Source organism: Magnetococcales bacterium (assembly GCA_015228815.1).
Lineage (GTDB): Bacteria > Pseudomonadota > Magnetococcia > Magnetococcales > UBA8363 > UBA8363.
Genome location: JADGCV010000012.1, coordinates 1 through 96859, shown reverse-complemented (window position 1 = coordinate 96859; position 96859 = coordinate 1). Strand labels below are relative to the sequence as shown.

Annotated in this window: 75 protein-coding genes, 1 tRNA gene and 1 CRISPR repeat array; of the genes, 23 read left to right on the top strand and 53 right to left on the bottom strand. The window is 57.0% G+C overall.

The genetic code is table 11. The features are described from left to right. Positions 1-133: 133 nt before the first annotated feature. The 19 genes from HQL76_07220 to HQL76_07130 all read right to left on the bottom strand — a co-directional run bounded on the left by HQL76_07220 (position 134) and on the right by HQL76_07130 (position 26212). Complete coding sequence (locus HQL76_07220) at positions 134-1957, bottom strand: hypothetical protein (GenBank protein ID MBF0108947.1); 1824 nt, start codon at positions 1955-1957, stop codon at positions 134-136. Beyond that, positions 1954-4575 (bottom strand): tetratricopeptide repeat protein, encoded by a 2622-nt coding sequence (locus HQL76_07215; protein MBF0108946.1) that lies wholly within the window; start codon positions 4573-4575, stop codon positions 1954-1956. The genes HQL76_07220 and HQL76_07215 overlap by 4 nt, the downstream gene beginning before the upstream one ends. A gap of 453 nt (positions 4576-5028) precedes the next feature. Beyond that, positions 5029-6987 (bottom strand): tetratricopeptide repeat protein, encoded by a 1959-nt coding sequence (locus tag HQL76_07210; protein MBF0108945.1) that lies wholly within the window; start codon positions 6985-6987, stop codon positions 5029-5031. A gap of 161 nt (positions 6988-7148) precedes the next feature. Further along, positions 7149-8081 (bottom strand): Rpn family recombination-promoting nuclease/putative transposase, encoded by a 933-nt coding sequence (locus tag HQL76_07205; GenBank protein ID MBF0108944.1) that lies wholly within the window; start codon positions 8079-8081, stop codon positions 7149-7151. Continuing rightward, the gene (locus HQL76_07200; protein MBF0108943.1) at positions 8078-10192 is read right to left on the bottom strand and encodes a tetratricopeptide repeat protein; all 2115 of its coding nucleotides are present in this window, start codon (positions 10190-10192) and stop codon (positions 8078-8080) included. Before HQL76_07200 ends, HQL76_07205 begins: the two co-directional genes overlap by 4 nt. Positions 10193-10244: 52 nt before the next feature. Continuing rightward, positions 10245-13001: a glycosyltransferase family 39 protein gene (locus tag HQL76_07195; GenBank protein ID MBF0108942.1), complete on the bottom strand. Its 2757-nt coding sequence runs from the start codon at positions 12999-13001 to the stop codon at positions 10245-10247. A 314-nt stretch (positions 13002-13315) separates the two neighbouring features. Further along, positions 13316-14788, bottom strand: a complete 1473-nt coding sequence (locus HQL76_07190; protein MBF0108941.1) for a kinase — start codon at positions 14786-14788, stop codon at positions 13316-13318. 32 nt (positions 14789-14820) lie between these two features. After that, positions 14821-16275, bottom strand: a complete 1455-nt coding sequence (locus HQL76_07185; GenBank protein MBF0108940.1) for a protein phosphatase 2C domain-containing protein — start codon at positions 16273-16275, stop codon at positions 14821-14823. Beyond that, positions 16272-17342, bottom strand: a complete 1071-nt coding sequence (locus HQL76_07180; GenBank protein ID MBF0108939.1) for a VWA domain-containing protein — start codon at positions 17340-17342, stop codon at positions 16272-16274. The genes HQL76_07185 and HQL76_07180 overlap by 4 nt, the downstream gene beginning before the upstream one ends. Positions 17343-17355: 13 nt before the next feature. Continuing rightward, entirely contained in the window at positions 17356-17991 is a 636-nt protein-coding gene (locus tag HQL76_07175) for a VWA domain-containing protein (protein ID MBF0108938.1), read from the bottom strand. 31 nt (positions 17992-18022) lie between these two features. Further along, the gene (locus HQL76_07170; protein ID MBF0108937.1) at positions 18023-18658 is read right to left on the bottom strand and encodes a VWA domain-containing protein; all 636 of its coding nucleotides are present in this window, start codon (positions 18656-18658) and stop codon (positions 18023-18025) included. Positions 18659-18706: 48 nt separating this feature from the next. Then, entirely contained in the window at positions 18707-19282 is a 576-nt protein-coding gene (locus HQL76_07165) for a TerD family protein (protein MBF0108936.1), read from the bottom strand. Between the two features lie 15 nt (positions 19283-19297). Next, a complete protein-coding gene (locus HQL76_07160; GenBank protein MBF0108935.1) occupies positions 19298-19879 on the bottom strand; it encodes an HAD-IB family phosphatase in 582 nt (193 codons plus the stop codon). Then, entirely contained in the window at positions 19879-20979 is a 1101-nt protein-coding gene (locus HQL76_07155; GenBank protein ID MBF0108934.1) for a TerC/Alx family metal homeostasis membrane protein, read from the bottom strand. Before HQL76_07155 ends, HQL76_07160 begins: the two co-directional genes overlap by 1 nt. Positions 20980-20998: 19 nt before the next feature. After that, positions 20999-21451: a tellurite resistance TerB family protein gene (locus tag HQL76_07150; protein MBF0108933.1), complete on the bottom strand. Its 453-nt coding sequence runs from the start codon at positions 21449-21451 to the stop codon at positions 20999-21001. 495 nt (positions 21452-21946) lie between these two features. Then, on the bottom strand, positions 21947-23272 hold the full coding sequence (locus HQL76_07145) for a VWA domain-containing protein (GenBank protein MBF0108932.1): 1326 nt from the start codon (positions 23270-23272) through the stop codon (positions 21947-21949). Positions 23273-23466: 194 nt separating this feature from the next. Further along, positions 23467-24042 (bottom strand): TerD family protein, encoded by a 576-nt coding sequence (locus HQL76_07140; GenBank protein MBF0108931.1) that lies wholly within the window; start codon positions 24040-24042, stop codon positions 23467-23469. Between the two features lie 231 nt (positions 24043-24273). Beyond that, positions 24274-24882: a TerD family protein gene (locus tag HQL76_07135; GenBank protein MBF0108930.1), complete on the bottom strand. Its 609-nt coding sequence runs from the start codon at positions 24880-24882 to the stop codon at positions 24274-24276. A gap of 676 nt (positions 24883-25558) precedes the next feature. Then, positions 25559-26212 (bottom strand): transposase, encoded by a 654-nt coding sequence (locus tag HQL76_07130; protein ID MBF0108929.1) that lies wholly within the window; start codon positions 26210-26212, stop codon positions 25559-25561. 189 nt (positions 26213-26401) lie between these two features. On the opposite strand from HQL76_07130, the gene fliB reads away from it, so the two are divergent. From fliB to HQL76_07110, 4 genes are all read left to right on the top strand, one after another. After that, positions 26402-27679, top strand: coding sequence for a flagellin lysine-N-methylase (gene fliB / locus HQL76_07125; protein ID MBF0108928.1), 1278 nt, complete (start codon positions 26402-26404; stop codon positions 27677-27679). 15 nt (positions 27680-27694) lie between these two features. After that, entirely contained in the window at positions 27695-29566 is a 1872-nt protein-coding gene (locus HQL76_07120) for a hypothetical protein (GenBank protein MBF0108927.1), read from the top strand. A gap of 14 nt (positions 29567-29580) precedes the next feature. Beyond that, the gene (locus tag HQL76_07115; GenBank protein ID MBF0108926.1) at positions 29581-30813 is read left to right on the top strand and encodes a glycosyltransferase family 9 protein; all 1233 of its coding nucleotides are present in this window, start codon (positions 29581-29583) and stop codon (positions 30811-30813) included. A gap of 434 nt (positions 30814-31247) precedes the next feature. After that, positions 31248-34334, top strand: coding sequence for a nitrate- and nitrite sensing domain-containing protein (locus HQL76_07110; GenBank protein MBF0108925.1), 3087 nt, complete (start codon positions 31248-31250; stop codon positions 34332-34334). 341 nt (positions 34335-34675) lie between these two features. Here HQL76_07110 and HQL76_07105 read toward each other — a convergent pair whose 3' ends face one another. The 13 genes from HQL76_07105 to HQL76_07045 all read right to left on the bottom strand — a co-directional run bounded on the left by HQL76_07105 (position 34676) and on the right by HQL76_07045 (position 47522). Next, the gene (locus HQL76_07105) at positions 34676-35203 is read right to left on the bottom strand and encodes a hypothetical protein (protein MBF0108924.1); all 528 of its coding nucleotides are present in this window, start codon (positions 35201-35203) and stop codon (positions 34676-34678) included. 58 nt (positions 35204-35261) lie between these two features. Next, positions 35262-35846 (bottom strand): TetR/AcrR family transcriptional regulator, encoded by a 585-nt coding sequence (locus HQL76_07100; protein MBF0108923.1) that lies wholly within the window; start codon positions 35844-35846, stop codon positions 35262-35264. Positions 35847-35879: 33 nt separating this feature from the next. Beyond that, positions 35880-36221 carry a hypothetical protein gene (locus HQL76_07095; GenBank protein MBF0108922.1) on the bottom strand — a complete coding sequence of 114 codons (342 nt, stop codon included), beginning with the start codon at positions 36219-36221 and terminating at the stop codon, positions 35880-35882. A 96-nt stretch (positions 36222-36317) separates the two neighbouring features. After that, a complete protein-coding gene (locus tag HQL76_07090) occupies positions 36318-36845 on the bottom strand; it encodes a hypothetical protein (GenBank protein ID MBF0108921.1) in 528 nt (175 codons plus the stop codon). A gap of 451 nt (positions 36846-37296) precedes the next feature. After that, positions 37297-37719 carry a VOC family protein gene (locus HQL76_07085; GenBank protein MBF0108920.1) on the bottom strand — a complete coding sequence of 141 codons (423 nt, stop codon included), beginning with the start codon at positions 37717-37719 and terminating at the stop codon, positions 37297-37299. A gap of 248 nt (positions 37720-37967) precedes the next feature. Next, positions 37968-39530: a B12-binding domain-containing radical SAM protein gene (locus HQL76_07080; protein ID MBF0108919.1), complete on the bottom strand. Its 1563-nt coding sequence runs from the start codon at positions 39528-39530 to the stop codon at positions 37968-37970. A 20-nt stretch (positions 39531-39550) separates the two neighbouring features. Beyond that, entirely contained in the window at positions 39551-40849 is a 1299-nt protein-coding gene (locus HQL76_07075; protein MBF0108918.1) for an Hsp70 family protein, read from the bottom strand. Continuing rightward, on the bottom strand, positions 40849-42123 hold the full coding sequence (locus HQL76_07070) for an HAD hydrolase-like protein (protein ID MBF0108917.1): 1275 nt from the start codon (positions 42121-42123) through the stop codon (positions 40849-40851). The genes HQL76_07075 and HQL76_07070 overlap by 1 nt, the downstream gene beginning before the upstream one ends. Further along, positions 42120-43109, bottom strand: coding sequence for a hypothetical protein (locus HQL76_07065; GenBank protein ID MBF0108916.1), 990 nt, complete (start codon positions 43107-43109; stop codon positions 42120-42122). The genes HQL76_07070 and HQL76_07065 overlap by 4 nt, the downstream gene beginning before the upstream one ends. A 21-nt stretch (positions 43110-43130) precedes the next feature. Beyond that, complete coding sequence (locus tag HQL76_07060) at positions 43131-44021, bottom strand: aminoglycoside phosphotransferase family protein (protein ID MBF0108915.1); 891 nt, start codon at positions 44019-44021, stop codon at positions 43131-43133. Continuing rightward, the gene (locus HQL76_07055; protein ID MBF0108914.1) at positions 43972-45156 is read right to left on the bottom strand and encodes a hypothetical protein; all 1185 of its coding nucleotides are present in this window, start codon (positions 45154-45156) and stop codon (positions 43972-43974) included. Before HQL76_07055 ends, HQL76_07060 begins: the two co-directional genes overlap by 50 nt. Further along, on the bottom strand, positions 45153-46217 hold the full coding sequence (selD, locus tag HQL76_07050) for a selenide, water dikinase SelD (protein ID MBF0108913.1): 1065 nt from the start codon (positions 46215-46217) through the stop codon (positions 45153-45155). The genes HQL76_07055 and selD overlap by 4 nt, the downstream gene beginning before the upstream one ends. Then, a complete protein-coding gene (locus HQL76_07045; GenBank protein ID MBF0108912.1) occupies positions 46218-47522 on the bottom strand; it encodes a hypothetical protein in 1305 nt (434 codons plus the stop codon). It abuts the gene before it with no gap. Between the two features lie 607 nt (positions 47523-48129). Between HQL76_07045 and HQL76_07040 the strand changes: the two genes are divergently transcribed. The 3 genes from HQL76_07040 to HQL76_07030 all read left to right on the top strand — a co-directional run bounded on the left by HQL76_07040 (position 48130) and on the right by HQL76_07030 (position 49989). Then, complete coding sequence (locus HQL76_07040) at positions 48130-48342, top strand: hypothetical protein (GenBank protein ID MBF0108911.1); 213 nt, start codon at positions 48130-48132, stop codon at positions 48340-48342. Between the two features lie 129 nt (positions 48343-48471). Continuing rightward, positions 48472-48858 (top strand): inorganic diphosphatase, encoded by a 387-nt coding sequence (locus HQL76_07035; GenBank protein MBF0108910.1) that lies wholly within the window; start codon positions 48472-48474, stop codon positions 48856-48858. Positions 48859-48912: 54 nt separating this feature from the next. Then, complete coding sequence (locus HQL76_07030; GenBank protein MBF0108909.1) at positions 48913-49989, top strand: radical SAM protein; 1077 nt, start codon at positions 48913-48915, stop codon at positions 49987-49989. A 275-nt stretch (positions 49990-50264) separates the two neighbouring features. On the opposite strand, the gene HQL76_07025 is transcribed toward HQL76_07030, so the two are convergent. The 7 genes from HQL76_07025 to HQL76_06995 form a co-directional block, all read right to left on the bottom strand. After that, positions 50265-53924, bottom strand: a complete 3660-nt coding sequence (locus HQL76_07025; GenBank protein MBF0108908.1) for a phage resistance protein — start codon at positions 53922-53924, stop codon at positions 50265-50267. 16 nt (positions 53925-53940) lie between these two features. Then, entirely contained in the window at positions 53941-54267 is a 327-nt protein-coding gene (locus HQL76_07020) for a nucleotidyltransferase domain-containing protein (protein ID MBF0108907.1), read from the bottom strand. Further along, on the bottom strand, positions 54246-54623 hold the full coding sequence (locus HQL76_07015) for a HEPN domain-containing protein (GenBank protein MBF0108906.1): 378 nt from the start codon (positions 54621-54623) through the stop codon (positions 54246-54248). The genes HQL76_07020 and HQL76_07015 overlap by 22 nt, the downstream gene beginning before the upstream one ends. Next, positions 54620-54868: a hypothetical protein gene (locus HQL76_07010; protein ID MBF0108905.1), complete on the bottom strand. Its 249-nt coding sequence runs from the start codon at positions 54866-54868 to the stop codon at positions 54620-54622. The genes HQL76_07015 and HQL76_07010 overlap by 4 nt, the downstream gene beginning before the upstream one ends. Then, complete coding sequence (locus HQL76_07005) at positions 54865-55017, bottom strand: hypothetical protein (protein ID MBF0108904.1); 153 nt, start codon at positions 55015-55017, stop codon at positions 54865-54867. The genes HQL76_07010 and HQL76_07005 overlap by 4 nt, the downstream gene beginning before the upstream one ends. A 31-nt stretch (positions 55018-55048) precedes the next feature. Continuing rightward, positions 55049-55867 (bottom strand): hypothetical protein, encoded by an 819-nt coding sequence (locus HQL76_07000; GenBank protein MBF0108903.1) that lies wholly within the window; start codon positions 55865-55867, stop codon positions 55049-55051. A gap of 627 nt (positions 55868-56494) precedes the next feature. Continuing rightward, positions 56495-57409, bottom strand: coding sequence for an NERD domain-containing protein (locus HQL76_06995; GenBank protein ID MBF0108902.1), 915 nt, complete (start codon positions 57407-57409; stop codon positions 56495-56497). Between the two features lie 80 nt (positions 57410-57489). Between HQL76_06995 and HQL76_06990 the strand changes: the two genes are divergently transcribed. From HQL76_06990 to cmr6, 12 genes are all read left to right on the top strand, one after another. Next, complete coding sequence (locus tag HQL76_06990) at positions 57490-58179, top strand: apolipoprotein A1/A4/E family protein (protein MBF0108901.1); 690 nt, start codon at positions 57490-57492, stop codon at positions 58177-58179. Positions 58180-58286: 107 nt separating this feature from the next. Beyond that, positions 58287-59621 carry a permease gene (locus HQL76_06985; protein ID MBF0108900.1) on the top strand — a complete coding sequence of 445 codons (1335 nt, stop codon included), beginning with the start codon at positions 58287-58289 and terminating at the stop codon, positions 59619-59621. Then, the gene (locus tag HQL76_06980; protein MBF0108899.1) at positions 59618-60385 is read left to right on the top strand and encodes a hypothetical protein; all 768 of its coding nucleotides are present in this window, start codon (positions 59618-59620) and stop codon (positions 60383-60385) included. The genes HQL76_06985 and HQL76_06980 overlap by 4 nt, the downstream gene beginning before the upstream one ends. 299 nt (positions 60386-60684) lie before the next feature. Next, a CRISPR array of direct repeats spans positions 60685-61495; the repeat unit is 37 nt; unit sequence CTTGCAGTCATCGCCCCGCATGAAAGGGGATTGAGAC. A gap of 844 nt (positions 61496-62339) precedes the next feature. After that, entirely contained in the window at positions 62340-64181 is a 1842-nt protein-coding gene (locus HQL76_06975) for an SIR2 family protein (GenBank protein MBF0108898.1), read from the top strand. Then, entirely contained in the window at positions 64178-64924 is a 747-nt protein-coding gene (locus HQL76_06970; GenBank protein ID MBF0108897.1) for a hypothetical protein, read from the top strand. Before HQL76_06975 ends, HQL76_06970 begins: the two co-directional genes overlap by 4 nt. Next, positions 64921-66969 (top strand): hypothetical protein, encoded by a 2049-nt coding sequence (locus HQL76_06965; protein ID MBF0108896.1) that lies wholly within the window; start codon positions 64921-64923, stop codon positions 66967-66969. Before HQL76_06970 ends, HQL76_06965 begins: the two co-directional genes overlap by 4 nt. Further along, positions 66954-68174, top strand: coding sequence for a type III-B CRISPR module RAMP protein Cmr1 (gene cmr1 / locus HQL76_06960; protein MBF0108895.1), 1221 nt, complete (start codon positions 66954-66956; stop codon positions 68172-68174). Before HQL76_06965 ends, cmr1 begins: the two co-directional genes overlap by 16 nt. A gap of 6 nt (positions 68175-68180) precedes the next feature. Beyond that, on the top strand, positions 68181-71708 hold the full coding sequence (gene cas10, locus HQL76_06955) for a type III-B CRISPR-associated protein Cas10/Cmr2 (GenBank protein MBF0108894.1): 3528 nt from the start codon (positions 68181-68183) through the stop codon (positions 71706-71708). After that, entirely contained in the window at positions 71701-73014 is a 1314-nt protein-coding gene (locus HQL76_06950; protein ID MBF0108893.1) for a hypothetical protein, read from the top strand. Before cas10 ends, HQL76_06950 begins: the two co-directional genes overlap by 8 nt. Then, the gene (gene cmr4, locus HQL76_06945; protein MBF0108892.1) at positions 73011-74021 is read left to right on the top strand and encodes a type III-B CRISPR module RAMP protein Cmr4; all 1011 of its coding nucleotides are present in this window, start codon (positions 73011-73013) and stop codon (positions 74019-74021) included. The genes HQL76_06950 and cmr4 overlap by 4 nt, the downstream gene beginning before the upstream one ends. Beyond that, on the top strand, positions 74018-74392 hold the full coding sequence (locus tag HQL76_06940; protein MBF0108891.1) for a hypothetical protein: 375 nt from the start codon (positions 74018-74020) through the stop codon (positions 74390-74392). The genes cmr4 and HQL76_06940 overlap by 4 nt, the downstream gene beginning before the upstream one ends. After that, positions 74389-75252, top strand: coding sequence for a type III-B CRISPR module RAMP protein Cmr6 (cmr6, locus tag HQL76_06935; GenBank protein MBF0108890.1), 864 nt, complete (start codon positions 74389-74391; stop codon positions 75250-75252). The genes HQL76_06940 and cmr6 overlap by 4 nt, the downstream gene beginning before the upstream one ends. Positions 75253-75325: 73 nt before the next feature. Here the strand turns inward: cmr6 and HQL76_06930 are convergent, their stop codons facing one another. The 5 genes from HQL76_06930 to HQL76_06910 all read right to left on the bottom strand — a co-directional run bounded on the left by HQL76_06930 (position 75326) and on the right by HQL76_06910 (position 80804). After that, positions 75326-76201 carry an NAD(P)-dependent oxidoreductase gene (locus HQL76_06930; protein ID MBF0108889.1) on the bottom strand — a complete coding sequence of 292 codons (876 nt, stop codon included), beginning with the start codon at positions 76199-76201 and terminating at the stop codon, positions 75326-75328. Between the two features lie 251 nt (positions 76202-76452). After that, a complete protein-coding gene (locus HQL76_06925) occupies positions 76453-76728 on the bottom strand; it encodes a hypothetical protein (GenBank protein MBF0108888.1) in 276 nt (91 codons plus the stop codon). 62 nt (positions 76729-76790) lie between these two features. Then, positions 76791-76866: transfer RNA gene (locus HQL76_06920), tRNA-Thr, on the bottom strand. A gap of 141 nt (positions 76867-77007) precedes the next feature. Next, a complete protein-coding gene (locus tag HQL76_06915) occupies positions 77008-79152 on the bottom strand; it encodes a tetratricopeptide repeat protein (protein ID MBF0108887.1) in 2145 nt (714 codons plus the stop codon). Next, positions 79149-80804, bottom strand: coding sequence for an AIPR family protein (locus HQL76_06910; protein ID MBF0108886.1), 1656 nt, complete (start codon positions 80802-80804; stop codon positions 79149-79151). Before HQL76_06910 ends, HQL76_06915 begins: the two co-directional genes overlap by 4 nt. Before the next feature lie 164 nt (positions 80805-80968). Between HQL76_06910 and HQL76_06905 the strand changes: the two genes are divergently transcribed. Further along, positions 80969-82648: a glycosyltransferase family protein gene (locus HQL76_06905; protein MBF0108885.1), complete on the top strand. Its 1680-nt coding sequence runs from the start codon at positions 80969-80971 to the stop codon at positions 82646-82648. 248 nt (positions 82649-82896) lie between these two features. Here HQL76_06905 and HQL76_06900 read toward each other — a convergent pair whose 3' ends face one another. From HQL76_06900 to HQL76_06875, 6 genes are all read right to left on the bottom strand, one after another. Further along, positions 82897-84510 (bottom strand): glycosyltransferase family 39 protein, encoded by a 1614-nt coding sequence (locus tag HQL76_06900; protein ID MBF0108884.1) that lies wholly within the window; start codon positions 84508-84510, stop codon positions 82897-82899. A gap of 29 nt (positions 84511-84539) precedes the next feature. Beyond that, positions 84540-85643: a glycosyltransferase family 2 protein gene (locus HQL76_06895; GenBank protein MBF0108883.1), complete on the bottom strand. Its 1104-nt coding sequence runs from the start codon at positions 85641-85643 to the stop codon at positions 84540-84542. Beyond that, positions 85627-86403, bottom strand: a complete 777-nt coding sequence (locus HQL76_06890; protein ID MBF0108882.1) for a class I SAM-dependent methyltransferase — start codon at positions 86401-86403, stop codon at positions 85627-85629. The genes HQL76_06895 and HQL76_06890 overlap by 17 nt, the downstream gene beginning before the upstream one ends. A gap of 3 nt (positions 86404-86406) precedes the next feature. After that, positions 86407-87513 (bottom strand): radical SAM protein, encoded by a 1107-nt coding sequence (locus tag HQL76_06885; GenBank protein MBF0108881.1) that lies wholly within the window; start codon positions 87511-87513, stop codon positions 86407-86409. A gap of 3 nt (positions 87514-87516) precedes the next feature. Then, on the bottom strand, positions 87517-88785 hold the full coding sequence (locus tag HQL76_06880) for a DegT/DnrJ/EryC1/StrS family aminotransferase (GenBank protein MBF0108880.1): 1269 nt from the start codon (positions 88783-88785) through the stop codon (positions 87517-87519). A gap of 81 nt (positions 88786-88866) precedes the next feature. After that, positions 88867-90936: a CHASE2 domain-containing protein gene (locus HQL76_06875; GenBank protein ID MBF0108879.1), complete on the bottom strand. Its 2070-nt coding sequence runs from the start codon at positions 90934-90936 to the stop codon at positions 88867-88869. A gap of 391 nt (positions 90937-91327) precedes the next feature. On the opposite strand from HQL76_06875, the gene HQL76_06870 reads away from it, so the two are divergent. Continuing rightward, positions 91328-92359, top strand: a complete 1032-nt coding sequence (locus HQL76_06870) for a DUF262 domain-containing protein (GenBank protein MBF0108878.1) — start codon at positions 91328-91330, stop codon at positions 92357-92359. An 18-nt stretch (positions 92360-92377) separates the two neighbouring features. Then, a complete protein-coding gene (locus HQL76_06865; protein MBF0108877.1) occupies positions 92378-92833 on the top strand; it encodes a hypothetical protein in 456 nt (151 codons plus the stop codon). A gap of 76 nt (positions 92834-92909) precedes the next feature. Here HQL76_06865 and HQL76_06860 read toward each other — a convergent pair whose 3' ends face one another. Further along, a complete protein-coding gene (locus tag HQL76_06860; GenBank protein MBF0108876.1) occupies positions 92910-95252 on the bottom strand; it encodes an RNA-binding transcriptional accessory protein in 2343 nt (780 codons plus the stop codon). A gap of 274 nt (positions 95253-95526) precedes the next feature. Between HQL76_06860 and HQL76_06855 the strand changes: the two genes are divergently transcribed. Next, entirely contained in the window at positions 95527-95949 is a 423-nt protein-coding gene (locus tag HQL76_06855; protein ID MBF0108875.1) for a hypothetical protein, read from the top strand. 10 nt (positions 95950-95959) lie between these two features. Here the strand turns inward: HQL76_06855 and HQL76_06850 are convergent, their stop codons facing one another. Together HQL76_06850 and HQL76_06845 are read right to left on the bottom strand one after the other, a co-directional pair. Then, positions 95960-96487, bottom strand: coding sequence for a hypothetical protein (locus tag HQL76_06850; GenBank protein MBF0108874.1), 528 nt, complete (start codon positions 96485-96487; stop codon positions 95960-95962). After that, positions 96484-96843 carry a nucleotidyltransferase domain-containing protein gene (locus tag HQL76_06845; protein ID MBF0108873.1) on the bottom strand — a complete coding sequence of 120 codons (360 nt, stop codon included), beginning with the start codon at positions 96841-96843 and terminating at the stop codon, positions 96484-96486. The genes HQL76_06850 and HQL76_06845 overlap by 4 nt, the downstream gene beginning before the upstream one ends. Positions 96844-96859 lie beyond the last annotated feature (16 nt).

Sequence of the window (96859 nt, the reverse complement as noted above, 5' to 3'; positions counted from 1 at the left end):
AAACATTGGGGGCTTCGCCCCCAAACCCCCACTGGGAAGGGGAAACCCCTTCCCAGACCCATCCTGATGACTATAAAAACCACAAAAACCACGACCGAAACTTTGTTTTTTCGATACATGGACTTCAACCGCTTCAAACCTTCGCCGGTTCAGACCGACGGCGCACCCAAAGATAGATCAATGCCGCCACGGTCAGAAGGAGAGACACGACATTGACCACCGCGGCACCATCGTGAATCCTGGGTCGGCTGAATTCATAATCCTTGTAGAACAGGAAATTCCGGGCATTGCGTTCCTCATCGACCGAAAAATGATCCCCCGGCTTGCACCCGTTCTCCTCGGGATAGAGATAACATTCCGGTCTTTTGATGTTGAGGAACCGTTCCCCGACGACGCTCATGGCCGCCTTTGGACCCAGTGGGGCGATGGGAAACGATTCCAGGCCATACCCCATCATCGATTGGTAGCACATGATTTGGCTGGCGCTCCGGGTCATGGCATCGTTGCGATCGATGGTGGTGATCGGTTCCATGGTGCGTATGTCGAAGGAGAGGGACATGAAGTTGATGTTGGGAACTTCATCGCCGAAGCGGACCTTGCGCCAATAATCGACCTGTTGTCCCGGATGATAACGGGCCAGCACGGTGGACATGTAGTCAAGATTGCTGTTGATCGCCTGGACCCAGGTGATCATCATTCCCATGGCACACAGGAACAAAAACCGTTTTTTCGGCAGTTCCAGGTGGTCCATGATGATCGCCGCCAGGACGGGAAGGACGAAGACATACAGGGCGAACCATCGAACCAGGCTGGAGCTGTTCTTGAAGTAGGGAAGGCTTTTGATGACGCTGTTCCACCAGGGGGTGTAATAATTAAGCAGGACCGGCACGCTCAGCAACACCCCGATCCCCCAGATGGCCAGGACCGTGCGCATGGCCGTTTTTTCGTCGGGTTTCCAGGCCTGGCGGACGATGAAGACGAGCAGGAGCACTGCGGGAATGACGCCGATGCCGTATTGAAACTCATGGTGTTGCAGCAGAATCGAGCCATTGGTCAGATGGGCATGGATTTCGGCCATGGGGGGATGGAGAAACAAGGTCTGGGCGGTCAACCAGACGGCGTTGGGAATGCTGTCGAATCCGGGGAGGGCGTACTGATCGCGGGGAAACTGTTTGAGCAGGGCCATGAGGGGAACGAGTTTGATGGCGGAAAGGCCGATGCCCAGGAGTCCACCCGCCGCCAGGCGCGACCACGCAGACCACGACCAGTGGCCAAGGATCCCCTGGACCAGGAGCAGGATGACGATTCCCAGGATGATCGGCGGGATGCCATGGACCATCCCGGCGTGGAGCATGGCGGCGAACAGAATCCCCAGGCCGCAGACGGCCAGCAGATGGGTACGCCAGCCCCGTTCCAGGCCATGGATCACGCCCCACGCGGCCCAGGGGGCCAGGGCAAAGGCATGAAAAGCCAGATGACCGTTGACGAACCGGTGGGCATAGAATCCGTTGAGGGCGAAGATGAACGCTCCCAGCAGACTGGCCCCCTGGCTGCACCCGAAACCGTCGCGCAGCAGCAGATAGCCACCCATGAACCCCAGGGCGCCAAAGACGATGAAGGTGATCTGGATCGCGATCACCGGATCGAACACCAGCGTCAAAAGCTGCGGCAGGCTGAAATAGGGGGCGTTGGCATCGGGAAAGAAAGGAAAGCCGCCGCACTGGGCCGGCGAAAACCAGGGAAGGGACAACAAACCGTTGACCTTGAACTTGATCATGCCGACGACCAGATTGGGAATGAACAGGCTGTAGTCGTGGCCCAGGTCGCCGTTGGGAAACGGCAGGACCGCGCCATAGGTCCACCACAGCGAGGCGACCACCACCGCGCAGGTCAGCCAGACGATCCGGAAGCCCTGGGCATACCGAGGCAGGGCCTCATCGTAGTTTTCTTCCCTCATGCTCCACCCCGGTTTGTCATGGAAACAATCGATGTTCCAGTAAAAGTTTGCGCCGCGTGTTCCAATGCCCGAGCCACCAAAGCGACGCATTCCGCCCACCCCCCGGCGACCGTTTGCCGAAACAACCGGACGGTGGGATACCAGGGGGAATCGTCGCGCCCCAGAAGCCAGCGCCAGTCGGGAACGAAGGGAAGCAGGACCCATGCCGGACGTCCCATCGCCCCGGCCAGATGGACCACCGCCGTATCGACGGCAATCACCAGATCCAGGTTGGCGATGAGGGCGGCGGTGGCAGCAAAATCGTGCAACAGGGGACCGGGATCGATCCAGTCGCCACCGAACGCCGCCCGTTCCCGATCGGAGGCATCCGTTTGCAGACTGACGAAGCGGCATCCCGGCACCCGGGACAACACACGCAGCATCCCGCAATCCATCGACCGCTCCCGATCATTGCGATACCGCGGATTGCCGCGCCAGGCAATCCCCACCTTCAATCCCTTTCCCCCGGACAAAAACCCGTAAAATCCAGCGACATCCTCCCGATCGGGCCAAAGATAGGGAACAACCGCGGGAATCGTCGCCAGCCCGATCGCCAACAGATGGGGCAGGCTCATCAGGGGGGCCTGCCAGTCACAGGGCGGTTGTTCCTCCTTGCCGGTGAGGACCCGTTCGACCCCTTCCACGGAAGAAAAAAGGCGCCGCAACGGCTCGGGACACAGCAAAACCACCCGTCCCCCCCGCCGCACGACCTGGGCGACAAAACGGACACACTGGATGCTGTCGCCGAATCCCTGTTCACAGTGTAACAGGATCCGTTCTCCGGTCAATTCGCAACCGTTCCACAAAGGTTCCGGATGTCCATGAAAATGAAATCCTTCGCTCGCCCAACGCCATTCATAAAGGCGAAACCCTTCCTCAAGTTGCCCCAGAAGAAGACGGGTAATCGCCTCGTTGAACCAGGGGTCAGGCAGGTCACAATCGATGGCCCGGGCCCTGGCGAAACATTGCAAAGCGGCGGCAAAGTCTCCCTTGAAGTGGAGGGCGTGTCCATGATTGGACAAGGCCAGGGAATGGTTCGGATCAAGGTCGAGAACCTTGAGATAACAGGCGATCCCGCCATCGACATCGCCCTGTTTCTGGAGGGCAACCCCCAGGTTGCACAGGGAATCGGGATCATCGGGCCTTGCGGTTTGGGCCGCGCGATAACAGGAGATGGCCTCGTCGAGGCATCCCTGTTCCAGCCACAGATTGCCCAGATTGGAAAGTGCTTCGACCGATCGGGGATTGCGCGACAAGACGTGACGCAGAACGGCCATGGCCTGCTCCCGATCACCCATGGCATGAAGGGTGTTGGCCAGATTGATGACCAGTTTTTCCGCTGAAGGATCCAGTGCGACGGCCTGGCGGTGATGGTGGAGGGCCTCGGTGTATCGTTTTCTTTTTTGCAGGACGATGCCCAGGTTCGACCAGGCCTCGGCGTAGGCGGGCCGAAGGCGGATCGCCTCCTGGAAGGCGTGGATCGCCCCCTCGTGGTCCTTGAGTTCATGGAGGGTGTTTCCCAGGTTGACCAGTGCCTCGGGAAATTCGCGACGCACGGCCAGCGCCTGGAGATACCGTTGCCGGGCCTCTTCCCGCCGCCCCAGGGCCTGGAGCGTCACCCCAAGATTGGACAAGGCGTCCGGATTGTCGGGGTGGCATCGAAGCGCCTGAAGAAACAGCGCCTCCGACTCATCCCATCGTCCCTCGCCTTGTCGGATCAAGCCAAGATGGATCCAGGCCTTGGGATCTCCGGGAGACAGGACCAGGGTCCGACGATAACACTCAGCCGCCGCGGCCATCGCCCCCGAGGATTGATACGCGAACCCCAGATTGTAGTGCAACTGGGGTTCGTCGGGACGTACCCCGATCCCCCGACCGAACACCACCACGGCCTCTTCCGGAAATCCCGATTCCTGCAACGCAATGCCCAGATTGTTCAGTGCCTCGGGAAAATCAGGATCGATTTCGAGTGCGCGGCGATAGTGTTCCATCGCCGCCGCAAGGTTGCCACCGCGATGACAGGCCAATCCCAGGTGATAATGCCCCTGAAGGTGGTTTTGCTCCTTCCGAACCGCCATTTCGTAACAGGCCATGGCCTCCGGCACCCGTCCCGCCCCTTCCCAGGCCCGTCCCCGGCCTACCAGGAAATCGGGATCCTCCGGGCGTGCCGCCAGAAGCCCGGACCAGGTCTCGCCCGCCTTTTCCCAGAGTTCAAGATCGAGCAGCACCCGCCCCAGTCCGATCCGGGCTTCCATCAGTTCGGGTTTGAGACGCAACGCCTCGGCAAACACCCGACCGGCCTCTTCCCGTCGTCCCAGGGAATGCAGAAAGTGTCCCAGGTTCATCCAGGCTTCGGCAAACCCTGGTTGCAATCGCAACGCCGTCCGATAACATCCTTCCGCCCGTTCCCAATCGTGACATTGTGCCAGGACGTTGCCCAGATTCAGATGCAAGCCGGCCACGTCGGGCCTGAGCGCGAGGGCCTGTTCAAACTGCGCGATCGCTTCCGCGAAAAGGCCGGCATCCTTCAAGGCATGGCCTCGGGCATTGCAGTCCGCCGCCTCCTGATCGGGATTCATCGTTCGCGATCCATGTTCATGGAATCACCTGAGCGACCAGAAAATTATTAAAAGAAAAAAGGGGTCTGGGGGATTGCCCCCAGGGTTTTGATTCTTCTTTTGACTTTGCTTTTGACTTTGTTTTTCCACGCGCCCTTTCACCCGAAGCAAGATTCCCGCGTGGTTTTTGCGGGAATCTTGCGCAGGCGCGCGCCTTGGTTTGCCTTTCTTCGCGGTTTTTGCGAAGAAAGGCAAACGCATTGCAAGTTGTGTTGCCTGGAAACTTGCAATGTGTCCTGGTCTTTTCGCAAAAACCGCGAAAAGACCAGGACAAGGGCGCGCGCCTGCGCGAATTTCCGCAAAAACCGCGGAAATTCGCTTCGGGTGAAATGGCGCGTAAAAAACAAAATCAAAAACAAAATCAAAACCCTGGGGGCAATCCCCCAGACCCCTTTTTTCTTTTAATAGTTTTTCTTAAATAAATTGTTCTTTTGCCGCGTCCACCACCGCCGCCATCACCCCACCCCAGTCGCCACGTTCAGCCTGACGAAACAACCTCAGGTCAGGATACCATGGCGAATCGGACCGATCCAACATCCAGCGCCAATCGGGAACGTGGGGCAGAAGCAACCATGCACGACACCCCAGCGCCCCCGCCAGATGAATCACACTGGTATCGACAGCGATCACCAGGTCCAAATGGACCATCAGGCCAGCCGTGGCAGCCATGTCGGTCAGTCGCTCTTCGAACGCGAAAAAACCATCCCATCCCGCCAATACTTCCCGATCGCCCGGCGACACCTCCTTCTGCAAGGAAAACAACCGAACCCCATGGAGCTTATGCAAAGGAAGCAACCATTGTGGATCCATGGACCGGATCGAATCGTTCCCATGCGTCGCCGACCCGCGCCACGCAATCCCAATGCACGGACGGTCCACGGAAGAAATCTCCGCACGGAACCGTTCCACCTCGGCCACAGGAGCCACCAGATAGGGAATCCCTTCCGGAATGGGAATCCAATCCTTTCCCTGAAGATACGGCAGACTCATCAGGGGGACCTGGTACTGGCATGAAGGAACTTCTTCCGGCGCCGTCACCAGAAGATCGATCCCCCGCATGGAAACAAAAAGCCGCCGCAACGATTCCGGACACAAAAGGACCACCCGGGCCGCAGAAGAATCCTTGACCCAGGGAAGATGACGAATGAACTGGATGCCATCCCCCAATCCCTGCTCACAGTGAACCAGAAGGGTCATTCCCGGAATTCTCTGGCCATTCCACAAGGGTTGGTGGTGCTCATGCGGAGGAAAGTCCTGTTTTTTGAAGCGCCATTCGTAAAGGGGCCACCCTTGGATAAAGTTTCCCCGAAGCAGTTCGAGAACCGCGATGCCAAAATGGGCCTCGGCAAAATCAGGCCGGATTCGCAACGCCGCCCGATAGGATTCGAACGCCTCATCGAACCGGGAATCCTCCCGAAGAGTGTTGCCCAGATTGTACCACGCTTCGGCATAATCGGGCCGATGCCGGATGGCTTCGCGATAGGCCTCCTGCGCCTCTTTGAGGCGTCCCAGGCGCGACAATGTGTTGCCCATATTATAGAGCGCCGGAGCAAATCCAGGATCGAGCGCCAAAGCGGCACGATAACACGCCACGGCCTCATCCAACGCCTGCCTCAGGGCATGCACCCGTCCCAGATTGTAGACCGCATCGATCAGGGCCGGATCAAGGGCCATGGCCCGACGATAGGCAGCGACCGCTTCCTCAAGTCGCCCCAATTCCAGAAGAGTATTGCCCAAACCGTTATGGCCCCCCGCATTGTCGGGCTCAAGGGACAACCCGCGAAACAAGGAATGCAGCGCTTCTTCATGCCGGCCCAGGGTCCCAAGGGTCAACCCCCGATTGAACCATGCGGCGGCAAAATCGGGTTTCGCCACCACCGCCCGCAAATAACTGGCCTCGGCCTCGGGCCATCGTTGCAGAGTGACGAAGGTGTTGCCAAGATTGTAATGGGCCTCGGCCCATTGCGGCGCCAGGGAAACTGCATGAGAATACGCAGCCAGGGCCTCTTCGGAACGCCCCAGTTCGGCCAGAAGATTGCCCCGGTGAAACCAGGGATCGGGAAACCGCGCCTTGTGCCGGGTGGACTCATGGAAGTGGCGCAACGCTTCCTCGTTTTGCCCCACGGCCTGACACGCCAGCCCCAGATGGCAATGAGCCTCGGCAAATTCGGGCCGGATGGCAACGGCAGTCCCGATCAGATGAATCGCCGCGACCGGATCCCCCGTTTGCAGGGCCAGCACCCCCGACAAATGAAGGGCATCATGCTGTCGCGGATTTTTTCGCAGAACCCTGCGATACATCTCCCGGGCCTCGGATAACCGGCCATGGGTGTGATGATCGATCGCACGATCAAGTTCCGTCAACGTATCCAAGGTTCACCGGTCCAAAATTTGGCAGGGATCGACATTCGTCCGAAAAGCCAATCACCCCTGGAAGTACTCCCTTGAGCCTTTTTTATTCTTTTGATCATTCCTTCTTTCGATACATCCCGTCGATTCGCACCGATACGCAGGCGCCACGAAAACATGTCACCTCACGGATCGTCCGAAAACACCTCGGCCAATGTTCGGGCCTCGAGGAGACCCAAACTCCACCGTTCCAGGGCAGGCAGTTCGGCCTGGGCAATCTTTTCGTTGGCCCACTCGGGAATGACGCCAAAGCGACGGTGCAACAGGCGTAACAATAATTTGGCCTCGCCTTTTTTCTCCCCTTCCTGTATCCCCTCCCACTTGCCGACACCATAGGTCGAAAATACCATGCTGGCCTGATCGTGAAGGTCATCCTTGTAGCGTTCGTAGGACTCCCGTTCCGGACCGGTAAGGGTGAGAATGTCCAACTGCTTCTTGGCCTTGTCGAGGCCACGCGCAGTAAAGCCCTCGCGGATGTCCTCATTCTTCAGAAAATAAATCCACTCGTCCAGGGTATCCCGCGCCACATTGTCGAAACGATTGATCTTGATCAGATAATATTCCAGATAAAGTTCGGGAACGCTGCCACGGTGGAACAGCGACTTCTGCCCTTCGCTGAGACTCAATTCATCATGCGTATGCAATCCCTTGAAGGTGGTCGTCCCCTTGTAGACATAATCCGTCCCCTGCCCCAGGTCGAAATAGACGATACTCACCGAGATGACCTTGGGAATGCTCGTATAAGGTTCTCCCTCGTCAATGTGTTCCGTGACTGCCTTGGCAGTGCCATACAGCAGGCGTTGCAGATAATCCCACTGCCGTTGCGCCTGGATTTCGACCAGAATCAATTCACCGTTCTTGTTTCTTACCTTGATGTCAACCCTGTTGTATTTATCGAGCCGGTCATTTTTGTTGCTTTCGCTCTCCAGAATTTCCTGAATACGAATATCATCCTTGAGAAGTTCGCTCAGAAACCCCTCCAGGATTTCAAAATTGGCCTTGCTGCGCAAAAGACGTTTCAAGGCCCAATCGAAACTGATCAAGCGACGTTGTTTCACGAAGGCACTCCTTGATCGATTTTTTTCAAATCGTCGGCAACCCGATCGATGCACGCACGCCAATCCCCCATGGTCCCTTGCCGCAGCAACCGCAGGCCGGGATACCACGGACTGTCGCTCCGATCCCGAAGCCAGCGCCAGTCGGCGACGTGCGGCAACAATAACCAGGCCCGTCGTCCCATCGCCCCGGCCAGATGAATGACAGCGGTATCGACCGCGATCACCAGGTCAAGGTTGGCAAGGACCGCCGCAGTGTCGGCAAAATCGCGCACCATCCCCGAGACATCGACAAACGGGTGACACGGGGCGAACAGCGCGCGTTCGGTCGGGGTCACATCCATCTGCAAATTCACCAGGCAACACCCCGGCAGCGCCGCCAGTGGCAGAAACAACGCCGGATCCATCGAACGTTGCCGGTCATTTTTGTGCCGCGGATTTCCCCGCCAGGCGATGCCCACCTTGAATCCGGGATACAAAGCCAGCCGATCGCGAAACACCCGCACCAACGCCGGATCAGCCGCCAGATAGGGAATGGGGGCCGGAATCGTGGCCAGGGTCGTTTTCAAACGATGGGGCAGACTCAAAAGGGGAACCTGGACATCGCATTGAGGCAGATCCTCCCGTCGCGAGGTCCGAACATCGATGCCCGCCATGGTCGCAAACAACCGAGACAAAGGTTCGGGACAAAACAGCACCACCCCCTTGGCACCGCTGATTCTCCGCGCCTCCGGGACCAGACGGATGAACTGGATGCCATCGCCATACCCCTGCTCACAGTGGATCAACAAGGTTTTTCCCGGCAACGGTTCCCCCATCCACAAGGGCTGCGAATGGCCATGATGGATAAAATTTCGCGTCCGCCAGCGCCATTCGTAATCATTCCAACCCGACTCCAGATCCCCCATCGTCAAATGGTACAGACCCAGTCCCAAATGTCCCTCGGGATGGTCGGGTTTGATCTCCAGAACCCGTCCGAACCAATGAAGCGCCTCATCCCAACGCCCCAACTCCAAATGGAGCGCCCCGACGTTGGCATGGACCTCGGGATGATCGGGAGCGATGCGCAGTGCCCTTTGATAGGCGGCCAGGGCTTCGTCATGGCGTCCCAGTTGCTTGTAGACGTTGCCCAGGTTGTTCCATGCCGCCGGATCGTCGGGAGAAAGCGCCACGGCCCGCATGAGGGATGCGACCGCCTCGTCGAGCCGTCCCAGTTCCTGAAGGGCATATCCCATGTTGGAAAAGATTTCGGCAACGTCGGGCTTGAATGCCAGGGCCCGGGAATACAGATCGATGGCCTCCTCGTAGCGTCCCTGTTCCTGGCAGGCGGCGCCCAGGTTGGACAAGGCTGCGGAATCGTCAGGTTTCAGGGCGATGGCCTCCTGCAAAAAGCCGATCGCCTCGGAAACCCGGTTCGATTCGAGAAATACCAGCCCCAGATTGCACAACGCCTCGGGAAATTCAGGACGAAGCGATAAACATTTTTTCAGGTGTTCCTCGGCCTCGGGGAAAGATCGGGTTTGAATGTCGATCAGCCCCAGGGTAAACCAGACCTCGGGATCCTCCGGGGAAAGGGCCAGCGCATCGAGACACGCCTGTCGGGCTTCGACCCACGCCCCCTCCTCCTTCAAGGCGCGTCCCAGGGCGGCAAAGGCCGCGGCGAATCGAGGGTTGATCCCGACCGCCCTGCGGTAGCATGCCAGTGCTTCCGCACGGTGACCCAGTTCCCAGAAACCGTTGCCGACGAAAAACAAGGCTTCGGGAACGTCGCCACCCAGCCGGACCACCTGGCGATAACTCTTCGCGGCCTGTTCCTTTTGACCCAGGGATTTCAAGGCGTTGCCACGATTGTAGTGGGCTTCGACAAATCCGGGACGGAAGGCGATCACCCGGTCAAGGCATGCCACCGCGACTTCGTGATGCCCCAGTTGATGCGCCAGAACCCCGAACATGTGCAAGGCATCGGCGTGGTTGGGCTCGTCCTGGAGGATGCGACGATAGAGCGCCTCGGCCTCCTGAAGGCGGCCCGCCAGGTGATGGTCCATGGCATGAGCGAACACCGGTTGCACAGGAAATGGCGCCGCCCCTGGGGGCGAATGATCCGGTCCGGTCATGGTGGGCCGTCCTTCCTTGGCAGGATAATTTCGATCATCGAAACGTCCCGTATCACGGGCCGGGCAACAGGTGTTTCCACCGTTGCCGATCGACAAAGTAGGGAACGCCATAGTCCCCCGAAATACTTTGCGGATTATAAAGGACGAAGGAATGAAACGAAATGGTGTGATACAGATTGGCCACGACGATCGCGGTCACGAGGCCGACCACGACCCCACGACGTCTTCCCGGGGCCAGCCACTCATGGAACCGTCCCAGGAGCAATACCGCGAACAGAAACAGGGAAGGAAAGAAGATGATGGCATAGTGGGGAAAGGAGGGAATGGACAGGAGGACATACGCCCCCTGGATCGTCACCATGATCCAAAAGAGCAACGTCACCATCCGGGCGCCACGAGGCGTTTCCAGAACACGATTCCCGGTCCGAAAAGGCCAATGATGGCCCATCACCCACACCCATCCGAGGACGGTCAGCATGAAAAACAGGAAAAACATCCCGTAGGGAAGGGCGATCAGGTTGGCCTCCCAGAAGCGCGAAAAACCATCGTTGCCGAGAAGGTAGGAAAACCCCACGCCAGTGGCGATCAAAACCATCCAGAGAAGATTACCTGCCGGAAACGGATTGTCCTGGCCCCCCATGAGGTTTATCGCCTCGATCAGGTTCTGGAAGCCGGTTTGGACGTGAAACCGAAGGTATGGAACATAAAGGAGCGACAGCACCGCGAGGCCCACCCCCAGATCGCGCCAGCGGACGGCGACGCGGAAACGCACCATGAACAGGAGAATGGCGGGGGGGAGAAACCAGGCGCTCATGTGCAGTTGGGTCACCACCGCCAGAAGGAAAAACAAAAGCCAGGTTTTCCATGGACGCGACCGTTCGCTCATGGAAACCAGGAGCGCCACCAGCCCCATCATGAAGGGAAAAAGAAAATCCTGGGCCCATATTTTTCTGGAGTAGAGGACGACCCAGGGAGAAGAGGCGAACAGGAGTGTGGTCAGGGCGGCGACATTGGCGGAAAAGGCCCACCGCAGCACGTCATAAAGCAAAACCAGCCCAACCAGATTGAACATGATGACGAAGAGGGTCACCAGGATGGGATCGGTGGTGACGGCGACCGGCAGGGACATCAGATAGATGAAAAACGGCGGATTGAACAGTCCGGTGGAGGATTTCAGGCCGGTCTGGGCAAGAACGCCCTCCGAGAACTGTTTCCAGGCCAGGACGATGGCATTGAATTCGTCTTCCTTGAATTCGATCATGTCGAGGAAGGTCAGGCGGATGAGGACCGCCACGGTCATCAGGGTCCAGAAGAGGGGTTGCGGCAGGATCGGGGCGGAGCCGAACGTCGAAAACGCGGGAAAGGAAAAACCCATCGTCTCCGGTCCGAGGTGTCCGGGTTGTCCAGGAATACGGGTCGAATCAGGGAGGGATTCCGAGGTTCCGTGACGTTTTTCCTGGGCGAAGAGGAGGGCCAGAAGTATGAAAAAGGCCAGGAAATGGTAATAGTTGCAGAAGGCCTGCTTGCCGAAGAGGAACAATCCGCCAAAAATCAGGATCGCCGCCAATGCCCAGTGAAACAGGGTAAGGCGGTCGTGAACGATCAACCAGAGGGTGACGGCGCCCGCGATCAGGAAATAGATCGTGAGGATGATGCCGCCGCCGATTTCCATTCCGGAGAAGGAAAGCAAATAGGCGATCCAGGAGAGGGCATCGCCGCGAATGCGGTATCCCGCGACTTCGAGGATCGGATGGGCGATGAAGGAGGCGGGATCCCAGAGGAAAAAAGGGAGAACGGTGACGAGGAAGACGGACAAGGAGACCCCCGCCACGCGAAGGGCCAGGGACAAACCAAAGCGTCGCCAGAGAAACAGGAGGGTGATCCAGGCCAAGACCACGGCATACTGCTTGGTTGCGACCGCGAGTCCCAGGAAAATGGCGGTGGTCCACCAGGCCCGGGGGGCCTCTCCCCGGATCTGACGGTCGAGACTCCAGGCAAGGAGGGCCGAAAAGGCGATCAGCAGGGTATCGTTCCACGCCTGTTCGATGACGAACAGGGTTACCGGGAAGGAAATCCAGACCATGGCCAGAAGATGACAGGCAACCGGAGAGAAGCCGCGGTTGCGGCCCATGCGCCACAAGACCAGGAGGATCACAAGTTGGGCGATGGTATAGGTATGGCGGATATCGCCCAGGAAAGCGTGTGCCAGGGCATTGGCCACGAGGATGACCGGAAGATAGATGTACCCGGGGATATAGCCATAAGCCCCCTGATAAAGGTCGGAGAGTGGTTCGGCGTAGGGATTTTTTCCGGCGAAAAGATGTTCGACTGCCTCGATACCGTGATGAAACACGTCGATGTTGGGATTGGGCGAGGCTGAAAGTACCGCCACCAGGATCACGGGCCAGAGCAGCCATCCTCCCAGGAGGATACGACGCCAGTGGGGATCGTCGCGGTCGGCGAAGGTCATGCCGGCCCATAGATACAATGCGAGGGCCGCGTTGATCCATAATCCGATTTGGACCAGCCGATGAGCGGTATTGTCCAGGGAGTAAATGGTTTCGTCATCGAGCAGAAGAAAAAAGGCGAAGAGGAACCACACTCCCGAAAGCCACCGTTCGATCGAACGAAGGGGGGTGACCCGTTCGCCGAAAAGAACGAAAAAAGCGCCAATACCAAACAGGGCGAAGGTCAGAAGCGGCAGATGGATGGGATGAAGATGGCCGTGGGTCGCACGAAGGACCGTGCCGGTCAGGGCCAGGAGCAGCACCAGAAGGGCGTTGACGGGGATGGAGGCGATGGCGGCCATGGATCCGAGTATAGGAATGGGTTGTCGAAGAGGAAAAAGGATCCAAACATGATGCCCCATTGGGAGACAATTTTACTTTAATTGCAATAATTTTGGTGCAACCCCTTATCTCCAGGAAAACCATCACCCAAAGATACTTCACTCTCAAGAAGATTTCCCAGAAAACTGTAATCTTTTTCTACTCCCTGATCAATCGGCAAGTTCTATCACTGACATTTCACCGCTTCCATCGATCGCAGCCCCGCAACCGGCCAAGACAGCGAAACTTCAGTACGTTATCAGTACATCAAAGAAACTGGCGTATGAAGTTGACATCAACCGTTGACCAGTTGCACATGGACCAGCCGTCCACCGTCATCCCTCGACAAAAGGAACTGGCTACCCTCCGAGAGTCTGACATTACTGCCTATGGATATGCGCCGTCCACTTGCCATATCCAACATCTCATTCATCCGCTCGTTGACCAGATACCACTCCCCTCTGTGGTGTCGGAAATACCCCATTCGCAAACGCTGATCCGAGGCCAGATGCTCATTGGGAAACACCCTGCGCGTAACGTGCCACAAGAACAGCGACTGTCCGTCCCACACCATGAGCCGATGGTCATCCGGTAGGAACTCGCCTTGGTGGCGGCTGGAGTAGAAGTTCAGTACCGGAAGCGCACCGGTATATGCAGTACCGCAGAACGGACATTTAGGTCTGGTGCTGTTGTCAAACACGTACCAACCCATTTCGCACTGGTTGGGACAGGGTTGAATCATGTCGATGGTCCGCACCAGGGCGTTCTCCCACTCCGAGGCACTGGGCCGACGATCGGGATTATGAAGCCCATCGACAAACGCATTGAGGAACAGTTTTTTCAGCAGTGGACCTGCAATGGTGAAAGGAATCCGGGCCGGGTCACCCCAGGGAAGATGCGCTGTGGAAAGTTGGTTTGCTTTCACCAAGTTAGAACGGTCGTTTGGGTGCTCAATGAACAGTGCCCCGCTCCCCATGGTCAGTTCCTCATCCCGGGTGGCATCCATGTCATGCACCTTCCCACCTCGTAGGGGATGACGGTAGAACAGATACATGTAGATCAACACCGCCAAGGCGTGACGATCGGTGGCAATGGAGGGAAGCCTGCGGGCCGGATCACTCCTTTCCAGATGCTGGGTAGCAAGTACCTCCGGAGCAATGAAGTCCGGTGTGCCCACCACGTCGGGAAGAAATTTCTGCGGTACTACCAGTCCATCAATGTCGATGACACATGCCTTGCCGCTGGTAGGGTCCACCAACACGTTCTTGTAAGAAAGATCCGAATGGGCCAGCCCGGCCATATGCAAACGCCGCACAGCGCGGCTGATCATCAGACAGATCTGCAGATGGGTCAGCCAATTGCCCCGTTCCTCGGGGGCCAGGAACTTGTTACGGTTGGAGGCGCTGGCGAACCACTTTCCCTCCTTTTCCTTGCCCCTGATGCCCAGAAAATCATTGTTCACCGAGCCATACGTAAAAAAGAACTGCGACTGATACACCGGCACCACCACGCCATGTCGGCCATCCTTCTGTACCATCCCAGTAGGCCAGCAGAAAAGATCCTTCCAGTAATCTCCACCGTTGTTGTGGAAAATACCCTCCCGATAAGGACCGATGATGGCCTCAAGCCGTTCGATACCGGCTCTACTTAGAGGGTCGCGGAAGAACAGCACCACCTGAGATCGATCGCAACTAAAATAAGCGTCCTTCATTCCCCCCTGACGGACAATCTCATTCCGGTATTCTACCATTTGGCCACTGTTGGTCATGAGTCTGACGATTTCGGACACGCTTCTACCCCTCATGGCACCAGAACCGCCAGTGTTCGATCATCATGATTGCCAGAAGACCAAAAATCCAGCCAAGCGAGCAGTTGCTGCTCCAATCCGGCATTGTCGCGGGTCATCCCCACCGCCGGGGACAGGTCATCGTTCCAGAACGAAACCCACCGGGCCGGATCGGCGAACGCGCTTTCGGTAGGAAACTTGGGATCTGAAATGCCGTCTGTCATCAATACCATAGCCGTAAATGATTTCCGTATATCAAAAAATATCCGTTTCGCCACATCCTCGTAACTGGCGAATTCGGAACTCTGCAAAAAGCGAGTCTGGCCGGCGAATTCACCGCTGTCTGGCAAGGTCAGAGTGGTCAGAGAGGCATCGCCCACATCAAATACCGCCGCCCCACCGTCGCCGATGGAAAAACCGGCCAGAAACCAGCCATGGGTAATTTTTCGCGCCACCCCCAAGATCAGGGTGGTAGAAAAAGCCGAGTGATGCCCCCCCTTGCACTCTGCCTCCGCAACGATAGCCTTGGCAGCTTGAAACGCCGAAGTAGCCAGAGACTGATAGAGTTGCCTTATGATCTGGGCGGATGCATCGGAATTCCTCTGCAGGTGCAGACCCACCAAGCGTTCCAACTGGGGGGTCACGTGCTGGTCCAGCAAAACGGGTAGCCCCTGCAAAACACTGTCGCAGGCGACTTTGGAACCGCGGCGGGCAAATTTGGCGCTACCAGCACCGTCCGCCACCACCGCAATGTGCCAACCTCCAGGTCCGTCGGCCAGAAGACCGAAATCATCGTCGCGAATCCCCCCCTCACGGGCATGAGAACGTCCGCGCTTGCTGGCCGCCACACACAGAAGGTCCCCCTCCACCCGACTGGATGCCTCATCCGGTTTCCAGAATGGATCGCTGGAATCGCTGTCCTTTTTCACCCACAAGGATTTAGGATCGGGAATCACAGCCAAATTGGCCACAATCTCAGTCCGACTGCCGTGCAACAGCCCCTGGAACCGAAGCTGAAAATCCCCGATTCCGGTAGGCATTCCCCGCAGTTGCGCCGTTGTCTCCTCAAACTTCAGCCCGGAACCGCCCGCATCCTGAAGCTTCAGGCCCTTGAGCCCTTCCAGTTCCAGAGTTCCGACATAGACCTCCCCGGCACGGGCGTTCTTCAAATGCAGAGTCTTTGACATAAACTGGTTCAAGGGCGTAAACCCATCCGCCTGATTACGTGCATCCGTTTCGCTGGTAATGACTGGCTTATCGGTTCCATACTGGTCCTGTTGCATGTTCTGCTCGCTCTTTTTCTGATAATACGACTCAATACAATCCAGCAGTGAAAGGAGATAGCGCCATCGCTTCGCAAGATGTCGGTAACCGCGGTATCCGGGGCCAGGATCGGAAAACTGATATTTCTCGGCAAGGAAAGCGGCTCTATTAAGGGCAGTTAGGAGATCCTTGTTAATTCCACTCATCCCCTCTCCCGTCCAATGTCACAGCCGTCCGCACCAGGGGCTTGGTAGATTCCTCTACTGCCGCACCAGGGGCAGGTCTGTTCTCCGTCCCGCTCAACGCAGTGAATGCCACCGCAGGTGCATACCGCCATGCCGTAAGGGGAGATGCAATAGGGGCAGTAGGGCTGTCCAAGCAACTCCCCCGAGTTCACCGACCGACCGATTTTGGTGTCATCGGAAAGTTCAAAATAACTTTCTTCCACCTGCACGGCGGTTTCCAGGCGATAATACTGAAAGATCGGCGATTGGGCAATAGCGGAGTCCCGAGTAGACGGTGTCTGCAGACGTTTGAATTTCACCACATAGGGCTGACGGAGGAGGGCGCAACGGGCTACAAACACCGCATACTGCTCGTCCAAGTTCCCGGTCCGAAGCATGGGCGCGGCAAGATCCAGCGGCATGATAACTCCAGGATCGCCCTTTGCCAGACTTACGTCGCCCCTCCGGTCGCCACCCACGCGACGGCTCTGGTTCAGGATCGACAGGGAAATCCAATCCACAACCCGGGCAAAGGCATCCGGGGCAGTATCGTCGAACACGATCACCTTCTCGGTCAACTGCCGCAACGCGCTGTGGTCGGCACGACCTCCCACGGACACTGCCACCAGATTCACCCGCCGGCGATAGAAGCGGTTCCAACGATCCAACGCTGGACCAGGATCGTCGGTAGGGTAGCCGTCGGTGAGCAAAAACACAATGGGACGCCAGTCCCCTTTGGATTCCCGAGTGGAGGCAGTGATCACCTGGCGATCAATTTCGTCCATCAGGTAGAAGAGGGCGGAGCCCAGAGCAGTGCCTCCCCCCAGCGGCAGTGTTGGAGGATAAAACGCGGCCAACTCAGTAAGAGGCACCAAGGTTCGCGCCCGACCGGCGAACACGATCACCGACAGAAACACCGTTTCCAGAGCATGAGGATCCCGCCGCAGGGTGGCGACGATGTCGCTTACTCCCTTCTCTAGTTGATGCAATCCATCTCCCAGCATGGATTCGGAAACATCGAGTAACAGAAAGATCGGCAAACGGCGCATGTGAGGCTCCCGATCAGAACACTACCTGAATGACGGGCGGCGGCGGTGGTAGTTCCATCTTCGAAGTGGCCCCCAAGGATCGGTTACCGCTGGTAATGGTACATGTCACCCATTTAAAGAATCCGGTTAAGGAAGCACTGTCGAGAGTATCCATGGCGACCACGTGGTCGCACAGCGGCAACAGATCCTCCTTACGAGCTTTGGGACCAGCCACGCAGCCGATAATACTGGAGAAGCCAAGCGTGCGAACTTCCTGGCATTGCTGCCTGAACAGATCGATGTCCGAAGGCTTACCGTCGGTCATGATAAATAGTAGCGGCGCCCAGTCCCCCTTCCGATCAGAAGTGGATTTGATGATCTCTTGCCGCACCCTCTGCCCCAGTTCCTCCAAGGCCAGCCCCAGATGGGTAGGGGCGGAACGGGGTGCCATGATGTCCGGAGTCCGTAACACATCCAGCGCAGTAAGCTCCAGTAGCACCTTGGCTTTGACATCGAAGGTGAGAATGCTGATGTAAACCGTCTCCAAGGCGTAAGGATCCTGCCTCAATGTGTTAATCATGACCCCCAAACCGTTACGCACTGCCTCAATGGGCTCACCGTACATGGAGCCGGAAGTATCCAACAACAGGTAGACCGGTAGTCGTCTCATGCCTCACCCTCCCGTTCCGAATCCTTCGCGTTCAGACCAAGGTGATCTGCGGCGGTGGTGGCGGCAGATCGTTGACGTCCTTAGAGTCTTTCTTGTTCAGGTCAACCTTTTTTGACGATGTGGAAATAGAAGCCGACACCCACTTGAAGAAGGAGTTGATTGTGCTGGCATCGGCAGTATCCAAGGAAACCACGATCTCGGTGATCTGCCTCAGTACTGAGGTATCCGCCTGAGATCCGGCTGCGCACGCGATGACCATTCCGGTTTTTACTTTGCGAAAGGCATCAAGCCCGCGTCGCCAATCGTCGGTAGGCTGTCCATCAGTCATGATGAACACCAGTGGCTTCCAATCCCCTTTAACATCAGCCGTGGTCAGCTGCACCTCCCGCTTGATGCACTCCCCGGTTACCTTCAGCGCATCCCCCAGAGCAGTTGAGGAACCCGCGTTGATAGCGGGTGGCTGGAATACCGTCAACTCGGTCAGAGGCACAACTTGGCGAGCCTTGTCGTCAAACACGATCACCGACAGGTAGGCGGTCTCCAAGGCATAGGGGTCGGTGCGCAGCGTGCTCACCAGGGTTTGCAGACCACTGCGTACAGACTCAATGGGCTCTCCAAGCATGGAGCCGGAGACGTCGAGGACCAAATAGACGGGAAGGCGGCGCATACTGTAATCTCCTTGGGTTCATTAATGATGGATCAGCAATGTGCAGGGTCAAATGACATCAATGCCGTACTGGGTACACATTGCGCACAGTCCCCCGGAATAACCCTGGCCCACAGCTCGGAATTTCCACTCTGACCCATAGCGGTAGATCTCACCGAAGATCATGGCAGTTTCAACCGAGAAGTCCTCCGTCAGATCGTAGCGGGCGATTTCCCTGCCGTTTTCCTCGTTGACGATGCGGATGAAAGCGTTCCGCACTTGGCCGAAATTCTGTCGGCGCACCTCAGCATCGTGGATCGTGACAGTGATAACGACAACCTGAATGTTACTCGGTACTGACGCAAAGTTTACTCGGATCACTTCATTATCGCCGCTCCCTCCGGTCAGATTATCCCCTGTATGTTCCACAGAACCATCTCTAGATTTCAGATTGTTATAAAAGATAAAATCCCTCTCATTAGGAACTTTGTGGTTGGCACCAAGCATAAAGGCCGAGGCGTCCAGATCGAAGTCCGCACCTTCTGTGGCACGGGCATCCCACCCCAAGCCAATCAGGATTTGTTTCAATCCCGGATCAGTTTTGAAGAGAGAGAGATTGCCACCCTTTGTAAGAGAAATCGCCATGTCACATTCCCCTCGTCAGGTAGGAACCACCGTAGGGTGGTCCGTCAATGCAAGCATCGCCCCATCGTGGGGCAGGTTACCATAGCCCCAGACGGGACCATCTACATCAGTGAGCCACTGACGCACACGCCGCGCTTTTTCTTCCCAGGTACACGATGGAGTAGCTACCTCACCAGTGATGGTGTTACCCTCCAAACACATTTCGGTACTGAGCAATGCATCCACCGGCAAACCCTTCAAATTCAGAAGAATGGGCATGTAGATCGATAGACTTCCGGTGGCGACGAGAATCCGCCGTCCAGCCTGCCGATGACTGATCAGCGCCTCACAAGTTTGACTGATCCAGTCAAGCCTACAGAACAGAACTTCCGCCGCATCCTGGGCCTGCTCCAATGTTCGACCGGCGAGGACACATCGCAGCAACTGGGCACGGAACACCTCCATCCGACGCTGAGAGGGAACGAAGGCCGCATGAGCGGCAGCAGCGGCCACATCCATCCACATCCTGCGGCCCGCGATGGTCCGGAGAAACAATGCCAGGGTCTCCTGACGCACCAAGGTACGGTCGAAATCGAACACTGCCACGCCCCGTTTCATTAGAGGGTGTTTTCCACCATGGCAATCCCCCCTTCCTTGGAAGTGCCCGGAAAGGAATTGCCGTCCGCGTTATCACCCTTGTTGCCGTCCCCGTCGGCACTCTTTTCCGGCCAGATGACAGAGGCCACCACTCCAACCCCCAGGGTGCCCAGCACCACCATCAAACTCGCATTGGCGCTGATGTGCAAGAAGTCCCAACCGAACACATCCTCTCCAGACTGCACCGTCAACTTGAAGGCGATAAAGAACAGAAGAGCGATGACCGCCTTCTCCAGGTGGACGAGGTATTTGGTCATGGCCGCAAGCACAAAGTACAGCGAACGTAGGCCAAGGACAGCGAAAATCATTGCCGCGTAAACCAGCAGGGGCTCCTGGGTGACAGCGATCACCGCAGGCACCGAATCAAAGGCAAACATGATGTCCGAAGTCTCAATTGCCACCAAGCAGAGGAAGGCGGGAGTTACAAACACCGCCGCGTCCTTCGCGGTGCGGATGGTAGAGTCGGACTTGGCAAGGTCCCTGACGATCGCCCGGGTAACGATGAAGCATTCGGCGTGGAGTCGAGGAAAGATCGGCACGACCTTCTCGGTCATTTTCACCGACCAATGTTCGGAGTAGTCCGTGATTTCCTCGTCGTTGTCGCCCGATCGGAGCATCTTCCAGCCCGACCATGCGACGACCGCAGCAAAGCCGAAGCCGACCCATGGCGCGAGGTGGAACAGACCCGTTCCGACGGCAACGAAGGCCGCACGGAAAACCAGAGCGCCGATGATTCCCCAATACAAAATACGGTGCTGAAGGACACCCCTGATGCCGAAAGAAGCGAAAATAGCCATGAAGACCATCAGGTTATCAACGGAAAGAGACTTCTCCAACACGACTCCGGCAAGGTAGAGGTCGGCCCACTGCTTGTCGAAGCGGATCCACAGGTAGCCATAAAAGCCCACCGCAAGTCCGATCCAGAAGACAGACCACAGACTCGCGTCGAGGACCGATATTTCCTTGATCTTGCGATGCGCGAACAGGTCCATGAAGACTGAAAGACCGATCACTCCAAAGAAAATGGCGATCGTTTCGATGGGAAAACCAAAGTGGGCCATGGGAAAGTCCTTGGGAACATCAGAGGTTGAAGTCGGAGGGGTTCAAGCCAAGCTCGGAGGTCATGCGTCGAACGACCGCCCGTTCCATCCCGTCGAAGTCGCCGTCGGCGGCACCGATGGCGCAGCAGACACGGACCACAAGTTGGGCCTGAGGCTTGCCACGGAACTTACCGACCGCCTGCATGACCTCGCCAGTCCCAATGATCGGGTCAAACTCAAACTTTTCGACATACTTTTGGAAGATCTTGATAACGTCGCCGGAGTCAAAGACCTTGAGATGATCGGAGGTTTTCAGATAGCCCATCATCTTCTGCTTCTCCTCCGACGAAACGTTCCCGTCGGCGTAGGCGACCATGGCGCATCCCGCGACCACGGCATCAAGCAGGTCCTTCGACTTGAACTTGGTAATTTCGGTGTTGAGCGCGTCACGAGCTTCAACGACGTTTTTCTTCAGCCAGTCAGTGAAAGACATAGTTGTCCCCTTTCAGTCCTTGGATCCGGCCACCCAGCGGAGGCCCCATTGGTATGCTTTGCCCATTTCAAGGGACCTGCGGAAGTATCGCTACTCCTTGGTCATCTTCAGATCAACCTCTGCTGTTCTCGATCAAAACGATCGCACACAAGCCCGTCCCGGAAGTGGCGTGTCGCATCCAACTACGATGTCGCGCCGTCCGAAAACCTTCACCGTCGTGCGCCCATCAGCCGCCCGGTTGGAATTCGCTACCGGACACTTTTCAGGAAGATCGCCCGTTGCTCTTGTGATATCCACGCACGACTCCTCCTGACAGTTTGCTAAATGCATGATATGGAAAGATGGCACCATTCCAAACACCTAAGAGATAGATCGCCAAAAAAGTATCCGGTAGTGGAAGTTGGAAACGCCATCGTGGATGAAGGCAAACACGAGAACGCTTGCGCATCCAACCCCACATTCGCCCCAGTGGCAAGAAAATACCATCGTCCCCCTTCAACCCCTGATGATGCCCTTGGCCGCAGCCTCCTTCAACCACTCCGGATATTCAGCAAGCAACCGGTCATAGAGTTCCTGATCGGTCACGCTATGCAGGTCATCCAACGAGAAGAAATTACAGTTATCAAGGAATCGTCCCTGCATCGTGTCGAAACGCCTCAAGATTCCGTAGTTGCTGCCGCCGATGCCCACGAATTGCCAGAAAATCGGCAATTGTGATGCCTTGATGAGGAGCTTTTCTATTTCCTTATCGCTTCCAACCCCTCCGTCGCTGATAAAGACAACGTAAACCGGCTGAACTGCTTGGGTGGTAAAGGTGCCCCTGTATCTGTCAATGACGGCCCGAATGACAGCCGGCTCATAATTGATGTCGGAGTTCAATACCCTCATCCATTTTTGCCAACCACCCCATTCACGATCGACGTAAGACTTCACACTGTCCGACGTGAGCGGTGTTAACTCCCTGGATTTTTCGGCGAACGCCCAGACATCCAACGATCCGTCATCATCGAAATGTACCGCAAGCGGGAATATTCTATCGACGACCTCCTGTACCCGTCCCTGCTGGTACTGCCGCAACATCGAACCTGAGGCATCAAGCACCAGACCGACCCGGCAGACAGTGCCGGAAAGATGGAACTTATCCACAGAAGCGCTGGCCTTCTTGGCCAAAGAGACAAGATGAGGGGCCTTCTTCTCAAGATCGACAAGCCTTTTTTCAAGGCGTACCTTCGATTCCGAAACCGGCGGCGACGGAATCTCGTTGGCCACATCAACGCCGTATCGGCGAGCCAGAGGAGCAAGTCCACCCGCGAAACCTTGCCCGACAGCCCGGAATTTCCATTGGCCGCTCCGGCGATAGACCTTGGCCAGCGTAATTGCCGTCTCCTTCATGCCATCGACATGCAGATCGAATCGGGCAATTTCCCGGCCCGAGACAGAGTCCACGAGCCGGGCAAACACGCCCTTGAGGTTTGCAAAGCTCTGCCTGCGAACTTGCCCCTCATGAATGGTAACGCAGACGTCGATAGCTTCAACTTGGGCAGGCACCTTATCGAGATCCACGTCGAACGCCTGGACGTCAAAGTCGACTCCGGTCGAGGGGGAAGACAGGAATCGGACAGAACCATCAGGCGAGGACTGCTCACCGTAGAAGACGAAATACGCATCGCTTGGGACCTTCCCGTCTGCACCGACCAGGAAAGACGATGCATCAATTTCCATCCCGGGTGAAAACTTCGGGTCCCATCCAACGACAACGGCCACCTGGCGACATTTAGGTATGTCAGTGTTCGCGCCCGGCATCAGGACAACCGCACCCATTGTTACCTCTCTCTCCGGATCCTAAAGAGCCGTCTAAATTGCCGATACCAAGTCGTGAAAGATCCGAGTGTTCGTCTTCTCGCCGATGGTGTAAATTTTCCACCCGCCGGTGTACCGGTAAATTCTTGCCATCATCATATCGGTACGGATAAAGAAAAACCGATCTTAGAGGAAAACGCCCATTCCGGCCCCCTTTAGACATTCACGCCGTAGTTTTTGGCAAGCGGGCCAAGTCCGCCAGCAAATCCTTGGCCGATGGCCTTGAACTTCCACTCGCCGCCGTGGCGGTACAGTTCGCCGAAGATCATGGCCGTCTCGATCGAAAAGTCCTCGGACAAGTCGTAACGGGCGATTTCCTTGCCATCGGCATTGTTGACGACGCGAATGTAGGCATTGGCGACCTGACCGAAGTTCTGCTTGCGGACATCAGCATCGTGGATGGTGACCGAGAAAGCGACCTTCTGCACGCCAGCAGGGACCTTATCCAGGTTGACGGAGATGGCCTCGTCGTCACCGTCGCCAGAACCAGTCTGGTTATCGCCCTGGTGAACAACCGAGCCGTCGGAAGACTTTTTATTGTTATAGAAAATAAAGTCAGTGTCGCTGCGAACCTTGCCAACCTCGTTCAATAAAAACGCCGATGCGTCCAGGTCAAAAGCCGAACCGTCGGTAACGCGAGCATCCCAGCCCAGACCGACGTTAATGGTGGAAAGACCAGGAGCCTCTTTGCTCAACGAAACGTTGCCACCCTTCGATAAAGAAACAGCCATATTGAACCCTCCTATTGGCCATTGATCGCACAGATTGCGAAATAAAACACGAGACGAATCGATCATCTAGCAAGACAGCAACGAGACGATGCATGTCCCGCCATAGCGGAAAGAGTCGAGGCGCACGCCCCATCCGGAGTATGTCTAATCTGCGAAAAATTCACATCCATAACAAAGTCCACAGGCCGTATCACACCCTTGCCAAGAATACCATCCAAATCTGGCGTACCATCATAGGTAAAGACGTGCCACCGTCCGAATCGTATCTTCCAATTTTCTGTCCGTAGTCGAATCACCGATAGCCGCAAACTTCCAGGCTCCCTGGTGACGGTAAAACCTCCCCATCACCATGGAAACGTGGCCCGCATATTTTGGATCTGCAGCAATGTCAAAAGTGGCCAACACATTGTCCACCCGTTCCGGGCTGCCTTCATAAATACGGATCCTGGCAAAAGGGACTGTCGCGAAATCCTGCCCCTTGTAACTGTTCAAAACGAAAACAACCTTATCGATTCCGGCATCCACCCTGGAAAAGTCGACGGTAATGATCTCGTTATCAAGGCCATCGTCGCCACCGGCATCGCCGGTCCGATCATCTCCACTATGCCGAATGGCCCCATCCCTGCTGGTTAGGTTTCCGAAATAAACGATATCCTTCAATTCATTCTTTCCGGAGAAAACCGCGCAACTGGCGTCCAAGTCCACGGCAACAACTTTCCTACCACCAAAGAACTTCTTCGTTTCGATGGCTCCCCAGTTCAGGCCCACACACACTTGTTTCAGACTGGTACCGCTTTTTTCCAGACTAACTTTTTGCCCTTTAACAAGACTGATAGGCATCTTAATGTCTCCTTCGTGCCTTCCCAATGAGGTTGACGTATATGGACGCTACCGCATTTGTCCAGAACAGCGACTACTCCAGCAAGGCAAGGTTGAAACTTGCGCGATAGAATTCTAATCATACTCTTCTAAAATTAAACTTTACTGGAACGACACCCTACCCACTACAAGAGCAATATGAATCAATATGGCTCGGTCATAACAACTATTAGAATAAAACGGCAAACACCATCTCCATCTATGTTAGCAATGTATAAACCTTAATAATTAGATATATATATCAACCAATAATTCTCATTAAAAAAACTGAAAACTAAAAAATTAAGATCAACCAAGATCCTTTTGAACCTGCAGATCAACCGAAAACAAGAAACTCCTCGACTCTCGATGCGGGAAAATTATGAATAACATAAGAAATATAAACTTTTCACCACAATGAAACGCACATCTTTATGGGTGATAGTTGTACTACAACTTCTCCGGGTTGTCAACAAATCGCATCGGGAAAATCAGGACAATTGTAAGTTTCAGGAACAAGGATTCATCAAGCACGAGCCACGCTCATTCCCTGAATCAGCATCGTTCTACCTTTCATTATTGATACACGTTTAACATGTATAGCCAAGTTCAGCCGTAAGCGCCGAACGAACCCCATGGTTCCCATCATTTTTTCCGCTCATGTTGCAAATCGTGTGACGCCGCATAAAATTCTGAGGAATTCCAGCGTCACATTCTTGAGGTTATGCGCCCATTCGTGCATAGCCACATACTGCTGGAGGTAGACCTTGCTGACACCACGAAACAGGCGCAAAAAGTTCCGCAAGCCGACCCATGTGCCTTCCATGGTGTTGTTATGGACTTCGCGAACGCCGTCTCCATCCAGATCTCGCGCCCATACTGGGTTCTTGAGAGAGTGGCAAACAGTCACATGGACTCTCCCATTGTTTGACAGTGGAAGATATCCGGTCCAATCATCCGTGTTTACGGTTGTCCCTGGTTTGGTAGCCTTCAGCAAGAGCGGATTCAGATCCTGCCAAGCCGTGTCCAGATGGTTCGTCGGCACCCCCTGCGCGATTCCCTGCAGGATACGGATAACGGTCGAGCATGGATGGTGCGTTCCCTGCCAGATCGTTCCGGTCAATGCGTTGAAGACCCGACCACAAGAACACCGATAGTACAGAAGAGGCGCACGATCCTTCCGGTGAACCTTGGTTGCACTCAAAAATGCATGGCATTGTGGACACTTCAACCCTCCTGGATGCAAGATTTCTACAAGATGGTCGTAGCATTTTTGCTCATCCATCAACTGGGTAATCGGAAACAGCATCATGGGCATCTCCCTGCGTGTTCTGTGCGATCACATGAGAGTGCCTCTTCAAGATTCAATAATCAACCGATCACACAATTTGTAACATGAGCGAAAACAAGATTGTATCTTGTTGATTATCATTGAAATATAAAATACCATGTTCAACTTGGACCAGGGTTGGTCCATCGAACCTTCGCTGGCAGGGGCGCCATGTTCATCGAGTCGATCACTTTGAATTATCTGGCCGGTTTTTCCTGCATCGGATCGCGCTGCGGTGATTCCTGCTGCACCGATTGGGCGATTCCCTTGAGCGCCGATGATCATCGAAGACTGTGTGGTTTTCTTGAAACCGACCCCGAGGGAAAAACGGAGCTTCGAGACAAGGTGGTCCGCATCGACGGGGCGAGCGACGAAGGGCGGTTTGCAATCCGAAGCACACCGGATGCCCGGTGCCCGTTTCTGGACGACGAACACCTCTGTTCGCTGCAAAGGAGATTTGGCGAGGCGGTACTGCCGCGTCTCTGTAGTCGTTTTCCACGGGTCCTTTCGATTGTCGGACGAAGACTGGAACTGTCGGCGACCCTGGCCTGCCCCGAAACGGCGCGGCGCTGTCTTCTGGATCCCCAGGCGATGACGGTCGCGCCCCTGCGGGACGGAATGATCGGCAACGACATTCCCCACCAGTTCATCATCGATTTGCACCATGGCGACCCTTACGTCGCCCAGTTCGACCGGGTACGCGCCGAATTGTTTCTGCTGTGCCGTCTCAAGGAATATCCCATCGCGACACGGCTTTTCCTCCTCGGATATTTTGCAAACCGGGTCGAACCGTTTTTCCATGCCAAAATGACCGCGAACACCGCCCTCCTCGACCAGGAAATCCGGCGCATCAACCGTCCGGAGATCCAACAGGAAGTTCATCGACGCTTCGAAGAAATCCCACGATTGGAAAAAAAATGTCTGGAGTTGCTTCGACATCTGCTGGACGCCGGTTTTTCCCAGGCGGGAACGGTTGCCTTCCGCTCCCTGCTGGTGCAGTCTCTGAAGGGTCTGGGAGGCAAGGTCGAACCTCAAGGAATCGCCGCGGGGATCGACGAGGTCCTTCACCGTTACCATGCGGCCAAAGCATTCTGGCACCAGGGGTTTTCCCGCGAACTCGACCAGTATCAGACCCATTTTGCCTTGAACCACATCATGAGCCAACCCTACCTCAAGGAAAAAAGCCTTCTGGCTTATGTCCGGGAACTGCTGCTGTTTCTGGCGGTATTGCGTTTCATCCTCTTCGGACTCCTGGCCCAAACACGCGAAACCTGGCCCCGGGACAACAAGGAACAAAAAAATCTGTTGGAAACAGAGGTCGTCCATACCGTGCAACAATTTGCCAAGTCGATCGGTCACAATCCCAACCTTCTTGGACGGATGCGCGTGGCTGTCGAAGACCAGGGAGTGACCACGCTGCCGCACCTGGTGGCGTTGATCACCTTTTGAACGGGTAGATGATTCATGAACACACACCTTTGGCGGCAAGGGACGATTCGCCTGGGACTGGCAGTCCTGGTCCTGGTGGTCCATGTCATGGCCCTTGGCCCATTTCTTTCCGGTGACCGGGGACTCCTGGGGCCGGGACATGCCGTCACCCTGCCCCGTCTTCTGGATGGTTTTCTGTGGTTGAAAAACAACAGTTTCCTGGATCCCCCCTGGTTCACCCCCGCCTTTTGCGGCGGTCTGCCGGCATTCCCAAATCCGGACAATCCGTTTTATTCGCTCCCCCAGGCGCTGACGCTGTTCATGGATCCCCTGAAAAGCATCCAGGTCACCTTTCATCTGTTCGCCCTGGTGGGTTATTTCGGTTTTCTCAGGCTCCTTTCGGACCGTTTCGCAGTCTCGACCCCGACCGCCGTCCTGGGAGCGGTACTCTTTGCCTTCAACGGCGCCTTCAACCATTCGATGATCCTCGGGGCGAGCGCCCACCACTTTCTCATGCTCACCCCATGGATCGCCTGGCTTCTGACCCGGTCCGCTTCGCCACGCCGCACCCCTGGAGCCACGGGAAATCGCATCCCGGAGGCCGGACCCGAAAATTTATTTTTCCAGGCCATCGCCGCCGGAACGCTTTTGTCCTACGGAGTCTGGTGCGGCGCCCTGTCGCTGATTCCCTCGACCCTGCTTTTCCTGGCGCTCGTCCATCTGACCCTGCGGATCACCCATCCCGTGGACAACCACCGCTTCTGGACCCCTCTGGCCCTGGCACTCCTGGTCGCCACCGCCTTGTCCGCCGCCAAATGGTGGCCAGGGATCCGTTTTCTCGATCATCTGGGCGCCGCTCCCACCCCCCTTGCCGGTCTGACGGCATTGGATACTGCGTTTTCCCTGCTGTTCGAAAGCCTGTTTTTCACCCCCGTCGATGAACAAACCCTCGCCGGCCACCTCATCGATCCCTCCTTTCCCTTCGTGTCCTTCGCGCCTCTGGTGCAGGTGACCTTCATCCCCCTGGCATTTCTGGTCGCCACCCTGGTCCTTTGGTGGCATCGGCGCCGCGAAACCCGGGAAAAAACCTTCACCCCGCGCCGACAGGTTACCCGGATCGTCCTTCTGATCCTTCTTGCCGTCCTCCCCCTGGCCACGGCGGTCCATTCGCCGCTGTGGGACCCTTTCCTCCGGGAAGCCCCCCTTCTGCGTGCGGGAACCCCTCTGATCGAGGGCTGGTCGATTTATCCCGGACTCGTCCTCCTCTGGATCTTCGTCGCCCATGATCGTTGGAACTGGGCGCCGGGGCATCGCCGTGAACTGGCCCTGGCCGGTCTTCTGGTCGCCTTCGCCCACCCGTTCATGGTCGATGGGCAGCCCTGGATCCGCGAATCCTACGACCCTGCCCCGATCCTTTCCGCCTGGCAGCGCCAACACGCCGCGGACATCCCCTTCCACATCCATCGGCTTGATGCCGTGATCGATCCGGAAACCCGCCAGGTCGCCCTGCCCCTCGACCGCGACAACCGCATGGTCCGCGGCATATCGACGATGTTTTGCAACGAACCCGTCCTGGGTCCGGCGTTGCAGCGCTTTCCGTATGCCCCCCTGGTGATGGGAATGGTATTCAGTGCCACCGAAAAAGGATTCAACATGAAAAATCCCGCCTGTTACCTTGCGCCCCTTGAAAACCAATGCCAGGTGGGCGACCATTTCCGGAGGGAACAACGCGACTCATTGGAGCGGTTCACACACTATCGGACGTTTCCGTTTCACAAACCCCAGGGACAGGAAACCGCCGAATGGCTCGGCCTGGTGACCCTTTTCGGCATCATGGCCGGTGGGGTCACGGGCGTCTGGCGGAGAAGTCAGTCCCTCTCTCCGGGGAATACCTGGTCGTTTCCGTGAAAGGCACCCGATCCGTGCATCCAGACCTCATGCGTTCGATCGATCGATGGCTGGGAAGCCTGCTGTGCCTGGTGGCCTCCCTCTGGCGACGACGCCACCGCCCGCTTCCAACCGAAGCGCCTGGGCGCATTCTCCTGATCTGCATCGCCGAAACGGGCGCCCTGGTACTTGCCCATCCCGCGCTGCACTGGCTGCGGCAGCGCCATCCCGGCGCGGAATTGTATTTTCTCTCCTTCAAGGGCAGCCAGGGGATTCTCAACCTTCTGGGATTCAACCAGGAACGGCATCGGATTCTCCTGCGTTCATCGCCCCTGCCACTGTTCATCCTGGATACCCTGAAGGCCATCGTCCAAATGCGCCGACTGAAACTCGATGCCACGATCAACCTGGAGGTCCATACCCGATTCAGCACCCTGCTCGCCTTTTCGAGCGGCGCCCGACGCCGGGTCGGTTTTCACCGCTTTTTCGAGGAAGGACATTACATGGGACGGTTGCTGACCCATGAGGTGATCTACAATCCACATCAGCATATCACCCGCTCCTACCTGTCCCTGGCCATGGCGCTCGAAGAAGAACCCCGGGACGACCCCCTGGTCAAAAGGGTCATCGAGGATCTGCCTCTGGAACGGTTGCGGATTCAAAGAAGCGCCAGGGAACAACAGGCCATGTGGGCGTTGTTGCAACGGCTGTATCCATCCCTGACCAAGACGCATCGCCTGGTCATCCTCAATGCCAATGCGAGCGACCTGATTCCGGCACGAAGATGGGCCAGCGAAAACTTTGTGGAACTCGGCAAACGCCTCCTGGCCGACGACAACAACCTTCTGATCCTCCTGACCGGATCCCCCGGAGAACGCCCCCCCCTGGAACATCTGCGGCAAAGGATCGGCGATTCGCGGGTCGTCAACATGGCAGGAGAGACCACCCTGGAATCCTTGATCGACCTTTATTCCCTCTGCCATCTCATGGTGACCAACGATTCGGGTCCGGTCCATTTTTCCTCGGTCACCGAACTGCCGCTCGTGGCCCTTTTCGGCCCCGAAACACCCCGCCTTTTCGGACCATCAAGCCCCCATGCCCGAGTCATCCATCATCCCCTGGCGTGCAGTCCCTGCGTCTCGGTCTACAACCAGAAACGCTCCCCCTGCACCGACAATCGCTGCATGCAAATGATCACCGTCGATGAGGTCCACCAGGCGGCGCGCGCACTGCTCGACGCATCGGAAAATCATGTACCACCCGCATAAGGCTGCTGGGCGAAGCTGGACGTTCATTAACGTGCCGGTGCTGATCCGGGAGCGTGTGTGACGACAGGCCATCAGAACAACTGGAGAATAACCATGACCTTGATCGATTCAGGTGATTGGCCAAACCCTGCCAGACCATGGGATGTCCAGGAATTTCTGGACCGTTGTGCGGGATCCATTCCGGATTTTCCCGACATGGAGGATGAAGGACCACTCCAGGAACGGGAGTGGATAGAATGAACTATTTGGGTCGGATCGCGAAAAGATTCATTGAACCCGATCTCATGATCCTTGATTTGGGTCAATAACTCTCTCGATGGCTATTGACACCGACAATGTAAATAAATATTTATTTGCAGACAGAATGGCCTAAGTTTGTAAAATAAATACAAATAATCATGTTTTATCCGTCAAAGGTTTCCCTGGAGCCATCGATGATGTTTAACACCCTGTTTCCCCGGATCCATTTGAAACTCAGAACCCGGTTGATCCTCCTGTTGTTTTTCCCCTTGGTGGGATTGATCTGGTTCGGCAGCCTCAACGTGCTGGAACGATATGGCACATCACGGGATATGGGGGCGGTGGAACGATTGTCCCGGTTGACCGTCCAGATTGGCGCCCTGGTTCATGAACTACAGAAAGAACGGGGGATGACAGTCGGGTTTCTGGGAAGCAAAGGGGAGAAATTCCGTGTGGAACTGCCGATCCAAAGGGAAGAATCCGATCGACGCGCCGCTAATTTGCGACAATCCGAACAAGCGCTTGACGCCAATCCCGAAGAAAAGGAATTCATTACCGTTCTGATCGGTGCCATGAGGCAGTTGGATGGGGTCCAGACCATGCGTCGTCAGGTCGATTCACTCACGGCCACGGCCCCCGAGGCGATCCAATATTACACACGAATGAACGAATCCTTCCTGGAGGCCATCGGCAAGATTTCGCAAAAAACGGTCGGACACCCTGAAATGGCTTCGATTTCAAATGCCTTCAACAATTTTCTTCGCGGCAAGGAACGGGCGGGAATCGAACGGGCCATACTGACCAACACCTTCGCTCAAGACCGATTCGGTCCTGGAATGTTCGAACAGTTTCGCGCCACGGTGACGGAACAGGATGTGTATTTTGCCGTTTTCAAGAGTTTTGCCGCACCCGAGTCGATCGAGTTTTTTGCGCGGAAGATGGACCATGAGGCGGTAAACTCGGTTCTGGAAATGCGCACGGTCGCCACCCGAAAAGGGTTGACGACGAGGAAACTCGATCATTACAACGCGATCGTTCGCGGCATGGGCTACGGCGGCATGATCCACCACCTCAAGGATCATCTCCTCACCCCGACGCCGGAAACCGAACGGCAATTCGTCGCCGACCTCCAAGAGATCGACAGGCACATCGAGTCGTTCCTGGAAGTGGCGACCCCGGAGGAGAAACAGGCCTTGCTGACGCTCCGTGATACCCTGAAGCAATACCGGTCCCATCCGACGACGACACACGTCGGCCCGATCGATGACGGACCGGCGCTCAAGGCCCTGTCCCTGCTTTGGGAAGCGGTTGTTCCAGGAAGATTCGGCATCGACCCGAATCATTGGTTCAAGATGGTGACGATCCGGATCGATCTGTTGAAGGAAATCGAGGACAAGATTGCCCTGGAGCTGTCCTCGCGGGCCACGGTGATCAAGGGGGAAGCGGATCGGGCCTTTTTCATGTATCTGCTGGTCACGGTTGGGCTGATTCTTCTCGCCATTGTGGTGAGTATCCGGATTTCGGGCAATATCCTCGCCATGCTTGGCGGGGAACCGGAGGAGGTCAGGGGCGTGGTGGAAACGGTTTCCAGAGGCGATCTGACCTTGATGCTGGAGACGAACCGCAATCCGGAGAGCATTTACAGTTCCATCCGGGCGATGGTGGACAGTCTTGGAATCATCATTCGCCAGGTTTTTCTTCAGACCCGTTCCATGTCGGCCCACATCGAGGAACTGACGGTCGTCAAGAATGGATTGGCCCAGGATTCGACAAATATTCTCCATCTGAGCAAGGAGGTTGCCGAGAGTCAAGACCTTGTGGAAGGGCAGGTTGCGACCATTCGGCAGGCGATCGAAGGGGCAACCGAGCAGGTGGGAGCCATTTCCGCGGCGACCGAACAATTGTCCGCCAATATCGCAAACATTGCCACGAGCGCCGAGAAGGCGAGCAACGACATCACCACCATGGCTTCGGCGGCCGAGGAGATCACCGCCAACATTTCCGGGGTCAATCAAAGCCTGGAGCAGGTGGACCATTCGGTCACGACGGTGGCGGGCGCGGTCAAGGAGGTCACCCTGTCCCTGGAACAAGTTCGGCGCCGGTGTCAACTGGCCAGTCAGGAATCCAAGCAGGCCAATGAAAACGCCAAGGGGACCAGTCGGGTCATGGAACAATTGGCCACCTCGGCCCAGGAGATCGGGCATGTCGTCAACATTATTCGGGATATTGCCGCCCAGACGAACATGCTGTCTCTGAACGCCGCCATCGAGGCGGCGGGAGCGGGAGAGGCGGGAAAAGGGTTTGCGGTGGTCGCCAACGAGGTCAAGGACCTGGCCCGTCAGACCAGCGAGGCGACCAAGATGATCTCGGACAAGATCCAGGAAATCCAGGATACGACCAAAAAGGTTGCCCTGGCCAATGGAGAAATCACCGAAAGCATTGATCGTATCGATCAATCCAACGCCGTCATCACCCTTGCGGTGGATGAGCAGGCGGACAGTGTCGGCGCGATTGCCCGCTCCATCGATGAAGTGGCGCACGCCGCGGGGGATGTGACCCGGAATGCCAGGGAGTTGAGCCAGGCGGCGGAAGATGTCGCCCGATCGGCGTTGAGCGCCGCCAATGGCACCCAGGATGTGGCACGCCTGGCCTCCGAGGCCGCGACCGCCGCCGATACGCTGGCGCAACAAAGCATCGCCATCCATACCGGGACCCGAACGGTCGCCCAATCGGCCAGGACCGCCGCCGAATCGACCTCGAACGCCAACCAACGTGTCCGGGAGGTCCGGCGCCAGATCATTCTCATCAACGGTTCCATTCATCACACCGCCCTGCTTCTGGACTCCATGAGCATTCCCGGTAAACGATTGCTGGAGGCGGTACGGGACCTTCGTTTGACGGAAGAACCCTTCGATGTGGAAAAAATCAAGCTGGCCCACCTTGCCTGGCTTGGAAAATTGGAAAGTGCCGTTCGGGGACGGACGACGCTGCGACCGGAACAGGTCGCAAGCGGGCATGAATGTGACTTCGGCAAATGGTATGACGGCGATGGGAAAGCCCGGTTCGGCGCAATGGACTCTTTCAGGAAGATCGGCCCGGTACATCACCTGGTTCACGAAATCGCCCGCGAGGCGATCCGGTTGACGGAAGAAGGAAACGTCGCCGAGGCGGAACGCGAAATCGATCGATTCAGCACCGTCAAGGATGAACTTTTCGAATTTCTCGATCGTTTGTATCTGGAAGCCGCCGACCGGGACCGGAGAAAAATTCAATCGGCGTAAATGGACCGGCGCCAGAAACAACGCACCCATGGCCCCTGCTGGCAAACATCGGGAATGGACGTTGCCGGAAGCGGTGTTGCAGACTTGTCCCATGGAAAGAGAAACCATCATGTGCAATGCCTGAAGCGTACCCCCCTCGAATCGAACAATCTCACAGGCCGCCGTGTGAAATTTTGAGAACGGCAATCCTCGCCATCCCGCAATCGTTCATACCCCCGCTTGACAAACGTCCTCCTAAGCAAAAGAGGGGATCCAGGAAGGCTCCGCAAATCCTGGATCCCCACTGTAGCAGGGAATGACGGGGCCTGAACGGTTACGCCATCCCCTCTTCCAGGGTATGGTCATTCCTCCACCTGGAAAATGTTCAGCAGAGTATCCGCATACAGGCTGTACGCAGCATAGGCCGCCCCTTCGAAAATGGCCCGTTCACTGTAGCCCTGTTCGCGCAGCCGGGCGATGGTCGCCGGGGTGACGCCCTTGTCGTTTTGCACCGCATCCAGGACGAACAAAAGCATGGTTTTTTCCTTTTCCGGCAGGGGGACCGTGGCGGGGTTCTTCCGCGCCGCATCCAAATCCTCCTGCGTCGCCCCCATCTGGAGCAGCATGCCGGCGTTCAGGTCGATGCAAACTTTGCAGGCCAGCCTCTGGGCGCCGAGATAACGCATCCATGCCAGAAGCACACCGTCCAACTCCTGCTGACCGCTGAAAAAATATCCCGCCTGGGCGGCAAAGGATTGCAACAACGGCGGACTGACGCCCAAAAGCTGCATCGGCGACGGCACATAACCCAACATTTGACGAAACTGGGCGTAAATCTCCGTCACCGGGCTGGCGGCGGTTTCGGTGGATTGCAGGGTGATCAACGACATGGTGGTCTCCTGAAATGGATGTTAGTTGACTGGACATCTATAATGCAGATAAAAAAAATCACGCCATCTCGATCAAGGTTTGGGCTACTGCGCCCATGCGACGAATGACCTCCGGATCGTTGCGGGTCTTGGCCAGCAGGATGGCCCCCTCGAAGAGGGAAAAGATCGCTTCCGCCGTCCGCTGCGCGGCTGATGGGGGCTGACCCGCCTCCCGCGCCACACCTTCGAGTTGCTGGATCACCCCTTGAAGCACCTGCTCCAACAAAAGGCGCAAGGCCTGGTCACGAGTGCTCATCTCCAGGGCCAGGTTGGCGAAGGGACACCCCTTGACCCACCCGTCCGCCTCCTTGAACCCCTGTTGGATCTCTCCGGCCAGGGTGAAGAAGCGCAGGATGCGCTCCCCCGGGGGCAGATCCGACGCCAACGCCCGGTCGAGAAAGATTTCCCGGGCCTGCTCCTGGAAGCGCTCCACCACCGCCAGGGCCAGATCGCCCTTGGAAGGGAAGAAATGGTAGAAACTTCCCTTGCGCACTCCGGCCTGATCGCAGATTTCCTGGACGCCAGCCTGAGTGTATCCTCCGGCGTGGATCAGCTCCATGCCGCTTTGGATCAGTCGTTCCCTGGCGTCGCTCGTTCGTCCCATGGCGACTGATTCTGCCGGTTTCGTTTCCATCTGTCAATGGAATAGTTGACCGAATGGTTGCCATGGCGGAAGCGGGTGACCGCCTTCCAGGAGCACGCAGGGCGAGGATTCGGTCTCCATGGGAAACGGCCTGGCCAGTTCCCGCCAGGTCATGACGTCGGTCTGGAGGTCAGCGAGAATGGCCTTGATGATGTGACGCTGGTCATCCATGCCAGCGTCCTTCGGGCCTGCCTCCGGTCGATCCAAAGCGGCATTCCAGGCCGATTGTCGAGGGCCAGCAAGGCGCGGCGCCGTGGCCACGCAGGACGAGTCGATTTTCTCCTGCTCGGCGATGGGCCGGATGGAGGCGGCCTTGCCACCCTTCAGCAAGCGCAACCCGAAATGGAACCTCTGCCATCGCCTGGTTTGGAGGCGAGGAAAGCGTTTCCCCGATCAAATCAGAAATCCCCCATCGAGCGACCGTGGGGGAGGTTACGTCTCCACCTGGAACACGTTGAGCAGCGTGTCTGAAAATGTCCCAAAGGCGGTGAATTCCACCGCATTGAAAATGGCGGTATCCGAGTAGCCAAGTTGGCGCAGGCGTTCGATCCTGTCAGGAGTGGCCGACTTGTCGTCCCTGGCCGTATCCAGCGCGAAAAGCAGCATCGCCTTTTCCTTCTCCGACAGGGGAGTGACACCTGGATCGGAGACGGCTGCGATCAGCGTCTCCTCTTGAATACCGGACGCAAGGAGTTGCCCCTTGTTGTAGTCGATGCAGAAGACACACTGCTTGCGATGAGCGTTCAGGTAGAGAATCCACTGCATCAACTCGGGTGTCAGCTCCTGCTGTTGCCCGTGGTAGTAGGCAAACCGGTTATTCATGTACTCCATCAGCATCGAATTGTGTCCGAACAGCTGCATGGCATGGGGAATTCTCCCAAGCATCCGATCGATGATGTCAAAGATTTCCCGGGTTTTTCCCGTGGTGGTTTCCGGTGTCTGGAGCGTAATCAACGACATATTCGTTTCTCCCGGCTGAACGTGATTAAATGGCCTGCCCCCGCAGCCTCAGCGTAACCGTTCAGACCCCTCCCCATATTAAAATTATTGAAAGAAAAAAGGAGTCTTAAGGGATTTTCCCCAGGGTTTTGATTTTGTTTTTTACGCGCCATTTCACCCGAAGCGAATTGCACGTTTTCAGGCCTTTCAACCTGCACGGCGTTTACCCTTCTTCGCAAAAACCGCGAAGAAGGGTAAACCAAGGCGCACGCCTACGCAAGATTCCCGCAAAAATCACGCGGGAATCTTGCTTCGGGTAAAAGGGCGCGTGGAAAAACAAAATCAAAAACAAAGTCAAAACCCTGGGGGCAATCCCCCAGACCACTTTTTTCTTTCAATAATTCTGGACCCTGGGGGTACCTGGGCAGTTACCAATAATCTTAATACGGGAAGGGGTCTGAACGGTTACGCCTCAGCAGGCCATGGTTTCATGCACCACGATGAACCATCCTACCCCGAAACGGTCCGTCACCATGCCGAAACAGGGAGACCAGAAGGTTTTTCCAAGAGGCATCCGCACCTGTCCGCCGTCGCTCATGGCGGCGAAGATGCGTTCGGCCTCCCCAACATCGGCCAGGGACACAGTCAGGGAGAAGCCCTCGAAGCCCGCCTTCCCACCACACTGGCCGTCGGAAACCATCACCATGGTATCGCCCAGGCGCAGGTTCGCATGCATGACCTTGTCGCCGGCCTCCGGGTTGGGCCAATGCTCGGAGGGTTCCGGGCTCTCCCGATAACGCATGAGAAACGTCACCTCGGCGCCGAGAACACGGCGGTATAGGTCGATGGCTTCCTCGCAACGGCCCTCGAAAAACAGATATGGTTCGACCTTCATGTTGGTATCATCTTTCTGTAAAAAAAAGTCGTTGCCGTCGCTTTCCGTGACCCCTTTTCGGGCCGAAGCGCGGCTGGAAACAACAGGACGCCCTGACGGCGGACCTTACCTGGCAGGCGTATCATAACACATTTTCGCTGAGGCAACCTTGCCTTCTTTCTTCATCGCGGCAAAAAGTTTGCCGACCTCGTTACGCTGGATCACCAAGCAATCATCGGAAGGTGTGGTACACATGGTTGGACTTCAATTCAGATGAAGGGATTGACCGCAGCGTCATAAACCAAACCGGTTTCCCGATACAACGCCCCCAGTTTTTCCTCCAATGCCCGATAAAACGGCTGCTTGTCCAGAATGGTTTGGTGGACATACGCTAAAACCTCCTTCATCGGTCGTTCCGCCATGGCCAAATCAAGCAATTGTGACATGACTGCCAAATCCTGTTGGCGCAAGTCCAGAGACAACGCATGAAAACCACGCCGGCATTGCGGCGAGATGGCCTTGGGAGCGGACAGGGGATCCATTGTTTTGTCGTAGGTAACGCTGTGGGCCTTGTGCCAAAGCCTCAATCCCTCATAGACGGGCAACACCTCCGGATTTTCCAAATCGTAGTTATTGTTGCCAAAACCATGTGGATCTTCCAACAAAGTGCCATGGCGTCGCAAACGATGGGCCAGGGGCGTGCCATCGGCGGCAAACATGATGGAAAAAATGCCCTTGCTTAATGTCCACATGGTCTGCCGCATCTGCTCCAGGTTTTCCTGTAATTCGCACAGGGTCGTGCCCTGATCAAAAAGGATGTGACCGGCCTGGACATAAATGCCATGTTCCTTGAAACTGGCCAAAGCCTGAAGGTTTTCTTGCTTTGTGGCCCTCTTGCGCATGCGCTTGAGGGCCGTGTCGGAAAAATTTTCGATCCCACAGGCAAAGGAAAAAAAGCCTGCCCTCTTGAGTTCACCGACAATTTCACCAGTCACCTGATCGGCACGCAAAGATCCACGCAATTGTACCTCAAGCCCCCGCGACTGAATCTCGTCGGCCAGCGAGCGACACCACGCAAGATCGCGCGGCGGCTCAAGAAAACTGTCATCCAAAACCTTGAAACAAGAAATGCCTCGCCGGGTCAACCGTTCCAACTCGTCCACAAAACGAACGATGGATCGTTCCCGCCACTGACGTCCCGGTGCCAGATGAAAAAAGGACGTGACCGAACAAAAAACGCATTTTCCATGGCATCCTCGTGAGGAATCAATATGGATGGCACTTTTCCGTGCCATCGACATGGGCATCGTGTCGCGAGCCGGATCCGGCAGCGTATCCAGATCCTGTATTAACGGACGGTGGGGCGTGTCCACGATCCGGCCCGCCTGAAGGAAGGACAGGTTGGGAATGAACGCCAAAGGCGGATGACCCGTCAAGAAATGTCTTGTGAGATCCAGGGCCGTCCACTCGCCTTCCCCCCGAACCACAAAATCGAACCCAGCCCTTAAAAAAGTTTCCGTGTGGAATGTGGGACCATATCCTCCCGCCACCACCGGAGCGGTCAAACCGGCTGCTCGCAAAAGGTCGATTGTTTTTATGGCCTGTTCCATGTTGGAACGATAGGCGGAAAAACCGATCCAAAGAATTTCGCCGCAAGCAAGGATCCGCTGCGACAAGACCTCCTCGGACCAACCCGACAACCACGCATCCAGAATCACGACGGGAAAGCCGTGGGACCGTAGAACCGCCGCCAAATAAGCCAGTCCCAGATTTTCCTCCGCGGTGCGATGGGAAATGGGTGCCGGTGTAGCCAATACAACTGATGAAGCCATGAAGACACCTTATCGTAAAGTCATCGGATGTCACCATCACATAAAGTTGTGGTGGGTCCAAACCGTTTGGCCGCTGCCAGGGTCAATCCGAGACCGATGCTGCCAAAGGCTTCCTTGATGACCTTCTTGCCCTCTGGAACCAGAGACATGATGCGTTCCTGAACCAGGGGCAGTTTTGTCGATCCACCCACGAACAGAACCTGATCAATCTGGTGCGCCTGGACGCCAGCATCCATGATCGTCTTTTCTGCCATGGTAACGATTTTTGCCAAACTGTTGTGGATTGCCTGATGGACCTCGCCAGACTCAATGGGAATACGCAAATCCGCAGCGATATATTCGAGATTCAACAGCGATGGACCGGCATCGGACAAAGTTTTTTTTTGATCCTCAACGCTCTTGTTGATGGCATGCCCGTGCCGCTCCTGTATGACTTTCAACAACCGACCGGTTCTGATCTTGTCGTTGGAACCATGAACCAGATCTTTCAACGACACGATCGTGTCGTTGTTGTATAACCGATTGATCAAGCGCCAAGACGACAAGTCGTAAAAAAAATGTTTCGGAAAGGGGATGGCCGGATTACTGAAACTTTTTACGGTGGACCCCAGTCCCAAATGAGGCATCACCAGCCGGAGGCTAATCTCCTGATCGAAATCATTGCCCGCGATGGGAATGCCATTGCTGGCCAAAACCTTGAATCCGCCCGATGCATCCTGCCCACGGGGCGGTTCAACCTGGATGACCGAAAAATCAGAGGTTCCTCCTCCGATGTCCACGACCAGACACAGGTGATTCTCCTGGGGTATCTCCGCATGAAAGACCATCCCGGCGGCGACGGGTTCGTACATGAAAACGATGTGGTCAAACCCGATCGTTCGCAGAATTCGGGTAAGCATCTCCTGGGCGCGATGATCGGCATCGGGAGCGTCGTTCTTGAAATGGACCGGACGTCCCACGACCACATCGTGGATCGGGTGGCCGAGAGTCCGTTCGGCACTGGATTTGATCATTCCCAGAAATTTTTCCAGGATTTCCTCGAACGCATAATACCGATGGCCAACCAGTGTTTTTTCCGACATCAACGAAGAACCCAGCAGGCTTTTCAGCGAGGTCATGAGCCTGCCGTCATGACCCTCCATGTATTTTTCAATGGCCGTCCGGCCAAACGACCAGTCCCCCGACGCCTCATCGATGAAAATCGCCGAGGGGATATAGGAATGATTCTCCTCCAGAGGAACCAGCAACGGCCTTTCCTTCACAATCCCGATGGTGGAATTGGTGGTACCGAAGTCCAGGCCGCAAAACGCATGCGTCATTATGATCGTCTCCCGTTGATCAGATACGTTTCAATCGCCGCGCCAAACCGTTCGGCAACCACGGGGGGAACGAAAGTGCGCCAACGGTTGTCACGTTTCTCGACCAACGCTCTGACTTGACTGCCGGTGATGGTTTTATCTCCCACCTCAAGCCGGTACACACTAAAGCCACTTTGCCGCAAGAGCGCCTCCTTCTCCTCACCCCAACGGTCGAAGACGGTTGTAAAAATGGGCGTATCCGGGGCAAGGGCCGATTGCAGGCTCGCCACATCCAAAGGCAACGGCAGGATGGCTCGCACCTGGATCCCGGCCTCGAACAAGGCATGACGAACGCACTGTTCGCGCAACCAATAGGGGTAAGGATTGTGATCCGGCCTGGTCCGTTCCTGACCCGGCTCGCCGCTGTTGGCACCGAAAGGCTGGGTAATTCCCACAATCAACGTTCTGGCCCTGTGACTGGCGGCCCGGGCATAGCGCAAATGTTCCAGATGGAACGGCTGGAAGCGCCCAAGGATCACGCCCGTATCATGGCTTCTGGAAATGCCTGGCAGAATATGGTTTAACGATGGGGTCGTCAACGGAGCGCGCGGGTCCGGCGCAATCAACAAAGCCCGACACCCGGCTTTCAAGGCCACGCCGACATCCTTGTCGAACCGGTCCCCGATGATCAGAACGTGGCGGACCGGCAGGCCAAGGGCATCGGCAAATGCCTGGTAGTAACGTGGAGACAGTTTATTGATACCCCCCATGGAGGAACTGAAAAATCCGGCGATCCGTCTGGAACTGACCGGGAATAACTGCTGAAAGATGGCCGACTCCCGCCAAGCCATGCCATCGGCGACAATATGAACCGCAATATTCATCGCGTTGCAGGCGGCAATCAGCGCCTCAAGTGCGTCGTCATCCACCAGATGCCGCGCTTCCCTGAAATAGTCACGCACGATCAACGAATAGAGGCGCTCCAAATCCAGGTTTCCGGTTTCAACACCCCGGACCCGCAATTCCCCGAACAATTCCAGACAGGTCATCAGGGTCCAGTCGCAGACCTGTTCCTCGTGTTCATGGCGTTGAATGACAAGATCGGGAATGGTTTGGCAGATGGATTCCAGCAGGGCCGGAGGAACTCCTGTCAGAATGGACCGGGCGACCTTGAACAGGTTACCTTTTCGTTGCGGATCAACCAGGGTGCCACGCAAATCCAACCCCACCACCTTGATGGCGTGATCACTCATGAATTGGGCCAGGTCATACCAATGAGACAGCAGAACGCTCATATTTCCCCATGAGAACAGACAGCACAGCCAGAAGCATGGCCTGCCAACGGTCTCATGCCTGTGCGTGCGCCAAGTGTTGATTCCATTCGTAAAAGACGTTCCTCGATGGCCGATAGTAGTTCGACACCGGCATCATGCAGACTTCTGACTGCTTTTTTCCGCGTGGCCACCACATACTGGGCCAAACCTTTCCCCTGCCAATCCACAATTCCCATGTAAATCCCCAACCATGCCCACGGTTCCGTGAGCAACTGGTCGAGCCGAAGTTCAAAGGATTCCAGATGGTCTCGGGGATGTTCCTTGATTCGGGAATAGAGCAGTTGGCCCATTCGATTGCCTGTCAGGATCGCCTGGATGGCCGGGCGGGTCACACGCTCATCGGCGACGAAGCAGGGCATCGCCGAACTGGCAATGGCGCCCTCGTCCTCCCGGATCTGGGACGAGGGATACGTGCCATCGGGCAATTGCCATTCAAAATCGGCCAACACGCCCATTTTGCTGGGCAGGGGACGGCGGGGGCGTAAACATTTGAATATATCGTGAAACAGAGCGGTCAACCCAAGCGTCGTGACGGGCACCCGAGCGCAGGTCTGGTACAACCGATCGGCCAGTCGATTGTGTCCGAGCGTCCGGCACAGATGGACGGGAGCGCCGCGAACGGCCAAAGCATGGCAACATGCCAGGTGGCTGCCAACATCGAATTGATGGACATCTCGCATTTGCCGAATGCGTGGAAAACAGCCTTCGCGCAATAGTTGTTTTGGAACGATCCAATTGTTATCCCGGGAAAGTTGCTGATTGATATAATTCAACACCTTATCAATAATCTCGACGGTGCCAGCCATGGCCTCCGGTTCAACCGGCTGCCCATCGAGTTGGTAATGGGCCAAAAGATCGGAAATACACCAATGGGAGGAGAACGGGTCGTCCACCAACCGGTCATACAACACCTTTTCCTCCGGGCGCCAAATCGTATCCAAATTCATAGAGGCTCCTTTGACGGAAATTTATCGAACCAGGGGAAACCGGGGAGAGGGTACCTGGGCAGTTACGAATGTTTTCAGAATATCGCGGATATGGCACCTCTGGGCATCTGCAAAATCCGCATGATGCGGAAAGGACTTCCAAAATCTCAGGCTTTGGGCCAGGGCACAGCAGTCCATGATCAGGGGATCGACAGGCGTGCCATAACATCCGTGGGCCGCTTCCCAGAATTGGGGAATGCGTTGCCTGAGAATTGCGAATTCCCACTCTCTGGGAGCCGTTTGCGCCGCGTCCCAGTCAATGATTCCAGTCAACCGGCCCCTGTGTTGCAGCAGATTTCTTTCAAACAAGTCCTTGTGGTTCAAAACCAGAGGCACAGGATCGGACAACCTCCGAGCGGCAAAGGTAATGGCGTCCACAGCCTGGCGGATCAACGCCCGGTCCGACGTATCCACCAATTCGGACGCATTGAGTTTTTCGGCGAAGCGAATTGGTTGATCAATAAGATAATCACGGAAGGTCTGGCGATGTTCCTCGCCCTCGAATTCATCCATCCAAGGGTCCTGGGGAATTGCGTGGAGTACGGATAGAAAACGTCCGAGGGATTCCGCCAGGGTTTGGTCCAACCGTTCTGGCGGGCATCCCGTCAACCTTTGCTGGACGACAACATGGTAGTCCTCCGAAACCTGTTCCTCATGGATGAGTTCAGGCACCAGAGACCGCATGGAGCAATCCAGGCATTGGGCAAGATGACGCAGAACCAACGCCTCCTTTTTCTGCTTGGCCGTTGGGACCTGGCCTGAAGTCTTGTGGCATTTGTAAACGAACCGCTCACCCAGAAAGATCTGATTGGCAAATCCTTGATCATTCCTTTTCAGCGCACGGTCGCCCAACCGGGCAGCAAGCCGGTTCAAACCGGCCACCCCTTCCGATACGCGCTCCATCGTGGTCTGACGTGTCATAGGGCTCTCTTTCGCTTGTTCCATGGATGGCCAGCTCATGCTCCCGTGCCAGGGATGTTTGCAGGATCGCCGGATTGTCGGTGCAGACCGAAAAATCGATGGCGCGGGCGCGCAGCCGATCCAATCCAGCGGGAATATCGGCCCGAGCCAGAGGCGTCAGCAGCAGATTCGATGTGGGACAGATGTCGAAAGACCACCGACGTTTCGCAATGGCATCCAAAATCGCCTCCCTGGCCCGGGTTTCTTCCCGGTCAAGTTCCAGGCTCCGGGGTGAAATCCACAGGAAGGTCCCATGAATCATGCGATCGATCCGAAAATTCAAGAGTTTTTCAAAAAATGCAAAATAGGTATCAGAACTCACATTGGTCATATTTTCGCCCGCATGCACGGAAATGGAAAGCCCCGATCGACCATGCCGTCTACGAATTTCGTTCAACTGGTTCCAAAGCGCAATCATACGAAATGTCGCATCAGCCCGCTCCGGGTTTTCAATGCCGCACAGATCCAGACCCACGACAGCCGGACTCCAGGATGTTGTTTCCTCCAGGGCCAGGAACAAACCTTCCATGAGTTCCGGTGTCACGACGGGGGAATCTCCATGCTCCGTCCGGATCATCGTCAGCCGCAAGCCCAGGGATGGAGTGCGTCCCAGACGCCGACGGCAACGTTCAAACCCCTCGATGATGGCCTGAATCCGCTCCACCGTCTGTTCCACGGTTGGCTTCAGGCCGACAAGCAACTCACATGCCCTGACCCCCTCACCAACCAAGCCAATGGCCAAGGCTTCCGCCCCTTCCCGAAAGGCCAATCGACGCTCCGCATCTCCAGGAGGATGCACAAGGCCATGGAGAAGATCGTACACCTCGAAAAAGCGGAAATAATTGCGCCGATGGTCCGCGCCGAACCAGCCTTTGAGCCAGTTTTGCAACCGTTTTCCCGTCAGGGAAGCATGTCTCGCCCCGTCATGGGCGCACACCGCGGCGATCAAACGGTCCCGCACACTGGGCCCAACCCAGGGTTGTGTCGCACAATGCGCCAGAAACCACATCGGCAGGGCGCCGGTAAAATGAATGTGACGATCAATCATGGGTTGATTAATGGGGAAAACCCGATCTTGAAGTCATCCTGAAAGGCGGCAACCCGGCCCACGACACAGGCATCCCGTTCCCCCGAATCGTGAAGTCGTCGCACGGCTTCTTCCGCCTCTTCCCAGGGAAGGGTCACCAGCAACCCGCCATTGGTTTGTGGTTCGTTCAACATGTCCTGCACCGTGGAAGCGCAGGACGGGGGGTAGCGCACTTCGTGATGGAGATGCCTGCGGTTGGCCTCCGTCAGACTTGAGCGTATCCCCTGTTCCATGTGATTCAAGGCACCTTCCAGGATGGGAATCCGTTCCCAGTCGAAGATCAGGCTGACGGCGGAGTGTCGGGCAATATCGGCTGCATGGTGAACCAGGCCAAAACCGGAAACATCCGTGGCGGCATGAACGTGAAAAAGACACAATGCTTCCGTGGCCGCCCGGTTCAGGCGCCGGATACAGGCCAGACTGGGACCCATCTCGGCATCGTTTGCCAACATACCGGCACCATGAGCGGACAACACCACCCCAGATCCCAAAGGTTTGGTCAACACGATGGCATCACCCACCCGCGACTGGTTTTTCCGCCACATTTTTTCAACGTGTACCAGACCGATAACTGCCAGCCCGCACAACAAATCGCGGCTGCGTATGGAGTGCCCTCCCACCAAAAAAGCTCCGGCCTCCACGATTTTCTGCGCCACGCCGCCAAGGATCCTGGTCACGGTATCCGATCCCAGGAGTGGTTGAGGAATCGCCAGCAGATTCACGCACATGAGCGGTGTTCCCCCCATGGCATAAATATCGTTGATGGCGTGCGCCGCCGCAATTTCGCCGTATGCGGTCGGATCATCCAGCAATGGCGGGATAAAGTCGGCCGAGAAGATCAACCCTTCGGTTCCGTTGTGTGCATAGACCGCCGCATCGTCCTGATCCATCAACCCCACCAGCAACTGAGACACGCTGGGGAATTGACGCATGGGAGAAAGCATCGTCTCCAGAATATCCGGACCAATCTTTCCGGCACACCCACCCGTCGTGCAAAAAGAGGTAATCAATGGGGCATTCATTCAGGTTACAATCAGTTCTATAAGGGGTTGATTGACGTTTGATCCATCGATCCGCAGCAGCTTTTCACCGGCCTCCGCCACCACCCTGGCCCGTTCGGAAACGGATGGCCGGTCCGGAGTGTTGCACGCAATGAGAATTTCAACGGGCATGCGTTTCCCCGGCCTGTGGTTCACGGTGTAGATGGGCGGCCCATAGGGTTGGCTGTCAAAAAAGACGGCGAATTTCTCCGCGATCTTTTTTGGAACCCATGGAACCTTTTCCAAAACCTCGTCCAGCAGAAAGGAGGGAAGGATATAATCAGGTCCTTGAATGGTTTTCGTTTTTTTACCGAGGGGAAGAATCCCCATATCCGGCACCTGGGGACAGGCACCACTTTGCAGGACCACATCGTCGGTACGATAGCGGATCAGAGGCTGATATTCGGTAAAAGGAACCAAGGCGGTGAGTACCAACTCTCCCACTCCTTGCGTGACGGGCCGGCATGCCCGGTCCAGGGAGATCACTTCCGGAATGATGAAGGGCGGCATATGGAACGAACCGCACTCACATTGAAAACCGGTGGCACCGGACATTTCCGATATCCCATAAATATTCAACACGGGACAGGCAAAAACCTCCTCCAGACGGCGGTTCCAGAAACGGGTCAAATGATGGCCGTAAACCAGGACCCGCTCCAACCGGAGATCCAGCTTCTCCTTTTCCGGGTCGTGCCGGATCAGTTCACTGAGCAGTTTGATACTGTTCAATCCCCCTGCGACGTTTTGAATTCTGGGGTGATAGCCATCGAAGTCGAACCGGGTCCGGAGAAGACGTTTGATGTGGGCGTAGTGGAAGGGGCTTTCCAGCGGAGCATGGATGTAACCATCCTCGGACGTTTCATACCGAATGCCATGGGATGCGGAAATAATTTGCAAAGTCAGACTTTTATTGCCGGAGTCCTGTGGAAACAGCCGTTGTTGGATGTGCCGCATGGCCGCCATTTCCTGCAAGGTCTGAAAGGAAATGGCCGGATCGACGAGGGAGGAGAGACTGTCGCCTGGTTCGCCTGGCCGGAAATCGCCCCAGGTGGACCCCGATGAGATGCCAAAACGGATTGGAAAAGCCTTCGAGGTGCGCATTTCCAATCCGTGCCGGGCCAGATGCTCCTTGCCGATGGTGGGCAGAACACCCAGGTCATCGACACTGTTCACTTGGTGCCGAAAAGCACCAAGATGGTGCTGGTAGAAGGATGATTTTGCAATGGCATGATCCAGGGTTTCCAACAGTTGCCTGGTTCTAAACGCCTGGGTATATCTTCCAACCATCCTGGTCACCCTTCACACATGTTTGGCCACTGAAATCACCGCGGACTCAAAGCCCCGGCCCTCTTGGAGCACAGCCATCCCTCCCTTGAAGACACGTACCGGTCTTCAATATATATTTTTTCATTCACCGTGTCAAGACTTTGCTCTGAAAACACAAAAAAATGGAAACTATTGTCTAAACAAAAATAAAAAACATCAATTAAATCCTGAAGGTTTGATCTGTTTTTCCAGAACGAATATTTTTCAGGAATCGACCCGGATCCTTTGTTTCCATATCTTCAGGCCGACGCTGGCATGATCGGTCGAAACGGTGCGAACGGGGTCCTCTGGTGGAATGATTTATCAAATAATACAATGTCTTGTTATTTTTTTATTTGTTCGTCATTTGCGCAACATCATAAAAAACGAACGACAGGTGATTTTAACTATTTGACAAGTTCAAAATTCATGTTACAATGCACCACAAGTCAATTCAGGACGCCGCTCGATATGCGCCGTCTCCCGGGCTGTCGGGTTGTGTCTGGATGCGGGTTTGGTTCTGTGTGAATGGCGCGCGTTGGCATGGCTGCCATTTTTGATGATAACCACTGATAATCGGAGATTGATCATGTCAAAACAAAGACTTATGCATTCCCAGGATGAACGTCATCAATACCTGCAGGATTTGGGGGATGTCCTTGCCAGCGCGTACAACGAACGGGGCATTTCAAAAAGGGTGACGGACGATGGCGTGGAATACGTTCTGGCGGTGAAAAATCAGGCGGTAAAGAGCGGCAGTTCCAATCAGGCGTACCTGAAGGCGGCCAATCTTGACGCCTGATGGTATTGCCAGGATCTGACCGTTCGGGACCTGCTCGGCATCGGTCCATACGGGTTCCCCCCTCCCGGTCGCGCCACGCAAAAAAGGAGGGGGGGCCCGTGCTTTGAGCATCCACCATCTCTTTCCCCAATGCGTGCCATCAATGCGAGGGCGGTTTTGAACAGAAAGGTTACAGATTCCACTCAGTTTATCGGCCATACCGTGGAAGTTGTTGTTGAACGGCCCATTGGGTTTAAACATCACAGCCTCGGGTTTACCTATCTGCAAAATTACGGGCACGTACCCGGCACCCTTTCCGATGATGGTGAAGAACTGGACGCCTACGTATTGGGCGAATTCGAACCTCTGGAGCGTTTTCAGGGACTCTGTATCGCGGTATTGGTCCGATTGCAGGAAAAAGACGACAAATTGATCGTTATATCACCCGCCAGGCAGGGATATTCCGACGAACAAATCGCTGCATTGACTGAATTCCAGGAAAAATGGGCCGGCCCAAACAAAATTGTCAGGAAGTAAAATAAAAACGCGACAAGGTTCTTCTGGTTTTCTCTAATAAGCATGGAATTGAAAATGAAGAAATGGCACATTGGGTGGGGAACAACCTCGGCATGCAATATGAAATGCGAATTTTGTTACAGCAAAGAGTCAAGATCAACTCATAATGATTCGCCACTTCTTAATAATATTCAATTCATCGACAGGAATTATTCCTATATCGATTCCATTAATTATGGAACAGGTGAGAACACCCTGTCATCGGAATGGATCTCTCTTTTGTCGCATGTGGCCAAATCTTTCCCGGACATCTCCCAGGCCCTGACCACCAACGGCAGCCTCGTGGAACTGGCCCCCGATAAACAGGAAATCATTTTCTCCGCCCTGGAGGAAGTGGACATCTCTCTGGATTTCGCCGATGAACAAAAACAAAACAACTTCCGCAACAATGAGCATGCGTACCGTTGGGCGTTGGACTGTATCGACCTGTGCCGCTCCAAAGGGATGACCACAACACTGACCATGCTGGGGATCGATCAAACTCTGACAAAAGAAAATCTTGAAAAAATCTTTGCAATAGCAACCGAACGCGGTTGTTTTGTACGCATCAATATTTTCAGGCCAAACGCAGGACAAAAAATACCCGTTTTGTCATATGGCGCCTTAAAAAGCTCCCTGAAGTGGATAATTGGCAATCATAAAGTGGTTTCATTGGCGGATCCGCTCATCTCCGCACTCATCGGCAATGAGGAAAAAAAAGACTGTTCCGGCACATCCAGTCTTCGCATTCTGCCCGATGGCTCGGTAACCCCCTCAACTTATTTGGTCTCTTCGGATTGGAAACGGGGACATATCCTTGAACTGGATCTGAGCGATCAACTGTTGCCAGACCGGTTGATCGGTCACCACAAATTGAACTTCGAGTGGCCACGTTCCTGTGATGGCTGTCCGGTCAAACACCATTGCAAGGGCGGTGCTTTTGATCGCCGTATCATCTGGCATCAAACCATGGATTGCCGGGATCCTTATTGTCCGCTGGAAAACAATGACGTCGCTGCCGACTGGGGAGACATTCAGTTGAATGTACACGTTCATGGTTCAAGACCGTGTATCCATGACGGCTATCTCCCTACCTTGATCTTTGCCCCTTGAGGTCTTCCGTTCCTTCCAAATTGGTAACCGTTCGTAACCATTCAGCCCCCCCCTGGATTTTTTCCCCTCTCCCTCTGGGAGAGGGGCAGGGGTGAGGGAACCGGCGCTTTGATCAACGGTAATTCCATAGAAAGATCTCGTCACGAAATCAAGCAATTGGAATGGTTCTTCAAGGATCACCACAGCCCTTTGAATGATGGAGTTTCTGTTTCTCCTCACCCCGACCCTCTCCCGGAGGGAGAGGGGGTCTGAACGGTTACCATCGGGCGCAAATTCTACTCCTCTTCCCCTTCGATGCGGACTTCGATGGTCATCGAGGCATGAGGGTGCTGGTCCAGTTGCTGTTCGATCCCTTGCAAAACCCGTTTGGCCTCGGCCCTGGCCACCCCCTGCCGGGATACGGTCGCGAAAATCCTGCGACCGCGCGGACCCGACGGGATGACCATGGGCGGTTCCGGTGGCGAAACGGGTGGCCTCGGTTTGGCTGGTAGCCCCAACAATCGCACCGCTTCGTTCCGTGCCTCCCGCAACACAGCGCCCAGGGAAACCACCAGTTCGTCCCGGGACAGGGCGTCGATCACCTTGGCCCGGTTGGCCCGAGCCAGGGTTTGCCGTTCGTCCGTCAATCCCCATGCCACCTCCAGAATGTCCCATTCGGCGCCATTCAGGGAGGCCAGAACATCGGCGGCTTTCTTCAGGCTTTTGCCCAGGCTTTCCTTGCTGGTGGGGATCGCCCACTCGGACAGAATGGTCACCAGGGCATTGGCCTCGACATGGCGCATTTTTTCCAGCAGAGCGAGCACGGAATCCGCGCTCTGTTTGCGGGCAGCATCCCCGGGCAGAGAAAGCGCCTGGCTCCGTTCTCCCAGCGCCTTGGCCAAACGGCGGCAAGGCTCCAGATGGAGGGCCAGCCGGTTCTGAATCTCCTGGGCCAGGTTGACCACATTGGCGGCATTGCACAGAGGTGAGACAGAAATGCCAAAAATGGATCCCGCACGATCCACGGCCCGTTCCCATGCGGTCTGTTCCGGCAATATCTGTTGATGCAGAACGGCATCGTCGGGAATGCGTTCCAGATTGGGCTGAATCACCATGCCGTGCCGCATGAAAACCCGGTTGGTCTGCTGGGCGAAGAGCAGGATCAACAGGTTCTGGGCAACGGTGGGGAGCCCCATGGGTTTGGGGTCGTCGGTCCATTGCCGCAGGTGGTACACGGTGGTCAGACTGCCGTGGTCGATGATCTTGCGTTCGAAATGGGTTTTCCAGTGCGTGTCCCGCACGAAATGGGTTTCATACATTTCGCCCAACAGCAGGGGGGTGGCAATCTGCTTCATCAGCGAGCGCAGGGGCTTTTCCACGCCCACGCGCCCTTCGCTGGACTGGATGGCCCGGATGACCTCTTCCATCACCCGCTTGAGGTTGGCGGCCTTGATCTCCGCCTCGAACCGGGGATGGGCCGGGAACTGATGGCCCAGGGCCTGCTCCACCAAATGGAGAAAGCCACCCTTCAGATTGGCCGCCACCGGCGGGCGGAGCTGGAAGGTGGGATCCAGGGACTGAAAGTGGTCGGCAAGATTGTGCGCTCCATCCAGGGTTCCGGGGGCCGCCAAGGTGATGCCATAGGCCCCCTCCAGGCAGTTTTGCACATACTGCCTGAGCTGGCTGCGCTGGTTGTCCATCAGGCTCTTGGCCGATGCGCGTTCGATTTCCGAGAGATGGCCCGTATAGCCGCGGAAGCGATCGTCGCTGGTCAGAACATGCTCCATCACCACCAGTGAGCCCAGATCCCGCTGCACCTCACGACTGAAAAAGGACGGCAACCAGCAAAAGGTGCGGCTGGGTTTGTTGCGGTTGCGGAAGCGCTCCAGGGTGGCCAGGTCATCCAACGGGGTGTACCCCGCCACGTCGAAGGGAAAGTCGATGACGGCCTTCCAACGCTCTTCGCCACCCTTGAGGGTCTCGTCGGCCATCTCGCGAATGTTGGCAAAGACCACGTCCAGGGCTCGGGAGGTCCCCCGCCATGTGTGGACGACCTCTACCCCGAACAGGGCGTCCGAATCGGAAATGCCCAGGGCGGCGAACAAAATCTCGCGGATTTTCTTGGCCCGGCTGCCCGGGTTGTCCACACCACGGGCCTTTTCCAGGATGGTTTCGATGTCCACGCCGGTCAGTTGCACCGACAGGGTCGGGTTGGTCGGTTCGTCGCCGATCTTGATCTCGCCCACCTGTCCGGCCCACTTGCGGCATTTCTGCAGAACGATGCCCGCTTCCTGCCCGGGAATGGGCGCACGCACATTGCCATGGTTGAGCGCCGTCAGGCGCGAGGCGTTGAGACCCTTGAAACACTCCACCGCCGGAACCAGGGCCGAGAGCAGCAGGGTCTTCACCAGCCGGTCGTCGGTCAAAAAAGCGCGACGTTTGACGTCGGTCACCGGCAGATCGGCAATGTTTTCCGCCCGCACGGCATGATCCTTTTCCAGCATGGGCAAGAGCTTCTGCCGGTAGAGCTTGCGGGCGTTTTCAAAGTGGTGGCGCATCTCGCTGGTGAAAGGTTCGGCCTCGTCGGCGATGGCATCGTAGAGGTCGCCCACGGGCACGATCCGACCCAGCTCCAGGGTCTCCCTCTGGTTGACCAGTAGTTGGATCATCACTTTCAGCGCGGTGCGTTCCCGTTGCAGCACCGAGGAGAGGGCCACCAGGGCCTGCACCAGGGCCGGGCTGAAGGGGTAGACCCGGCGAAACATCTCCCGGTCACCGTTGCTGGTGAGCAGGGTGGAGAGGATCTCCTCCCGAACCCTGGTAGCGGTCTCGAAAGCGGTTTGCAGTTGGGCGCGGGCGGCATCGGATTTGGGGCGCAGCACCCGCTTTTCGGCGATCAACGGCAGGTTGCGGTCTTCCAGGGTGATGATGTCGAAGCGCCCCTCCCAATATTTCAGGGTGTCGGCGAAGGAGAGCCTTTGGACCCCGGGCATGTGCTCGCCCACCAGCTCCCGCAGGTCCTGCTGACGGGCGACGAAGCTGATGATGGGCACGGGGCGCTGGCCATCGCCGGACTCCACCAGCTTGATCACCTTCTGGATCTCGGCACTGACAAATTTCAGGTCGGCCACATGGCTGGCCAGCCACAGGATCAGCTCGTCCAGAAACAAAATCAGCCCGTCATAACCCAGCCCCCGGGCGAAACGGCTGATGATGGCGAGGCCCTCCTCCAGAGGGACGAAGGCCTCCTCCTGGGTCGCGGCCAAACTGGCATGGGCGGTAAAGATGTTTTTCACCAGATCGCCGACCAGGGCCGTGCGCAGCTCACCCCCGGGAGGTTGTTTCAATGCCTCGTCAAATCGTTTGGGATACCATGTCACTTCCAACGCTCCCCAGTCGCCTTCCTCCTTGACCGGGCCGTTGAGCATGGGGAAAAACCCGTAGTCGCCGATCTCTTCGCGCAACTTGATGGCATCCCGGAAGATCCCTTCGGCCAGGTAAACGCCGGGGATGCCCGCTTCCGGATGGCGCTTGCGCACATGCTGGACAAACCCTCCCAGAATGGCCGACTCCATGCTGATCGCGCCAATCATGTGGTACGGAACCATGAGCAGTTTTTTTCCAGTGAGCCAACCATCGTGTTTGGCCACCACCGGGGACAGTTCAGGGATGGCCCGGGCATCGGGATTGTGCTGAAGCAGGAGGTGCAAGACCGCCATGAAGTGGGATTTGCCGCTGCCAAAGCTGCCATGGAGATAGGCCGCCTTGCTGGCCTGGTTGTCCACTGCGCTTTTGACGAAGGTGATGGCGTGGTCGAAGCGCTCCTTGAGCTGAGGCGTCACCACGTAATGACGCAAGGTCTCGTCGGCCCGCTCCACCCCCTCGGCAAGGCGCAGGACAAAATCCCCCTTGTGAACCCGCTCGGGTATTTCGATGAGTTCCTTGATCAGTGTCATGTTGTGATTTCCCAGGTCATGTTGGGTGGATGATCTGGCCTTCGCGGCGGGCGATTTCGATCAGGGGGATACCATCGTCGAGTTCCCATTGCCTTGTGCCTACGCCAACCGGCTCGATGCGCGTGTCTGACTCCAACGTGGCGTACCAGAGACGATTGATGTCATCACGACGTTTCTCCTGGTCGAAGAGCGGAGAAACCACCATCACATCGATATCGCTCCATTCCGTTGCTTCGCCTCGTGCATGGGATCCGTAAAGGACGGCAAAATCAACGGCGATTCCAGCAAGCTGTAGAGCCTTGATGTAATTTTGCACGGCTTCTACGACTGGTTGTGCAACCATATGCGCACCTCCTGGATTCGATACAGAATGGCCAATGCTTCTTTGTGCGATGGTGGCGGTGCCAGTTCATCAGGATAGCGCCCCTCCATGCAGAAGTCGTTCAACTCCAACAACAGTCTTTTTTCGCTCAAGCCGGGGTCGAGTCCCGTCAGTTCCAGAAGGCGGATCAAATTGTGACTCTTTGGAGGAAGCTGCCGTGTGATCCGGCAGACGTGGGCCTTGATCAGTTTTTCCATGGCCAAATGCAGAAAAAACAGACCTTGCTGTATCTTGCCCTTTTCGAGCAAAATTTCTGCCGCCTCCCAATCGCCTCCGGACCCTTTACGCCAATAGTCGGTATGCCTGGCAATGTTCATGACATGTTCCTTTTCCCTCCTCGACGGCGTGCGGTCTGGGGTGGAGACCAGGATCGCACCTTCGCTTCGGTCATCTTCAGTTCGCGCAACTGTTCGTCGATGAATCCGGCGAAGTGATCCCCCATGCCGGTATCGAAGGTGGGATCCGGCGCATTGTGCCACTGTTTGAGCCAGGGCAACAACTCCAGCAATCCGGCCAGCAGGGGGGTGAGTCGTTCGGCAGACCAGCCCTCGTTCTCCTTCATGCTGATGAAATAACCCGCCAGGGCCAGGGCCTGTTGCAGACCAGCCGCGCCTTCTCTTCGGGCATCTCCTCCAGCCGGGCGCGGATATCCTCCTCCAGACCGGGCAGCAGCCCTTTCAAATCCTTCAATAATGTCGCGGCATTGATCATGAAATTCTCTCGCCCTCATGCGTTGGGCCGCTCATGCAGTCCATGAATCCACCCATCCGGAATACGCGCCCACTCGCCCGGGGTAATCACCGGCATAGATCTCCAACCGGCTGGAGAGGGCCGCATGGCGAGAGGCGCTGACGGCCAGCTTCAGCAAACGAGCGGTGGAAAGCAGGGCCATATCCCGAGGCGATCGCTCCCCTTGCAGCCGCTCCATCACCCGGGACGGCGTGGGCAGAGGATCCTGCCCGGCCAGCTCATCGGCGGCGCGGCCCAGCCTCAGGGCATAGTCGGCCCGCTCCTGCCCCCGGTCGTCCTCGTCCTGGGCCAGAAACACCTGCCCGTCGCCGCGCCGTTCGATCCAACGCGGCGACTTCATGCCGCGATCCACCTCCAACGCAGCCCGGGTCACCGCCTGGGCGGTGCGAAAACGCTCCGGCGCCATCCGGGCGGAACCCCGCAAAGCCAACACCGCATTGCTCAACTCGCTCAGGGTCATGACGCCGCCCGCCCCGTTCAGCAGTTCGGCAATCTCCCCACGCAGCGCCGTCAATGATGGAATCCGCTTGGCCCAGAGGGTGCGCGCCTTGCCCACGATCTGGCTGATCCGCCCCCGGGTCACGCCCACCGCATCGGCAATCTCGGCCTGCCCGGGCCAGAGAGCCTGAGTCGAGAAAACCGCCACCGGATCCTTCAAACCCAGGTGCAGCTCCAGGACGCGAGGCTCGGCGTCCGAACCCGCCCGCGCCGGAGCCGGGATCAACTGCCGGGCCAACAGGTCAACGCTCTGCACCTCCGCTTCCGGGGCCAAGGCATCGTCCATCGCCGCTTTGGGGCGGGCCGGTGACATGCAACTCCGGAAAACGCGGCGCCAGCGTGCGATGGACCTGGGTCAGCTCCTTCTGGGTCTGACGTCCCCCCCCCCGAATGCGGGAGAGGCCGTCGATATGGACACCCAGGAAATCGCCGACGGTCCGCAAATCCATCCGCTCAAGGGCACTCAATGCCCGGTCGCTGAACGACAGGAACACCACCGGGGTTTCCAGGGAGATCGGCTCCGGCAGGGTGGCCCAATCGCCGGCGTGGCCTGCGCCCGTACTGCGTTCGGCCCGTTCCACCTCCCGGAACAACTGGCTGAACGCCTTGAGCATCTCCTCGCAGGTGTCGAAGCGATTCTTGACCGAACGCGCCAGCGCCTTGGTGAAAAATGCGCTCAACCCCTCACGCAGAGAAGGCTCGAACAACGCGCTGTCAATGGTCGCCTCACAGCTCAGGAGCGCAGGATCGCTCCTGCCGTCGCCCCACTTGGGAACGGTTCCCGTGGCCATCTCGTACAGAGTGACCGCCGCCGCAAAGCGCTCGGCATGCAGATCCCACCGGCGGCGCGAGGCATCCTTGAGAAACGGGTCCAGATAGGGCGGCGTGCCGGCGCGAATGTTGTCCGGCGGGATCCTCGCCAGGGAGAAATCAAACAGGATCAGATGCAGCTTGCCCTTGCTGCCGGACGCCACCAGGCCCAGATTGCCCGGCTTGATGTCCCGGTGGGAAATGCCGTGCTCCTCCAAATGGTTGAACGCCCGAAGCAGATCACCCCCGAAACGCTCCAACAACTCCGAGTGAACCCCAGTTCATGCTCGACATAGTTCTCCGCGCGCAGAATCCCGGGATGCTCGATGCCTTCCAGGATCTGGAACTCCCGCCGGGCCGCACGGATGATGGCCTCCCGGGTGCCCTTCTCCCTGGATGAAGCCGAATAGATCCGCACCCGGCGGAAGATTTTCTCCAGAGTGACATGCCGTGCTTCCCACTCCTGGTAGAAGTCCTCCTCGGCCAGCAGATGGCCCAGTTGGTACTGGCCAACCCGCCGGTACGTGTTGGCGCGGCGAATCCCTGCCTTTTCCAGGCCCCGGCAGACCTTCCTGGCCATGGAGCGGTCGATGCGCTGGAATCGCCGCACCTCTTCCGGAGTCAGCGCCTTGGTCAATGCATGGAGGATCCCCTGACGACCCGGCTTGTCCCCTTCGACTTCCCGGTCTCTCAGCCACACCCCGGTGCGCGCATGCTGATCCAGATCGCATTCGAGATCCTCCGCGGAACAGAAAATCAGCGCTTCAAGAAATAACGTGCGATCCGACAACGCCTTCTGGCGGCGCAGCAAAGCGATGAGTTTCCTGGCCTTGCGGTTGGCAAGTAGGAGCGGGTTGTCGTACACATGCTCCCGACCCTCCTGGATCCAGACCCACACGCCGGCATTGCCGGTCAGACGACCGGGGCGGCTCTTGATTTCAACCAGGAAAAAACCTTTGATCGTTTGTACCTGGAAACCGCCGACCGGGACCGAAAAAAATTCAATCGGCGTGAATGGACCAACGGCCAGAAACAACGCACCCATGGCCCCAGGCCGGCAGACATCGGGAATGGACGTTGCCGAAGGCAGTGTTGTAAACTTGTCCCATGGAAGGAGAAACCATCATGTGCAATGCCACCGCGTTCGACACCTATGCCTATGTCCGGAAACTCAAGGATGCCGGGTTGACGGAACAACAGGCAGCCCTCCAGGCGGAAGCCTTTTTCAGCCTGATCGAGGAACGACTGGCCACCAGGAAAGACCTGGCCGAAATCAACGCGGGCCTCAAACGGGATATCAAGGAACTTGACCTTAAAATCGAGAAGGTCCATTCCGATCTGCAACGAGATATCAAGGAACTTGATACCAAATTGGAAACAAGTATCAAAGAACTTGATACCAAATTGGAAACAAGTATCAAGGAACTCGACGCCAAGACACAAACCAGCATCAAGGAACTCGACGCCAAGACACAAACCAGCATCAAAGAACTCGATGCCAGAATGCAGACCAGCCTCAAGGAACTCGACGCCAAGACACAAACCAGCATCAAAGAACTCGATGCCAGAATGCAGACCAGCCTCAAGGAACTCGACACCAAGGCGGAAACACGTTTCAAGGAACTCGACACCAAGGCGGAAACACGAATCAGGGAACTCGAACTGCGGATGATCATCAAGCTGGGGGGGATGATCCTGGCGGGTATCGGCATCCTCTTTGGCATCATGCGGGCGTGGCCTCTGCCGGTCCAGTTCGTCCCTGTTCCCGGCGCGGAGATGCGTCAGACGATGCCACCGTCGCAGGGGGGAAAGTGAACCTGCGGAGGAGTCGCTTCCCCCCCCCCCTGATGAATGGCGTTCATTTTTCCCGAAGCGCCGCGTCAAAAGGATTGCGACGGATCGTTGAATCATGGAATTTTTGTTTGCCCGCACCCAAAGCCCTCTTCCAGCAGGAAGCGGGGATGGTGAACGATCACCGAGGACAGATGATGGAACCAAGCCAAAGAAAACGCGGGTCATCGGGCACATCCCCTGGGCCGGAACCGGTAGCCCCCGCGCCGGAGATCGATCACGAACGCTGGATCGTCGCGGTCTTGATCCTGGGGTTTTCATCGATCTTCCTGTTTCAGCCCCTGTGGCAGGGATGGGATGGGCCACCGACCCCCACATTTGGCAGCCTCAACATGCCCCCGGAAATCCGATGGCGGGAGAATTTCACGACCTTTTTTGTATCCATCGCGCTGGAAGCGGCGCCGTACATGATTCTGGGGGCCTTCGTCGCGGCGATGATCGAAATTTTCGTTCCCCAGTATCTGCTGCCCCGTTTTGCCAGGCGTCTGGGATGGCTTGGCATCCCGGCGGTGATTCTTTCGGCGCCGTTGTTTCCCACGTGCGAGTGCGGGGTGGTGTTGGTGATGCGGCGGCTGTTGTCCAAGGGTTTGCCCCTGCCGCACGCGGTGGCGTGGATGTTGGCGGCGCCCATCGTCAATCCGGTCGTCCTGACGGGCACCTGGCTGGCCTTCAATCAGGATTCCCTCTATCCGTTGTTGCGCGGCCTCGGAGGGGTTCTTGTGGCCATGGTCATCGGCTTTTTCCTGTTGTTCTTCACGCGGCAACCGGTACTCGTCCCCGACCAGCCACAAAGCCTTCCCCCGTGGGACCGCCGCGCCATGATTCCGATCGTGCCGCTCCTTTCGGGCCCGGTCCAGACCCATCCCTTGCCGTTGCCCCATGGTCCCGGCACCTCGTGTACCGACGCATCCTGCCTTGTCGATCATCATGGACCGGAAGGGGAGGAATGGCGCCACAGGTTACAGCATGCCTTGCTCCATGCGCGGCATGATTTCCTGGAGATGGGGCTTTATTTTCTCTTCGGGGTTTTTCTGGCAAGCCTGCTGAAAACATTCATCGATCCGTCGGATCTGACCCGGATCGGGGAAGGAAAGGTCAGTGGCCCGGCAGTGATGATGGCCTTGTCGTTCATTCTTTCCCTGTGCTCCGAGGCCGATGCCTTCGTCGCCGCCAGTTTCGTGGAATTCGACCGGAATGCCCATCTGGCATTTCTGGTTCTGGGACCGATGCTCGACCTCAAACTGCTGCTCATGTACCGCACCGTTTTCCGGACCGGCTTCATTCTTCGTCTGGCCCTGGTGATTCCCCTGGGCGTCGCTGCCTACATTCTGTTGCTGCACCTGATTCCCCAGGAATGGTATGACGAATGGTATTTATTCATGTTCGGCATGGAAGGGTGGATGTGATGCGTCCGTTGGCGGTTTGGAACGATTTCAGACTTGTTGGTTGGCTGGCCTTTTTCCTGTTCATGATCCTCGCGGGGCGGGATGGCGCCTATCTGGCCGATACGCAGAGGACCATCCTGTGGCTGGGAACGTTTTTGTTGCTGGTCGTCTTTGTCGGCGCCCCGGTCAAGCGGTCGGGAACCATCCGGTTGCCCTGGCGTCATCACCTGGCCCTCCTCATGGAAACGGCGGGCCATTGGACCCCCCTGCTCCTGGCGGTGGCGATGGGGGTGACGACATTGAACCTGGATGTCGCAAACCTGCGCAACGGCATCCAGATGCGGGTTTATGATCCAACCCGGGAACCGGGGACGATCGGTTACGATCCATCGCGCCTCGGGCCTGGGGAATTCTTTCCCGTCACCTTGATCGACCTTTATGTTCACGAGGTTCTCGAAATCCAGGCGCGGGTCGAATTGGTGGGACGGGTGGCGTTCATGAACGACGAGGACGCGCAAAAACGGTTTCCGGAACGTGGCGCCGAAGGGGTGATCGTCCTTTATCGGTTCGCCATCGCCTGCTGTGCCGCGGACGCCTCCCCGGTGGCGGTGGTCCTGGAAGGAATTCCAAAAGAATCTGTACCGGTCGCGGGTGAATGGTTGCGGGTACAGGGAATCACCCGTCCCCTGCCGGGCGAACCCAGGGTCCTGGCCCTCCGTGTCCTCACCATGGCGTCCATCCCCCAACCACAACAACCCTATCTGAGTTGGCTGGATGCCATGTAAACCAAAACCATCCCAGGATGCGTCGTCTTTGTCATTCCCGCGGCGGTTGACCATAAAGCGGAAATCCAGGACTCGAAACAACCGATCAAAACCCTCGTATCACCGCCATCCCGCCGTAACCGTTTTCACGCCGAATTTCCGTTCCGGTTACGAAAATTTTAACCAATTGATTCGTCTCATATTTTTTTGCACTGCCTCCAAAAAGAACACCCCATACCCCTTCCACCACGCCCGATCACGACACGTTACGAAAAAGCGTTAAATTTTTCCTTGTTTCTTAATGGCATGCAGTGTAGGAACTTGCAGTCATCGCCCCGCATGAAAGGGGATTGAGACATAATGATTTTACTGTTGTTGATCCATGGCACAATGTTTTCTTGCAGTCATCGCCCCGCATGTAAAGGGGATTGAGACACTAATGTTGCGCTTGACACTATATTTTTCTCACCTTGCTCTCTTGCAGTCATCGCCCCGCATGAAAGGGGATTGAGACTTTCTTTTATTGCGACTTTCACTTGCAGCTTATTTCCGATCTTGCAGTCATCGCCCCGCATGAAAGGGGATTGAGACGATTTCAACCCGGATACTACCCCCCCACTACCCTCAATGACTTGCAGTCATCGCCCCGCATGAAAGGGGATTGAGACCCTGGGGATGGTCGGCGTAGAACTCGTTAATTTCGACCGGCTTGCAGTCATCGCCCCGCATGAAAGGGGATTGAGACAATATCTCGGATACCGGACGAGGATAATGAATTCTCCCGACTTGCAGTCATCGCCCCGCATGAAAGGGGATTGAGACCTTGTTATATTTCGGATCGTGCGGTTTCGTCTTTTCATCGACTTGCAGTCATCGCCCCGCATGAAAGGGGATTGAGACGGGGGGAATAGGCCCCCTTGTGCAGGTTTGGGGGCTTCTGTTTCTTGCAGTCATCGCCCCGCATGAAAGGGGATTGAGACTCATTTTCATTTCCTTTTCCCTCCATTTTTTATTTTTTCTTGCAGTCATCGCCCCGCATGAAAGGGGATTGAGACTTGGGAAAGTGATTTACCTGCTATTGCTCACGCAATAGCCTTGCAGTCATCGCCCCGCATGAAAGGGGATTGAGACTGGACGATCCATCCTTGCAGTCATCGCCCCGCATGAAAGGGGATTGAGACTACCAGACGCGCGAAGTCATTCCGATCGCCACCCGCCCACTTCTTGCAGTCATCGCCCCGCATGAAAGGGGATTGAGACTCGGACTGGGTTGGTATGTCGGTCCCGGCGACGGACTCCTTGCAGTCATCGCCCCGCATGAAAGGGGATTGAGACTCGTCGGTCGCCTCGTCCAACAACGCCAGACTCAAAGGCGTCTTGCAGTCATCGCCCCGCATGAAAGGGGATTGAGACGCTACGTGTCCTTCATTCATTTCCAAGTACCATTTAAGTCTTGCAGTCATCGCCCCGCATGAAAGGGGATTGAGACTACATCTTGTAAAGCATATCCATTCTGCTCTACTGCTTCTTGAAGTCATCGCCCCGCATGAAAGGGGATTGAAACATGTGACCGGCATTGGCTTGCCGTAGTCCACTCTGAGAATTCTTGCAGTCATCGCACCGCATGAAAGGGGATTGAGACTACATCTTGTAAAGCATATCCATTCTGCTCTACTGCTTCTTGAAGTCATCGCCCCGCATGGGAGGGGATTGAGAGGTGACATCCATGTTCGGTGTTCGCTGGAGGGATGGTCATCAAAGCGCCGGTCCCCTGCCCCTCTCCCAGAGGTAGCGGGGAAAAATCAAGGGGATCCTGATCGGTTACCAGAAAACTACTTAAAATTTCCTTGCGGAAGAATTTCATTTGTGGTTGTATGCCCGACGATGCGGAAGACGCTTTCGCAAAACGGCCTGGCAAACGACTACGTGTCTGTCCGGGTCCACTCCGTTATCCATCAACGAAAGACCCGGAATCATGCCGCCGGAGACGCACGAACGATTCAACCGCCTGCTGCGTCGCATGTTTGAAGGACGGGTGATCCCTTTCGTCGGTGCGGGTATCAGTCTTTCGGCCACCTGTGACGAAGATCTCGACTTCAAACCTACCACCGAGTTCATGCGTCGAGGACTGTGCCGCTTCCTGGCAAACACCGTGAAAGAGGGGTCGATTCCATACGATTTCCAGGACGACCGTCTGGACCAGCTCGCCGAACTGGTTGCCATCTTCGGGGACAAAACAACCGCCTGTGAACACGCCGGGATCCACAGTTTCGCAGGGTTGCGTCCCACGCCGGCGCATCGCTATCTGGCCTGTCTGGCCCGCGAAGGATTGATCACGGAGATCATTTCAACCAACTATGATTGCTGCATCGAAGAGGCATTTCGGCAAAGTTTCGGCCCCTTCCCCCAAAACCAAACACCGTTGCGAGTCATCTGCGATTTGCCAAGCTATCAGCATGGCGGAGGAGAGGCATGGACAGACACCCTTGACCGAAATCCAGTTCCGCGCCTCTACAAAATCAATGGTTGTGCCGGGGATTATTCGAGCACCGGGGATGCCTCCCGAATCATTCTGACACAACGGCAGTTGCAACGTTTCCGCGAGCGGCAGTGGGCCCAGGACATGTTGCGGGACCGGGCAAGACGATATGCCCTGCTGTTCGTGGGGTTCGGCAGTGACGAACCCCAGGTACGCCACACCACCATCACCATCGCCGAAGAATTCGCCACCCACACACATGGCAGATCCCGCGGCATCCCGCCCTGCCAAGCCGCCGATCAACCCAACGCCCCCTTCATTGTCGCCTACGAAGAGACGCTTAGTTTTGTGCAACTGCAACTTCTGCATGCGTTTCAGGAGGCCTGGAGTGCCCCGACAGAGGACACGAATCCCAAACAAAGAATCGAGCCACTGCTCAAAAATGTTCTCCTGGGAACGGATGCTTCCAAACTGGGACACAACGGGTCCCAAATGCCGGCGGATCTTTTCTTCCAAAAACTGTTCACCGCTGCCTGTTGCCGGCTGATTGCCATACATGCCGGAAAGGCAGGACGTTTTTTTCAATGGTTATCCGACCTGACGGACCGTCCCTCTTTGTGGTCGGAACACCTGGTGAACCATGTCTGCCCCCGTCATGCCTGTGGTTGGCCAGACCCCGGATCGCAGCCATACTTCGGATACGCTCCCGGACTGTTCCAACCTGCGGCGATCGACCCCAGGGGGCCGTTGCTCCTGTGGCGTTATGCCTTCGCGGTCAGACACCCCGACCGGCTGCCCCTGAAGGACGGAACCGACTGGTATTTGCCGTTTTTGGAAGATTCGGTGTTTCTTTCAAGCCTTCTGCTCTTTCTCATCCTCATGATGGGCGACAGACTGAACGTCACGGGTGGCAGTGCTGTCGTCGGTACGCGCCCGGGCCTGGGCCTGGAGATTCCATTGATCGACAAAGGCACTCCGACCAGCGACCCCATGAACATCATTCTGGTGGCCCGCAAGGCTTGGAGTGACAAAGTATCCTTGAAAATCACCTCGACGAAGCTGCCCGAGACCGTCGCGCCCGCAAGCCGGGTCCTGTGGTTTGTGGTACTCCCGGAAATGAAATCAGGAAAACAGGAATGGGTGCGTTGGAAGGAACACAGTTCCGATTCAGGGCCATTGCGCATCGGTCGGGCCGTGCCGATTTCGGCGGAAGAGTTGTTGCAAAGGGCAGACAAGCCGGAACGTTTTTCGCCGGGAATTTTTCCAAACATCGTCGCCACCTCGCCCCCGCCGGGTCCACGGGCACGACTTGTTCCTTTGACCAGAGGAGCGTCATGATGACAAGCCGACCAACCCTTGAGTCCATGCGATTGTCGCGTGATGGGGACACGCCCTTTGTCATGCCGGGACGTTTCTGGAAAATCCCCGACCTGTATCTCAGTCATGTGTGTCTGGCGGCCCGACTGTCCTGGCGGGAGGACGTCATGGACACGGATGATGATCCGCCGCGGAAGGAACTCTACGCCATGCTCGTCCACCTGGGATTGATAACCTTGGAGGCGGACATGATGCGACCGGTTGTGGGGGTCGTGGAACTGGATGGACTGCCGCAGAATCTGTCCTCCTCCGTGATGCGCTGGCCCGGTGACCAGGAATGGCATCGAGGAAGATTTCTGCTGTTCGTCGCCCGGAAATCGGCGGAATCGGCGGAATCGGCGGAATCGGCGGAATCGGCGGAATCGGCGGAATCGGCGGAATCGGCGGATCAACGGATACCGCAAAGCGATCACCTGTTGCAAAAACTGCTCGATCCCGGATTCCTGCCCATTTCCCATGCGCCCCTGTCGGTCAAAGACAAGCGGAGCCTTCTGGAGACGGTGCGGACCGGCATGCAGGCAAACCTGAAAGAAGGCGAGACAACAAAACCTGCCGCGACAACCACGGCCACCGGGGCGTTGTTGCGGTCCCTGGAACAGGATCTCAAAAACGATAATCCAAAACACACGAACAATTGCGAAGCGTTCATTCAGGAAATACTGGACCGCGCAACCAAGGCAACCCGAGTGGACAAAACATCATGAGCACGGAAAGTAGCCCCATCCGCAGAATCAAAGAAGTGACCCTGAGTCATTTTCGCGGCTTCGTCGGCGAAAACCATACCCTGAATCTGGATGCCGACGTGGTACTCATTTCCGGCTTCAACGGTTCAGGCAAAAGCAGTCTGCTCTCGGCGTTGCAACTTCTTTTGACGGGGTATCACCCTTTCGGTAGTGATAAGGACTGCATCTCCTTCGGTTTCCGGGAAGAGGCGCAGAAAGAACGCCAGACACGAATCGAGGCCAGGGTGGCGTTGGACCACGATGTGCCGGGCACCGTATCCTGGACGTCAACAAAGAGTCATCTCGTCGTCGGGCTTCCCGACGGCAGGCTCGGTACCGGCAACCAGGAACTGAAAGCGCGATTGAGCTGTTTTTTTCAGGATCGGGTAGATTGGCAGTTTGACAAGATTGCGTCCGGGAAAACCCTTCGGGATGTTCTGGAACCGCTGCCGGAGCATTGGGGCAACCTGGTCCGCGTCATGAACGATAACCTAAAGAAAATTGCCGACACCCGTAGGTCAATCGGACGGTGCCTGAATAACGCCGATGCTCCATCACGATTCGACACGTTGAACCGCCTGATCGTTGATTCATTCTCTCCCATCCATACAGAGTTGCGGCAGCGGATTCCCGAACTGCCCGCATGGGTGAACTGTACCGATTTTTCCACCCTGGCAGCGTGGACACGCGACTATCCCAAACGCCAACGCGACAAGGAACGCGACGACCCGGAACGTTTCATGGATCGGGTCTCCGGATGGATCGAGACGGCAATCGAAGACGCAAAACGCAAGGCCGGCACGGATTCCGAGTCCGAGGAGGTCAGACGGCTCCTGAAACAAAAAAACGATCTGGAACGTGCCATAACTGACATTAAAGAGAAATACCCAAGGCTTGATGAAGAAGTTTCGCACTTCGAAGCCATATCTTCGGGGTTGCCCGGAGCGTTGGAAATTTTCGACGCCCTGGCCGAAAACGCGCAACGGTGGGCCAAAGCCAATTTCGGGCCCCAGGAGAATGAGACGAAATCTTCGTTCCCACCGGGTCTCCTTGTCCGGGTCTTTGAGGAACTCGACAAAGTTCAAAAAAGACAGGCCGATGACTGCGCCACATCCCTGAGAAATTGGCTGGCCCCCAGACGCACGGCAAAGACGGATCTTTCCTCACATGAAAAAGAGTTGATGAAGATTGAGGACAAACTTGCCAAGGTAAAAATTTCCGAGGAACTGGAGCGGTTGGATGAGTTGCGTAAAAAGTTCAATCAATTCAAACACGAATTCCGCATCCAGTGGCAGGCGGTCACCAAACAGGAAGCATACCGAGAAAAGCGGAAAGCACTGGAGTTGGCCGAGACGGAACTCGCCAGTCTGGACGCTCTGCTCGCCCTGTGTGTCGATCAGGTACGGGAGACCCCATCCAAACCGATGATGACGTCTTTGACGGAGCATCTCAACGATGTGTTGATCCGCTTCAGCATGGTCGAAGGTATTTATCCCATGACATTGGAACCCATGATGGAGCCATCCACCGAGGATGACACCAAGACACGCCGATCGATCGCACTGAAGGCACAGGATGGTCGGGAGATTAAACATCTTTCGACCGGCCAGAAGGCCCAGGCAGCGGTGGCTTTTCTTGTGGCCCAGAATGTGGGAGTCACCCCTTATCTTGCGCACCGGGTGATTCTTCTGGACGATCTGACCACCCCCTATGATCTGGCCAATCTGACCCGCGAATCGCTGCTGTGGCGCCAACTGGCCTACGTCCCTGCCGGCGTCTCTTCCTACCCCCAGGACAAACGCCAGATCATCCTTTCCAGCCACCACGAAGATCTTACCAACAATCTGCTCGATCTCCTGGTACCACCCGAGGGAGGCACCATGCGTCTGCTGCGTTTTACCGACTGGTCCCCGACAAAAGGGCCAAGCGTGGAAGAGATGTCGGTGATGCCCACCGGCAGCGGGCAAGGAGAATCCAGGCAACGGTTTGTTCGCATGTTGGAGCGTTATCCATGGTCACCCGATTGAAATTGTCGTTCGAAATCCTCTCCCCCATGTTTCTGGGTGGCGCGGAAGGGAAGGCGGAATTGCGTCCCCCGTCCATCAAGGGGGCGCTCCGCTTCTGGTATCGGGCGGTCGATCCCGACTTTAACAAAATCCTGACCCCAACGGTCCGCCGCCAAGGTCGCGACCACACCATCCGATTCACCCGGGAACATCGATTCATGGGCGGCGCGGGTGAAGGGGCGGGACAGGCGCCGTTCCTCCTGAGCGTGGCGCCAAAACCAACCCCGGACACACACTGGGAATGGGAAACCGAAACGATTCGGAAGCGTTTCAACAAGGGACAGGGAAGGGAGACCAGAAACGGTCTGGTGTACCTGGGATATCCGTTTGTGATGAAGGGCAACGAAAACCGCACCGCCCTGGCCGCCAGTACACGATTCGACCTGCGCTGCATCATTCCACGACCGATGGATTCAAGCTGGCGTCAGGCCTTCCTCGCCTCCTGGTGGCTTCTGGGACATCTGGGAGGTCTCGGAAGCCGCAACCATCGAGGTTTTGGCAGCCTGGTCCTCCGGGAGTGGCAGGTGGAAGAGGGCGAATTTTCCGAATTGGCGGAACTGCCCCTGCTGGCCAACTGCCGGGACGAGGCGCAATGGCGGCGGGAATTCGATGCCACCCTGGAACGGTTCCGCCAATGGCTTGGACCGGCCAAATCGGACACGCACCAACCCCATCTTGGTCAACGATTCCGGATCGGCCCTTTTCTGGGCGCCTATCAACCACACCTGTGGGACCAGGCCCTGGCGGACTGCGGCCTGAAGCTGCAAACCTTCCGCCTGCGACGCAAGCCCGACTACGAACGGGTCAAGGAACAACTGATTGCCCTGAACAAAAACACCGGCCAGAATATGGACCGCTCCCCCGACCGGGCCTGCTTCGGCCTGCCGCTCACCTTCCGCTTTACATCCCTCCCCGGGATGCGCCAGAACGAAGTCATGTTTCTTCCCTTCGACGAACCGGGAAAAACCACCCTGGAACGCCATGGCAGCCTGTTGCATCTGCGGCTTACCCGTCTGGGTCAGAAGATTCACCCCTTTTTTCTCCGCCTCGATGGCGACGTTCCCGGAGAAACCCCTCCCGCCGCCATCCGCTTTCAGGGTCGCCCCCTCCATCCACCGGCCACCAATGCCATGGATGACTTCATGAACGCACTTGCAACGGGATGAATCGCCGTGGATGAAAAAGAATTCTGGCGTTTGAAGGTGATGCAGCTTCTTCACGATCCTCCGGGCAAGCCGTTTTATTTCCATAGTAAAGGGGGACATGAGAAAGCCGCCATGGACTGGCTGCGCTTTCTGGAAATTTTCCACGAGAAGGAACTGGAATACATCGAAAAACAGGAAAAAAAGCAGAAGGAAGCAAAAGAACAAGGAAAGAAAGGCAGAAAACCAAAGCCCCCCTGGCCCAAGGAACCCGATCGCGCCCTGGCGGGCGCCGACCGACCGGTTCTTTCACCTCCGCGCTGGGAAAAACCTCATCTTAATCTGCACTGGCCCGGCACGCCCATCATCACCCATCCGTTGATGCCGGGATGGCATCTGGATGTACGTCCTGGGAGTGTTACTGACCTCAAGGGCAAGGTCAGGCCACACGAGGAGAAGGTCAGAGAAAATTTTTTCCAGAACCATGATCCGGAAGATGACGCCGAGGAAGAAACGGCGGCGAAAAACGCAGCGACGGAAGAACTGGAAGATGACGCCGAAGAAAAAGCCGCGACGGAAGAAGCGGCGCGATTGTTGCCCGGCGACAACCGTGACCGGTTCATGCGCCTGTGGCGGTGCCTGCGCGAACAGATGATGCGCAATGGCGATCACCCACTTTTATGGCGGGAAATGCCCGCCGAGACCCGCTGCCCCGATCATTCGATCTGGGATCACACACGCATGGCCTCGTCCCTGGCCTTTGTGAACAGAGAGGATAAAAAACTGCTGCCCTCGCAACAACCATGGCTTTTCAAGTTTTCCATGGGGCCGGCGAGCCGTTTCATCCAGACTGCCCGGACGGGACGCGACCTGTGGATGGGCTCCATGCTGCTGTCGGATCTTTCCTGGCACGCCATGCGGCCCATCGTCATGCACTATGGACCCGACGCCATTCTTTATCCCGACCTGCGTGGCAACCATCTGGTGGATGTCCATCTGGGACGGGAAAACCGGGAATGGCTGCCGCAGGACGCCGATCCGGTTACCTACGCCGCTCTGCTGCCCAACACCTTCACCGCCCTGCTGCCCCGGGGCGCGGATGGGACACACCTGCATCCCCTGGAAACCATCGCCGCCAAGGCCGAAGAGGCCATGAAGAACCGCTGGGAAGAACTGGCCGGGCTGGTGTTCGACTGGATGAAAAGGCTCGGGCTGCCCGACGTGGATTGGCAAACACAGTGGAAGGATCATCATGCCTGTCCCCTGATCTGCACCTGGAGCGCCGTTCCGTGGATCAAACCGGACCGAATCGAAAATGCCAACAGCCTTCTGGGTCCGGCCCTGCCATGCCAGGACTGGAAAAACCAAAAGCCGGTCCCCGAAGATGACAAAGAGGCCCTGAAGGAACGGGCGCAGCGACTCGAACCCTGGATCCCCCGCAAGGATTGGAACAACTACGAAAGCGCACGAAGGGTATTCGGTCGAAGCAATTTGACTTATCTGCAATTGGAACGGGGATTTGATTATGCCCCCACCCACCATAAACTGGCGGTTCTCCATCGGATGGCCAAGGAGCGCCGCCACGAACCACCGACCCTCAATCCCGGCGGCGTCCCCTGCACCCAGTGCAGCGTCCGTCCCGCCCTGGGAGGCGCCGCGCGTGGAGAACATCTGGAGGGAATGCTGCAACGGGCCAAAACATTCTGGAGTCATGGCAAACTTGATCCGGAGCGGCGCGGGAATGAACGGCTGTGCCCCGTATGCGCCATCCGACGCTTTCTGGTGCCTGCTGGACGGCGCGACACTGAACTGGCCGGCATCAACCCTCTGTGGGCCGGCATATCGGCAAACGTTGCCACGGTCACCGACCATGATGACACCATCCGTCTGCCGTTTCCCGCGACCGCCGCCATCGCCGCCCAGGAATTTCTCGCCAAACTCGCGGTCGATCCCGACCTGGCCCTGGAGCGGCAGGCCGTGGTCGATGCCGCCCAGGCCGCGGGAATTCCCCGCAGCCACTTTCCCCACGGTCTGCCGCGTCTGAGCCGGGCATGCGGAAAAGAACGGAATACCTTTCTGGAGTACGACCCGCAACTGACCCTGTTTCCCACAACGGCGGAAGTTCTCTGGTCCCGATGTCCACCATCGGACCACGACAAGCTGCGACGACTGACCCGGAAGATTGCGCATCTGCGGCACAAGGCGGACAAAAAACTGAATGGCAGACCCGCCACCATGCTGGCGGTGATCGCCATGGATGCCGACGGCATGGGACGTTTGTTGCTGGGGGATGAAGAACGCATCCATGCCCGATGGCGGGATGTCATCCACCCGGACTTCGTAAAAAAAATGGAAACGCATCCCCATCTTCAGAGGGCGGGATGGATCGATCTGTTGGACGCCCACCGTCTGATGGGACCGTCGCTGCATGCCTTCGTCAGCCGCGCCCTGGCGGAATTCACCAATCGGATCGTGCCATGGGTTGTGGAACAGGAGTTCGGGGGCCGATTGATCTATTGCGGCGGCGACGAACTGCTCTGTCTGGCCCCGGCGGCGGATGCCCTGAACCTGGCCGCGCGGCTGCGCCAACTTTTTTCCGCCGGATGGATCATCGATACCCAAGGTTTCGGAACCAAAGATGAAAAATCACCCTGGGGATGGCGCTCCCGGAAGGAAAACAGCCAGGCCGCCCGCAACGACACCTTCGATCCCGAGGCGGCACGGCAGCGGTTTCACATACCGTTGCCCAAGGAACACGCCACCGACCCCAAGACACGGGTCATCCGTCTGCCGGTACTCCGGGAACATCTGGCCAAACATGTCGCGGAGGAGGAAGAGTCCACCGATTGGCGTCCCACCGCGGCGAATGGCGAGGTTGTGCCACTGTTGGGAAAAGGGGCGTCCCTTTCGGCGGGAATCGTCTTTGCCCATTTCAAGACCCCCATGTCCGAATTGCTGCACCAGGCGCACCATCTTCTGGAAGAACACGCCAAGGAACGGATGAACCGGAATGCCGTGGCGGCCAGTCACTTTTCCAGGAACGGCGTCAAGACCACCTTCGCCATGAAATGGAGTGGCGGCCAGGGACAGGGACCGGACCAGGGTGTCGCCTCCGGACTCATGAACCGGATCCGGAGCGGCTTTGCCAAAGGAGTCATTCCGGGGCGGTTGCCCTACAAACTGCGGGACCATGCCGCCACGCTTTCCGCGGCATGGCTCGCCCTGGACCGGGAAAAGCAGGAAGAACGGGACGAAAAACGCCAACAGCTTCTGACGGGATTGCTGCATCTGGCACTGGATGGCGCCCGACCGCCCGGGTTCGCGGACATTCTGAACCTCTGGCACGAGGGCATCGCCCACCAGACCGAGTCCCTCATGAAACACGACCGGATGAACGCGCCCAAGGAAAAAGACATGGAGCGCAGTCCCGAAGAGATCCTGCAGGCGTTCGATCGCGAGATGGACACGTCCCTGGAAAAAGCCATGGAACGCAGTGTGGACGGACTGCTCCTTTGCCGCGCCCTGGCGCGTGCGGATCAGGAGGACGAGGATGAGTGAATCCCGCGACTGGTTCATGCTGCGTCCCTTGGAACCGGTGTTGTTCGGGCAACCCCGGACAAGAAACGCCGGCGACGACCATGGCTTCTCTTCCGGATTTCCTCCGTCCCCCTTCGCCTTTCAAGGCGCGGTGCGGACCCACCTGCTGCAATCGGCGGTACCGGCGCTGAATCTTGATGACTGGTCCCGTCACGCCCGTGACGAACGGGAGCGACTGATCGGGGGCCCCGATCGCCTCCCGGCGGGCTGGCAGTTGCAAGGCCCCTTGATCGCCAACATCCAGAAATCGGAAAACGGACCGGTCGTCGCCCCGTGGGTACCGGTTCCACGCTTTCTGCTGCGCGACCCGGAACGAAAACGGGCGCCACGACCAACCAAGGTCATCCGGCTGCAAGAGACCGAAGGGTTGACCTCGGCGGTCCATGCCACGCAATCCCTGCTGTTTGGCCGCCCCGACGAAGACTGGTCGGAGCCCCTCTCCGGTTGGATCGGGCCGGACAATCTGCTGTGGGCCCTTGCCGGCAAGGGTACCTGGCATTCGAAGGACCATGTGCATACCCCCTTGCCCCCCGGCGTCCAGGAAGAGGACCATACCGGCCTGGCCCTGGATCCGCGGACGCGCACCGCGGAACATGGCATGCTGTATACGATGAAATCATTACGTTTTGGCGGCAATGCCGTTCTTCTGGGCTGTCTGCGGGGCGAACTTGCGCCGCGGATCCCGGTCGATGCCCTGCATCGGGGCGTCGTCGGACTGGGATTCCGCCGGGTTCTCGGCGCCTTCGAACCCGCGCCACGATTTCATCCCTCCTGGGAAACGCTGCTGCGTGGGGACCACCTTGAAACCCTGGCGCAACAGGATGAAGGATACGGTTGGCTGCTGCCGCTCACCCCGACCGACTGGACGGAAACAGACCTGCGCCACCCGACCGACAGCCCCCCCGCAACAGAAAGGCCCCAGGAACCCGACTGCACGGAAAAGGACCCGCCCCGTCTGGCCCGCGTGTTTCATGCGGCCCGATCCCTGGGGGTGACGTTTTGTCCCCAGGCATGGCTTTGCCGACGGCAGGTCCTGGTGGGCGGATACCGCATGGCCCAGGGAACCACCCGTCCCACCCGCGGGATGATCCCGGCGGGCAGCGTCCTCCATTTCACGCTGAAGGGGGCCAACGAAACGGCCCGGCTTGAGTTTTTGAAAACCTTGCACAACGCCAACCTGGCGGCAGCCAGGGAGGAGGATGCGGCGTTCGGCTTTGGACATGTTCTGGTTGGTCTTGGACCTGAAGAATGGGAGCCCCGCAAATGAGCCTTTGGAAACAAACCCTGTTGACCGGCATCCATACCCTGGCGCCGCTTCATGTGGGAAGCGGTCGGACCATGGGCGCGGTGGATCTTCCGATCGCCCGGGACGCCGTCACCGGCTTTCCCATCATCCCGGCGTCCGCCCTCAAGGGGGTGGCGCGCCAGGCCTGGGAAGATGCCGACATGGATCCCGCATCCATCGAACAACTGTTCGGAACCACTCTGAAAGCGCCGGAAGACGACCGCGGAAACAACAAATCCCCAGAGGAAAAACAGGCGGACAAACCCAGGATGTTGGCGGGGGGCCTCCTCTTTACCGAAGGACGGCTCCTGGCCTATCCGGTCCGGTCCATGGATCAACCGTTCCGGCACGTCACCTGCCCCCTGATCCTGGAAACCCTGCATCGTGATTTGCTCAGCCTCGGGCTGCCTGGTTTTCTGCCCGAAAACTGGAAAACAATCATGCCCGTGACGGATCATGCCCTGTGCCCCAGCAACAACACACCAGGCACCATGGTCCTGGAGGATCTGCACTACGTTGGAAAAGAAAACGTGGTCCCCTCCCCGGCAACGGACACAATCGCCGAATGGCTCTCCCGTCTGCTGCCCGTTCAGGAGCCGTTCACCCGGCAGCGGTTGCAGCGCAACCTTGCGGTGATTCCCGACGCGCATTTCAACGACCTCATGCACCGGGTGGTTCCGGTGCGGGCGCGCATCCAACTGACGCAGGGAAAAACCACCGACACCTGGTACAACGAAGAGACGGGAAAAGAAGAATCGGGCAACCTCTGGTACGAAGAATATCTGCCGCCCGAGTGTCTTTTCGCCGTGTTCGTGGGAGAACGCCGACAGAAAACCTTTCCCCACAGCGCCGTCACCGGCGCCAACAAGATTCCCCCCCTGGAGTCGCTCACCAAAAACTGGAACCTCCTGGAAATCGTGCAGATGGGCGGCAACGAAACCGTGGGGCATGGCCTGTGTCATTGGCAGCGCGTCGGAGAAACACCATGAACGGAAACGGCATCTTCCGGGAACGAGAGCGCAACCGTCTGATTTATGACAAGGTCTCCTCCTGGAAACGTGACCAGGAAAAAGCCGTGCAGCGGGTGCGCGGACTGCCGGTCCGACTGCGAACGCAGGGTTTGGTGATGGTGGTGGCGGACCTGATCCGCGGTGGCGACCCCTGTGACGACCGGATGCTGGAAATTCTCGCGGAAGGATTGTTGGGAAGGACACCTTCCTCGAACTTCCTGGATCTGTTGAAAGAATGTATCGAAGCCGACCGCGGCGGGTATCTGAAGATGCAACACGAGGCGATGGTCTTGATGGAACAGACAAAAGTACTGGCAGAGGCACTCTGGGCCAACCAGAAAGCGAAATGAAAACCATGGACGCCGATCTCATCATCGATCATCGCATCAGTGCCCACGACAATGCCCTGTCCCGACTGTTGGCCACGGCCCCGGAACTGACGAAACGTGGCAATGCCGGCCTGATCTTCGACCGTTATCTGCCTCTGTGGCAATGGAACACGGGAAAACGCACGATCGAGCGCCGTCCATTATTCGGTCCGCTGCGCGCATTCGTTGACGACTTCAACGCAGAAAAAAACAAGGACCACCCCGGAAACATGGTTCTGAAAGAACAACGGCTCCGGCGTGAATGGATGAAAAAACGATTGTCCATGCAACAGGTGCTCGGCGAGGTCGAATGGCGCCTGGCCATGGGCCTCGGCAACGATCACCCTTCCGAGAACGGATTCACGTTCGAACCGGTCAGTGGCGTTCCGGTGTTGCCCGGATCGGCCATCAAGGGGGTCTGCCGCCGCATGGCCGTCCTTCAGGACTGGGACCCGCGTACAATCGAACGCTGGTTCGGACCCGAAATAACGCCCGATGACTCGGCAAACGGTCGGGGTGCCCTGATCTTCATGGATGCCTGGCCAACGAAATGGCCAAGACTTGTGGTCGATATCGTCAACTGCCACCATCCCCGGTATTATGCCCAACCGATCAAGGACAAGGCCGATTTTCCCAGTGAAACCGAAAGTCCGGTACCGGTCCTGTTCCTTGCCCTGGATCAGGGAAGCCGATTCGCCTTTCCCATTCGACAACGACCAGGGTCCAAAATCGATCTTGAAGAAGCGGGGAACCTGCTGATCACGGCCCTGGAAACCCTCGGACTCGGAGCCAAGAGGGCCAGCGGTTATGGCCTGATGCGACAACCTCGCCGAGACGAATGACCAACGAGGCCACCGTCGCCGGGGGGAAAACAATTCTTCCGGAAGACAAACACATCGGACGAACCATTCTGGATCATCGACGGTCCAACCCCGACATGGCCTCGATGGCACACACCACCGCGCCGATGTCTTCGCGACCGAGGCCATGGGCCATGGCGCTGTTGAAACTTTCACGGACGATGGCCGTCACCGGCAGGACCGCGCCGCGCCGCCCCGCCTCTTCGAGGATCAGGTTGAGGTCCTTGAACACCAGATCAAGGGGAAAATGGGCCGAGAAATCACGAGCAATGATGCTGTCCCCCTTCATTTTGAGCAAAGGGGCCGCCATGACCCCCGATTGCAGGGCGCTGATCACATCGGTCAATTTCAGACCGATCTTTTCGGCGAAGACCAACGTTTCGGAGAGGCCATGGACCATGTTGGCCAGCATGAGATTGACCGCCAGTTTCATGCGCGTCCCATCCCCCACGGCACCACAATGGACCACGGCCTTGCCCATGGTCGCGAGCAACGGACGACAGCGATCAAGAACCGAAGTCTCCCCGCCGGCAAGGAAAACCAACTGCCCGTTTTGCGCCGGAATCATGGATCCCGAGACCGGGGCATCGAGGAAATCGCCCCCCGCGACGCTGACGGCCTGGGCCGCGGCTTCGGTCGCTGCCACGGAGACGGTACTGGCGTTGATGACGATCCGTCCCGAAAGGTCCTGTTGCGTCAGGGCATGAATCATCTCCGCCAACGCCTCGGGCCCGGTCACCATGAGGACGATGACCTGGGAATGCGCGACAAGCCCCCCCGGAGCCCGATCCACCGGAATGCCCTTTTCCTTGAAGGGAAGGCATTTGTCCGGGGATCGGTTGAAAACCCGCAGGGAAAATCCCCCCTTCGCGACGTTCCACGCCATCGCCTGACCCATGATCCCCAAACCGATCCATCCAATATCATTCATCAAGTTCACCCGACATGGTGCCTCGCCCTGGAGACAGGCAAGGGAATTCAAGTCAATGCGGAAGAGCAGCCACGACCTCCTCTTGCTTGCCGATCGCTGAATCCAGCGGATTCAAAGCGTTTGGCCAAGGTATCAAAAGTGGCCGTCGTCATGGTGGCACTCCTTTCCAGAATGACCATTACCCACCTGAGTATACCACGAGGTCTTGCCAAACGACAGCCACGCACGCCACGGACGACTTCCCCCAGGAATCAAAGCAACTTCACCAGTGCCGCCACCACGGCCACCGAAGCCGCCAGCATGCCGCCAAGGCGCATGGTCAGATCGTGTTTCAACCTCAACTCCATTTCCTTCATATCGCGCTTCAGATTATTTTCCAACTCTTTCAAATCCTGTTTTGTCGCCAGCCGATCTTCAATCAGTTCGGCCATGGCTTCCGCATGGACTTCCGCCTGGGATTCAGGAACGCCTGCGGCCTTGAGTTTCTTGGCATACGCCAACGTGTCAAACGCAATCGCGGTACTCACGGGACAATCTCCTTCCAGGAAGCGCGGGCAACACAGATAATCATGCAAGCCATTGTTTCCATTGGAGCCGACGAGGGGAATCGAACCCCTAACCTACGGATTACAAATCCGTTGCTCTGCCAATTGAGCTACGTCGGCGGTGGAGCGGTTGTCAAACGAAAATCCCTCAGGCGTCTCGCCTTTGGTGAAAACGATTCTAACATGTGTTTCTGAAAAAAAAAATGCCGTGCAAGGCACAGGATGCCCCGCGGACAAGACGGCTCAATCAAACGCCTTGATTCAATCCCCCCGTGCCCCCTTTTTTTCCGTTCGCCTCGGGATCAAGGAAGGACCAACCGATCCCAGGGTCGATTTCACTTCTTCGATGACCGAATCCCAGCATCCGGGCTTTTTCTGCCGGAACAGGCGCAACGATGGATACCACGGACTGTCGTCACGTCCCAGGAGCCACCGCCAGTCGGGGACGAAGGCAACCATGCCCCACACCGGACGGCCCAGGGCCCCCGCCAAATGCAGCAATGCCGTATCGACCGTGATCACCAGATCCATCCACGTCATCGCCGCCGCGGTATCGGCAAAATCGCGCAACCGGTCGCCCAGATCGAACAGATTGTCCCGGCACCGCATCGATTCCCGTTCCGCATCCGTTGGGTCCATCTGAAAGATGACGAACGAACACCCCGCCACATCCAGCAAGGAAACCAGCCGCGCCACGGGCAGCGACCGGTTGCGATCGTTCTTGTGGCCGGGATTGCCACGCCACGCAATGCCGACCCGCAGGCCAGGAAGACGGCCCAGATCGGAAAAACGAAGACAGCGTTCCGGATCGGGATCAAGATACGGTACCGTCACCGTCGTCACGGTGGGGTCCAAACCAAGGATGCCCGGAAGGCTCATAAGGGGTGCCTGGAAGGAACACCGGGGCAATTCCTCGGGACGGCTCGAAAGAAAATCGATCCCTTTCATGCGCGACAACAAAGGAAACAAGGGTGCCGGACACAACACAACCACCCGGGCGCCTAGTGTACAAACAAGGGGCACGCAACGGATGAACTGGATACTGTCGCCAAATCCCTGTTCGCAATGAAGCAGCACCCTCCGTCCATCGAGCTCCCTGCCGTCCCACAAGGGTTCCTGGCGACCGTGGGGGACAAAATCCCATTTTTTCCAGCGCCATTCATAATAGTTCCAACCGATGGCGAATTCCCCGAGGAGAAGGTGGGCCAAACCCAGGGCAAAGTTGGCCTCGGCGAATTCGGGATCCACGGCCAACGCACGATGATAATACCCCATGGCGGTATCGATCCGCCCCAGTTCCTGCCATACGAATCCCAGATTGGTCAGAATCCCGCACTCCTCGCCCCCCAGAACCAAGGCCCGTTCCAGGCAAGCCCGAGCCTCTTCGTGACGCCCCATCTTCTGCAAAGCCAGCCCCAGGTTGCCATGAACCCCCGCCCGTTCGGGCTGCCACCCGGCCACCTGGCGCAGACAGGCCTCCGCCTCTTCCAACCGTCCCAACTCCTGATAGCCGATCCCCAGGTTGAACCGGGCCTCCCGATGCTCCGGATCGGCGGGAGCGATCGCCTCGAAACAGGAAACCGCCTCGGACCAGCGGCGTTCCCCGCTCCAAAGGAGCCCCAGTTGCAGAAGAATGGCCCCGTCCCCAGGCCACAACGACCGGCCCCGGGAAAGACAGGCCAAGGCCTCGTCCCTGCGTCCCAGGTCCGCCAGTGACGCCCCAAGCCCCAGCAATCCGCCGCGATCATCGGGCAAAAGTTGCAAAAGAGTTGTAAAACAGGTCACGGCCCGGGCATGATCTCCCTTGTGGCGCCGGGCATTCCCCAGATTGCGCCAGGCCTCGGCAAACCGGGGGGCGAGGACGAGCGCCTTTTCATAGCAGGCAACCGCCTCATCCCAACGCCCAAGGTCGAGTAAGGCGTTGCCCAGATTATTGTGCGCCTGGAAATAATCGGATCTCAGGGCCAGCGCCTGCCGAAAACTTTCGACCGCCGCATCGCTTCGCCCAAGGGCCATCAGCACATTGCCCAGATTGTTGTGTCCCTCCGCCAGCCCCGGCTGCAAGGCCAGCGCCTTGAGATAACACCCCTGGGCCTCCTCCAGGCGCCCCAACCCCTCGAAAACAAGACCCAGATTGTTGTGCGCCGCGGCAAAGCCGGGATGCAGGGCAACCGCTCGTGACATCCAATCCGCAGCCTCCGGCAACCGTCCCCGCTGATAGGCGACAATGCCCATGAAATGAAGAAGATCCGGATTGCGCGGTTGCCGGAGCAAAAGCCCGGTCAACACCCGTTGCGCCTCTTCCCATCGGCCCTCGGTCAACAGGGCCGACACCTGTTGCACACGAAGATCATCGCCCCGCGAACCCCCGCCTTTCTTCGCCCCCTTGGCGCGCCAGCCACTCATGATTTCAAGTCACCACGCCTGAACGTTGCCGACAATTGTTGCAGGGATTGTTGCCTGTCTCCATAAAGCCCTTGCAACGTCTTTTCCGTTCTGGCAACGGCATCGCGATGGAATTTTCTTTTCTCACGTTCGAAGATTGATCTCAATTCATCAAAATTTTTATGATCAACCTCCGAATAACCAATCTTCATCCTTTTCAGGAGCATCCTGCCCACCTCCATGGCCAGATGATGCGAGGCATAGGGAAGAAAAGCCGGAGGCACGTCCATTGTCGGTCGTTTGCGTTCGTTTTCGACAAAACGAAAGATCAATACCGCCAACAACGCCTGCGCGGCGTTCAAATCCTCGAAAATGGTCCGATAGAGTTTGCCAAAATGTTCCCGGCGCATGAATTTGGCCTGGTGCGGTTTGCACCTCCAGATGGCCAGAGTCGATTCGGCGACGATCGCGCTGGTAATGACCTCGCTTCCCCCCACTCCATCACCACTCTTGGATTTATAAGTAAAACCAAACCCCTTCAATCCAATCTCAAGGTGTTTCTGAAGGCTGTCATTCGACTTGAGGTCGCGAAGATCGACCGGATTTTGACTGTTGGTGGCAAGAGTGATGTCGTGGACAAGCGTGGCATCGTCGGACTCCAGTTCAAGGATGCGCACCATGACAAACACGTTGGAGAAAACGTTCGAATCTTTCGTGGCGTTCAATACCTTTTCGATCGTCTTGCAGGTCTGGCCACCGTTGATGATCTGTATGTTTTCCAGTTTGACCTGAAAATTTCCACCTTGCAGGGCGTTGTGTCTGAATTGTTTGCAGATGATGGTGATGCCATTATTGAAAAAATAAAAATTTTCCCTGTTTGACGGGTCATCAAGGGTCGCAAACATATCCCGGTTGACCCGATTGGAAGTCATCCCGAGATAACGGCGAATGTTTCGTTCCAACAGACGGTCGCCATGACGCGCGAACAGCCCGGCAATCTCGGCGACAGGGACCTTGCCGACCAGGACCCGGCGAAAATTGAAGGATTCGATCAGGGCCTGCCCCGCGAAACGCAATCCATCATCGACCTGTTTCGTCCTTTGCAACGCCGCGATGATTCCGTCATGGTTGCAGTGGACCCATTCCACCTGATCCCGTGGAAAACAGGCCGCCTCGATCCATTGTTGGGCCATTTCATTCCAACGAAGACCATTGTTGCACAACACGAACCGTACCGTGGGAATGTATCCATCGCGCACCAAGGCGCGTATTTCCTCGATCCTGGGGGCGATCCGGTCATTCATCGCCACATCCTTGGCGGGGTCGAACAGAATGGCCACCGTATTGATGGCTTTCCGGACCTCCGTTTCCGGAAAATGGGATGTCCCGTCCAGTTTTTTTTTGTATTTGGCCTGAAACAGAGACACCAGGAATTCCCCATCCGCGACATCACCGACATGAATGCCGTCCACCCCGACATCATTGCCGCCATCGGTCACCATCTCGCGGGCCTCCTCCAGGGAAACGCCAAGAAGGGTGGACATGCACAGAATCGTAAAGGCCGCCGATTTTTTCCGGGAATCATCCGCCGCGGACAAATCGGAAAACCATGCGGCATTTTCGTTCAGGATTCCGGTCAATCGTTGATCGACCAGACTTGCATTGATGTTCATGAAATCCTTTCATCCCATTGACAACCGGTTCCCAAGAGGTCCAAACACAAAGGCCACAAAAGAGGATCGCCAATCGACTTGAACAACCCGCCGATGCCGCTCCAACCAGGCCAGAAACGGCAAGGACCTGCCCGGATCCACCATCGACCAGGATGCGCCATTCCATGACCACCCTCTTCGATCCGCCCCCGCCATCCCTTTTCGACCAGGCCATCATCCATCACCGCGCCGGCCAATGGCACGAGGCCCGGCACCTGTACCAGACACTCCTGTCCCGCGACCGCCACCATCTCCCGACCCTGGTCCATCTGGGCCTCCTCCATCAACAACAAGAAGAGATGAACGCCGCCATCGCCTGCTTCCGACAGGCCCTCGGGCAAAGCCGGGACTCCGATCTGCAATCCCGATTGACGATCCCCCCGGAACAACCGCACCAGACCGCCAACCTGATCGGCATCGCCTGTCATCAATCGGGTCGTCTCCAGGAGGCCCTGGATCAGTACACCCTGGCCCTGCGCTTGAACCCGGACTACCCCTCTGCCCTCTCCAACCGCGGCTTTGCCTACATTGCCCTGGGAAGGCCCGACGAGGCCGCCCAGGATTTCAACGAGGCCCTGCGGCAACAACCTGACTTTCCCGAGGCCCATGCCAACCTTGGCATGGTGTTCCACGATCAGGGTCGCCACGCCGAGGCGCAACGATGCTTCCGCAACGCCCTCCAACGCAATCCCGCCTTCACCCAGGCCTGGTACAACCTGGGCCTCGCCCTCCAGGCCCAGGGACGCTTCGACGAAGCCCTGGAGGCCCTCCGCCAGGCACGAAGCCTCGATCCCGAGGATGCCGAAGCGGCACTCGCCTTAAGTCTGCTGCTGCTCCTGAAGGGCGATTATCGCACCGCCTGGCCCCTTCACGAATGGCGATGGAACACCGAAGGCTTCCACCACCACGGACACCCGCAACCACTCTGGGATGGCCGCGCGTTCACCGGAAAAACCCTGCTGCTCCACTGCGAACAAGGATTCGGCGACAACATTCAATTCATCCGCTACATTCCCCAGGCGCGGCAACGCGGCACAACCGTCATCGTCCAATGCCCACTGCCGCTCGCATCCCTCTTTCGGACCGTTCCCGACATCGGCCCCGTGATCGCCTCGGGTCAACCCCTCCCCCCATGCGATCTACAGGCACCACTCGCAAGCCTGCCCTTGATCTTCGACACCACCCTCGAAACCATCCCGCGAAGGATCCCCTATCTTGCCGCCGATCCCCACCAGGTGTCCATATCGGCCTCCCTTCTCCCCCCCGACGACAAAGCCCACCATCACCCCAATGGCTTCCTCCCCCCCCTAAACGTGGGGCTGGCATGGCGTGGCAATCCCAAACATCGCAATGATCGCAATCGTTCCATCGATCCTGCCCTCCTGGCAACCCTTTGCCCCAAGGTTCCCTGCCTTTTCATCGGTCTCCAGAAAGACAAACCACCCGAAGATCTGCTTCACTTCACACATCATCCCAATTTTATCGACTTAAGCCCCTGGCTTGCCGACTTTGCCGCCACCGCCGCCATCATGTCCCATCTGGATCTGGTGATCGGCGTGGACAGTGCCGTCATTCACCTGGCCGGGGCCCTGGGACATCCCGCCTGGGTCCTCCTGCCCAAGGTTCCCGACTGGCGCTGGGGCATCGAAGGAGATCAGACGCCCTGGTATCCAACCCTTCGACTCTTTCGTCAATCCGCCATCGCCGACTGGAACCCGGTGTTGCGCCAGGTGGCCAAACGGTTGCACATTCTTTCGTCAACCCGCCATCGCCGACTGGAACCCGGTATTGCACCAGATGGCTGAACGGTTGCCTTCCATCGATTCCCCCTGGAAACACCAGTCCTCCCTTGTTCCATTTCCCCTTTGGGGAAATGGAACGGGTCATGCCTCGATCCCGTTCAATCCCTATATATTCCATTCCATTCCATTCCGGGGGCAAGGCATCGTCGAGAAAGAAAGGACGGTTCTTCGAGGACTCGGGGAACGGCCTTGGAATGATGGAAAAAAACAGACCCGGAAACAACGCCCGGAGGATCCGCCCGTCCCCCCCCTTAACGCCCCTTGACGACGGCGAACACCACCCCGAAACGTGCCACATGGGCCACCGTCGGCAGCGCGTCGAACTGACGATCACTGTTCCAACGGGTCGTGGAAATGATGTAATCGGGGTTCTCCACCTTGCCAGTTTCGAAGACCGAAAAATTGGCGGGAACAAACGGTGTGACATTGATGGCGACATAGGCGACTCCGACCGTGAACTTTTGTGCATCGAAATCGAGGCCCTTGCGTACCGCCTCCCTGCGGGCATGCTCGACCATTTTGAATGCCGCCTCGCGGTACGAAGTGATCCAATACTCGGTTTCGAACCGTTTGTCCGCACCGGGGAGTCCACCGATAAAATTGTTGTAATAGGCATACTGATACGGGTGCAATCGGACCATCGTCACGATGTGGGACAGAAAATAGACGCCAAGGAGTCCCGCCGCCGTCCGCGACATCCAGAATGACCCATGCCGCGGCACGCGCCACAGGGCCGTCAGGGCCGTGGCGCCGAGGACCGCCATCGGCGGAACGATCAACAGAAAATGACGGATCCCATCATACAGGGTGGTCTGATTGACGACGGCATAGACAGGGGTGAAATAGATCGAAACCAGCAACAACAGCAAACCCTGGGTCCGGAGACGATCCCCGCGCCGCCAACCATCGATGATGCCATGGATTCCCCAAAGCGTCGCCACCGGAACGATCATGGCGAACAACTCAGGCAAGGTCACGGCAAAGTAGGTCGGCAGATAGGTCCAGGGAAGCCGGTCACCCCTGATGTACAAACCATCGAGCAACACCGTCCGCCCCCAGACATGATGACGCGCCGATTCGAACGCCTCCCGGAGAACCCCGGGGTCGTGCCAGACGGCGGGCCAGAAGACGATCATCAACAGTCCGGCGATGCCGATGGGCAGACCGAGCAGACGCAACCATGGAAGAGACGCCACCGTGCGCCAGAATCCACGTCCTGCCACCGGCATCATCATCAGGCCCACGATCAGCAACATCCCGCAAAAGGCGATCAGGACAATGCCACCAATCCGAACCCCCATGGCGAGCCCCATGGACATTCCCAGGAAGACAAGATCCCTGGTTGCCGGATTCGGCAGCGCAACGCTCGCCCGCAGCAGAAAGTACAGGCTCCAGATGGCGCCGACGGCCACAGGGATGTCCTTGGCATTGATGAACGTGTGTCCATAATAGGCGGGCATGGTCACCAGCAAAAGCAAGGCCCAGAACCCGCCACGGGGACCGGCAAGCATCCGCCCCATTCTCCAGGTCCCGACCAGCCCCAGCAATCCCATCATCCCGTTGCCAAACCTTCGGACCGTAAACCCTTCCCACGGTCCAAGCCAGGCGATCGCCTCGATGACCGAATCATACAATCCGCCGTAATAGTGAAGATCGACATAGCGGACGGCCCGAACATCCGCGCCAAACGTGCCCATATGGCTGAGAATGGCCTTGCCATACCACACATTGTGCCAAAGCTCCTCCCAGGAGTACCCATAATCACGAAACGTCATCATGAAAAGGATCGCGACGGTCGCAAACGTCAACAACGAAAGACGATCAAACAGGGGATGATCGGGATCGGGAAACGGTTTTTGGAACACTCGTTCCATGTGAATGGGCATATGGAGGTCTACAAGAGGTTGAGATCCCGAGGATCACATGCGCGTGGAATCGAAACGGCGATGGTGTCTTTTCCCTGAGCGATCGGCTGCACCCCCGGTTCCAGCCGATGGACGGTGCGCACGACATAGGGGGGACGTTTTTTCGTCTCGAAGTAGATCCGCCCGACGTATTCGCCCAGGATGCCCAGACCCAACATGTTGAGGCCGGAAAAAAACAACACGGTCACCATGATCGAAGGATAGCCGGGCACATCGCCGCCCAGAATGACGGTATCCAGGATCAGATAAAGACCATAGAGAAAGGCGCCTCCTGAAAGAAAAACACCGATCACCGTCATCAGTTTCAAGGGGAAGGCGGAAAAACTGGTCACCCCCTGCCAGGCCAACAGACACAATTGCAGGAAATTCCACTTGGTCTGGCCCACCTGGCGCACCGGACGGACATACGGCAACGAGGTCGTCCGGAAACCGACCCACGAAAAGATTCCCTTGTTGAAACGATTGCATTCGTTCATGGAGCACAGGACATCGACCACCTTTCGGTCCATCAGGCGAAAATCACCCGCATTGACCGGAATCGACGTATCGGAAATCATGTTGAACAGGGTGTAGAAAGCGGAAGAGGTCCATCGCTTCAACCAGGTATCGGAGCTTCGGTCCTCGCGCACCCCCAGCACGACATCGAAACCATGACGCCATTGTTCGAGCATTCCGGGAATAAGATAGACGGGATCCTGAAGATCGGCATCCATGACGATGGCGACATCCCCCGAGACATGATCCAGGCCCGCCTTGAGCGCCAGTTCCTTGCCAAAATTGCGCGACAGTTCCACCACCTTGATCCGCCCATCCCAGTGGGCGTGTTCGAGCAACAGTTGCAAAGTATTGTCGCGACTGCCATCGTCCACCGCGATGATTTCCCAATCGATGCCGGCGATTCTTTCCAGTTGGGCGTAAAGTTCCCTGAAGTAGTGGTGAACCCCCTCCCCCTCGTTGAAAAAAGGGGTGACGATGGACAGAAGGGGACGCTTGCGCCGTGGTTGCACGGATTCATCGCCCGGAGGGGAAGCGGCTTGAGTGGCGGAAAATTCCGTTTCAAGCTTTGGGTGCATCCGAGTCCCTCCCCGAAGAACGACGATCGCCCCGTTGCGCCATCACCAGAAGGGAAACCCCGAACGGCAAGGCCCGCGAACGACCGATCCAACCGCTTTCCAGGGCCAGGATCCGGTACAAAAGTCGATTGATCCATTCGCGAGGCAACGCCCCGGTATCGTCCCCCCGGAGCAGGCCGGTCATCTTCTTGAACAGCCGCACCAGGGCGATGGGAAAGAACAACAGGATGTTGAAATGGGTCGCGAACACCACCCGCAAACCCGCCCCCTCCATCAACCGCCGCAGGCGCAGAATGGTATAACGCCGGTAGTGATGCTGGGCCTCATCATGGCTCGACCACAGAAAATCGTAGGCGGGGGCAGTCACGAGGAGCCATCCCCCATCGACCAGGCGGTTCGACAACGATTCGATCACGGCACCATCATCCTCGCAGCAGGAAAGGACATCCAGCAGGGTGATCAGGTGAAACTCCAGTGAAGCGAAGGGAATCCTGTCGGGAAGGGTCCCGAATTCGACGATGGCCCCGGCGGTCTTTCGCGCCACATCCAAGGCAAAATCATTGGGTTCCATCCCCCACACACCACCAAAGCGTTGCAGCATTCCCAGATTGGGACCGGTACCACACCCTGCGTCCAATATCCTTGCATCGGACGGAAAGGAGCAACGCTCAAGCATTTTTTCAAGAACCCTCCGTCGGCCACGGAACCACCAATGGACATCCTGGGTCGCTGCCATATTACGGTAGGTCTCGGGATCCATGGTTCAAAAATCCTTGATCCAGGGTGAACGGCGGTAAAACGGGAGCAGATAAAGATTGAGGACACTGTTGTAGGTCCAGCACAGGCAGCGGTTTTCCTTCGAACGCAGATGTTTCTGGTGCTCGCAGGTCGCCGGATTGCGCCAGATGTCGGTCAACGACTCCTTCCTGAGGTTTCCCAGGACATACTGCCCCGGACAACTGCCAACATCGCCATAGGGATTGATCTCCAGGTAGAATGAGGAGAAAAACAGACAGCGAAAACCTCCAGAATCGAAAAATTCCAGTGGACGGAAAACAAATTCCGGCATGGAACGATAATAAGGGGAATCGAATACGGGCCACCGCCGCCCCAGTTCCTTGAGCACCTGGCGAAATTCCTCTTCATGCTCCGGACGGAACAACAGCGCGTCCTCTCCCTCCTTGATCTGATGAACAAGGTTGTTCTGCACCGGCTGAAATTCCACCTCGTCGGCGATTTCCTGGAAGGTTTCGACCCACTGCGGCATCTCCCGGAAGTTCAGCGCGGCGATGATTCCCTTGATGACCATTCTGGGGCGATCGGAGGTCCCACGCAGCTTGCGGACCGCGTCCAGACCCGCCATCGACTTGCGGAAGGAACCGGGGACGCCGCGGACATGATCGTGCTCCTCGGGACGGAAGCTGTCCATGCTGACGGTGATCGAATCAATGTCCATCGCCAGGAGTTCCCTGGCGAACCGGGGAAGAAGCACACCATTGGTACACAGATTGACCCGTTTTCCCCCCTCCTTGAGGCGCCTGATGACATCGAGCATTCCCGGCAGCATCAGAGGTTCTCCCCCGGAAATGGTCACCCCCCAGACCCTGGAGCGGGCCAGTTGATCGGCAACCCCCATCTTTTCATCGATTGTCAGTTCACGCGCCAGATCATCGGGCGAAGTCCGCGACCAGACCCAGTCGCAATGAAGGCATTTGCGGTTGCAGCCGTAGGTCGTGATCCAGGCGACATAAAAGGGAGACCCCCCGTTGGGTTGCCCGGTCATCATGCTGTAGAAGTTACCCATGGCGGTAGCCGCCGCCGTGGGCAGCGAACCCTCGCGCAGAGTGCGGAAAAATTTCATCACGGCCATGGATCATTCCCCCTGATGCAAAAATTCAAGGACCACCCGCGCCTGATCGTGGATCCGCTCGGGTGGAATCGTGGGATGGACCGGAAGAAAATGGATCTCCCGGACGGCCTGGAGGGCATGGGGTGTCGGTCGGGAGATGTCGGAAAAAATCGGCATTGCCGAACAACAAGGGAGAAGGGTCGTGGTCAGATCGATGCCGCGACGCGCCATGAAGCGACGAAACGCCGCCCCCTCGGGGGCGCGAAACGGAAACCGCCAGAAGACGTTGTGCCCCCCTTCGGGAAGGACCGGCAATCGATGCGGGGCCACCGGGGACAGATGGTGCAGGAGGAGCGCCGCATTGGCCCGGCGCCGTTCATCCCATTCCTCGATCCGCGACAGACAGGCCAGGCCCAGTCGGGCCTGAACGGCGTTGAACCGCCACAACCATCGCTCGGGCATCCGGTCGAGACGCAGGACGTGGGGATTGTCGGTCTGAAGTTTGCGGATGGTCTCGGGGCTGCGTTCGCTGATCCACCGCACCAACGGAAAGGTAGTCCAGGAAAAAAGGGCCGGATGGGTCGCCAGATTGACGATCAGGTTGCGCAGCAATATGGCGCGCAGGTGACCCGAACGCACCCCGGGCAGTTTGGATGTCCGATCCCGTACCCGTGCCAACAGTGTTGGATCGCGGGCGATGAGCATCCCGCCATATCCCGTCGAAACCGCCTTGAGGGAAGAGAGGGAAAAAAATCCGGCATCCCCGAACGTTCCCAATCTTCTGCCCTTCCAGCGGGCATTGAAGGCGTGGGACGCATCCTCCAGGAGGGTCAATCCGTGTTCGCGACACAGAGAGGCGATCGCCTCCATGTCGGTGGCCAGGCCGAACAGATGGGTCACCAGGACGCCGCGGGTTTTCGGGGTGATGGCCTGTCGCAGCGCTTCGGGATCCATCTGACAGGTGCCGGGATCGATATCGACGAACACCGGTTTGAGGCCGGCGATCAAAAGCACGTTGACAATGTCGTGAATGGTGATCGGCGTCATGATGATTTCGCTGCCCGCCGGCCAGCCGAGGACGTCGATCAGGTGATGCAGCGCCGTCCGGGCATAGGGTTGGGCCACCGCCTCGGGAACCTCCATCATGGTGGCGAAGGACTGCTCGAAGCGTGCCACATCCTGTTCGTCCTGCCGGTCCCCCCCGGAAACGCGGACCAGGGCCGAAAGAATTTCCGGAAGCCTGAGATAAATCCGTGTCCGAGGAATCCGGTCATGCCAGGGAAGGACTGTCATCTTAGAGGTCTCCGCGATCAAGGTAGCCCGACAAATCCTGATCACCCCGACAACTGCCCAGGCACCTTTTTTTCCTTGGACTCATCCCTTGGAGGTGAAGACGAAGACACCATCCCAATCGGCGGGGGGCGGATTGGAAAGGTATTCCTGACACCGTTCCAGATAGGTTTTTGCCGGTCCATCTCCCGGAATGATCGCCAACGCCTTTTCGAAAAGCGTGATGGCCTCCTGATAGTTGCGTTCCCGATATTTGGCCAGGCCCGCATTGTAATGAACGAGCAGTTCAGCCATTTTTCCGGTCACTTCACCCTTTTTGCCGAGCAACTGATAGATGGTGACGGGTTCCTTCTTTCCGATCACACGCACGGTATCGAGAACCCGGCAATCGATGTCATCCTTGGCCAGGTTGTAGGTGGCATCGGAGATCATGGTGTCGGAGGCATAGAATTTGTTGGCCCCTTCCAGACGGGCGGCCAGATTGACCGCATCGCCCATGATGGTATAGTCCATCCGCTGTTTGGAACCCATGTTCCCCACCACCATCCGCCCCGAGTTGATCCCCATGCGCACCCGGAGTTCCGCCCGCCCTTCCCGCGCCAGACGTTCACGCATCTGCAACATGAATTGCTGCATTTCGACGGCGGCATGACAGCAGAGGGTCGCATGATTGGGTTGGTCGAGCGGCGCCCCCCAGAAGGCGATGATGGCATCCCCTTCGAACTTGTCCACGGTTCCATCGTATTTGGCGATGATTTCGCACATTGCCGTCAAATATTCGTTGAGCAGCAACACCAGTTCGGACGGAGTCAGCTTTTCGGAAATGGTGGAAAACCCGGCGACGTCGGAGAAATAGGCGGTCATGACCCGTTCCTCCCCCCCCAGGGAGAGTTTGGAAGGGTCCTTGACCAGAATATCGACCACCTTCGGCGAAAGATATTGCCCAAACGCCCCCTTGATCATCTTTTTCTGGCTCATCTCCTGGAGATAGAACCGCATGTTGATGACCATGAAGCTCATGATGGCGGCCATGAGGGCATAGGACATCGAGAAGACCAGCCCCTGATGGATGTAGACCATGGTGACCGCCGCCGCCCAGAAAAGAATGATGACAACGGCGAACAGGACCCGCACCGTGGGATGCTTGATGGCCCCGAGCGCCATCATGCCAAGCATCAACACCACCGCCAGCAACCCCTCCTGGGCGACCGAGGCCGGACGCAATGGCCCCCCCTTGAGCATGGTCTGGATCACGTCGGCGATGATCTCGACCCCGTAGACCATTCCCACCGGAGTGTCGAACCAGTCGTGGGACACCTCGGAGGTATCCCCCACCAGGACGATCCGGTCCTTGATCGGATAGCTCAGTTCATAGAGTTCCTCTTCGCTCTTTCCAGAGATGTCGATGTAGTCGAGCGCGGAAAAACCGGCAGTCTGGCTCAGGAAACGGCTGCCCGGCGGCAGGGTGGGAAAGTCGATGTAGATGTTGTTGAATTGATCCATGGGAATCGTCAGATCGGGTCCCAGACGGATGGCCCCCGGCAGCAGTTCCGGTTCGACCCCCAGATACATTGCCAGGGCCTTGATGGCATAGGGCCAAGCCTTGGCCTTGTCGGCGATTTCGGGATAGACCTTCAACCGCGACAGACTCGTCACCAGGCTGCTTTGAGATCCGATGTTGGTATACCCGTTCTCGGTGACCGCGGCCAGTTCGGGGGTGGGCTGGTTGAGACGAATGAACTGGCCATCATGGATGTCGGCCTGGGAAACCAGAAGCACGGGAGCCGCCTTCTTCAATGAAGCGGCGGTCGGAGTATCCTCGTTGTAGGAACTGGGAAAGTCCATCAGAAGGTCGATGGCCACCACCCGGGCGCCGAGGGTCTTCATGTTTTCGGCAATTTTGCCGATGTCGGTGCGCCGCAGAGGGAAACTCTTGTATTCCTTGAAAAATGTCTCATCGGTATTGATCAGGACGATCTGCTCGGAGGGAAAACGCATCCGCTCGCCGTCGCCAAAGTTCTGCCTGAGGATGTGCCTGAGGGAGATGGTCTGTTCCTCGATGAGGGAAAATACCTCGAAATATTCGGCGGGGATGGCCATGAGAAAAAAAATGATGGTGGCAAAAATATCATAGCGTTGCAATATCTTCTTCATGACCCGATGCCTCTCCCGATCAACCTGCGATGGACGCTGCCGTTCACGAGCGTCCCCCCAAACATAACCGGACTTTCAGGTCGATGTGGGTCGAAGAAACAATGGTAACGCTCGCTGCCATCAATTGTGGCCAATTTTTCGTCGAACCGCAATGACAATACCCTGCTTCCGACTGTCGGAATATCAATTTCAGACGGCTCATCCTTGCGTCAAGGTCACGCGCCACGCCCGGTCGGTTCCAGCGCCATTCCTCAAGATCATCCGGGTTCAGTAGCGACGGGCACATTGTCGTCGCGCTTGACTCGCTGCTTCCTGAAATGATACCAATATGACGATTCTCGTATTTCAAGGGACAGTCTTCAATCAGTTTGCCACAACCATGGATCCGAACATGAGCGATCATGATGACTGGGATATTGACGCAACCGAGGACCCGGAAGAAGAAACTGTCGATATCGATTATGAAATCACAAGCTATCCGGCGGACACGACACTGGCCGGATACCTTACGCAGTGGGACAACAACCAATTGGATGTTCCCGACTTTCAACGCAGTTATGTCTGGGACCAAACCCGGGCAAGCAAGTTGATCGAATCCTTCCTGCTTGGGCTTCCCGTACCTGGAGTGTTTTTGTATAAAGAAAGAAAAAGCAAAAAATTCCTGATAATCGATGGTCAGCAACGAATAAAATCGATTGTTTATTTCCTCAAAGGGCAATTCAACAATAAGATATTCAAGTTGAAGCGTGTTACCAGCAGATGGGAAGGAAAGAGCTTCACGCAACTGGATGAGGAAGACAAATTCGCTCTGGAAAATTCTGTCATGCGGGCCACCGTCATTCAACAAATAAGCCCGGAGGATCATACAAGCGTCTATCACATTTTTGAACGTCTCAATACAGGCGGAATCAATCTCAATCCCATGGAAATCAGAAAATGCGTCGCCCATGGCGACTTTGCCGATGCCCTCGAAAGAATGAACGCCAATGACGACTGGCAGAGGATCCTGGGCCGGCACAGGCCGGACAAGCGGATGCGGGATGTCGAACTCGTCTTGCGCATTATCGCCCTCTCCGAGAAAATCAATCAATACAACAAGCCAATGAAGGGTTTTCTCAATGGTTTCATGGAGGAAAAAAGAAAAATATCAGATTTTGAAAAAATCGTGAATGCCTTTTCCGATGCTTGTCACTATATAATCGATTCTGTTGGAGAGACTCCATTCCATTACAGGCAGCGATTGAATTATGGACTATTGGATGCAGTCTTTGTTTCCATACTCACAAAGAGAAAGCCAGAGAAGTTATCCGATGTTCTTGAGGCACTAAAAAAAGATTCTGATTTTGTTTCTTGTATCACAAGAAACACAAGTGACACGAACATATTAAAGAAACGCATAAAGATTGCCGCAAAATATTTTTAACCAATCTGGAATTGTGCAATGTCCAATCTTGACAGAACAGAACTTACCCTGGAGGCCATCAGATCCAACCTGTCCTCCAATCCTGACGCCCTCATCGAATCGTATCTCGCTCAATATCTTACCGTAGTCTTCCATTCCGAGATCGAAGAAAAGGTGACTTTGATTTTACGTTCGCGACTCGCCGCGAAAGGTGATGAGAAACTTTCCAAGTTCATCGTGAATACAGCAACAGAATTGATAAAGAGAACGAAAAAAACAGATATTCGCAAGCTTGTAGAACGTTTTGGTAATGATGCAGTCGAAACATTTGACAGGTCCATCACCGATGAAGAAGTATCCTACTATTCGAGCATCATCACTGCAAGACATATCACATCTCATTCCAGGAACGCATCCGTAACCATCAAGGACATCGAGCGTGGCGTCAAATCGGCAAAGAAAATATTGAGTTCATTAGAAATGGCAATCATATAGGATTTAATTTGGAAACACAAAGTCAGCCCCCTGGAGCGTTGCCCCAAACCCCACCAGGGGGATAAGCGGATCCGCATCACCTCTTCTGCCGTCCCGCCTTGAGAAAGGCCTCGGCCATGGCGTTGTCGGTGGAGGAGGTTGCGACGGTTTTTCCCTTTTCCCGAGGTTGCCGCGCCGAAACGGCAACCTCGCGGTGCAAAGAGGGATTGCCCGATGCCATCGGTTCGTCCAGTCGCATGCTCAGAGCGATGCGGCGACGCCTGGGATCGATTTCCATGACCCGCACCTTGACAATCTGCCCCGCCCGAACCACCTGATGCGGATCCTTCACAAACCGGTCGGCCATCATCGAAACATGCACCAGCCCATCCTGATGGACCCCGATATCGACAAAGGCGCCAAAATTGGTCACGTTGCTGACCACCCCTTCGAGAATCATTCCCGGTTGCAGATCCTTGATCTCCTCCACCCCCTCGCGAAAGGAGGCGGTGCGGAAGTCGGGACGTGGATCGCGACCCGGTTTTTCCAACTCCTTCAGGATATCCCGAACCGTCGGCTCGCCAAAACGGGCATCGGTAAACTCCGACGGGCGGATGCTTTCGATCGCCCGAGCGTTGCCGATCAACTCCGACAGGGAAAGACCGGTTTTTTTCAGAATCCGTTCCACCAGTTCATAGGACTCGGGGTGAACAGCGGAAGCGTCCAGGGGGGTGTCACCATTGTGGATGCGGAGAAAACCCGCGGCCAGTTCAAACGTCTTCGCCCCGAACCGCGGCACCTTCTTGAGGGCGCGCCGGTTGGCAAAGGGACCATTTTGATCCCGGTGGCGGATGATGTTTTCCGCCAACCCCGCGTTCAATCCCGACACCCGCGCCAATAACGGTTGCGAGGCGGTGTTCACATCGACCCCCACCGCGTTGACCGCATCCTCCACCACCCCCTCCAACGACTGCGACAGCCGCCGCGGAGCGACATCGTGTTGATACTGCCCCACCCCGATCGAGCGCGGATCGATCTTGACCAGTTCCGCCAGGGGATCCTGAAGGCGCCGGGCGATGGAAACAGCCCCCCGCAACGTGACATCAAGATCGGGCAATTCTTGCGCGGCATACTCCGAGGCCGAATAAACCGACGCCCCCGCCTCGCTCACCAGGACCCCAGAAACCTGCAATTCGGGATGATCCTTCCTCAATTCCGCCACCAGCCGTTCCGTTTCCCTCGATCCCGTCCCATTGCCGATGGCGATCAGGCGCACTCCGAATTCGCCCGCCAGGAGCGCCAGGCGTCTCTTGGCCTCCTGCCACTGGTTTTTCGGCGGATGCGGATGGATGGTCGTGGTGACCATGATCTTGCCGGTCGCATCCACCACCGCCACCTTGACTCCGGTGCGCAAACCCGGATCCAACCCCATCACCCCGACCATCCCCGCCGGAGCCGACAGCAGAAGATCACGCAGGTTCGCCGAAAAAACCCGAACCGCCTCTTCCTCCCCCATTTCGGCCAACCGTTGCGTCAGATCGGTATCGGCATGTGGTTTCAATCTTTTTTTCCATGCCTGACGCACCACCTCCAGCAACCAGCCATCGCCCGGTCGGCCCTGATCACGAATCGCCCAATGACGGGCGATCATCGTTTCACCGGTGCAAAGAATCCCTTCCCGGGCCTCCAGATCCCGGGCATGAACAATCTCCAGGCGCAAAATGCCGAGACTTTTTCCACGCAACAGCGCCAGCACCCGGTGCGCGGGCAGTTTTCTGACTGCCTGGTCGAACATGAAATAATCAGCGAACTTCTCTCCCTCCTCCTCCTTGCCTTTGACCAGACGCGATTGCAAAATCCCTTCCTCCCACAAGGTTTCCCGGATCCGTCCGATCAGCGCCGCATCCTCCGCGAGCACCTCGGTCAGGATGTGCAAAGCCCCCTCCAGGGCCGCCGCGACATTTTCGACCCCCTTCCCCGGATCGACGAATGATGCCGCCACCGCCTCCGGCACCGACTCCGGATGGTGCAACAGGTGCATCGCCAAAGGTTCGAGACCCGCTTCACGGGCACTCGTCGCCCGGCTGCGCCGTTTGGGACGGTAGGGAAGATACAAATCCTCGATCCGGGTTCGCGTCTCGGCCTCGCGGATCGCCCGTTCCAGTTCCGGGGTCAGTTTGCCCTGTTCGCCGATCCCCTTGAGAACCACCTCCCGCCGATCCTCCAATTCGCGCAGTTGACCCAGGCGATCCTGAAGCATTCTCAGATGGGTATCGCTCAAACCACCCGTGACCTCCTTGCGGTACCGCGCCACAAAAGGAACCGTCGCCCCCTCGTCCAGCAACTGCACGGCAGCCGCCACCTGCTCTTCCCTGACATCAAGTTCTCGGGCGATGCGACCGTGGATTCCCCGCGCGACATCTTCATTGCCTGCCTGCATCAACTGGTCTCCCTCTTTTCATATGCCGATGAAACACCACGCAACACCTCAATCCACCGCTTTCCATAATATCCGGAAACGTCACCCTCCATCCATCCTGTTCCCGACCTCCCCCGCCCCTCCCCGGCCTCGGACCTTGGAATTCTCGAAATCCTTCGATAAATGCCGTTTCCTTTTTTTCGATAAAAAGGTACCATCGCCGACCATTCCATGGACGAAGTCGTCTTCAAGAGTTTCCGGCGATCCATCCTTTCCTCAACGTGGGAAGACCCCTGTGAACATTCATCGTTTCAGCCTGGCGCTTCTGCTGGGCAAGGTCCGCCGTTTTCTGGTGGTGCGATTCCGCCCCAACACCCTCGCACGCATGGCGGCCTTGCGTCAGGGCGGGTGCAACCGGTGCGCGGTCTGTTGCCAGCTTCTCTACCGCTGTCCGATGCTGTCGAAAAACAATCTGTGCATGATCTATCATTCCCCCCTGCGACCGACCGTCTGCCAGCACTTTCCATTGGATGACCGTGACCTGCGCGATGTCGCCCGTCAAGGTTTGGGATCGGGTTGCAGCTATGTCTTCGCCGAACGGGTCGAGGAACTCCCGTTTGGCGAACGAAACCATCCCGAGTTATGTTCGCGCCATGGTCCTTCCCTGAAAACCTTGAAACCCATCGCAACCGAACTCATGCGCCGGATTTCCCCCTGAAGGAAGGGGATCACATCATGGCACAGTGATGCTCGTGATGCAGGACAACCGTGCGATGAATTTCGCGACACCGGACATCGAGCGTCGCGCACAGAAGGATCATACGTCCGGGAAAAACCGGGGAAAGCAGGGCATGCAACGCCCTGCACCACAAGGTTCGATCCGGAGGGAATGTTCCATCCTCAAGCACAAGCACCACCGCTGGCAGAATCGACCCCAACCACCCCCGGGGATATTCGACGGCAACAATGGCCTCCCAGGGTACCGCCTGTTCGCTCAGGCGAAAGTCGGTAACCCCACCATGGTTGATCCGGAGAATCATGCGACAACCAGGCCGAAGCAACCGCCGTATGGCCAGGAAGACGAACAACACACCCGGCACACCCGCAAACAACAGAATGGCGCCTCTAAACCCCGACGGATCACCCGCCAGGTTCCAGGCCCCATAAAGCAGCCCAAGACCCGACAAAAACATGAATCCGACCCGATTGTCGTCCGATTGGGCGTTGATGTTGGGAGGAGGCGCGAATGTCGTCATGGAAGACCTTTTTCATGAGGATCGATGATCTGGCCTTCGCGACGGGCAATTTCGATGATGGGCCATCGGTCATCTTCCTCCCATTGCCGCACGCCAACGCCAATGGGCTCAATCCTGGAATCGGTATGGACCGTCGCGGTCCACAGGCGTTCGGTATCATCCCAGTGGTTGGTCTTGTCGAAAAGAGGGGAAACCACAACCAGGTCGAAGTCGCTATCAGGTGTAGCATCGCCACGGGCATGGGAACCAAACAGCACGCCAAAAACCACGGGCATGCCCTCCTTTTCCAGATAGGTTAAACCGCAACCATCACGGGACACGTAGTTTTCGGGCTTCAAATGTGGCATGATCGGCATGTAACTTTCCTTAATT

Coding starts and splice junctions, on each gene's coding strand:
- HQL76_07220 (MBF0108947.1), bottom strand. CDS start 1,957: ATGAGGGAAGAAAACTACGATGAGGCCCTGCCTCGGTATGCCCAGGGC.
- HQL76_07215 (MBF0108946.1), bottom strand. CDS start 4,575: ATGAATCCCGATCAGGAGGCGGCGGACTGCAATGCCCGAGGCCATGCC.
- HQL76_07200 (MBF0108943.1), bottom strand. CDS start 10,192: ATGACCGGACCGGATCATTCGCCCCCAGGGGCGGCGCCATTTCCTGTG.
- HQL76_07195 (MBF0108942.1), bottom strand. CDS start 13,001: ATGGCCGCCATCGCCTCCATCCCCGTCAACGCCCTTCTGGTGCTGCTC.
- HQL76_07190 (MBF0108941.1), bottom strand. CDS start 14,788: ATGACCAACAGTGGCCAAATGGTAGAATACCGGAATGAGATTGTCCGT.
- HQL76_07185 (MBF0108940.1), bottom strand. CDS start 16,275: ATGAGTGGAATTAACAAGGATCTCCTAACTGCCCTTAATAGAGCCGCT.
- HQL76_07180 (MBF0108939.1), bottom strand. CDS start 17,342: ATGCGCCGTTTGCCGATCTTTCTGTTACTCGATGTTTCCGAATCCATG.
- HQL76_07175 (MBF0108938.1), bottom strand. CDS start 17,991: ATGAGACGACTACCGGTCTACCTGTTGTTGGATACTTCCGGCTCCATG.
- HQL76_07170 (MBF0108937.1), bottom strand. CDS start 18,658: ATGCGCCGCCTTCCCGTCTATTTGGTCCTCGACGTCTCCGGCTCCATG.
- HQL76_07165 (MBF0108936.1), bottom strand. CDS start 19,282: ATGGCGATTTCTCTTACAAAGGGTGGCAATCTCTCTCTCTTCAAAACT.
- HQL76_07160 (MBF0108935.1), bottom strand. CDS start 19,879: ATGAAACGGGGCGTGGCAGTGTTCGATTTCGACCGTACCTTGGTGCGT.
- HQL76_07155 (MBF0108934.1), bottom strand. CDS start 20,979: ATGGCCCACTTTGGTTTTCCCATCGAAACGATCGCCATTTTCTTTGGA.
- HQL76_07150 (MBF0108933.1), bottom strand. CDS start 21,451: ATGTCTTTCACTGACTGGCTGAAGAAAAACGTCGTTGAAGCTCGTGAC.
- HQL76_07145 (MBF0108932.1), bottom strand. CDS start 23,272: ATGGGTGCGGTTGTCCTGATGCCGGGCGCGAACACTGACATACCTAAA.
- HQL76_07140 (MBF0108931.1), bottom strand. CDS start 24,042: ATGGCTGTTTCTTTATCGAAGGGTGGCAACGTTTCGTTGAGCAAAGAG.
- HQL76_07135 (MBF0108930.1), bottom strand. CDS start 24,882: ATGCCTATCAGTCTTGTTAAAGGGCAAAAAGTTAGTCTGGAAAAAAGC.
- HQL76_07130 (MBF0108929.1), bottom strand. CDS start 26,212: ATGATGCTGTTTCCGATTACCCAGTTGATGGATGAGCAAAAATGCTAC.
- fliB (MBF0108928.1), top strand. CDS start 26,402: ATGTTCATCGAGTCGATCACTTTGAATTATCTGGCCGGTTTTTCCTGC.
- HQL76_07120 (MBF0108927.1), top strand. CDS start 27,695: ATGAACACACACCTTTGGCGGCAAGGGACGATTCGCCTGGGACTGGCA.
- HQL76_07110 (MBF0108925.1), top strand. CDS start 31,248: ATGATGTTTAACACCCTGTTTCCCCGGATCCATTTGAAACTCAGAACC.
- HQL76_07105 (MBF0108924.1), bottom strand. CDS start 35,203: ATGTCGTTGATCACCCTGCAATCCACCGAAACCGCCGCCAGCCCGGTG.
- HQL76_07100 (MBF0108923.1), bottom strand. CDS start 35,846: ATGGGACGAACGAGCGACGCCAGGGAACGACTGATCCAAAGCGGCATG.
- HQL76_07090 (MBF0108921.1), bottom strand. CDS start 36,845: ATGTCGTTGATTACGCTCCAGACACCGGAAACCACCACGGGAAAAACC.
- HQL76_07085 (MBF0108920.1), bottom strand. CDS start 37,719: ATGAAGGTCGAACCATATCTGTTTTTCGAGGGCCGTTGCGAGGAAGCC.
- HQL76_07080 (MBF0108919.1), bottom strand. CDS start 39,530: ATGGCTTCATCAGTTGTATTGGCTACACCGGCACCCATTTCCCATCGC.
- HQL76_07075 (MBF0108918.1), bottom strand. CDS start 40,849: ATGACGCATGCGTTTTGCGGCCTGGACTTCGGTACCACCAATTCCACC.
- HQL76_07070 (MBF0108917.1), bottom strand. CDS start 42,123: ATGAGCGTTCTGCTGTCTCATTGGTATGACCTGGCCCAATTCATGAGT.
- HQL76_07065 (MBF0108916.1), bottom strand. CDS start 43,109: ATGAATTTGGATACGATTTGGCGCCCGGAGGAAAAGGTGTTGTATGAC.
- HQL76_07055 (MBF0108914.1), bottom strand. CDS start 45,156: ATGATTGATCGTCACATTCATTTTACCGGCGCCCTGCCGATGTGGTTT.
- selD (MBF0108913.1), bottom strand. CDS start 46,217: ATGAATGCCCCATTGATTACCTCTTTTTGCACGACGGGTGGGTGTGCC.
- HQL76_07045 (MBF0108912.1), bottom strand. CDS start 47,522: ATGGTTGGAAGATATACCCAGGCGTTTAGAACCAGGCAACTGTTGGAA.
- HQL76_07040 (MBF0108911.1), top strand. CDS start 48,130: ATGTCAAAACAAAGACTTATGCATTCCCAGGATGAACGTCATCAATAC.
- HQL76_07035 (MBF0108910.1), top strand. CDS start 48,472: ATGCGTGCCATCAATGCGAGGGCGGTTTTGAACAGAAAGGTTACAGAT.
- HQL76_07030 (MBF0108909.1), top strand. CDS start 48,913: ATGAAGAAATGGCACATTGGGTGGGGAACAACCTCGGCATGCAATATG.
- HQL76_07025 (MBF0108908.1), bottom strand. CDS start 53,924: ATGACACTGATCAAGGAACTCATCGAAATACCCGAGCGGGTTCACAAG.
- HQL76_07020 (MBF0108907.1), bottom strand. CDS start 54,267: ATGGTTGCACAACCAGTCGTAGAAGCCGTGCAAAATTACATCAAGGCT.
- HQL76_07015 (MBF0108906.1), bottom strand. CDS start 54,623: ATGAACATTGCCAGGCATACCGACTATTGGCGTAAAGGGTCCGGAGGC.
- HQL76_07010 (MBF0108905.1), bottom strand. CDS start 54,868: ATGAAGGAGAACGAGGGCTGGTCTGCCGAACGACTCACCCCCCTGCTG.
- HQL76_07005 (MBF0108904.1), bottom strand. CDS start 55,017: ATGATCAATGCCGCGACATTATTGAAGGATTTGAAAGGGCTGCTGCCC.
- HQL76_07000 (MBF0108903.1), bottom strand. CDS start 55,867: ATGTCACCGGCCCGCCCCAAAGCGGCGATGGACGATGCCTTGGCCCCG.
- HQL76_06995 (MBF0108902.1), bottom strand. CDS start 57,409: ATGGGTGCGTTGTTTCTGGCCGTTGGTCCATTCACGCCGATTGAATTT.
- HQL76_06990 (MBF0108901.1), top strand. CDS start 57,490: ATGTGCAATGCCACCGCGTTCGACACCTATGCCTATGTCCGGAAACTC.
- HQL76_06975 (MBF0108898.1), top strand. CDS start 62,340: ATGCCGCCGGAGACGCACGAACGATTCAACCGCCTGCTGCGTCGCATG.
- HQL76_06970 (MBF0108897.1), top strand. CDS start 64,178: ATGATGACAAGCCGACCAACCCTTGAGTCCATGCGATTGTCGCGTGAT.
- HQL76_06965 (MBF0108896.1), top strand. CDS start 64,921: ATGAGCACGGAAAGTAGCCCCATCCGCAGAATCAAAGAAGTGACCCTG.
- cmr1 (MBF0108895.1), top strand. CDS start 66,954: ATGGTCACCCGATTGAAATTGTCGTTCGAAATCCTCTCCCCCATGTTT.
- HQL76_06950 (MBF0108893.1), top strand. CDS start 71,701: ATGAGTGAATCCCGCGACTGGTTCATGCTGCGTCCCTTGGAACCGGTG.
- cmr4 (MBF0108892.1), top strand. CDS start 73,011: ATGAGCCTTTGGAAACAAACCCTGTTGACCGGCATCCATACCCTGGCG.
- HQL76_06940 (MBF0108891.1), top strand. CDS start 74,018: ATGAACGGAAACGGCATCTTCCGGGAACGAGAGCGCAACCGTCTGATT.
- cmr6 (MBF0108890.1), top strand. CDS start 74,389: ATGAAAACCATGGACGCCGATCTCATCATCGATCATCGCATCAGTGCC.
- HQL76_06930 (MBF0108889.1), bottom strand. CDS start 76,201: ATGAATGATATTGGATGGATCGGTTTGGGGATCATGGGTCAGGCGATG.
- HQL76_06915 (MBF0108887.1), bottom strand. CDS start 79,152: ATGAGTGGCTGGCGCGCCAAGGGGGCGAAGAAAGGCGGGGGTTCGCGG.
- HQL76_06910 (MBF0108886.1), bottom strand. CDS start 80,804: ATGAACATCAATGCAAGTCTGGTCGATCAACGATTGACCGGAATCCTG.
- HQL76_06905 (MBF0108885.1), top strand. CDS start 80,969: ATGACCACCCTCTTCGATCCGCCCCCGCCATCCCTTTTCGACCAGGCC.
- HQL76_06895 (MBF0108883.1), bottom strand. CDS start 85,643: ATGCACCCAAAGCTTGAAACGGAATTTTCCGCCACTCAAGCCGCTTCC.
- HQL76_06890 (MBF0108882.1), bottom strand. CDS start 86,403: ATGGATCCCGAGACCTACCGTAATATGGCAGCGACCCAGGATGTCCAT.
- HQL76_06885 (MBF0108881.1), bottom strand. CDS start 87,513: ATGGCCGTGATGAAATTTTTCCGCACTCTGCGCGAGGGTTCGCTGCCC.
- HQL76_06880 (MBF0108880.1), bottom strand. CDS start 88,785: ATGACAGTCCTTCCCTGGCATGACCGGATTCCTCGGACACGGATTTAT.
- HQL76_06875 (MBF0108879.1), bottom strand. CDS start 90,936: ATGAAGAAGATATTGCAACGCTATGATATTTTTGCCACCATCATTTTT.
- HQL76_06870 (MBF0108878.1), top strand. CDS start 91,328: ATGAGCGATCATGATGACTGGGATATTGACGCAACCGAGGACCCGGAA.
- HQL76_06865 (MBF0108877.1), top strand. CDS start 92,378: ATGTCCAATCTTGACAGAACAGAACTTACCCTGGAGGCCATCAGATCC.
- HQL76_06860 (MBF0108876.1), bottom strand. CDS start 95,252: ATGCAGGCAGGCAATGAAGATGTCGCGCGGGGAATCCACGGTCGCATC.
- HQL76_06850 (MBF0108874.1), bottom strand. CDS start 96,487: ATGACGACATTCGCGCCTCCTCCCAACATCAACGCCCAATCGGACGAC.
- HQL76_06845 (MBF0108873.1), bottom strand. CDS start 96,843: ATGCCGATCATGCCACATTTGAAGCCCGAAAACTACGTGTCCCGTGAT.